The following is a 115,343-nucleotide window of genomic DNA, read 5'->3' on the forward strand; positions in this document are numbered from 1 at the left end:
ATCGGCATGCCGAGCAGGGATGCGCCGGCGGACAAGCCCATGTAGTGCAAAGCCTTGTTGTCGTTGTGTGCGGTGTCCGGTATGTGGCCGTCGATAGGTATCGCCTGATCCGGGCTGGTACCCCAGGTTACGTAGGGTGAAACTTCAGCGGCGTTGAAATGATGGTTGGCTTCAAACTGTGCATCCTGGTCTGAGTACAGTGTCAGCCAGTCTTGCTGCGCCTGCGCGAACGCAGTTTCATCAAGGTCGACTGCATGTTGTCGGATGTAAGCAAAGGTGATTGCATCGGGACGTATCAACGCCGCACGCGCACCGGCTTCGACTGCCATATTGCATAAGGTCATGCGTGCTTCTGCCGACAGCGTCTCTATCGTGCTGCCGCAAAATTCAACGGCATAGCCGCGTGCACCCTGGGCGCCGATGCGGCTGATGATGAGCAAGACCAAATCCTTGACCGATGTACCGACAGGTAATGCGCCATCCACGCGTATACGCATGTTATCGGCGAGTCGATAGACCAGGGTTTGCGTTGCGAGTATGTGCTCGACTTCAGAGGTGCCGATGCCGAAACCGAGTGCACCGAGTGCGCCGTAAGTCGTGGTGTGGCTGTCGCCGCACAGCACCACCATGCCCGGGCGTACCCAGCCGTGTTCCGGCGCGATGATGTGTTCTATGCCTTGCTCGGCATCGTTGGTGTCGAGCAGTTTGATGCCGTACTCGCGGCAATTCTTTTTCAGATTGCTCGCCTGCAGTGCCGACGGCGGATCGAAGATGACGCGCTGTCCGACTTGCACCGGATGGGTCGGGATGATGTGCGAGACCACGGCCAGTTGCTGGCGCGGCCGCAGTACTGTGCGTCCTTGCGCCTTTAAACCGGCGAAGGCTTGCGGGCTGGTGTACTCATTCATGATGTGCAGATCGACATACAGCAGCACGTGCTGTGCATCGAGGCGACTGACCGTGTGCGAGTCCACCAGTTTTTGATATAGCGTGCGTGTAGACATGGTGCGTGTTCTTGGTTGGTGCTTAGTTGGAGAGGAAGGGCAGCACTTCATCGAGCAAAAGTTGCGGCTCGTCTTCCGGGATGTAGTGGCCGCAGTCGAGCGCGTGGCCGTGTACGTTGGCAGCGAGGTGCTGCCATTCTTCCAGCGGCTGGAAGCATTGCTCAATCACGCCATGCTTGCCCCACAAGGTCAGCATCGGTGCCTGGATTTTGTTGCCGGCGGCGAGGTCGGCCCGTTCGTGTTCGAGGTCTATACCGGCGCTGGCGCGATAGTCTTCGCAAATGCCGTGGATGGTGGCCGGATCGCGCAAACAGCGCAGGTATTCGGCATAGGCTTCTGGTGTAAATGGCTTCATCCCGGCGCTGCGTCCGGCGATGGTGTGTTGCAGATAGACGTCCGGATGCGAGTTGACCAGCGTTTCCGGAAATGGCGCAGGGCGTGTCAGGAAGAACCAGTGGTAGTAAGCGGTGGCAAAGGCGCGATTCGCTTTTTCATACATGGCGAGGGTAGGGGCGACGTCGAGTACTACCAGTTTGCGTATGACTGCCGGATGATCAAGTGCCATGCGATAGGCGACGCGGCCACCGCGATCATGCCCCATCAGCAGGAATTGATTGAAGCCCAGATGCGCCATCAATGCGATCTGGTCTTCGCCCATCACCCGTTTTGAGTAATTGCTGTGGTCGGGCAAGCCTTGCGGTTTGTCGCTGTCGCCATAGCCGCGCAGGTCGCTGGCGATGACGGTGTAGTGCTGTGCCAGGGTCTGGGCAACCTTGTGCCAGATCACATGGGTTTGCGGGTGGCCGTGCAGCAGGAGCAGGGCCGGGCCGCTACCGCCCTTGATATAGGCGATCCTGACGCCGTTGACTTCTGCGGTCTGTCTTTCAAATCCAGCAAATCCTGGAAACCCTTCTAACATAGTTGACTCCTGACGGCGGCGGCTTATCGTGCAGAGGATTGTATAGCTGTTAAAGCGGCATATAATTCATCTTTATTCAGTCTATTATTTCTTTTAATTTAATAATGAATGAGCTCTCGGATCTGGCGTTTTTCTCTGTCCTGGTAAAGCAGGGCAGCCTGGCTGCGGTCGCACGCGAACTGGGCGTGACGCCGCCAGCGGTGACCAAGCGGCTGGCCAACCTGGAGCAGCGGCTGGGCGTGCGCCTGCTCAATCGCACCACGCGCACCATGAGCGTGACGCACGAGGGCGAGATTTACCTGGCCGAAGGTGCGCGTATCCTGTCCGAGATCGAGGAACTGGAGCGTACCGTCAGTCGCAGCCGCGCGGTGCCCAAAGGCTTGCTGCGCATCAACGCCAGCTTTGGTTTCGGGCGCAAACACATCGTCCCGGCGGTATCCGACTTCATCGCAAAATATCCGGAAATAGAGGTGCAGCTGCAGCTGTCCGACCGGCCTGTAAACCTGATAGACCAGGCTTACGACGTCGGCATACGGATAGGCGAGATGCCGGACGCCCGCATCATTGCGCGCAAGATCGCTTCCAATCGTCGTTTGTTGTGTGCGGCCCCGGCATATATCAAGCGTCACGGCCAGCCTGCGGTGCCGCGTGACTTGCAGAAACAGCAATGCATTGTGTTGCGCGAGAATGATGCTGCTTATGGTAGCTGGCATTTGCGCCGTGGCAAGCGGCAGGAAAGTATCAAGGTGCGTGGCGCACTCAGCAGCAATGATGGCGAAGCCACGCTGGCCTGGGCGCTGGCCGGGCATGGCATCCTGATGCGTTCGCAATGGGATGTCGCGGCCTACCTGCGTTCGGGGCGGCTGGTCGAGGTGCTGGCGGACTGGAGCCTGCCGCCCTCGGATATCTATGCGGTGTACCCGGAGCGACTGAATCTGTCTGCCAAGGTGACGGCTTTCGTTGATTTCATGAGTGCGCGCTTTGCGTCGCACCTGTCGGAGTCGGGTGATCCCTGGTAGGGGATTGTGTTTCACGCAACACCTGCTGCATGAGTCAAATCAGCCCGCGCCTGACCGTTTGCTTGCCGGATCTGTAATTGATCCGTCAATTGGCGGTCTGGAAGGGCGCAAATCCTTTAAAATAGCGGCCTACTCCGAGATTATCTATGTCCATTTCAACTACCCAAGAAATCGTTACCGAATTGCGTGCCGGTCGCATGGTGATTCTGGTCGACGAAGAAGACCGTGAAAACGAGGGCGACCTGGTATTGGCCGCCGAGTTCGTGACCCCGGAAGCGATTAATTTCATGGCCAAATTCGGCCGCGGCCTGGTTTGCCTGACGCTGACCGAAGAGCGCTGCGACCAGCTGGCGCTGACCATGATGACGACCCGTAACGGGACTTCGTACGGCACCAACTTCACCGTTTCTATCGAGGCGGCCGAAGGTGTGACCACCGGGATCTCGGCAGCGGATCGCGCCAAGACCATCCAGGTCGCTGTTGCCAAAAATGCCAAGCCATCCGACATCGTGCAGCCTGGCCACATCTTCCCGCTGAAAGCGCAAAAGGGTGGGGTGCTGATGCGCGCTGGTCATACCGAAGCGGGTTGTGACTTCGCCGAACTGGCGGGTCTGACCCCGGCAGCGGTGATTTGCGAAATCATGAAAGACGACGGCACCATGGCGCGTCTGCCGGATTTGATCGAATTCGCTAAAGAACATGGTTTAAAAATCGGCACCATCGCCGACCTGATCCACTACCGTAGCCAGCATGAAACCATCGTTGACCGCGTCGGTGAGCGTACGATGGAAACCGTGTACGGCAGCTTCAAGACTATCGTCTACCGTGACAAGCCTAGCGGCGGCGCGCATCTGGCGCTGGTGCATGGCGATATCTCGGCAGACAAGGAAACCCTGGTGCGTGTGCATCAGCCGGTGTCGGTGCTGGACTGGCTGGAAACCAAGGCGACTACCCACTCGTGGAACCTGGCGTCGGCGATGGCTGCGATCAAGCAATCGGAGCGCGGCGTAATGGTCTTGCTGAATTGCGAAGAATCGGCCGATGAGTTTTTTGCCCAGTTCGAGGCATTGAATAATCCGGAAAGTCGTCCGCAACAACGTGCGGCCCATATGGATTTGCGTACCTACGGTATAGGCGCACAAATCCTGAAGGACCTGTCGGTAGGCAAGATGAAGTTGCTGGCCAACCAGCGCAAGATGCCTTCGATGGCTGGCTTTGATCTGGAAGTAACCGGTTATCAGGCACGCACCAGCGATTGAGCATTCGTTCAAATTTTATTGAATTGAACAATCATTTCAATCACTTGTTGGTGCTGGTAGTAAAGTCGAAAAGAATTAGTTGAATTAAACGCGCGTCGCGCATGAAGGGGAACACCATGACAGTAGGCAGCTACGAAATGAATTTGGCAGGACAGGGTTTGCGCATCGGTATCGTGCAGGCACGTTTCAACCAGGATGTGTGCCACGGTTTGCTGGCATCCTGCCTGGCTGAGTTGAAACACCTGGGTGTCGAAGACGAAGATGTCTTGCATGTCACGGTGCCGGGCGCGCTGGAAATCCCGCTGGCCTTGCGCAAGATGGCTGAAACCCTGCAGTTCGATGCGCTGATCGCCATCGGTGCAGTGATCCGTGGCGAGACTTATCACTTTGAGCTGGTCTCGAATGAATCCGGCGCCGGCATCACCCGCGTTGGTCTCGACTTCGGTTTGCCGATCGCAAATGCGGTACTGACCACCGATACCGACGAGCAGGCTGAAGCGCGGATGGAAGAAAAAGGCGCGGACGCTGCGCGCGTCGCTGTTGAAATGGCGAACCTGACGATCGCGCTGGAAGACCTGGCCGACGCGGCCGACGACCAGCAGTAATCCAGCATCCTGAGAATTGCGCCGCAGGCATGCGGCGCAGGTATTTGTTAACCTTTTATGCGCGCCTGGCTTCTATATATATGCAGGCGTGCTGTTTGTGAGCCATGACCCAAAAAACCGACCACGCTAATCCGAGCAAAAACCGTACGCCGCGTCATCGCGCCCGTGAATTTGCCTTGCAAGGCCTGTATCAATGGCTGCTGAATAATGAAGATGTACGCGTGATTGAAACGCACATCCGCCAGGCCCATGGCTTCGACAAGGCTGACGCCGAGCACTTCGACGCGCTGCTGTACGGCACCGTCAAGCAAGTCGGCGAATTGCGCGCCGGCCTGGCGCCATTGATAGACCGTGAAATTTCGGCGCTGTCGCCAGTCGAGCACGCTGCTTTGCTGATCGGTGCGTTTGAATTGAAAAACCACATCGAAATTCCGTACAAGGTAGTCATCAACGAAGCGGTTGAACTGACCAAATCCTTTGGTGGCATAGATGGCCATAAATATGTGAATGGCGTGCTGGACAAGTTTGCTATCAGCGCGCGTGAAGTGGAAATCAACGCCGGACGCAAAGGCTGATCGCGCAGTTCCGCTGTATTTATATAGTCAGTAATATAGTTAGTAATATCGTCAGTAAATTCGGTCGCCACCTGCTCCGTTTGCCTCACTTCAGGCTGTAACGGATGCCGGTGGCGGTTTTCATTGAGGAATCCGCTTTGTCTTCGCATCTCACACAACTTGCCTCCCGCCTGCAAAACATCGCGCCTTTCCATGTCATGGAGCTGGCGAAGATGGCGGCCGAGCTGGAGCGGCAAGGGCGTCATATCATCCACATGGGCATAGGCGAGCCGGACTTCACGGCGGCGCAGCCGGTCATAGACGCGGCGACGCGGGCGATGGCGGACGGCAAGTTGCAATACACGTCGGCTACGGGCTTGCCCGAATTGCGGACGGCGATCGCGGCGCATTATCAGACTGTCTATGGTGTCGAAGTCGATGCCTCGCGCATCATCGTGACGGCGGGTGCCTCGGCGGCCTTGTTGCTGGCTTGCGCTGCGTTGGTGGAAAAGGATGCGCAAGTCCTGATGTCGGACCCGTCCTATCCGTGTAATCGCCACTTTGTCGCGGCTTTTGACGGTCAGGCCAAAATGATTGCCAGTGGTCCTGAGCATCGCTTCCAGTTGTCGGCGGAGATGGTCGAGCAAAACTGGTGTGAACAGACGCGTGGCGTATTGCTGGCGTCGCCATCGAATCCGACCGGTACCTCGATAGAGGCGGGCGAGTTGCGCAAGATAGTCGAGACTGTGCGCAGCAAGCAGGGCTTCACCATCGTCGATGAAATCTATAACGGTTTGCGCTATGACGCCGAGCCGTTCACTGCCTTGTCGCTGGGCAGCGATGTCATCGTCATCAATAGTTTTTCCAAGTACTTCAATATGACGGGCTGGCGTCTGGGCTGGCTGGTGGTGCCGCCGGAACTGGTGCCGCCTATCGAAAAGCTAGCGCAAAACCTGTTCATTTGCGCATCCAGCCTGGCGCAGCATGCAGGTCTGGCTTGCTTCCAGCCGGAAGCATTGGCTATATATGAAGCGCGCAAAGCTGAGTTTCAGCGGCGGCGCGACTATATAGTACCGGCGCTGGAAGGGCTGGGCTTCAAAGTGCCGGTCATGCCGGATGGTGCTTTCTATGTGTATGCCGATTGCAGCGCCTGGTCTGACGATGCGGATCAACTGACGGTGGATATATTGAATAAGGCGGGTGTGGTGATCGTGCCGGGGCTGGACTTTGGTCCGTCTACTGCGCATCAGTATGTGCGTGTGTCCTACGCGACTTCGATGGAAAACCTGCAGGAAGCAGTGGCGCGGTTAAAGGCCTTCCGTGAGCAGCATGTGCAATCCTGAGTCGATGCGATGAAAGTGCAGACGTAAAAAAAGGAGCCTGAGGCTCCTTTTTCTTGTGGCATCCACTATTACAGCGAAGTGAATTTATCGCCATTCAGTTTCTGCGAGTTCTTGTCTTCCAGTGCTGCCGATTTTTCCTGGATCACGACTGGCTGCGCTTTTGGTGCTGCGCGGCTGGCCATAGTTGCAAATGCGGAAACACGTTTGCCGCTGGCAACTGCTTTCAGGCGGTCATACTCGCCCAGGACCTTGGCACCGTAACCGGCGTCGCTTTCCATACCTGCAGCGCCTACATAGCGTTTCAGACCGGCTTCTACCGAGCCGCCACGCGACACGTACTCTTTCAGGATCAGCGAACCGACGCGGATGTTGGCAACCGGGTTCAGCGCTGCTTGTGTGCCACCCATTTCAGCAAACTTGTCGTGATGCACTTTAGACATGACTTGCATCAGGCCTTGCGCGCCTACCGGGCTTTCGGCAAACGGGTTAAAGCGCGATTCAATCGCCATCACAGCCAGGATCAGCAACGGATCAAGGTTGATTTCCTTGGCGGTCAGGTAGGCGGCCGAGACCAGCATATTGGTGGCGTCGTTCGCCACGCGGTAACGCTTGGAGATCCATTGGGTGACGCGTTGCTGTTGTACGTCGGTGCCCAGCATGGCCGGATTGGCGCTGGCTACCGGTGTATCTTCGATGGCAGCCGAGGCTGTAAGCGAAGCAGGATCGTCCATCAGGTTAGCGATAGGCGACAGGTCGTCATCTGATGGTGTGGCCGCTACGGCGTCCGAGAACGGCGAGATGGCCTGGATTTTTTCTGCGACTTCCGGCTTGAAGAACATCAGGGCCAGGGTTGCGATTGCTGTCAGACCCAGCGCCATGATGGCGTGGCGTGCGGTTGCGACGACTTTGTTATTGGTAGTGCGCATTGCGGTTGAATGCGCAATTACCTGTCGTGCAGACTGCTTGGCGGCTTTACGCATCGCCGAGGTAATTCGATTTAACATTAAAAACTCCAGGATTGACGCGGCAAGTAAAGGGCTCCACCACAAAACAAATAAATTATTTCGTAGAACCCTGCACATGCCGTGAATCAGAGAAATCGTTTGCAGTCGCTTGGCGTACGGCAAACGTCGGAGTTGATTACTTATAGGGTCGCGCATTCTGCAGCGGTGCCCTTGGCAAACAACTTTTTCGGGGAGAAGGCTAAGCGCCTTTTGAAAACACTCCTAAAATGTCATGTGGGACCCCGATCCCGTGAAATGAAGAGAGTTTCTTTTCTGCCCGGTTTGGTGTTCAAATACGGGGCCTGCTCTTCAAGTTGCGCGAATTGTAGGAGGCGGTTTATATCAAGTCAACACTATAAAATCAATATTCTATAACTTTTGAATCTAACGTTTTTAGCCTAGACCCGGTAAAAGCCAAAGGAATCAGGTACTTGGGCGTTTTAATTGAATAATCAAGTCCAAAGTACAAAACGGCGAAAAAAATATGAAATATTCTGATTTACGCGACTTCATTTCTCAATTGCAACAAATGGGCGAACTTAAGCGTATAAACGTGCCGGTTTCGCCTTATTTAGAGATGACGGAGATCTGCGACCGCACTTTGCGGGCTGCTGGTCCGGCACTGCTGTTCGAGCAACCGACTGGTCAAAAGATTCCCGTGCTCGGTAATCTTTTCGGTACACCGCATCGCGTCGCACTCGGCATGGGTGCCACGGATGTGAGTGAATTACGCAAAATTGGCCACGTGCTGGCCATGCTGAAGGAGCCGGAACCACCGAAGGGTTTCAAGGACATCATGGGCCTCGGTTCGCTCGTGAAGTCGATCTGGGATATGGCGCCGAAGGAACTGCGTGGCGCCCCTTGCCAGGACATCGTGTGGGAGGGCAATGACGTCGATCTCGCGCGTCTGCCTATCCAGCATTGCTGGCCCGGCGATATCGCACCTCTTATTACCTGGGGCCTGGTGATTACCAAAGGCCCGCACAAGAAACGTCAGAACCTGGGGATTTATCGCCAGCAGGTGATCGGTCGTAACAAGGTCATCATGCGCTGGCTGCCGCATCGCGGCGGTGCGCTCGACTTCCGTGAGCACAGCATCGTTAACCGCGGTCAGCCGTATCCGGTCGCGGTCGCACTTGGTGCTGACCCCGCTACTATATTAGGTGCGGTGACGCCGGTGCCGGATAGTTTGTCCGAATACCAGTTCGCCGGCCTCTTGCGCGGCAGCCGTACCGAGCTGGTGAAGGCGCTTGGCAGCGAGTTGCGGGTACCGGCTTCGGCCGAGATCGTGCTGGAAGGGCATATCTACCCGGACGAGTCGCATCCTTCCGGTTATGAGCATGCGCTGGAAGGTCCGTATGGTGACCACACTGGTTACTATAATGAGCAGGACTCTTTCCCGGTCTTCACGATAGACCGCATTACGATGCGGCGCGATCCGATTTATCACTCTACATATACAGGCAAGCCGCCGGATGAGCCGGCGGTACTGGGCGTGGCGCTGAATGAAGTCTTCATTCCATTGCTGCAAAAGCAATTTTCCGAGATCCTGGACTTTTACCTGCCGCCGGAAGGTTGCAGCTACCGGATGGCGGTAGTGCAGATGAAGAAGGCTTACCCGGGGCATGCCAAGCGCGTCATGTTTGGCGTCTGGAGTTTCCTGCGCCAGTTTATGTATACCAAGTTCATCGTGGTGGTGGATGAGGACGTCAATATCCGCGACTGGAAAGAAGTGATCTGGGCGATTACCACGCGCGTTGATCCGATCCGTGATACGACGCTGGTTGATAGCACGCCTATCGATTACCTGGACTTTGCGTCCCCGGTCAGCGGCCTGGGCAGCAAGATGGGGATAGATGCGACCAATAAATGGCCGGGTGAAACCAATCGCGAGTGGGGGCGTACCATCACCATGACCGACGAGGTGAAGCAGCGCGTCGACCAGATCTGGCAGGAGTTGGGTATTTAATAGCTACGGTCACCGCAGTTGCTGATGCAAGAAAAGTGGTGCTTCTATATATCTATATATAGAAGCACCACTATTTTTTGTGTATTGGGTTTGATGTTGCATCATTCTCTACTGGAAAATTTAGAAATCCATGCATACGCAGAGCACAGACTGCGCCTTTGCTGTTAAAATTCGTGTCGGCGGGCCCCTGCGCATTGTGGCATGGCCAACCTGGTCAGGTCGGGAACGAAGCAGCCACAGCCATTTCCTGCAAGTGCCGTAGACAAGGCTCGCCTCTTTACAGATGTCTATATATAGATACCTGTAATTATCCTCGTAGTTCAGTATTACCCTCCCGGTACTGCCATTCCTCTCACTTCGTACTGCGCTTCTGCCGCACTTCGTCGTGCCCGAGATAATTAATCCACAATTGTTCATTTGCCTTAGTCATGCAGACCACGTATGTTTGTGTCCTTGTGCCGGGTTTGCACCCCATTTTTGTCAGGTATCGCTAACGAAGTGATGTTTGCTAAGGTTAAACTTGCGGATGCAATTTTCCGGTACGGCTCTACTACTAACTCTCTAATGCGCCGCAACGGCAGCTCAGGATAAGCAGTCTCTATGCAAGCAAGCAAAAAATACGTGTGGATAGGCGTGGGTGTCGCGGTCGTAGCGGGAGCCGCCTATCTGGGGCTGGGGGGCAAGGCAGAACGCAGCAAATCCGGCGGCGACGGCACGCAATCGGTGAAAACCGTCATCGCCACGCAAAAGACCATCCCCATCACTGTGACTGCCAACGGTTATGTGACAGCTGTCAGCACCGTCGATGTGCGTCCGAAGGTACAAAACATTGTTCGTACCATCCACATCAAGGAAGGACAGTTCGTCAAGGCCGGACAACTTTTGTTTACGCTGGATGAGCGTAGCGACCAGTCGAATGTCGCCAAGGCATCGGCGCAACTGGCAGCAGGGCAGGCTGACCTGGCTGACGCCGAGCAGGTCTTGAAGCGGAATCAGGATTTGCTGTCGAAAAACTTCGTCTCGCAAGCGGTGGTCGATACCGCACGCAACAAGGTAGAAGCCTTGCGTAATACGGTGAAGGCCAACCAGGCGGCGATCCAGTCCAGTGCCGTGGCGCTGAGTGACAATAAAATTACGGCTGGTATTTCCGGTCGCATCGGCGTCATCAATGTCCATCCTGGCAGCCTGGCGCAACCGACCGGCACCGTGATGGTGACTATCGTGCAGATCGATCCGATCATGATCAGCTTTACCTTGCCGGAACGCGAGCTGCGCAATATCCGCGCGACTTACCCGCAAGGCAACGCGCCGGTGCATGCGCAATTGCCGGGACAGGAAGTGCTGACCGGCAAGCTCACTTTCATCGATAACCTGGCCGATACCCAAAGCGGCACCATACGCATGAAGGCGCAATTCGATAATGCCGGGCAAAAGCTGTGGCCGGGCGCGTATGTGAATGTGAGCCTGGTGTCACGTGAAGTGCCGGATGCAGTGCTGGTACCGGCGCAAGCGGTAGTGACCGGACCGGTCGATAAATTGCTCTACGTGGTGCAGCCGGATGACACCGTGCAGGAACAAAAGATAGAAGTGCTGGCGATTGAAGATGGCCAGGCCGCCGTGTCGGGCGTGAAAGCGGGTAGCCGCGTGGTGGTGGAGGGGACCAAGAACCTCCGGCCCGGCACCAAAATCCGCGAAGTAAAAAAGAATGAAGCCGCTGCGGCTCCTGTGGCACCGACCTGATTTGATGGTTGATAGTTGATATTTGGCCTGATCATATTTCGTGTGATCAGGTTTACTTTTAATACCAGTCGCGCACTTCTTATCCCATGACTTTGCCTGGGCAAAACACATAGTGAATATTTCCGAACTTTGCATACGCCGGCCAGTCATGACTGTGTTGCTCTCGATCGCAGTGGTCGTGGTTGGCGCTTTCTGTTATTTCAAATTGCCGATTGCGGCGCTCCCCAGCTACGACACGCCGGTCATTAACGTCACTGGCTCCTTGCCAGGAGCCAGTCCTGAAGTGATGGCGGCTTCGGTCGCGACCACGCTGGAAAAACAATTCTCGACTATTGCTGGTTTATCGACCATCAGTTCCAGCAGCACGCTGGGCAGTACTTCAATCACGCTTGAGTTCGACCAGAACCGCGACATCGATGCGGCGGCGGTCGACGTACAGGCTGCGTTGCTGCGTGCGCAACGCAGCCTGCCGATAGAGATGACTTCGCTGCCAGCCTATCGCAAAGTGAATCCGGCGGATGCCGCTATCCTTTTGCTGGCACTGACTTCGCCGTCACTCTCCTTATCCGAACTGAATGACTATGCGGAAAACCTGATTTCACCGTCGCTGTCGACCATCAATGGCGTGGCGCAAGTGCAGGTCTATGGCCAGCGCCGATACGCGGTGCGCGTCAAGGTCAAGCCGGATGAACTGGCGGCACGCAATATGACGCTGGATGAAGTTGCGCTGTCCCTGCGCGCATCGAATGCGAATTCGCCGGTTGGCGTACTGGACGGCACGCGTCAGACGCTGACACTGCAGGCCAACAAACAATTGCGCAATGCCGAAGCCTTCAGCAATCTGGTCATCAGCAGTCGCAACGGCCAGACCACGCGCTTGCGGGATGTTGCCATCGTTGAAGATAGTGTCGAGTCGATCAAAAGCGGTAGTTGGGTGAACGGCGAACCGTCTATCGTACTGGCGGTGCAGCGTCAGCCGAATGCAAATACGGTGGCTGTGGTCGATGCGGTGAAGGAGACCCTGCCGCAGTTCAAGGACCAGATGCCGGCCTCCATCAATGTCCAGGTTTTGAATGACCGTTCAGTATCGATACGCGAGGCGATCCACGATGTGAAGCTCACTTTGCTGCTGACCATCGTGCTGGTGGTGCTGGTGATTTTCCTCTTCCTCAAGCGCTTGTCAGCAACCGTCATCCCGGTGTTGTCTTTGCCGATTTCATTGATAGGCTGTTTCGCGTTGATGTACTGGCTGGGTTACAGCCTGGATAATATTTCGCTGCTGGGCATTACGATTGCGGTTGGCCTGGTAGTCGATGATGCGATTGTGATGCTGGAAAATATCGTGCGTCATATCGAGGACGGGATGGAACCGCTGGCCGCCGCACTCAAGGGTTCGCGTGAAGTCAGTTTCACCATTATCTCGATCTCGATTTCGCTGGTGGCGGTGTTTATTCCTATTTTCTTCATGCCGGGTGTGATCGGTTTGCTGTTCTATGAATTTGCCGCCGTCGTGTCGCTGGCGGTGATGGTGTCGGCCGTGATGTCGCTGACCTTGGTGCCTATGCTGTGCAGCCGTTTCCTCAGGCATGAAACGCCAGCCGAGCATGAAAAAGAAAACTGGCTCAGTCGCTCATTTGAGAACTTATTCAATCGCGTGCTGGACGGTTACACACGCGGCCTCGACTGGTCGCTCAGCCATCGTAAAAGCATCCTGTGGCTGGCCGTCGCGACCTTCCTGCTGACAGCGATACTCTTCATCACGATACCAAAAGGTTTCTTCCCGACCGAAGACATAGGCCAGATCAGTGTAACCATAGAAGGACCGGAAGACGCGTCGTACCCGACGATGGTGAAGCTGGTGTCGGCAGCAGCAGAGATCGTGCAAAACGATCCTAACGTGGCGACCACCACTTCACGCACGCGCGACAGCAATGTCGGCAATATGTTTATCGGCCTCAAGTCGCGCGGTGAACGTGAGTCTATGGATAAAGTCTTGCGCGATTTGCGGCGCAAGGTGAGTGGCATACCGGGCCTGTCGGTGTACATGACGCCGGTGCAAAACTTGCGCCTCGGCGGGCGCAGCAGCAAGAGCCAGTACCAGTACGTGATGCAAAGTGTGCGTGCCGATGAGCTAAATAACTGGGCAGAAAAAATGCAGGCGCGCATGCGTGCGGATCGTGCCTTCATCGACGTCACCAGTGATTCGCAGCTCAAGGGTTTGCAAGCGGTAGTGAATATCAATCGGGATCGCGCGAATGAAGCAGGCGTCAGTATCCAGGACATACGCACCGCCTTGTATAGCGCCTACGGTGATAGACAGATCTCGACCATATACACCAGCAACAATAGCTACTACGTCATCATGCAGGACATGAATGTCGGGCAGCAGGACGAAGCCGACCTGAACAAGATTTACCTGCGCGCCAAGACCGGGGTGCTGGTGCCTCTGCTCAGCCTGGCGACAGTAGAGCGTACCGCCGGACCGATCTCGGTCAACCATCAGGGCCAGCTGCAGGCGGTGACGATCTCATTCAATCTGGCACCCGGCACGCCGTTGGGTGACGCTACGGCCAAAATAAATCAGATCCGTAATCAGATCGAGCTGCCATCCAGCATCATCACTTCCTACGCCGGCGATGCGGCAGTCTTCCAGTCATCGCAAACCAGCCAGGTGGCCTTGCTGTTGCTGGCGGTGGTGGTGATTTACATATTGCTGGGCGTGCTGTATGAAAGCTATATCCACCCGATCACCATCCTCGCCGGTTTGCCGTCTGCTGCGGTCGGGGCGTTGTTGACGCTACGCATATTCGGTTTTGAACTGACGATGATAGCGACCATCGGTATCTTGCTGCTGGTTGGCCTGGTCAAGAAAAACGCGATCATGATGATCGACTTCGCGCTGGAGGCGCAGCGTAATCAGGGCATGACGCCGGCGGAAGCGATACGCACCGCGTGTATCCTGCGCTTCCGTCCCATCATGATGACCACGATGGCGGCGGCAGTCGGTGCCTTGCCGATTGCATTGGGTCTGGGTGCGGGTGCCGAGTTGCGCCAGCCGCTGGGTCTGGCCGTGGTCGGCGGTTTGATGGTATCGCAAGTGATTACGCTATTCATCACGCCGGTGATCTATCTCTTCTTCGATCGCTTCAGCGGCGACGGCCCGTTGCAGATTACGCCCGAGCAGGAATTGGCGGCACGTTAACTATGAAGCTGGCCACGCGCGCTGCAGAATATCTTGTGCGGCCAGCGGCGTGGCGAGTGTGCCAAACACGCGGCCGCATTCCGCATCCAGACGGCTGTTAACAAATGCTTCGGCTATCGCTGGCGGAGCAGCCTGCAACATCAGGCAGGATTGCGCCACCAGCACCAGGCGTTGCGTAAAGCGTCTGGCTTGCATTTCTTGCTGTGCTGCGGGCAGTGCGAGGTCGGTGCGTAATTCGGCGATGAGTTCACGCAAACCTTTGTGTTCCACTGCGATATCCAGCAATGAATCCAGCAGCAATTTGAAGGCGTCGCTTTCTTTCGCAATTGCGCGCAATACATCCAGGCACATCACATTGCCCGAACCTTCCCAGATCGAATTCACCGGCGCCTCGCGGTACATGCGTGCCATAGGTGCATTTTCTACATAGCCGTTGCCGCCCCAGACTTCCATGCATTCGCCGCTGAATTCGAGCGCACGTTTGCAGACCCAAAACTTGGCGGCTGGTGTGACTATGCGTCGCCATGCCCGCTCCAGCGGATCATCGATAGCTTCTGCCGCTTGTGCCAGGCGCAGCATCAGGCGCGTTGCGGCTTCGCTTTCCAGTGCCAGATCGGCCAGCACGTTTTGCATCAGCGGCTGCTCGGCCAGTGGCAAGCCAAAGGCATGACGGTGACGCGCATGATGTATGGCTTGCACCAAGGCATTGCGCATCAGTCCGGCGCTGCCGATCACGCAGTCCAGGCGCGTGTGGTTGGCCATTTCTATGATGGTCGGAATACCACGTCCGTCTTCACCGACCATGACGCCATAAGCATCCTGGAATTCGACTTCGCTGCTGGCGTTGGAGCGATTGCCCAGTTTGTCTTTCAGGCGCTGTATCAGGATCGCATTCTTGCTGCCGTCAGGTCGCCAGCGCGGCACAAAGAAACAACTGGGCCCGGCTTCGGTGCGTGCCAGCACCAGATGCGCATCGCACATCGGTGCGGAGAAAAACCATTTGTGTCCGGTGATGGCATAGGCGTGGCCACGACCTGCGGTTTCCAGCGGACGGGCGACGGTGGTATTGCTGCGTACATCGGAGCCGCCTTGTTTCTCGGTCATGCCCATGCCGATCAGCATGGCATGCTTTTCCGCCAGCGGCAGGTCGCGCTCGTCGTGTTGCAGTGAAAACAGTTTTTCCTGCAGCGTCGCAAACAGGACTGTTTCCTGTTGCAGCAGCGGAATGGCGGCGTAGGTCATGGTGACAGGGCAGAGTGAGCCGGATTCGACCTGCGCCTGCAAGTAGTAGGCGGCAGTGCGTGCGATGTGGGCTCCGGCGCGCGGCTGCGCCCATGGCAGTGCATGCAGGTTGGCTTGCCTTTGCATGCCCAGCAAGCGATGCCAGCTCGGATGGAAGTCCACGCGGTCGATGCGATTGCCAAAACGATCATGGGTTTGCAATTCCGGCACATGCTGGTTGGCAAGTTGGCCCAGTTGCAATGTTTCCTGTGTGCCCAGTTCTGCGCCCAGACGGCTTAACTCTGGTGCGTACCAGCTGGCGGTGCTGTCCTGGATGGTCGTCAGCAGCACGGTATCGCTGCTGTACAGGTTGTAGTCATGCAGGTCGGGAACCTGGTTGCTCACTTTATGGGTAGTCCATTGCATGATGCACTCCGTGGGCTGTCCGTAGCGGATGGAAGCTTCAGTCTATCGCCAGATGCGCGGATCTGCCAGTTTTCATCTATTTGCGAGGAATAAAAAGCGTGATTATTCAATGGGATAGCGTGCTGCGGCCGGAGAAAACAGGAACACTGTAAATCCGGTGCCGGTGTCAGGTAAAATGCGGTTTGCCCTTATTCACGAACGGCCTTATGTCCTATCAAGTTCTCGCCCGCAAATATCGTCCGAAAAGCTTCGACACCCTGGTCGGGCAGGAGCACGTCGTGCGAGCCTTGACGCATGCACTGGACAATCAACGCCTGCATCATGCTTATCTGTTCACCGGTACCCGCGGCGTCGGCAAGACCACGCTGTCGCGTATTCTGGCCAAATCCTTCAATTGCGTCGGCCCGGACGGTAACGGTGGTATCACTTCCACGCCGTGCGGCGTATGTGAAGCATGCGTCGCGATTGATGCCGGTCGTTTCGTTGACTATATAGAGATGGATGCGGCGTCCAATCGCGGTGTCGATGAAATGGCGCAGTTGCTGGAGCAGGCGGTGTATGCGCCGTCGAATGCACGCTTCAAGGTCTATATGATCGATGAGGTGCATATGCTTACCAACCATGCGTTCAACTCGATGTTGAAGACGCTGGAAGAACCACCGGAACACGTTAAATTTATCCTCGCGACTACCGATCCGCAAAAAATCCCGGTCACCGTCCTGTCGCGCTGCCTGCAATTCAACCTGAAGCAAATGCCGCCCGGTCATATCGTCTCGCATCTGGACAATATCCTCGGGCAGGAAAACATCGAATTCGAAACACCCGCGCTGCGCCTGCTGGCGCAAGGTGCACACGGCTCCATGCGCGACGCCTTGTCGCTGACGGATCAGGCGATTGCTTACGCGGCCGGCAAGGTCACGCTGGATGCAGTGCAGGGCATGCTGGGTGCGCTGGATCAGTCTTTCCTGATCCGCCTGCTGGATGCGCTGGCGCAAAAAGACGGCACCGGTTTGCTGGCAGTCGCCGACGAGATGGCGACACGCAGCCTGTCGTATAACGCCGCCTTGCAAGACCTCGGTTCGCTGCTGCACCGGATTGCGCTGGCGCAGACCGTACCGGCTGCAGTACCGGAAGACTTGCCCGAACACGCGGACGTCATGCGTCTGGCTGGCTTGTTCGATGCGGAAGAAATACAGCTCTTCTATCAAATCGCAGTGCATGGTCGGAATGAACTCGGACTGGCACCAGATGAATACGCTGGCTTCGCGATGACTTTGTTGCGCATGCTGGCTTTCCGTCCTGGCTTCGGTCCGGCTGAAGCCAGGCCTGCTGCTGCCCCAGCTCCCGCTGCACGTCCTGCAGCCGTCGCTCCTGCCGCAGCAGCTCAGGCCGCACCAGCACCAGCACCAGCAGCACGCCTGAGTGCCGCGCCGCAAGCGGCCACTACCAGCGCGCCTGCACGTCCGGCTGGTGCAATCAGCCCGGCGCGCGCGGCACTGGAAGCCGCACGTGCTGGCATGAAAGGTGGCGCGCCATCTGCGCCGGCGCCACGCGCCGCTGATGTTGCTCCTGTTGCAGTTGCAGCGCCTGTCGCGGCTCCGGCTGCACCTGCGGTAATGGATAGGTCGCCAGCCATCGATATGGCACCGGCACCACCGTGGGATGATGAACCGCCGTTTGCCGGTAGTAATGGCGAAGAATTCTCCAGCCCTGTGGCTCAAAAAAAAACTGAACCGCAACCTGCAGCAGTAGCGGAAGCTGCCGCTGAACCGGCACCTGCACCTGTTGCACGACGTGAGCCGCGTCCGTTCCAGTTGCATCCGGTAGAGAGCCTGAACTGGGATGGCAACTGGCCTGCCCTGGCTGCGATCCTGCCTGTGCGCGGTGTGGCGCAGCAACTGGCATTGCAGAGCGAATTACTCAAATGCGGGCCGACGCCGGAAAGCCACTTGATTACCTTCGACTTGATGGTTGCAGTCGATGTATTGCTGGCAAATGGCAGCGCAGAAAAACTGACGGCTGTATTGTGCGAGCATTTCGGCCAGACAGTACGTTTGCAAACCACCATCGGTGCGGTACAGCACACCGCCAGCGCCGCCGCGATTGCTGATCGCGCCGAGCGTCAGCGTGATGCAGAACAGTCGATGGAGGAAGATCCCTTCGTACAAAAACTCATGCGTGAATTCGGTGCGACCATCGTGCCGGGATCGGTCCGACCGATTTAAACGCAGACTTCCAACCTTCAATCCGAATTATTTAAAGGAGCAAGATCATGATGAAAAACCAATTGGCTGGCTTGATGAAGCAAGCGCAAGCAATGCAAGACAACATGAAAAAAATGCAGGACCAATTGGCTTCCATCGAAGTGGAAGGTCAGTCCGGTGCAGGCCTGGTCAAGGTTGTCATGTCCTGCAAGAACGATGTGAAACGCGTTTCCATCGACCCGTCGCTGCTGGCAGATGACAAAGATATGCTGGAAGACCTGGTTGCTGCTGCATTCAACGATGCAGTGCGCAAGGCGGAAGCCACTTCGCAAGAAAAAATGTCGGGTGTAACGGCAGGTATGCCTTTGCCACCTGGCTTCAAAATGCCATTCTGATCAAGTACAGAAGCATAGCCATTGAAAACACCGTCCAGCCTAGATTTTCTGACTGAAGCACTGCGTCGGCTGCCGGGCGTCGGCCCGAAGTCTGCGCAGCGCATGGCATATCACCTGATGCAGCACGACAGGGATGGTGCCGCGATGCTGGGTCGTGCCTTGTCGCAAGCGGTGGAGAAAGTCCAGCACTGCGCGATGTGCAATACCTTCACCGAGCATGAGATATGTGAAACATGTCTTGATGGTGAGCGCAATCCGGAACTGCTGTGCGTGGTGGAAACGCCGGGCGATCAGTTGATGATAGAGCAGACGCTGACATATAAAGGCTTATACTTTGTGCTGATGGGACGCCTGTCGCCGCTCGACGGCATAGGCCCCAAGGATATACACCTGGAAAAGCTGATAGCCCGTGCGACTGACGGCATCGTGCAGGAAGTGGTATTGGCGACTAACTTCACCAATGAAGGTGAAGCGACCGCGCACTACATCAGCGAAACGCTGAAAGCGCGCGGCCTGAAAGTCAGCCGGCTGGCACGTGGCGTACCGGTCGGTGGCGAGCTGGAGTATGTGGATGCCGGCACCATCGCACGTGCGATGCTGGACAGACGGGCGACCTGAAACCTGGTCGCGTGCAGCCTGATGTTTCATCTTTCATGAAGGTGATACCTGATGTCGACAGCTACTTCTATAGATCATGCATGGCTGCAGCAAAAATGGCAGGCGCTGACCGCATCTGTCTTTGCTGATCCCGCTGCGGCAGATGCGGTATGGGCTGAATTGCTGCGGCATTATTCCGAACCGAAACGCAAGTATCACAATCTGTCGCATGTCACGGCTTTGCTGCGGCGTGCCGAACAGCATCAGGAACAGATCCGGCAAAAGGAAGTGGTGGAGTTTGCCATCTGGTTCCACGACGTCATCTATGACACGCATCTGAAAGACAATGAAGAGCGCAGTGCAGAATGGGCACGCTGCGCGATGATTGCGATGCATCTCGACGAATACCACATCCCGCCTGTCATGGAGTGCATAGCGGCAACCGCGCTGCATGCCGTGAGTTCAAGCGAAATCCGCGACCTGCCTTTATTCCTCGATATGGATCTCGCCATCCTTGGTGCGGATGAAGATATCTATCATGCGTATAGCCAGGCGATACGTTCTGAATATGCCTGGGTGGCGGACGAAGATTTCCGGCGTGGCCGTGGCAGGGTGATAGAGGATTTTCTGCAACGTCCCAGCCTGTTCTACACACCGATGATGGTGGCCTCACTGGAGCAACGGGCGCGGCACAATCTCAATACTGAATTGCGTGCGCTCGGACAGGCGCGTGAACAAGGCAACTAAAAACAAGTAACCCAAGTACAAGATATGGAAAAAACTGCTGCATCCGGGCCGCTGGCCGGTATCAAAGTCCTCGAACTCGGTACGCTGATCGCCGGACCTTTTTGTTCACGCATGTTGGCCGAATTTGGTGCCGACGTCATCAAGATAGAATCGCCGGACGGTGGTGATCCTATACGTCAATGGCGTGTGCTGAAGGATGGTACTTCGCTGTGGTGGTCGGTGCAGTCGCGTAACAAAAAAAGCCTGACGCTGAACCTGAAGGATGCACGCGGTCAGGAAATCGCCAGGAAGCTGGCGCTGGAAGCCGACATCATTATTGAAAATTACCGCCCGGGTGTATTGGAAAAATGGTCGCTCGGTTACGAACAATTGAAGGCGATCAATCCGGCTACCATCATGGTGCGCCTGTCAGGTTTTGGCCAGACCGGGCCGTTGAAGGATCAACCCGGTTTTGGTGCGATAGGCGAATCCATGGGCGGGCTGCGTTATGTATCCGGCTTCCCGGATCGGCCGCCGCTGCGTGTCGGTATCTCGATAGGTGACTCGGTCGCTGCCTTGCATGGCGTGATCGGCGCGATGATGGCCTTGCGGCATCGTGATGCAACTGGTGGTCGCTGGAACGGGCAGGCAGGTGATGCGTCGCAGGCGGGGCAGGGGCAGATGATAGATGTGGCCTTGTATGAAGCCGTGTTCAACATGATGGAATCGCTGGTGCCGGAGTATGACTATGCCGGCGTGGTGCGTGAACGTACCGGCGGCGCCTTGCCCGGCATCGTACCGTCGAATACTTATACGACCGGTGATGGCGAAAACATCGTGATCGCCGGTAATGGCGACGCTATCTTCAAGCGCCTGATGCTGGCGATGGGGCGTGATGACCTGGCTAACGATGCGCAACTCGCACGCAACGATGGCCGTGTGCCGCGCACTGCTGAAATCGATGCGGCGATCCAGCAATGGTGCGCGACCCAGACTATCGATAGTGCATTGCAGATCTTGCAGGAAGCCGATGTGCCGGTCGGTAAAATTTATTCGATACGCGACATGATGAGTGATCCGCAATTTCTCGCGCGCAAGATGTTCGAGCAGCATACCTTTGCCGATGGTACGCCGATCAAACTACCGGCCATTACGCCCAAGTTGTCGGCAACGCCGGGTGAGACCAAATGGCTGGGGCCGACGCTGGGTCAACATACAGATGATGTATTGAGAACACTGGGTTATGATGAGGCGGGTATTGCCGAATTGAGACGCGACGGCGTAGTGTAAAAAGCGCCGCGAACAGAGGACGACATGAATAAACAATTCCTGAAGCAGTTTGTTATTGCACTGGCGCTTTTCCTGCTGGGCTACTGGACGTTCAACGGTTTGATCTTCAAATAAATTGCTGTACATGGCGGGGATAGCTATCCCCGCCTGTCAGGAATTCATTTGGTGTTATTTTGTGTTTTATGCAGTACAGGTTTATCCGCACGCTGTAAGCAGTATAGATTCCATCGACTTTCCGCTTTCTTAAAGGAGCTACATCATGGGTATACTCAGCACCATCTTCAGCAAGATATTTCCTTCCTCACATGCCGCTCCGGCTCCCGCCGCACCTTCGGCTACTGCCGCAGCACCAGCCACCGCACCAGCAGCACCCGTAGCGCAAGTTGACGTCGAAGCCATCCTGAATGGCATGGCGCAAAAAAATGCACAAAAACTGAACTGGAGTACCTCCATCGTTGATCTGATGAAGCTGCTCGACCTCGACAGCAGCCTGACCGCGCGCAAGACACTGGCGCAGGAACTGAAGTACACAGGCGATACCAATGATTCGGCGAGCATGAATATCTGGCTGCACAAGCAGGTCATGATCAAGCTGGGTGAAAATGGCGGCAAGGTGCCGGATGCGTTGAAGCACTGAGCATCACACCAATATCAATACGGCTGGGTGCACTGCAATGGTGGCCCAGCCGTATTTTTTTTCGATATCGACTTCATCAATGGTCGGGAAGGTGCCTGATTAAATTCAAACAGGTCTTTGAAAGAAGACGAGTACGCAATAAATCGTGGCAGCGGCTATGCTGCCATGTCCGAACCAAATGACCAACCCTAGCGCCCATCCTATAGCCTGTACTGCGATGACGAGTGCGAGCGCGAGTAGCAACCAGGCGCAGAGATAAATCGATAGCGTCAGGCCTCTGTATTTTTTCCTGAAGAAGGCAGGACGATGCCGCTCTGAAGTGAGGGCCAGACATGCAAATGCTGTCAGTAATAAGACGAGTATTAACAGATGTAACATGCTAAACCTTAGCACTCCTGTTCCGGGTTCTATGCATCTTGATTGCCAGCACGCCATGCGCGACTGCCAGCGTGAGGGCACTGATATCAAACATGACAAACATGGCGTGTGGATTGGTGAGCTTGTCCAGCACGGGCAATAGCGCAAGCAAGGCGGTCGCCAGCCATAATTGTTCCAGCCACGCGCGCCGCACCGGCCTGCAGCAGGCGTGCAGCAAGGTGATACCCCAGACGATAAAAAACAAATGGATTTCCCATGCAGAGCGCTGTGCCATCTCGAGTGGCAACAGGCGATTACCCCATAGGTAAGCAGTCATGGCTATCGATAGTCCGGCGATGCAGGCGATATTCATGCGCTCGACCAGTTTTAATCCGGGTGCTGCAGTTTCTGCCTGATTCAGTCTTTGCCTGCGCTTGACCGTCCACAGTATCAGGCCGGTAGCTACCATCGCTGTTCCGGCCAGGCTGATGATGAAATACAGCCAGCGGGTAACGGTGTCGGCGTAGCGGCCCAGATGCAATCCATACATCACACCCCAGCTGGTGACGGCGGCGCTGGCCTGATCCTTGATCTGCAGGATATTGCCGTTCTGGCCGTTGAATAGCATGTAGTGCGGGCTGACGGAGATGCGTCCGGCATTACCCCGGACCAGCATGACGCGGGCAGTGGTGTCTCCAGGATTGCTGATGATGGCGCGCTCGACATTGCCAGGCCCCCAATGCTTGTCAGCTTCTGCAAACATGTGTGCTATCGGTGTCAGCGTTGCAGGCTGGCCCGAGCGCGTATCCGGAGTGAGCCGGGCGCGCATTTCCGCGGTCAGCGCGGCGCGTTCCTGTGGCGTCGTTAACGCGGCATCACGTCCCCACGGCATATACATGAACATCAGCATTACCAGGCCGGTATAGGTGATCATCAGATGGAAGGGCAGACCGAGTACCGAAAATGCGTTGTGCGCATCCAGCCATGAACGCTGGCCTTTGCCCCAGCGAAAGGTAAAGAAATCCGCGAATATTTTTTTATGAATGATCAGCCCGCTGATGATGCCGATCAGCATCAGCATCGCGCAGAAGCCGGTAATCCAGCGTCCGAGTGTGCGCGGAAAGTAGTGCAGGCTGAAGTGGAAATAATAAAAGAATTCACCACCAGCGGTATCGCGCGGCGTGTATTGTTTGCCGCTCAGCGGGTCGTATGCGATGCGCTCAAAGCCATCACCAGCTTGCCACATCGCATAGGCGGTATTGCCGCGTGCACCGGGTAGTTCTATCGTCCACTGCGCATTATCAGGTGCAATTTCCTGCAGCATTTGCATGCCAAGCTGAGTGGTGCGCAGCGCATCGGGAGTAGCAGCAAGCGCGGGAATTTCAGGCTGCATCCATTGCGTCAATTCTTCGCGGAAGTAACTGACGCTGCCGGTCAGAAACATCGCATAGAGTATCCAGCCCGCCAGTATGCCTGCCCAGGTATGCAGCCAGGCCATGCTTGGTCGCAAGCTGGATGATTTGAGGTGGGAGCTAGTTTGCTTGCGCATCATGCAAATGAACGCAAGGAGTGCAGGCATGCAAGCTGCGGCAAGCCTCTATCTGTATGCGTCGCCAACAATGCAATAACCGTGATGCTTGCGCGACCACGGTTATTGCACAACGGCGCGGATTGCGCCTGCTGCATCAGAATCGATAGATGGAACTGACGTTGATAGTCCGCTCAGCGTTGCGATAGCAGAAGGTGCCATTGCAATCGGTCAGGAATTGCTTGTCCAGCAAGTTATTCACATTAATGGAGAAACGCCATGGTCCCTGGTCAAAACCGAGAGCCGCATCCATCAACGCAAAGCTCTGGTTGCTGATGTTGAGATTGTTATCGTCTGCATCAGAGCGCGCTTTTCCCAGGTAACGTATGCCGAGGGCAGAGTATGCTTTGACCGAACTGCCGAGATTGAAGTTATATTTCCCCCATATCGACGCGCTGTGTTTAGGAGCACCTTGTTGGCGCAAACCAAGATCTTTGTCATTGCTTTTGGTGACTTCCGTGTCGAGGTAAGTATATTGCGCAATCAGACTCATATTGCGGTTCAGTTCGGCGCGTGTCTCCAACTCGAGGCCGCGTGAAGTTACTTCACCAGTTTGCACAACTTCTCTACGATTTTGCGGCGCAGGTGTGGATACATTCTGCCTTACTAAATTGAACACCGATGCGGTGTAACTAACACGTTGTCCGACCGGCTGATACCTTACGCCAGCCTCAAATTGCTTACCGGTAGAAGGTTTCAATACATTGCCATACACATCGTTACCGATCTCGGGTGAAAATGAACTGGCGTAGCTAATGTAAGGTGCCCAACCAGAGTCGAATAAGTAAACTGCGCCGATACGGCCGGTGGTAGCGCTGGCAGACTGGTCATAGGCGATCACGCTTGTGCCTGAAGCCGGGAAAATCCGGTTGCCCGTCGTTTCTGCTTTATCGTGCCGTAATCCTGCGGTGACAACCCATCGATCAAATTTCATTTGATCTTGAATATATAAGCCGGTTTGGCTCGAAGGAATACGTTGAATCTCAGGGTCGCTTGCACGTGTGACGGTTTGTTGTCCCGTGTAAACAGGATTGAACAGATCAATTGACTGAATGTTGGGCGTGTCATAGATGTATTCATTGGTGGTGCGCGATTTGGCGTAATCAACGCCCACCAGGACGTTATGCTCTATCGCACCACTCTTGAGACGTCCCTGCACGCGAGTATCAAGCAAGAGACCTTTCCAATGCGATTCACGTGGCGAAAACCGACGTGTCAAGGTTCGACCATCTGCCTGTAAAGCCATCGGGAAGACATTGGTTTCGTCACGATCAAATTCGCTATATCGGAAATTCTGCTGAACCGACCATGTGTCATTAAAACGGTGTTCGAATTCATAGCCCACCATCCTGTTGTCGCGCTTCCAGCGATTATCCAGACCACCGATATTCACTTTTGGGTTGACCTGACCGAGCGCACCAGGATTCTGCAGCTGATTGGGCCAGGAGTAAGCCTGATCATCCTTTTGATAGGTTCCCATCAAGGTCAGCTTGGTTGCCGCATTTGGCTTCCATGTTATCGCCGGGGCGATAAAGAAGCGGTTGTCTTTGTCGAAAGCAAGGCGCGTTGCTGATTCGCGCGCCAACATGGTAACGCGGTAAGTCCACTCCGGATCGCCTTTAAACGTGCCGCCGATATCACCCTTGATTTGCTTGCGATCATAGGTGCCGTACTCAACTCCTATCTCGCGTATCGCTTCAGCGGTCGGTCTTTTGCTGACTGCGTTAACCATCCCGCCTGGCGGTGTCTGGCCATATAGCACAGAGGCGGGGCCGCGCAATACCTCAAGGCGCTCAAGGCCATAAGGTTCGATAGGTGCGGCGTAGGCACGTCCGGACGTCAATAAACCGTCAAGGAAAATGCCAGCTGTGCCAAGCGGAAAACCGCGCAGCTTTGAAAACTCGTCAACTGCCCATGGTTTTAGATTTGGTGTAACGCCAGCGGTGTAACGCAAGGCTTCGTCTAGCGATTCTGCTTTCCGATCACCAATTTCATCAGCCGTGATGATGGAGATCGACTGCGGAATCTCGATCAGGAGCGTATCTGTTTTGCTACCAGTAGCGCTGCGCTTGGCGACATAGCCTTTGACTGGTCCGGTTGCTGTTTCGTCGTAAGCAGACTTGACTGTGACAGCTGGCAACATCGCCTCCGCATTGCCATTCGTTGATTTGCGCAGGACATATCCGTTGTTGTTGGTATTCACGCCCTCCAGGCCGGTACCCGCCAGCAGCGCGGCTAATCCCGCCTGTGCACTGAAGTTGCCTTGCAAGCCAGGGCTGCTTTTTCCTTGCGCCAGCTCACTGGTGCCGGAGAGGTAAATACCGGACTCGCCGATGAAGCGACTCAACACCGTGGATAAAGGGCCGGCCGGAATGTTGTAGCTTTTGCTGGCGCTTGCGGCTTGCTGTGCGTGGGCAACGGAGAAGGCTGGTGACAATGCAAGACCGGCAAATGCGAGATGGATGGCCAGCATCAGCGGGCGCATCATGGGTGGCGTTGCAGCGTCGATAGTGTCGCGATGACGCGATAAGCGGGATAGGCGGGATTGCATCGGCGTATCTTTCTTCGGTAAGTAGGGTGACAAAATGAGTTCTTCATCTTGTGAACCGAACGAACCGTCGGAATCCGGAACCTGTTTACCCAAAAAAATGAAAATAATTTTTACAGGCTGATGCAGACCTTAGCCGGACGTTTTTTTTGCCTCGATGGTGATCCACCAGGGCATGGTGCGCCTGATGTGGATAGGCAATACTTCTTCCAGCATACTGAGGACTTTGTCTCTATCCTGCAGCGGGTAGCCACCCAGCACCCGCAGATCGGCGACTTCCGGCGCGACATGCAGGTAGCCGTGGTGGTAGCGATTCAATTCCGCAACCAGATCCTGCAGTGACATATCTTCCGCCAGCAGGATTTGCCTGATCCAGGCTTCGCGTGCTGCTTCGGCTGGTACAGACTCGCTGATCGCGGTGTTGCTAAAGCTGACTTGCTGGCCTGCTTCTATGATGCGGGTCGCATCCGTACCGACAGGGCTGACTTCAACAGCGCCCTCGAATACTGTCAGGTGCGTGATGTCATCGTTCTGCCTGACCGTGAAGCGGGTGCCCAGTGCACGCATGCGGCCTTGTTTGCTGTCGACGACAAAAGGACGTGTCTTATCAGCGGCAGTCTGGATCAGCATTTCGCCCTCCAGCAAATGCACGCGACGCAACGAGCTTTGATAGTCAGCGTTAAACGCGCTGGCGGTATTGAGCCAGATACGCGTGCCGTCCTGCATGGCTATCTCACGTACTTCACCGGTGGCAGTGCGGTAATCAGCGTTCCATGCCAGCACTACATCCGGTACCAGTTGATGTCGGCTTGCTACCCAGCCCAGCACTCCGCCACCAGCGAGGAGAGCGATGCCGTTGAGTATCTGGCGACGTTTGAGCAACTTGCTGCGTGCGTTGTGAAATGCCGCGACGGCTGCGTCCTTGCGGCTGTCGGACTGCACCGGCTCAAAGCGGCGGCTGATGTTTTCTACATAGCCCCAGGCATCCTGGTGGCTGGCATCCTGCTCCAGCCAATTGCGCCAGTTGTTGCGATCTTCATCGCTGGCGGTACCTGAGCGCAATAGCACAAACCATTCCGCAGCTTGCTGCAGGACCTGTGCCGATGGTGCCCGTGACGGCAGCCCGGAGGAGCGTAGTTTGATATCCAGTGTAGACACGGTGTGCTTTATTCCGAAAGGTGGGCAGCCAGGTGCTGTGCTTCCAGCGCCATGCAATGCAGCATGGCCTGGGTCATGTATTTGCGCACCATGCGATCGGAGACGCCGAGTTCTGCTGCTACTTCCTTGTCGGTCATGCCATACACCATCGCCATGACAAAGGCGCTGGCTGCTTTGTTGGGTAACTGGCTCAGCATTGCATCGATTTCCAGCAGCGCCTGGATCACCATCACCTGATGCTCGGCCGAAGGCATGATCGCTTCAGGGCGCGCGGCGATTGCTTCCAGCCAAGCCTGTTCGATTTCGCGACGACGCCACAAGTCTATGCACAGGCCTTTGGCGATGGTGCTGAGGCAGGCGCGGGCACCATCGAAGCTGTCAAAGCCACGCGGCTTGTTGAGTAGTCTTAAGAAGGTGTCTTGTGCCAGATCGGCCGCATCGAAAGTATTGCCCAGGCGTCGCCTGAGCCAGGTCGTCAGCCAGCCGTGATGGTCGCTGTAGAGCGTGTGCATTTCCTGCTGGAAGACGGGTTCGGCGGAGGACATGGGCAAACGGGCAGGGAGGCAATAAAAATGAGAACGATTCTCATTATAATCCATGCTGCTTATACACGGCAATTTCTGTTGCGATAGTGTTGTTTGCCAGTCTTGACGGCTGTCACCAGGCAGTTTCAAGGCGAAAACTGCATCATTAACAGCTAGCTTTTCCCGGGAAGAAATAGCATTCTGATCCAATTGCGGATCGGACGGATCACTGATAATCCGCCGCATATGATGATTTTTAAAAGGTATTCCATGTACCTGATGTCTATCGGCGCTGGCGTATTGGTCGGGGTGATATACGGATTGCTGCATGTGCGCTCCCCCGCGCCGCCAGCTATCGCTCTACTGGGTCTGCTCGGGATGCTGATCGGCGAGCAATTGGTACCGATTGCCACTCGTATCATCCAGCGAGAACCCATCACGCTCTCCTGGTTTTGTGAGAATTGCTCTTCCAAAATTACAGGCGTTGACGCAGCAGAGCAGAACAAGAAATAACGGCGTTGTCCCCCTCTATCCACGCTTCCTCTCACCAGACGGGTCTCCTCATGAATAACAATCGAAGAAATATATTGAAGTCCGTTGCGTCCGGCGCTGCACTGGCAACCCTGGGTGCGATGGCAGGCCGCTCCGCTCCTGCCGCAGCGGCATCGGCCGGTGCCAGCCTGCCTGCTACCGCACGCGGGCCCGCTGACAAGATCGCAAAGGCGGGAGCAGGTGCGGGCTCGACGATGATTCTGATCAATGGTCGTTTTCATACGGTGGATAAGAGTCGTCCGCTTGCGACCGCAGTCGCGATCAAGGATGGCAAGTTCCTGGCAGTCGGCGATCTGGAAGATGTGATGCGTCATCGCACGGCGGATAGCCAGGTGATAGACCTGAATGGTCGTACCGTGATCCCGGGCCTGAATGATTCGCACATCCACCTGATACGCGGCGGCTTGAACTACAACCTCGAATTGCGCTGGGAAGGCGTGCCGTCGCTGGCAGACGCCTTGCGTATGTTGAAGGAGCAGGCATTGCGCACGCCAAGTCCGCAATGGGTGCGTGTGGTCGGTGGCTGGACCGAGTTCCAGTTTGCCGAGAAACGCATGCCGACGCTGGAAGAAATTAATGCTGCGGCACCGGATACTCCGGTCTTTGTGTTGCACCTGTACGACCGTGCCTTGCTCAATCGCGCGGCCTTGCGCGCGGTTGGTTATACCAAGGACACGCCGAATCCACCGGGCGGTGAAATCCAGCGCGATGCGGCTGGCAATCCGACCGGTATGTTGATTGCGAAACCGAATGCACTCATCTTGTACGCGACGCTGGCCAAAGGGCCGACCCTGCCGCGCGAGTTGCAAGTGAACTCAACCCGTCAGTTCATGCGCGAACTGAATCGCCTGGGTATTACCAGCACGATTGATGCGGGCGGTGGTTTCCAGAACTACCCGGAAGATTACGAGATCATCGATCAGCTGGCGCGCGAACAGCAGTTGACGGTGCGCATCGCCTACAACCTGTTCACACAGAACAAGGGCAAGGAGCTGGAAGATTTCCAGAAATGGACCGGCATGATCAAGCCGGGGCAGGGCGATGATTTCTACCGACACAATGGTGCAGGTGAAATGCTGGTGTTTTCAGCTGCCGACTTTGAAGACTTCCTTGAGCCGCGCCCCGAGCTGGCGGCAGGGATGGAAGATGAGCTGGAAAAAGTGGTGCGTCATCTGGTGTCGCAACGCTGGCCGTTCCGCCTGCATGCCACTTACGATGAATCGATAGGTCGTATGCTGGACGTGTTTGAAAAAGTAAATCGCGATACGCCATTCAATGGCTTGCGCTGGATGTTCGATCATGCGGAGACGATTACGCCACGCAACATCGACCGTGTACATGCACTGGGTGGTGGCATTGCGATCCAACACCGGATGGCATTCCAGGGTGAGTATTTTGTTGAGCGTTATGGTGCTGAAGCTGCTGCACACACGCCGCCTATCAAGCGCATGCTCGAATCCGGTGTGCCGGTCGGCGGAGGTACCGATGCGACCCGTGTTGCCAGCTACAACCCATGGACCGCTTTGTACTGGCTGGTATCCGGCCGCACCGTAGGTGGCATGAAGTTGTACCAGACCGGTGCGCAGTTATCACGTGATACGGCTTTGGAATTGTGGACCAATGGCAGTGCATGGTTCTCCAGTGACCAGGGCAAGAAAGGCCGCATCCAGGAAGGTCAGCTGGCCGATCTGGCGGTACTGTCGGCAGATTTCTTCAGCATACAAGAGGACGACATCAAGTCGCTGGAGTCAGTGCTGACCGTGGTGGGTGGCAAGGTTGTATTCGGTGCCAATGAGTTTGTGAATCTCGCACCGCCACCGATCCCGGTATTGCCGGACTGGTCGCCGGTGAAAACCGTGCCTGGTCATTACCGTCGTGTGAACGCCAAGCAGCAAGTCGCAGCCTTGCCGCATCAATGCGCTGGTGCGTGTGGCGTGCATATGCATGCACATGATGTGGCGCGCAAATCCAACGTACCTATTTCAAATTACTCCGGTTTCTGGGGTGCGCTGGGTTGCAGCTGTTTTGCGTTCTGATGATATGACGAAAAAATTTCCCTTGCTGACTGTGCCGCAGATAGATCTGGGCTTGTTGTTCCTGCGCGTGAGCGGCGCTTTCATGCTGTTCCATGTGCATGGCTGGCCCAAGATCATGCATTACAGCGAGGAGCTGTTGCATATCGAGGATCCGTTTGGCTTGGGTACGCGCTTCTCCTTGCTGGCGGCGATTTTTGCCGAAGTGATTTGCGCCGTCCTGATCGCGCTGGGCTTGCTGACGCGCCTGGCCAGCCTGCCCGTCCTTGGTGTGTTGCTGGTGTCGATGTTGATCGTGCATACGCAGTGGTCAATCGCGGAAGGGCAGTTTGGCTGGTTGCTGATGATTATCTTTGGCACGATTGCATTGTGCGGCCCCGGCAAGTTTTCGTTTGATGCAGTGATACAACGCAAGCAGGTGGGCTGATGGCAAATTCTTCGTTTAGTCCGCTCAGCAACAAACTGTTCCGCGCATTGTGGCTGGCCACCGTCGCATCCAATATCGGCACCTGGATGCATGATGTGGGCGCGGGCTGGATGATGACTTCACTCAGCACCGATCCTTTCATGGTGGCGCTGGTGCAGGCTGCGACCAGCCTGCCTATGTTTTTGTTTGCCTTGCCGTCGGGCGTGCTGGCCGACATCATCGACCGTCGCAAGTATCTGTTGTTTGCACAGTTCTGGATGCTGATTACGGCGGCAGTGCTGAGTGCGCTGGCATTCGTCGGCATGGTGACACCTGAAATCCTGCTGGCGGCGACCTTCTTCCTGGGTGTCGGTGCGGCGATGGCGGCGCCGCCATTCCAGGCGATTGTGCCGGATCTGGTGGCGAAGGAAGACCTGGCCGCTGCAGTTGCGCTTAACTCGCTGGGCATCAATATCAGCCGCGCGATCGGGCCAGCGCTGGCCGGTATCATTTTGTCCTTTGCCGGACCAGCCGTGGTGTTCACTCTGAATGCTTTGTCGGTGCTGGGTGTGGTTGCTGTGCTGTACTTCTGGCAATCGCCGAAAAAGGTACAGCGTTTGCCTGCTGAGCATTTCCTGCCAGCGGTGCGCGCAGGCTTGCGCTATGTGCATGCCGCCCCTGTACTGCGCGTGGTTCTGATCCGTGCGGTCGCTTTCTTTGTGTTTGGTAGTGCCGCCTGGGCCTTGTTGCCCCTGGTCGCGCGGAACGGCCTCGGTCTCGGTGCCGGTGGTTACGGCATCCTGCTGGCTTGCATAGGCCTCGGTGCGGTTGCTGGCGCGCTGGTCTTGCCGGGTTTGCGCAAGCGCTATTCCAACGATGCACTGGCACTTGGTGCCACGCTGATATTTGCTGCTTCCATGCTGGCGCTGGCGATGATGAAAAGTGCGGTGCTGCTGGGTGTGATCCTCTTGTTCTCCGGCTTCGCCTGGATTGCGATGTTGTCTATCCTCAACGTGGGCGCACAACGCAGTTCGGCCGGCTGGGTCAAGGCACGCGCACTGGCCGTGTATCTGGTGGTGTTCTTTGGCTCGATGGCGGCAGGCAGTGCCATCTGGGGCCAGACCGCAGGCAGGCTCGGTACGTCCAGCGCGTTGATCATTGCTGCAGTCGGCATGATTCTGTTCTGCGCTACCGCATTGCGCTGGCGTCTCGACTTGTCGCCGGATCTGAATCTGGCGCCTTCCAGACACTTGAGCAAACACGGTAGCAGTGACGCCACAGCCGGTCCTGCACATGATTCCGGCCCGGTAATGATTACGGTCGAGTATCTGGTGGCGGCTGACAGGCAGGCCGAGTTCAAACTTGCGATCCGGGAAATGCGTCGGGTACGCCGCCGTGGCGGGGCGCTGACCTGGAGTGTGTTTGAAGATACTGCCCAGCCAGGTCGCTACATCGAAACCTTCGTCGTTGAGTCCTGGCTCGAGCATTTGCGTCAGGAAGATCGTTTTACCGAAAACGACAAGGCCATCACCCTGCGTGCGTATGGTTTCCACAGCGGACCGGGCACGCCGCGTATCGAACATTTTATTGCTGCTGTATAGGGCAGGCACCTGGCATGTCTGCAGGTTTTATTTTCGCGACTAACTACCCGTAGTCACTTTTAACTGAATGGAGCATGGTATGAGTAATCCGAAACTGGAAGTATTGACCCCAAGTAATTCGCAGCTGATTTTCATCGATCACCAGCCGCAAATGGCTTTCGGTGTGCAATCGATAGATCGCCAGACCCTGAAAAACAATACGGTTGCACTGGCCAAGGCTGGCAAGACATTCAATATTCCTACCATCATCACCACGGTGGAAACAGAAAGCTTTTCCGGTCACACCTATCCGGAATTGCTGGACGTATTCCCGGGCAAGGAAATCCTGGAGCGTACTTCCATGAATTCATGGGATGACCAAAAGGTACGTGACGCATTGAAGAAAAATGGCCGCAAGAAAGTCGTGGTTGCTGGTCTGTGGACCGAAGTCTGCAATAACAGTTTCGCCCTGTGCGCCATGCTGGAAGGCGACTATGAAATCTACATGGTGGCCGATGCTTCCGGTGGTACTTCAGTGATGGCACATGACCTGGCCATGCAACGCATGATTCAGGCCGGCGTGGTGCCTGTCACCTGGCAGCAAGTCATGCTGGAATGGCAGCGTGACTGGGCACGCAAGGAGACTTACGATGCCGTGACCTCCATCGTGAAAGAACATTCCGGTGCATACGGCATGGGTATCGATTACGCTTACACCATGGTGCACAAGGCTCCGGCACGCTCGGTCGGCGCGCACGAAACACTGGCGCCGGTGCCAGCTCCGGTACGCTGATAGCTGCAAGCTTGCTGCACAGATGCGCAGCAAGCGCAGATCACATGCGTAAGGCCATCGTCTGTATGGACGGTGTGCCTTACTCCTGTCATCTTTATCCGGCCATCCTGGGCCGCGGTATCAAGTAAACTGTTCGTTCGACGACCCATTCCCGTCGCTGATCGCAGCGGGAATTGGTCGTAAATCGGTCGTATCATGCAGACAGCGACTGTTTTATCCCATCCGACCATCATGAATTTGCTCTCCTGCCTGGTAGCGACGATCTGTAAGCCTGCCAGGCAAGGCCGGATCACGCTTGTTTACTGGTGTCTGCTATTGCTGGCGATGCTGGTGAATATCAACGCGCTGGCAGCGAGCACCCCATCACTCGAACATCTGGAGCACAGGCGCTGGCTGGCAGCCGATGGTGGTCCCAGTCAGGTCGGTGCGATAGCGCAGACACGTAACGGCTATCTCTGGCTGGGCACCAACGACTCCTTATATCGTTTCGACGGATCACGTTTCGTTCGCTATGAAGCGCCGGATGGCAAGGCGCTGGGTATAGTCTCGTCGCTGCTGGCAGACGGTGATGATTTATGGGTAGGCTTGCGCGCCGGTGGTGTGGCGCGGGTTCATCCACAGGGCATGCAGCGTTACACTCCTGATGCGACCTTACCCGGCGGCGTGGTCTACAGCCTGGCGCGTGATCGCCAGGGTGCGATCTGGGCCGCTGCCGATGATGGACTGGCGCGATTTGACGGCAAGCGCTGGCAGCATGTTTCCGCTGACTTGAAATTCCCCGGCCGCAAGGCGCGCACGGTATTCGTTGATCGCAGCGGCACGGTGTGGGCGGTGAATGAGTACCGGTTGTTCTATTTGCCGGAAGGTGCGACGGCGTTCATGGATAGCGGCGTTACGGTCGAGGGTGTCAGCAGTATTGCGCAGGCGGCAGATGATTCCATCTGGCTGGCAGAGCGCTATAGCGGCAAGCTGCACCGGATCGTGACGGTGGCAGGCAAGCTGTTCATCAGCAAGTCCAGCCATGCAGCAGCCAGCGGCTTGCTGTTTGATCGCAGTGGTGCCTTGTGGATCAGTACCCTGGGACGCGGTCTGAAGTATGTCGCTGCGCCGACCGACATGAATGCGATAGGTGCACGCGAACGTTTTGCCGGCAAGGATGGTTTGAGTTCCGACTATGTCTGGCCGATGCTGGAAGATCGCGACGGCAATGTATGGGTCGGCACCAATGCCGGGCTGGATCGCTTTCGCCCGCGCGTCCTGATGCCGTCTGACTTTCCGACGGATGCACTGAATTATGCGCTGGTGGCTGGTGGCGACGGCAGCATCTGGGCCGGGAGCGCCAATCGTCCGGCCATGCGGATGAAGAGTGGCAATGTCTATCCGCTGACGATGCCGGCACCGGCCACCAGCGCTATACGTGATAGCAAAGAACATATCTGGATGGCCGGGTCGGGTGGCATCTGGCGCTCGGAAGGCGAACGACTGGTGTTTGCTGCGTACTTGCCGCAGGGTGCGCCAGCCGACTCTGCAGTACGAGCTATGGTGCATGATCTCGACGGCAATCTGTGGGTCGCGATCAATCGCCTCGGGCTGTATAAATTACATGCAGGCGTATGGAGCCAGGTACCTGCACCGACTTCACTCCCCAGTCAGTTAATGCCGGTGGTGGCCAGTGCGGATGCGCAAGGGCGGCTATGGTTTGGTTATCGCGATAACCTGCTGGTGATGCGTGATGCGCACACAGAAAAACAGTGGAGCAAGGCCGACGGCCTGCACATAGGGCATATCACTGCGATTACGCCGCAAGCGGGGCGCACCTGGATAGGTGGCCAGCATGGGCTGGGCTTTATCCAGGGTCAGCGCTTTCATGCGGTGCAGATGCCGGGTAACGGCTTGTTCGACAATATCTACGCGATCCTGCTGGTGCCGGGGAAAGACGGCGAGGATGTGTGGATACATAGCAAGGCCGGGATATTCGAGTTGAGTCATGTCGAGCTGGAGCATGCGCTGGCCGATCCGGCTTACCAGATACGCTACCGTTCCTATAATTTGATGGGTGGTCTGGCGAATGATCCGTATCAGGTTTTACCGTTGCCGACGGCGATACGTGCCGACGATGGCTTGTTGTGGTTTTCCACCAGCAATGGCGTGATGTGGATAGATCCGCAACGGCCGCGGCAGGATGATGCGGTGCCTGAAGTCACCATCGAGTCGGTCAGCGTGGATGGTGCGTTCCTGGCGCAAACGACACCGACGGTATTGGCCGCGAACGCACAGCGCATCGTGATTGATTATGCGGCGCTGAGTTTGTCGGCCCCGGAGAGTCTGTCCTTCCGCTATCGCCTCGATGGTTACGACCACGGCTGGCATGACGCGGGACGGCAGAGCGAGGCGACCTACACGGCGCTGGCGGCGGGCAATTATCGCTTCCGCGTATTGGCTTACAACAAGGATGGTTTGCCCAGTTCGCAGGAAGCCGTGTTTGCTTTCACGATCCCGCAGGTGTTCTACAAACAACCGTTGTTTCTGTTAATCGCCGGCGTGGCGATCTTTGTGTTGCTGTGGATTTTTTACCGTATCAATGCGCGTCGTGCCGCAGAGCACATGCGCACACGGATGGAAGAGCGGCATGCCGAGCGCGAACGTATTGCACGCGAATTGCACGATACTTTATTGCAGGGCGTCTATGGATTGATCCTGCGCTTCCAGGCCGTGGCGCAATCGATACCGGCTGATCATCCGGCCCGGATCGGTCTGGAAAAGGCACTTGATCGTGCCGATGAAGTGCTGATAGAAGGGCGTGACCGGGTACGCGATTTGCGCAATGAAGTGGTGACAGGTGATTTGCATGATTGTATACGGGCACTGGGCGTCAGCCTGGCGTATGACGGCAGCGCTGCCTTCCATCTGTCCGTGATCGGCACGCCACTGCCGTTGCGTGCGACTGTCCGCGATGAGATTTACCGCATTGCGCACGAAGCGATTAATAATGCGTTCCGCCATGCACGTGCACAGCAAGTGCTGGTAAAAATCGAATATACGCTGCGTGCCTTCCGCCTGACCATCAGTGACGATGGCGTCGGCATAGACCAGGCATACATCAGCATTAAAGGGCGCCCGGATCATTGGGGTCTGCGTGGCATGCATGAGCGTGCGCACAAGATAGGCGCGAATCTGAATATCAAGAGTATCGGGGATGCCGGTACCGAAATCGTACTCAGCATGTCGGCCAGGTTGGCTTACCGCAATATCATGCGCTGCTGGTTAAACCGGATCAGCTGGCGCAAGAAACCAGGAATTGAGTTGTGATGACTGTAAATAAAACCATACGTGTACTTGTCGCGGACGACCATCCTTTGATGCTGGAAGGGATAGCCGCTGTGATCGGCAGCCAGAGCGATATAGAGCTGGTGGGGGAAGCCGCGGACGGTAATGAGGCGCTGGCATTGTTTCGTACACTGCAGCCGGATGTGACGCTGATCGACCTGCAAATGCCGAACGCGAACGGGATCGATGCGGTGCGCATGATACGTGCCGAGTTCCCGCAGGCGCGCATTGCAATACTGACGACTTATCGCGGCGACGTACGCGCGCTGCATGCAATTAAGGCCGGTGCGCAGGGTTATTTGCTCAAGAGTGCCTTGCGCAAGGAGTTGTGTGATGCGATACGCGCACTGGCGGCCGGGCAGCGTTATTTTCCACCGGAAATATCTGCCGAACTCATGGAGTACATGGGGCAGGACTGCCTCAGCCCACGTGAAATCCAGGTGCTGAAGCTGATCGCGCAAGGCCTGAGCAATAAGCAGATTGCGCTTGAGTTGGTCCTGACTGAGGATACGATCAAAGGCCACCTGCGCAGCATCATGGATAAGCTCGGTGCCAACAACCGTACACATGCGGTTACCATCGGTATAGAGCGCGGTTTTATAGAGTTGTAGTCAGGCGTGTAAACCACACTTTAGTGTAGTTTTACTTCCCCCTGCCAGGGGCTGTTGCACACGGGCTTACGCACGCATCATTCTTGCTTGTGTATTTGATGTGATGTTAACAGGAGCTAACCCGTGCATACCCTCCCACTGCGCCGCCCGCCACATGGCTATCCTGCACGCAAGCCGGAACAGACAGCCCCAGCTTCACTCAATATCATCGACATCTCTTTTCAGGAAGAGAGCAGCAAGTCAGAGCAGGCCGGAAAGAACGTCCTTGCTGCCTGGCAAATCCAGCGCCTGAATACGTATATAGACGAATGCATGGCGACGCGTATCCGCACCATGGATCTGGCCGCTGCACTGGAATTAAGCGTGAGTCACTTTTCACGCATCTTTAAGCAGAGCTTTGGCGTTTCGCCGCGCATCTATATTTTGCAACGACGTATTGCGACGGCCTGCAGCAGCATGTTGCTGTCAGACTTGCATCTCACTGACATCGCTTACATGCATGGATTCTGCGATCAATCGCATTTCACCCGGGTTTTTAATTCCGTTCATGGTGTTTCGCCGCAAGAGTGGCGCAGGCTGAATAAACGCAGTCAGTCCGCAACGGATTACAGAGGGGCGCTCGCATTGAATGCTATAGCTGCGTAAGCAATGCAAAAGGGCAAGGTTGCCCTTGCCCTTTTACTTGAATCAGCTGGTCCGAACGGACCATCGCCGATTTATTTTACTGATTCAATCAACTTATCGAGTTTCACCGCATCGACGCAGAATGCACGTATGCCTTCTGCCAGTTTCTCGGTCGCCATCGCATCATCATTCAACAGGCTGCGGAAGGTTTTTTCATCCAGCGTGAGTTTGACGATGTCTGCGTTCTTCGCTTCTGCCGGTACCAGCTTGCGTGCCAGTGGTGCATCCGACTCAGCCAGTTTTTGCAAAAGCTCAGGGCTGATGGTCAGCAGGTCGCAACCGGCCAGCTCGATGATTTGCGAAGTGTTGCGGAAGCTGGCACCCATGACCTCGGTCGCGTAATCGAATTTGCGATAGTAGGTATAGATGCGCTTGACCGATTGCACACCCGGATCATCTGCACCAGTGTAGTCGGTACCGGTCGATTTTTTATACCAGTCGTAGATACGGCCGACGAACGGCGAGATCAGCTGGACGCGGGCATCGGCGCAGGCAATCGCTTGCGGCAGCGAGAACAGCAGGGTGAGGTTGCAGTGTATGCCTTCTTTTTCCAGCACCTGTGCGGCACGTATGCCTTCCCAGGTCGATGCGATCTTGATCAGGACGCGGTCACGCGAGATGCCGGCGGCTTCGTACAGGCGGATCAGGGTGCGGCCTTTTTCTATCGAGCCTTCGGTATCGAAGGACAGGCGTGCATCGGTTTCGGTGGAAACACGGCCCGGGATGACTTTCAGGATTTCCTGGCCGAAGGCAACCAGCAAGTGATCGACGATTTCATTGGTGCTTTTGCCCGCGTGGTCGCGTGCTACCTTTTCCATGATGGGGCGGTACTCATCCTTCTGTACAGCCTTCAGGATCAGTGAGGGATTGGTCGTTGCATCTTGCGGTGCAAATGCCTTGATCGACTGGAAATCGCCTGTATCGGCAACTATGGTGGTGTATTGCTTCAGTTGTTCGAGTTGGTTCATGGCACGCTAACGTTGGCTGTATGGGGTGGTATAGACAAGCTTATTGTACGCAATGTTTCGTCATTTTTGCTGCAAGCTGAGCAGGCAAGTCTCACGGCGCTTGCAGGAAGGAGTCGAATTGCAGGTCGAATTTCTGCAAGGCCTTCTGTGCCTGCAGCATTTTTTTGCGGCGCTCCGGGCTGAGGCGCAGTGCGAGTCCGACTGCCAGGATATCGATCACGACCAGGTGCGCAAGACGGGCCGAGATCGGCGTGTAAGGATCGGTATGGAACTGCAGATCGATAGGAATCAGCACGGTCGCGAGTTCGGCCAGCGGTGTACCGCTGGGCGCCAGCACCACGATGGCCGCGCCTGAGCTGCGCGCCAGTTGCACGCTGCGCAGCAGCGATACGCTGTTGCCGCGTTGCGAGATGGCGACCACGACGTCACCTTTTTTCAGCAGGGATGCGGCGATGCTGTGTATGTGCGGATCCGAGTACGCGACGGTCGGTACGCCGGAGCGGAAGAATTTATGCTGGGCATCAGCGGCGATGATGCCGGAGGTACCCTGACCGTAAAATTCTATGGTGTTGGCCCGTCCCAGCACTTGCAAAGCCTGTTCTATCGCATTCGCATCCAGGCTATTGCGCAGGTCGAGCAGGGTGTTGATGGAGCGATTGCAGACTTTGTCGACCAGGTCGGCCGCCATATCGTCCAGCACCGGCGATGCGCCATCGCCGGTAGACAGGGCCAGGCCTTGTGCCAGTTTGAGTTTGAAGGCTTGCCAGCCATCGAAGCCGATGGCGCGACAAAAGCGCACCACGGTCGGCTCCGAGACGTCGGCTTTTTTCGCCAGTGCAGTAATGTTTTCTGCGATGGCCAGTTCAGGCTGTTCCAGTACGGCAAGTGCGACTTTTTTTTCCGATTTGGAAAGCGAGTCGTACTGTGTGCGTATGGAATCGAGCAGCATGCCGGTGTGTTCCGCTTATTCCGGCAAGGCTTCTTCGCGCCATTGCAGGCCGTCGCGGCCGATCAGCGAGCTGGATGCGGCCGGACCCCAGGTGCCGGATGCGTACGGCAACGGTTCATTGCCTTCCTGTTCCCAGTAACGCAGTATTGGTTCTACCCATTCCCATGCCGCTTCGAGTTCATCGCTGCGCATAAACAGTGTCAGCTGGCCGCGCAAGACGTCCAGCAGCAGGCGTTCATAGGCATCCATGCGCGGTGCCTTGAAGGTTTCTGCGAAGTCGAGTTCCAGTTCGACTGGTTTCAGGCGCATGCCGTCGCCCGGTGTTTTCGCCATCAGATTGAGTTGCAGGCCATCATCCGGTTGCAGGCGGATCACCAGGCAGTTCGGCTGGAAGCTGCTGGTTGATTGTGCAAAGATCGAATGCGGAATCGATTTGAAGCGCACCACGATTTCTGCCAGTTGGTCAGCCATGCGTTTGCCGGTCCGCAGGTAGAAGGGCACACCGGCCCAGCGCCAGGTATCGATCTCGGCTTTGACGGCAACAAAGGTTTCGGTATTGGAATCAGGGTCGGCAGTTTTTTCCTGGCGATAGGCCGGTACCGCGACACCATTGACGTGGCCGGCGCGGTATTGGCCGCGCACGACGTTCTTGGCCAGCGTGTTTTGCGTGAATGGTTTGAGCGAACGCAATACTTTCAGCTTTTCATCACGGACTGCATCCGGTGTCACTGACAGTGGTGGCTCCATTGCCACGATACACAGCAGTTGCAGCAAATGGTTTTGCATCATGTCGCGCAGTGCACCCGAGGTTTCGTAGTAACCCATGCGGTTACCGACGCCCAGTTCTTCTGCAATCGTAATCTGTACGTCAGAAATCCATTCACGACGCCACAACGGTTCGAACAGCACATTGCCAAAGCGCAGGGCCAGCAGGTTTTGCACTGCTTCCTTACCGAGGTAGTGATCGATACGGTAGATCTGCGATTCCTTGAAGACCTGGCTGACTTCCTGATTGATTTGTTTCGCGCTGGCGAGATCACGGCCCAACGGTTTTTCCAGCACGACACGGGTTTGTTCTGTTGCGAGGCCACGTGCCGACAGATTGTGGCAAATGCTGGCGAACAGGGTCGGCGGCGTCGCCAGGTAAAACACCCGGGTCACGCTGCTGCTGTCGCGTAATACATCGTTCAGCGGCTGATAGGTCGTCGCATCGCTGGCATCCAGCGCAATGTATTTGATGCGGGCGCAGAATTTGTCCCACACATTCTGACTGAAGGTCTTTTCACTGATGTGTGATTTGGCGTTTTCATTCACGGTCTCTATGAACTCGGCCGTGCTGCGCTCGTTGCGCCCGACGCAGATGATCTGTGCCGTGGCTGGCAAATCCCCGGCGCGGTCACGTGCATACAGCGCAGGAATCAGTTTGCGCATCGACAGGTCGCCGCCGCCGCCAAACAAGACAAGATCAAAATCAGTAAGAGCCATGATGAAGGGTTTTAATGTAAGTAAGTGTTCGTCAGAACGTTATTGTTTTTAGAGTGCAGCCTTGGCACGTGCGATCAGGCCATTGGTCGAGCTGTCATGTTGCTCTGGTTTAGCTTTATCGCTGAGTTCGGCTGCGATGTTTTTTGCCAGTATCTTGCCCAACTCTACGCCCCATTGATCGAAACTGTTAATGCCCCAGATCGCGCCCTGCACAAACACCTTGTGTTCATACAGTGCAATCAATGCGCCCAGCGCGTGCGGATTCAGGGTTTCCATCAGGATGGTATTGCTTGGACGATTGCCCGGGAAGATGCGATGCGGCAATAGCTTCTGGATTTCAGCTTCAGGCAAACCTTGCGCCTGCATATCGGCGCGTACTTCGTCGGCATTCTTGCCGCGCATGAAGGCTTCGGATTGTGCGAAGCAGTTTGCCAGCAACAATACCTGGTGTTGTTCGAGTGCGTGGGTAGGCTTCAGGGCCGCGATGAAATCGACTGCCATGATGTCTGTGCCCTGATGCAATAACTGGAAGTAGGCGTGCTGGCCATTGGTGCCGACATCGCCCCAGATGATAGGGCAGGTCGTGGTGCTGGTTTTGGCGCCATCGACTTGTACGCTCTTGCCGTTGCTTTCCATTTCCAGCTGTTGCAGATAGCCGGGAAACAGACGTAAATCCTGATGGTAAGGCGCGATCGAAATCGAGCTGCTGCCGATAAAGTTGCGATTCCAGATGCCGATCAGCGCGAGGATGACGGGCAGGTTTTCTTCCAGCGGAGCTTGCTGAAAGTGCTGATCCATTGCATGCGCGCCAGCGAGGAATTCACTGAAGCATTCCGGGCCGATCGACAGCATCAGTGCGAGACCGATGGCCGACCACACCGAATAGCGACCGCCGACCCAGTCCCAGAACGGGAACATATTCTCCGGCGCTATGCCGAAGGCTTGCACCGCATCGAGCTGGGTAGAGACGGCGACGAAGTGTTTGCTTAAATCGCTTTCCTTCGCATGACGCAGGAACCAGGCACGTGCGGACTGTGCATTCATCATGGTTTCGGCGGTATTGAAACCCTTGGAAGCAATGATGAATAAGGTCGTGGCAGGGTTGATGCGCGTGAGCAGGGCGTCGAGGTCGTGGCCGTCCACGTTAGAGACAAAGTGCGTAGTCAGACGTGGATGGGCAAAGGAGCGCAGCGCCTGACAAGTCATCTTAGGGCCGAGATAGGAGCCGCCTATGCCTATGTTGACGACGTCTGTAATTTCACGGTTGTCATAGCCGCGCCACGCACCGGAACGGACGCGTTCGCTGAAGATGCCCATGCGATCCAGTACCGCATGTATTTCGGGAACGATGTCTTGCTGCCCCAGCACCAGCTTCTCATTGCGTGGTTTGCGCAGGGCTGTGTGCAGGACGGCGCGGTGTTCGGTACGATTGACTTCCTGGCCGGCAAACATTGCATCGCGCTGCGCTTCGACTTGCGTTTCGCGCGCCAATGCGTACAGCAATGTCATGGTTTTGTCATCGACTATATTTTTCGAGTAGTCGAGGAACAGGCCAGCGCCTTCGGCGGATAATTTGCTGAAGCGGGCAGGATCTTGCGTAAATAAATGACGAACCTGCCGGTCTTTGTTTTCTGTATGGTGCTGTTGCAGCGCCTGGAAGGCGGCAGTAGCGGTAAGGGTCGTGCGCATGGGCGTTATATGCGATCTATGGTTGGTTTTCACTATACATCAGTTTATGGTAATTTCACTACAAATAAATTTACGAGCGGCAATGCAAGACGCTATATTCGCAACGTTCGCTATTTGTAGTGAGCCTGTAACGGATACCTGCTAGCAAGGAAAGTTCAATCTAATCTCATAATTCCCGGGTTTGCTGCGGGATCGCACAGGAATGAATTTCTGGCGCGTAATGTAGTCATAGCGTAGTCATGACTTTCTGCACCCCGGTAAAAAATGACGATAGGTGGCTGTAAATTATTGTAGTAAAATTTCAAAACTGTTTTTCTAGGGATTTAATATGTCGCTCCATCCTGTTGTGACTGCCGTAACCGCACGGATCGTAGAGCGTAGCCGGCCGTATCGCGCTGCTTACCTTCAACGTTTGGAAAATACGCGTCAAAAGGGTGTGCAACGCAGTACGCTGTCCTGTACCAATCTGGCGCATGGTTTTGCCGCTTCTCCGGCCAACGACAAGCTGATACTCAAGCAGCAGGTCGCGCCATCGATTGCCATCGTCTCTGCCTACAACGACATGCTGTCGGCGCATCAGCCTTTTGAACGCTTCCCGCACATCATCAAGGATGCGGTGCGCAAGGCCGGTGGCGTGGCGCAATTCGCCGGTGGCGTACCGGCTATGTGCGACGGTATTACGCAAGGGCAGCCGGGGATGGAGTTGTCGCTGTTCTCGCGCGACACGATTGCCATGTCTACCGCGATTGCCTTATCCCACAATATGTTCGACGCCGCCGTCTATCTGGGCGTATGCGACAAAATCGTACCGGGCCTGGTCATAGGCGCCCTGCATTTCGGTCATTTGCCTGCGGTATTTGTTCCGGCGGGGCCAATGACGAGCGGCATGTCGAATCCGGAAAAAGCCAAAATACGCCAGCTCTACGCACAAGGGAAAATTGGTCGCGACGAATTGCTGGAAGCCGAAGGCAAGTCCTACCACGACGCTGGTACCTGTACTTTCTACGGCACCGCGAACAGTAATCAAATGTTGATGGAAGTAATGGGCCTGCATTTGCCGGGCGCCGCTTTCATTACGCCGAATACGCCTTTGCGCGATGCCTTGACAGCCCACGCCGCACAACGTGCAGTCGAGATCAGTGCGCAAGGCCAGACTTACACACCCGTCGGCCGCCTGGTCGATGAAAAAACCATCGTCAACGCCGTGATCGCATTGCTGGCTACCGGTGGTTCGACCAACCACACCTTGCACCTGGTGGCGATGGCGAAGGCGGCAGGTATCGTGATCGACTGGGATGACTTTGATGCCTTGTCGGCAGTTGCACCGCTGGTGGCGCGTATATATCCAAATGGTGATGCCGACGTGAATCACTTCCACGCTGCAGGTGGCACCGGTTTTGTGATTCGTGAATTGCTGGATGCCGGGCTCTTGCATGACGATGTCATGACCATCCTCGGCCGCGGCTTGCGCGCGCATGCCACCGAACCTTTCCTGCAAGGCGAGCAAGTGGTCTGGAAGCCGGCTGCAGCTGTCAGCGGCAATACCGATGTATTGCGTACAGCCGCTGCGCCGTTCTCCGGCGACGGCGGGATGAAGCTCATGTCCGGCAACCTGGGGCGCGCCGTGGTCAAGGTTTCAGCCGTCAAGGTGCAGCATCGCATCGTCACTGCTCCAGCCATCGTATTCGACTCGCAGGAAGCATTTATGCATGCGTATCAGGCCGGCGAGTTGAATCGTGACTTCATCGCCGTGCTGCGTCATCAGGGGCCACGTGCGAACGGTATGCCGGAATTACATGCGTTGACACCAGCGCTGGGCAGTCTGCAGGATGCAGGACGTCATGTTGCCTTGGTGACTGATGGCCGCATGTCCGGCGCATCGGGCAAAGTGCCAGCCGCCATCCACGTTTCGCCGGAAGTATTGGCGGGCGGTCCTCTGGGCCGTGTGCGCACCGGCGACATGATCGAGCTCAACGCCGAAACCGGCGTGTTGCAGGCGCTGGTGCCGGAAGCCGAATGGGCGGCGCGCGGTGTAGAGCCTTCCGACCTGTCGCAGAATGAAATCGGCATGGGCCGCGAATTGTTTGCCATGTTCCGCCATTCGGTCAGTGCGGCGGAAGAGGGGGCAACCACTTTCGGCTTGCCACCACCACTGCTGGAAGCGGATGAAGATAAAACGACCAATACGCTGGCAGTGCCGGACGATGAGCCGTTTGTCGATGAAGATAATCTGATAGAGCGACCTATAGGAAACTGAATATGAATCTGCTGGAAATCATGCGTACCTCGCCGGTCATCCCGGTGATCGCTATCGACGACCTGGCGCATGCAGTGCCGCTGGCGCGCGCCCTGGTGGCTGGCGGCATCCGCGTGCTGGAAGTGACCTTGCGCACCCAGCACGGTTTAAGTGCCATACGCGCGATTGCGGAGCAGGTGCCGGAAGCAATACTAGGCGTAGGTACGCTGACCCGCTCGGAAGACTTTGCTGCGGCACGTGATGCGGGTGCGGTCTTTGGGGTATCGCCAGGTTTGACCAAGGAATTGATCCAGGGTTCGCTGGCAAGTGGTTTGCCTTTGTTGCCGGGGGTGATGACGCCGTCGGAAGTGATGGCAGCGCGGGAAGCTGGGTTCCATCAGTTGAAGTTGTTTCCCGCAGTGCCTGCGGGTGGTGTTGGCATGCTGAATGCGATTGCCGGGCCTTTGCCGGATGTGTTGTTCTGTCCTACTGGCGGGATTTCGCAGGAGACTGCGGCGCAGTTCCTGGCTTGCAAGAACGTGGCTTGTGTCGGTGGGTCTTGGCTGACGCCTAAGGATGCACTGGCGGCTGGGGATTGGGATAGGGTTACTGCTTTGGCTAAGGCTGCAGCTGGGTTGAAGTGATAGGGGTGAGTTTAAAAAAAGCCGCTTTTTAGCGGCTTTTTTTATTGGTGGTTTGGTTGGCGTTCTGGTGTTGCTGAAGTTGTTCTTTCTTCGATGAGAGGTGCGTTGCCGGGTGTGGCCCGGCAACGCACTTCTCTACGGAGTGATAACCCCATCAGTATCCTTGGTAAGAAGCCTCACCGCTCATAAGTTGACAACAGTCACCACTAACTAATACCCCGTAGACACAAGCCAGATCTGTGTGTACGCTTAAACCAGCCACATCGCGTTACGCTTCAGTCCGCACTGCTATAGAAACAAACCGAAAGTTGAATCTATGCATGGAGCTGAATTTATTCAGGATCTGGCGGTGATTATGTTGATCGCCGGTATCGTCACGATCATTTTCCATTACTTCAGGCAGCCAGTCGTACTCGGCTACATCCTGGCCGGTGTCATTATCGGCCCGCACACCCCACCATTCGAACTGATACAGGATGACCGCACGATCAAGATCGTGGCGGAGCTGGGGGTGGTGTTCCTGATGTTTTCACTGGGGCTGGAGTTCAATCTCAAGAAACTCAGCCGGGTCGGTGTGACTGCATTTATTGCCGCATTTGGCGAGATCGTCCTGATGACCTGGATAGGGTATGAGATAGGGCGGTACTTCGGCTGGAATACCATGGATGCGCTGTTCCTCGGTGCGATGCTGGCGATTTCTTCCACCACCATTATCATCAAGGCACTCGATGAGCTGGGGCTGAAACATGAACGTTTCGCCCAATTGATTTTCGGCATCCTGATTGTCGAGGATGTGCTCGCGATCGGCATGATCGCGCTCTTGTCCGGTATCGCGATGAATGGTTCGGTCGATGCCGGCGATGTCTTTGTGACGGTCGGCAAGCTGTCCCTGTTCATGATCGTGACACTGGTGCTCGGCTTGTTGCTGGTGCCGCGCATCCTCGCTTATGTCGCCAGATTCAAAAGCAATGAGGTGTTCCTGATTACGGTGCTGGGCCTGTGCTTCGGCTTTTGCCTGCTGGTGCTGCAGATGGAGTACAGCATTGCACTCGGTGCCTTCATGATAGGCGCGATCATGGCTGAAGCGCGACAGTTGCATTTGATAGAACGCCTGATAGCGCCGATACGCGATATGTTCAGCGCCTTGTTTTTTGTCGGTGTCGGTCTGTTGTTCAATCCGACGGTGCTGGTGACGTATGCGTGGCCGATTGCAGTGATTACGGTGGCGGTGGTGCTGGGCAAGGTGTTTGCCTGCGGCATGGGGACGTTTATTGCCGGCAACGATGGCCGGACTTCGATGCGGGTCGGTATGGGCTTGTCGCAGATCGGCGAGTTTTCTTTCATCATTGCTTCGCTCGGCCTCACGCTGCAGGTCACCAGCGGTTTTCTGTATCCGATCGTGGTGGCGGTTTCAGCTGTTACTACCTTGCTGACGCCGTATCTGATCAGGTGGGCGGATCCTGTGTCGCTGCGGGCGGCGGCAGCGATGCCGGATGGCGTCAGTCGTCTTGCCCGTCGCTATACGGACTGGCTGCAGCATAAGCAGCCGGAGGGGGATCGCGCCGCCTTGTTCAAGATCATTGCGCGCATCGTGGCGCAGGTGATCGTGAATTGCGCGATGACGGCAGCAGTTTTCCTGGCCGGTATCTATATTTTTGGCGTGATAGAAAAACACCTTGCGGGTTCCGCTGCCGATGAGCATACGCAAAAGGCGATTGTGTTTGGTGGGGCGCTGGCACTGTCGTTGCCATTCCTGATTGCGACTTACCGCAAGCTGAATGCCTTGAGCCAGCTGCTGGCAGAGATCGTGATTGGTGACGGCGGGCGCTTTGTACATGGCCTGCGCCGTCTGATCTCGGAGGTGATTCCGGTGCTGTCTATCGTCGGCATACTGTTGCTGATTGGTTTGTTGAGTGCGCGCATACTGCCGCCGACTAATACCTTGATGCTGTTGCTGCTGGCTGCAGCGATTATCACGGCATTACTGTGGAAGGCGTTCGTCCGCTGGCATACACGCCTGCAAATTGCCCTGTTCGAGACGCTGGAACATCCGGATGAAGAAAAAAATTAATAGGTTGATAAGTGCTGCAGAGCGGTCCCGGAGCGTAATTTTTGCCGCGATTTGCTGCATTTGGGGCTGGTGCCTCAGGGCTTCCGGTAAAATAGCAGCCTTCCTCAGACTTTTTCTTGCATAGCTCATGACTCAAGACGAAATGAAACAAGCGGTGGCGCGTGCTGCCATCGATTACGTAGTGACGGGTGAAATCATCGGCGTCGGTACCGGTTCCACCGCCAATTTCTTCATTGATGAATTGGGCAAGATCAAGGAGCGCATCAAGGGCGCGGTAGCGTCGTCCGAAGCGACCGCTGAGCGTTTGCGCAGCCACGGTATTACCGTGTTCGACCTGAATGATATCGATACGATGTCGGTGTATATCGACGGCGCGGATGAAATTACCGCACAAGGCGCAATGATCAAAGGTGGCGGCGCGGCGTTGACGCGTGAAAAGATCGTGGCTTCGGTCGCCAAACAATTCGTCTGTATCGCTGACGGCTCCAAGCTGGTTGATAAGCTGGGCGCCTTCCCGTTGCCGGTAGAAGTGATACCGATGGCGCAGGCCGTAGTGGCACGCAAGCTGGCAGCACTCGGCGGTGAGCCACGTTTGCGCGTGAAAGACGGCAAGCCGATGGTGACTGATAACGGCTGTTACATCATCGATGTACTCGGTTTGCAAATCCAGGATCCGGCGGTGCTGGAAGCGCAGATCAACGATATCGTTGGTGTTGTGACAGTGGGTTTGTTTGCGCGCCGTGGTGCGAATATCGGTTTGCTCGGCACCGTCGATGGCGTCAAACGTTTGAACTTCTAAGCGTCTTATCTTGCAGCCAGCAGTAGCCCGCAACAGGCTACTGCGTCAGCAAATCCACAAAGTTTTTATTCGGTATTGGCTTGCTCATCAAATAGCCCTGACCCTCATCGCAGCCGTTCTCCAGCAGGAAGCGGAACTGATCTTCGGTTTCTATACCCTCGGCCAGCACGGTCAGATTCAGATTTCTTCCGAGTGAAATAATTGCCTTCACAATCGCCGCACTGTCCTGGTCGGTGGCGATGTCGCGCACGAAGGATTGATCTATCTTTAGTGTATCGACCGGGAAGCGTTTCAGGTAGCTCAGGCTGGAGTAGCCCGTGCCGAAATCATCCAGTGAGATTTTGACGCCGAGCGCGCGTAAGCGGGTCAGCAGCGCAAATGATTTTTCCACGTCGGTCGTCATCACGCTTTCGGTGATTTCGAGCTCCAGGTACTGCGCCTGCAAACCGGTTTCATCCAGGATGCGTTCAACGACTTCAACGATATCGCCGCGTGCCAGTTGGCGCGGCGACAGATTGACTGAAATCGGTATCGGCGGATAACCGGCGTCTTGCCATGCGCGGTTCTGACGGCAGGCGGTGCGCAAGACCCATTCACCGAGTGGAATGATGAGGCCGGTTTCTTCTGCCAGCGGAATGAAGCTGGCGGGTGACACCATGCCTGAATGCGCGCTGTTCCAGCGCACCAGCGCTTCGGCACCGATGATGCGATGGCTGGCAAGGCAGACTTTCGGTTGGTAATGCAGGACGAAATCTTCGTTGCTAATTGCCTGGCGCAGGCGATTCAGCAATTCCAGACGGTCGGTGACCGAGGTGTTCATTTCTGCCGAGAAGTACTGGAAGTTGTTGCGTCCCAGTTCTTTCGCCTTGTACATCGCGGAATCCGCATTTTTCAGCAGTGTTTCGGCATCGCGGCCATCATCCGGGCATAGCGTCACACCGATGCTGCAGGTGATCTGGAACTCCAGGTCGTTCGCTTTCCACGGTTGCGATACCTCATGCAGCACGCGCTGCATGGTGTGGGTGATCGCTTCTTCGTTCGGCTGGTCGGTCAGCAGCAGTACGAATTCATCGCCACCCTGACGTGCCACGGTGTCACTCTCGCGCAGACAGGAGGTGAGGCGTTGCGCCGTGATTTTGAGTAGCTCATCACCGACCTGATGTCCGAGACTGTCATTGATGAATTTGAATTGATCCAGGTCGAGGAAGGCAATCGCCGTCAGGTTGTCGTAACGTTCAGAATGCAGGACCGCCTGCTGCATGCGATCGTAGAGCAGGGTGCGGTTGGGTAATCCGGTTAAGGCGTCATGCGTGGCCTGGAACTGGATTTCTGCTTCATGTAATTTGCGTTCCGTAATGGCTTCAACGGTGCCTTCAAAAAACAGTAGCGCACCGTCACTGTTGTAGACCGAACGGGCGTTCTCCGAAATCCAGATGATTTCGCCGTTACGGCGGTACACGCGCGATTCGAAATTGGTGACCACGCCATGTTTGGTCATCAGGCGCTTGAATTCGAGGCGACGCTGCGGATCGACATAAACCTGATGATCGATGTCGCGCAGCGTGGAAATCAGTTGCTGCGGACTATCGTAGCCGTACATACGGGCGAGTGCCGGGTTGACAGCGAGATAACCGTTATTCGGCGTCGATTGGTAAATCCCTTCTATCGCATTTTCAAAGATGCTGCGATAGCGACGCTCCGCTTCGCGCAAGGCTTCATCGGCCTGTTTGCGTTCGGTGATGTCCTGGATAAAGCCTTCTAATATGTCCCAGGTGTCGTGCGAAATATTGGTGCCGCGTTCCCATACATGGCGGACGCTGCCGTCGGCCCGTACGATGCGGTATTCGATATCGAAGCGACGGTTGTTCTGCACGGCCTTCAGTATCGTGTCGCGCACGTGTTGGCGGTCGTCAGGGTGGGTAATTTGTTCGTACGAGATACGACTGTTGAAGAGCAGGTCTTCTTCGGTATAACCGGTCAGCGCGAAGCAGCCTTCGCTGACGAATTCCATGGTCCAGTGGGCGTCGAGCCGGCAACGATAGACCATGCCTTCCAGGTTGGCCAACAATGTACTGAGCAAGCGGGCTTGCAGTGTCGGGTCAGCAGGATGGGATGGCATGGAGAGCAACATGTTGGTACAGGGTATCTAAAATCACAAATACTTACGCTTCCGACATCCGGTCGCGGCAGCGTATCGCTCAGGCTAATGCCTACATTTCCATGTAGCAATATCGATGCCATCAAAAGCGACTTCTGGCAGCACTGTAATGGTGCAATATGCTACCTCAGAATACGCTTATCCCGGCAGGGTGTTGAGTGGAATTTTAAGGTAGCGTATGCCGTTGTTGTCGGCTGGCGGCAGGTTGCCAGCGCGGATGTTGACCTGGATGGCGGGCAGGATCAATGTCGGCATACCCAGGGTTTTATCGCGCGCGGTACGCATGGCGACGAATTCGTCTGCACTGATACCGGTGCGGATGTGGATGTTCTTGGTGCGTTGCTGCGCGACGGTGGTTTCCCATGCCGGTGCGCGTGCATTGGGTGGATAGTCATGACACATGAACAAGCGTGTCTGGTCGGGAAAGCGCAGGATCTTTTGCACCGAGCGATACATGGTGTGGGCATCCCCGCCGGGAAAATCGCAGCGTGCGGTGCCGGCATCCGGCATGAAGAGGGTATCGCCGACAAAAATCGCATCGCCTACGTGATAAGCCATATCTGCTGGCGTGTGACCCGGCACGTACAAGGCCTGCGCCTGTAGCTTGCCGATTTGGAATACCTCGTCTTCGTCGAATAAGTAGTCAAATTGCGAACCATCGAATTTGAATGCATCTTCAAGATTAAAGATGTCGTCAAAGACGCGTTGCACCTTGGTAATCATGCGGCCGATGGCGATGCGGCCACCCAGCTGTTGCTTCAGATACGGGGCGGCGGACAGGTGATCGGCGTGGGCGTGGGTTTCCAGTATCCATTCGACATTCAGGCCTTGTTGCCGGACGAACCGGATGATTTTGTCTGCTGAGGCGGTGCTGGTATGGCCGGATTTTGGGTCGTAATCGAGGACGGAGTCGATGATGGCGCACTCTGCAGCGCCTGTTTCATGAATGACGTAACTGACGGTACCGGTTTCTGTGTCGAAGAAGGCTTGTACGACAGGCGACATGGGCGTTTCCTCGCAAGGGGTGACGAACGATGAAGGCAGGGGCATGCAGACAGAAAAACGGGTGCGCGTGGCACCCGTTACTTGTATCAGCGTGGCTTGTCGGCGATTTCCCGGGCCATGCGGTCTTGCCGGTCGTAGAAGTCCAGTGTCCCGATGTCGCCGCTGTTGCGCTGTCTGGATGGGATCAGATGTTCGATGTCGGCGACAAACTCGTCATCGATTTCCATATCCTCTTCGCTACCCCAACTCGTATTCATAAATCCTCCGTAAGCCGGTATTTTACGACGCAGCGACGCAAACGGCTAGTTGCTTGCGCTTGCCGTGCAACACTTAGCCCAGCGAATCCGGCACTTCGCCGCTGCCCGGCAGTTTGGCCGCCAGCACGGTGAGTTTTTCTATGACTGGCGGTTTGGCCAGCAATTGTGCGGCAACTTCTCCCAGCGCGGCGGCGATGGCGCCGTCGATGTGTGCTTGCCGCCCAGTCTCGTTTTCGAAGGCATCGAAGATAAGGAAGGTGCCGGCATTCAGTTTGACGGCAAACCAGGCCACGGTGGCTGGCTCACCCAGGGCGTACGGCAGTTGCGCACGCAGGAATTCTTCCAGTTCTTTTTCCTTGCCAGGTTTTGCTTCCAGGCGGACTTGCAATCCGAGGTTAACCATAATGTGTCTCCTTTATCGATAGCGATCGGGGTACCCATGTGGTGCTGACAACAGTTGCTGACAACTTTTTCATTGCAGGCAATGAAAGAACGGCAATTAATTGTAATCCTCATTTAGCCAGCGTGAATATGCGCGGGCATATAGAAGAATACTGATAAGTGTATGACAACATCGGCTGATGCGGGGCGGGCGAGAAAATAAACACTTGCCGCGGTCTATGACTTATCATCGTGACCCATTTCATTTTCACAGGTTTTTTCCATGGCAAACGCATGCGGCGTCGATTTTGGGACGTCGAATTCGACAGTCGGCTGGAGCCGTCCCGGCCAGTCGGCACTATTGCAACTGGAAGATGGCAAGGTCACCTTGCCGTCCGTTGTTTTCTTTAACGCAGACGAAGAGCAGGTTTACTACGGCCGCGCAGCGCTGGCAAATTACCTGCAAGGTTACGAAGGGCGTCTGATGCGCTCGCTCAAGAGCCTGCTCGGTACCAGCCTGATCGACGACCAGACCGAGGTCATGGGCAAGGCCTTGCCTTTCCGTGCCTTGCTGACGCAATTTATCGCTGAGCTGAAGGACCGGGCGGAGAAAGCTGCCGGTCGCGAGTTTACGAGTGTGGTCATGGGGCGTCCGGTCTATTTTGTCGATGGCAATGAAGAGGCCGATATCCTGGCGGAAGATACCTTGTATGAAATCGCACAGTCGGTCGGTTTCAAGGATATCGATTTTCAGTACGAGCCGATTGCTGCCGCCTTCGACTATGAGTCGCAGATAGACAAGGAAGAGCTGGTGCTGATCGCTGATATCGGTGGTGGTACCTCCGACTTCTCGCTGGTGCGGCTGTCGCCGGAACGGGCGAAAAAGGTTGATCGACGCGACGACATCCTCGCCACCGGAGGTGTGCATATCGGTGGTACGGATTTCGATAAATACCTGAGTCTGAGCAGCATCATGCCTTTGCTGGGTTTGGGCAGCCGCCTGAACAACGATACTGAAGTGCCATCCAGCTACTACTTCAACCTGGCGACCTGGCACACCATCAATCTGGCCTACTCGCAGAAGACCTGGCTGCAGATCAAGGATATCTATCGTGATGCACGCGACAAGCCCAAGCTGGACAGCCTGCTGCACCTGATAGAAAACCGCTCCGGTCACTGGCTGGCGCTGAAGGCGGAAGAGGGCAAAATTGCCTTGTCGTCGCAGATGGAAACCGAGCTGGTGCTGGATCGTATTGCACCGAGCACGACACTGACTTTGCGCCGTAATGAGTTTGATGAGTCCATCGCCCGGATGGTGGGCTCGGTGGAAAGCACAGTCGCCAATTTGCTGAGCGACGCCGGCATTGCTGCGGCAGATGTCGATACCGTGGTGTTCACAGGTGGTTCCAGCGGCGTCCAGCTGTTGCGCGAAAAAATTAGCTCGCTGTTGCCGGATGCGCGCCGCGTAGAGGGTGATCTGTTCGGCAGTATCGGCGCCGGACTCGCGCTGGATGCGGTCAGAAAATTCGGCTGATAGCACGCGTGAACCACACACGATAAAAAGATTTGCGGATACCGCCAAATCTTCATTGGCGATTCGTATTTGAAAATGGTATAAATGATTTGCGCATCTATGATGCGCAATTTTTTTATATGCGCGGCGGCGCTACGTAATGAGGCTGTTCTTGCTCTTTGGAATTGTCATCATGCGGTAACAATGCGAGCTTATCGTCACGAACTTTTCGCGCGGCATTGCAAGCTGGAATCGCAAGCTTTGCGTCAGTCGTTCGATATATAAAATACAGGCGTAATACAGATAAAGCAGGGGCGTGATTGAGAGGATGGAATGTTTGCAGCGGTAGACCTCGGTTCGAATAGTTTTCGCCTGCATATAGGGCGACATGATGGCGACACCATGCGCATCATCAAGAGTGCGCGCGATCCTATACGTCTGGGTGCCGGTCTGGACAGCAAGGGCAACCTGACTGCGAAAGCAATGGAAAGCGCGATTGAGTCATTGGCGCGCTTCAATTCCATATTGAGTACTTTCCCGCTGAGTGCGGTGCGCGTTGTCGCGACGAATACGATACGTATCGCCAGGAATTCAGCCGTCTTTCTGCCGGCAGCGGAAGCGGCAATCGGCTATCCGATAGAAATCATCTCCGGTGAAGAGGAAGGCCGCCTGATTTATATGGGTGTGGCCAGCACACTGTCGCAGAATGAACGTCGCCTGGTGCTGGATATCGGCGGCGGCTCCACCGAGGTAATCCTTGGCAAAGGGCCGAAGATTGAACAGGTAGAATCCTTCAGTGTCGGCACCGTGCCGCAAAGTCTGAATTTTTTTCCGAACGGTGTGATTAATGCGGAGTCCTTCGATGCCGCCGTGCTGTCGGCGCGTTCGCGCTTCGAAGATGCTGTGCCTTTGTACAAGCCTGAGTTGTGGAGTAACGCTTACGGTTCATCCGGCACCATGCGTGCGATTGCCGACGCCATCAGCAAGAATGGCCTGGGGGATGGCCTGATGTCACTGAAGAGCCTGGAAGCGCTACGCAAGCGCCTGATCCAGTTCGGTCATGCCGGCAATATCGACCTGGTCGGCATGAAAGCTGATCGCGCTGCCAGCATCACCAGTGGCCTCGCTATCCTGACTGCATTGATGCAAGAGTTCAGCATCAAGGTGGTAACGCCGATAGAAGCCGGTTTGCGCATGGGGGTGCTGTGGGACTTGCATTTGCGCGCTACCAAGCGTGACCGGCGCGAACAGTCTGCACGTGACTTCCTGCAGCGCTTCAAGGTGGATGAGAAGCGTGCCGAAAAGGCCGCACAAATTGCCAGTGCTTTCCTGGGTTTGCTCAAGCCGAACGACGAAACCTATACCAAACTCCTGTTCTGGAGCGGCCTGCTGCATGAAGTCGGCCTGGTCGTGTCGCATAGCGGCTATCACAAACATGCCGCCTACATGGTGGAGAACGCTGATTTGCCGGGCTTTACCACGCGTGAGCAACGTGTGATGAGCGATCTGGTGCTGGCGCAAAAAGGTAATTTGCGCAAAGTGGCGGACCAGCTCAGTGATAGCAACTTTGCGAAGGCGGTAGTCGCATTGCGGCTGGCGCTGATGTTCATGCATGCGCGCATAGACGTCGCGACGGACGACATACGCCTGCGTATGAAAAAAGGCATAGAGCTGGAAATCCGCAAGGAGTGGGTGACCCAGCATCCGACCGTTGCCTACTGGATAGATAAAGAGAAAGAATGCTGGAGTGAAGTCGGCATCGACTTTTACGTCAAGCTGACTAACTAAGGTAATTTGCCGTCAGTGCTTGTCCAGGCAAGCCTGACGGTTTAGCATGGCCCGTTTTGATCATCTTCAGGAGACGGGTTTGTTCCATAGTATTGTCGATATCGTGTCGCAAGGCGGCTATCTCGGTATTTTCTTGCTGATGCTGGCAGAGAATGTCTTTCCTCCCATCCCCTCCGAACTCATCATGCCGCTGGCAGGCTTTGTCGCTGCGCGTGGTGAGCTGAATATCATCCTGGTGATACTGGCTGGTACCGCCGGATCGGTGGTCGGTGCCTTGCCCTGGTATTACGCGGGTGCCTTATTCGGTAAGGATAGACTGAAGCGGCTGGCCGCCAGATATGGGCGCTGGCTGACGGTGTCGCCGGGAGATATCGATAAGGCATCGGCCTGGTTTGAGCGACATGAGGCAGCCGCGGTGTTTTTCGGTCGCCTGATTCCGGCGATACGGACACTGATTTCGGTGCCGGCAGGCGGCGTGAAAATGCCTATGCTGCCGTTTTTACTGTACTCGACTATCGGTTCCCTGATCTGGACTTGCTTGCTGGCACTGACCGGCTACCTGCTGCAATCGCAGTATGAAGTCGTGCAGCACTATGTTGATCCGGTCTCAAAAGCAGTCGTCTACACAGTGATCGCCGTGTACATCTATCGTTTCATCCGCTTCAAGCCGCACGGCTGAACGCCGCGGAAGCTGATTGCAGTTGCAGGCTGCTGCAATCAGCCATGCCTTAAAACACCAGGCCGTTCTTTTTGAACAGGGCAATGTCCAGATAGCCGGACAAGTGCTTGCTGTTGGGCGACGCCGTGACAGACAGACCGCCCAGATCGATATTCACATCCTGGTTCAGCAAATCCTGCAGCGCGGCTTGATTGCTGCGCTTGCTTCTTTGGATCGCCCGAATCAGGGTTTTGGCCACGGTAAAACCTTCCAGCGTCAGAGATGACGGCGGTTCGTCGCGATACTTCTTCATCATGTTCAAATGTTCGAGCTGGATCGAGGATCGGCCGGTATTCGGATTCGGTACTACCTGTGAAAAGACCGTCCATTCTACGGCGCGTGCGCCTGCCAGTTCGCGCAGGGTCTCCAGATTGATCAATGAGGTACCGGCGACAAAGGTTTGTGCTGCGGTGCGACGGAATTCCTTCAGGAAGAGGGCGGTGCTGATGGTATCTGCGATGACGATGACAAAGCCGGGTTTGCTGCCCGCCAGGCGCGTGGCTTCCTGCGCGTTCAGTGTTTCGTTATTACCCAGTCTGGCCGCGCCGTTCAATTTCACGCCACGACCACGCAATTCTGCTGAAAGGTTGCGGAAAGCCTGCTGTGCCCACGGCGTGTCCTGGTAAGCGATGCCGACATCTTTCATGCCCAACTGGCTGAAGTGCGACAGGATGTGGCGCACTTCCTGCAGGTAGCTGGGGCGCCAGAACAGCACGCGGTTGCTATTGAGCTCGACTGTATCGACCAAGGGGGCAAACAGCAGCAGATTGCTGCGTTTAAAGGCAGGCGCATTCAGCACCGCCTGCGCGGTACTGTCGCCGACACCGCCGAGCAGGAAGTCAATCTGGTCGCGCTCTATCAGTTCGGTCACTGCTTTTGCCGCCACCGCAGGCTGGGCCTGGTCATCACGTACGACGTAACGAATGCGCTTGCCGTTGACGCCGCCGGCAGCATTCAATGCATCAAAATAGGTTTTAATCCCCGCTACGTAGTCGCGGCCTACTGAGGCATTCTGGCTGGACAGATCGATCGCCTGTCCGACGACGATGGTATTGGGCTCCTCCGCGGCGGCGGTGCTTGCAAGCAGGAAGGAGGTGGAGGCGATTGCGAAAAACCGGAGCAGGTTCATGTTTGGAATGGAGTGAGCGTATTTGACCGCAATTCTGGTTTTGAATTGTGACGCCTTGATGAATTTGCGCCTGTTGCAGCGCAGTCTTCATACACTCTTTTGCCCGCTGGCGCAGTGTTTATGCGTATTTTCTTGCAAAAAAAGAATAAACTATATATATTATTTATACTATTAATTACAAGGAGAAGCCTGTGTCGAACGAAACAGAAGTCAAGGTGGAAGTGAAACCAGAAGCGCCCGTAGCTGCGCCAGCACCAGCGAAAAAAGCACCTGCAGCAAAGAAAGCTCCGGCTGCTAAAAAAGCGCCAGCGAAGAAAGCGGCGGCAAAAAAAGCAGTAGCAAGCAAAGCGCCGGCAGCCAAAAAAGCCGTCACTAAAAAAGCTGCTGCCAAACCTGCGGCCAAAGCGCCAGCAAAAAAAGTGACAGCCAAACCAGCAGCGACCAAGTCACCTGCAAAGAAAGCTGCAACCAAAGTCGCAACTAAGGCTACAACCAAGCCGGCAGCAAAACCAGTAACTAAGCCAGTAACTAAGCCAGCAACTAAGGCAACAGCAAGCAAGCGCGTTACCAAGGCAAGCAAGCCAGCGGTGAAGCCTGCAGCTAAACCAGCTACCAAACCGGCTACCAAACCAGCAGCGCCGGTATTGGCCAAACCAGTTGCAGAAGTGAAGGGCAAGAAAGCCAAGCTGGTACGCGATAGCTTCACCATGCCGGAAATCGAATATCAGGTCTTGAGCGAAGTAAAAAAAGCCTTCCTGAAAGCCGGTGTTGCGGTCAAGAAAAGCGAATTGCTGCGTGCCGGCGTCGCCCTGATCAAAGACATGGACATGAAGAAGCTCAATACGGTGATCGCGGCATTGTCGCCACTCAAGGCTGGTCGCCCGAAAAAATCCAAGTAAGTATCAGACTTCCTGCGCTACGCAGGAAGTTGCTCGCCTGTTGTTTCAGGGCAAATAAAAACCGGTGCCATGCGCCGGTTTTTATTATGGCGCGCACGCACGTTTTCGAGTGTTGTCGTGTCATGAAAATGACATGCTCCTGTCATTTTGCTGAAGTAATCAACAGTTACGCTTCGTTCGTCACAATACAAAGGACGACACATGCGATTACTGAATGCTTCTGCCGATACCAATCTTGCTTCTCCCAAGCTGACGCTGAGCCTTGCCAGCACGCAAAAGGAAGTACGTGAAGTACAGCGTTTGCGTTACAAAGTTTTTATCGAGTCTATGGGACTGTCTTCACTGAAGAACGAAGAGAGACTCGATAAGGATGAATTTGATGCGTACTGCGATCACCTGATCGTACGCGATTCGGAAACACTGAAAGTGGTCGGCACCTACCGCGTCATGAGCCCGCAAGCTGCGCGCAAGATGGGGCAGTTCTACTCCGAGCAGGAATTTGACCTGAGCCGCCTGAATAACCTGCGCAACAGCATTGCTGAAGCCGGACGTGCATGCATCCATCCGGACTACCGCAGCGGTGGCGTCATCATGCTGCTGTGGGCTGGCCTGGCCGCTTTCATGAAGAAAGAAAAATGCGAATACCTGATCGGTTGTGCCAGCGTCAGCCTGGCTGATGGCGGTCACAATGCGGCCGCGCTGTATCACTCGCTGGCAGAAAACAACCTGGCACCAGCCGAATATCGCGTCACACCACATTTGCCTTTCCCTATCGCCGAGCGCGAGCCTGGACATGTTGCGGTGGTGCCACCCCTGATTAAGGGCTACCTGCGCAGCGGTGCCTGGGTCTGTGGCAACCCGGCCTGGGATCCTGACTTCCACAGTGCAGACCTGTTCATGATGTTGCCACTGGCTAAGCTCGACGCCCGTTACGCACGTCACTACCTGAAAGAGGCGCAACCAGCATGAAGCCACGCGACCAATTTTTGACGACTGATTTCATCGGTGCGGAAGTTGGCGCGAAGCGCGAGCCAGTTCGCTTCCGGACAATCTGGATTTCAGACCTGCACCTGGGAACGACTGGTTGCCAGGCGCAGCGCCTGCTGGAATTCCTGCGTAAAACGGAATCGGACACCCTCTACCTGGTCGGTGACATCATCGACGGCTGGCAACTCAAACGCCGCTGGTACTGGGAACAAGCGCATAACGACGTAGTACAGACGGTCCTGAAAAAGGCCAAGAAGGGTACCGAAGTGATCTTCGTACCCGGTAATCACGATGAAGCGGTGCGCCAGTTCATAGATTTGGATTTTGGCGGCATCCGTATCCGTGATGAACTCATACACACGACGGCACAGGGCAAGCGCATGCTGGTGCTGCACGGTGACCGTTTTGACGGCGTGATTGCCTGTGCCAAATGGCTCGCCTATGTGGGTGACAACCTGTACACCGTCATCCTCAAATTCAATCAATGGTTCAACAGCTGGCGCGCCCGTGCCGGTTTGCCGTACTGGTCGCTGTCGCAGTACCTGAAGCTGAAAGTGAAGAACGCCGTCAGCTATATCTCTTCATTTGAAAACGCGCTGGCGGCTGAAGCCAAGCGTCGTGGACTGGATGGCGTGATCTGCGGCCATATCCACAAACCGGAGATCCGCGATATCGACGGCATTACATATTGCAATGATGGTGACTGGGTCGAAAGTCTGTCTGCTTTGGTGGAGGACGCGTCCGGTGCCTTGCGTCTGGTGACCTGGCAGGAAATCGTCATGTCGCACAAGGCAGCAAAACATGAAAAAGGTGAAGAATTATGCGTATCGCCATCGTAACCGATGCCTGGGAGCCGCAAGTCAATGGTGTGGTCAACACACTGAAAGCGACGCGTAAGCAATTGCGCGCCAACGGTCACGCGGTGCTGATGGTGACGCCGGAAAACATGCGTAGCTATTCCTGCCCGACTTATCCGGAGATACGTCTGGCCTACAAGCCGTATGCCAAGGTTGCGGCGGCACTGGAAGACTTTGATCCGGATTGCATCCACATCGCAACCGAAGGCCCTATGGGTCTGGCGGCACGCCGCTTTTGTATCAACCGTGGGCTGGATTTCACTACCGCATATCACACCCGTTTCCCTGAATACCTGCGCGCACGTTTCCATTTGCCGCTGGCATTGACCTATCGCTGGCTGAAGTGGTTCCATAAACCAGCGAAGGCCGTTATGGTGCCGACGCCGCGCATGCAGGATGCGCTGGAAAAAAGCGGCTTCAAGAATGTCGTGCAGTGGAGCCGCGGTGTGGATACCGATTACTTCCGCCCGGGCCAGCGTGAAGAAGTGACACAAGAACGACCGCTGTACTTGTACGTCGGTCGCATTGCGGTGGAAAAAAATATCGAAGCTTTCCTGCAAATGGATTTGCCCGGCGCGAAGTGGGTGATCGGTGATGGCCCCATGCGCGAAGAACTGGAGAAGAAGTACCCGGAAGTGCATTTCCTCGGTGCCAAGCCGCATGATGCATTGCCGGCTTACTACAGCTGCGCCGATGTATTTGTATTCCCCAGCCGTACCGATACTTTCGGCCTGGTACTGATCGAAGCAATGGCTTGTGGCGTGCCGGTGGCTGCCTATCCGGTCGAAGGGCCGATAGATGTGGTGGCACAAGGCAAATCAGGTGTATTGCATGAAGACCTGATGCGCGCCTGCTTCGACGCACTGAACCTGAAACGTTCAGTGGTGCGTGAGCATGCGTTGCATTACTCATGGAACGCCGCGACTCAGCAATTCCTCACGCATTTGCATCCGGTACGCAAAACCGACCACATCCCTATGGTGCCGCGCACCGCACCCAAGCCTAGCGTTTGATGTTGCCATGCGAGTGCGCGGCGTGCAGCCGCTACTCGCACGGCGTTTCGACCTCAGTTCAAGTCTTTTCGCGGCCAGTCAGTATCGCAGTTCCTATTCCCATGACAGCGGCGATGCCGCCGATCAGGAACACCGACGCATAGCCATAGTGATCGGCAAACAAGCCTGCCACCGGCCCGGTCAAACCATAAGCGATATCCTGGAAGGCAGCGAAGCCACCGACGGCGGTGCCGCGTAATTGCGGCGGGACGCGCTTGACCACTTCCATCCCCATAGCCGGGAAGATCATCGAACAGCCGATACCGGTCAGCAGTGCTCCCAGCAAGGCCCAGGCCGGTTCGCTGGCGCTCCACAGCAGGAATTGACCGGTCGCTTCAATCGCCAGTGAAACGACGGCGACGCGGCTGCCGCCGACCTTGTCTGGCAAGTGAGCACAGAACAAACGCATGCCGACAAAGCCGGCGCCAAACAAGGTCAGGCCCAGGCTGCCGTAGGCCCAACCCTGATTGATGAAGTGCAGGGTGATGAAGGCACCGAGTGCGGCAAAGCCGACGCCTTGCAGCCCCACGGTCAGCCCCGGACGCCAGATGCGGCCGAGGATGCGCCAGAACGATACCCGTGCGCCGTTCTGCAGTGCGCCTTCCGGCATGTTTTTGATCATGGCCAGCCCGAGCAAAGGCAGGGCGGCACAGACCAGCATCAGGCCGGTAAAGCCAAAGTGCTGGAAGATCGCCAGTCCGAGCGGACTGCCAACCGCAAATGCACCGTAGAGAGCCATGCCGGACAAGGCGATGACGCGACCAGCGCGGGCGGGTCCCATCTGCTCTATGCTCCAGCCCAGCATGCCGACCAGCGCCAGGCTTTCACCCCAGCCCAGCAGCAGGCGGCCGACGATCAGCAAGCCATAGCTGAATGGAACAGGAAAGAGTGGCCAGGCCGAGATCCAGCACACCAGGCTGGCAATGGTGTAAATCACCAGGCCGCGCCGCATGCTGTGTTTGCCGCCTATGCGGTCGGTCAGCGTACCGGCCTGGCTGCGGGTCAGTATGGTCGCGAGGAAGGTAATGCCGACGGCGAGGCCGGCGAGTACATTGCCGTATTGCAGTTGCTGGGTGACATATACCGGTAGTACCGGCAAGGACATGGCAACAGCGAGATAGGATAGAAAGAGGGCGAGCGTCTTCCAGATGAGTTGACGATACGCAGTATCAAAACGCGGGGATGCTTCAGACATGTAACAGACTCCGTATAACACCATGGTCCCGGGAGCCCGCTGCAGCACATACGTCAGCGCACTCCCGCCATAATCCATGACAGGTTGCGCGTTGATTGACGTAAACGCTTACGGCGTGCGCAGCTACGTGCGACAGCGCAGGCAGAATAACATGAAAAATTACGCGAATGAAAGCCTGCTGTTGCGGGAAAGCGCCGCCTGCGATGGCGCGGGCGGCATTCTGCAAAATTGAATAGATTTTGGTAACCGAAAACTATCGGATGAATCCGTACCCTGATCTGAGTTAACTAGCTAAATAATTCGTTCTTTAACTTATTAAATGGTATTGGCCATGGATGTATTAAAAGCGCGAATCAAAGAATTCAATGAAGCAATTGCAAATCTGCCTGATGAGGATTCTGATTATCTGCACTACTTCGGAATAGAGAGTACCGGGCTGGCATCAGCAGAACAACTCAACGAACTGCTCCCTTTTTTTGATATGGAAGTGCCAGCCTACTATCAGCAGATAGGTGGTTTGCGGAATGACTCCGAAGACTATCATCTCAACATACCTTCAGTTTCTACATTGCTTGAAGAACTGAAGGCTGAGCGCAATTCTGACAAACGTTATTCCATGGGGCTGATAGATGCTATCAAGCACTCATGGGGGAATGATCGCCCGGAATTTCAGCACATATCTCCAGTAGAAATTGATTACATCAATGCAAATTACAAATGCATAGGCTTCTATCGTTATGATGGGCAGTTGGAAGAAGCGTTTTATATTTACTTCGATGCCCAGCACCAGTTTGGACTGGCGCGCTACCATCAGGACGAATTTGATGAATTATGGGAAGAACATCTGACACCCATGCTTACGAAAAGCCAGGCAGATAAGTCCCTGGAGCAATTGCTGATTCAGGTTCTGGATTGCCTGGAAGAAGGCATAATGAACGATCTCGATGAAGATTAGCCAGAAATTTGGCAGGATTGCCCTGAGAATAATGGATTATATTTAAGGGTATCGTGAATAATAAAAAAGACAGGCTTCAAGCTTGTCTTTTTTTATTCGATTTAGTTTTGACCGCTTGCCAATAACGTTTTATCTGTAAGGACACCCTATGAGCAATTTGCCTGCATGCCCTCAATGTCATTCTGCATTCACTTATGAGGATGGCAGCCTGTATATTTGCCCTGAGTGCGCGCATGAATGGTCGGGCCAGGCCGCAGTTGAAGTCACCGAGCAGGCGAAGGTGTACCGCGATGCGGTCGGGGCGGTGTTGCAGGATGGTGATACCGTGACCATCATCAAGGATTTGAAGTTGAAAGGTTCGGGCGGTGTACTTAAAGTAGGAACCAAGGTTAAAAACATCCGCCTGGTTGATAGCGACCACGATATCGATTGCAAGATCGATGGCTTTGGCGCGATGAGCCTGAAGTCGGAGTTCGTCAAGAAAGTGTAAGCGGTCGTTAGCGCCTGGTGCGCGCTGACGCCAATACCGTCATGGAGTGATGCCATGCAGTCGCCGCCGTTTGTAATGCGTGAAGAATGCCCGCAAGGACTGTGCACCTGCGAGCGCGATGAGTTGCTGGGCAAGCCGGCAGGCGATCTGCGTATCTTGCGCTTAACCAGGATGGAAGAAAAAAAGCTGATCGAGCGGATAGAGGCGATCAGCAGCTATGCCGATCTCAAGCATATGGAAGAGCGCATGTATGCCCAGTTGGGGATCGCGCTGCAAATCAGTCCGGGTCTGAATGAGGTGCGTACGGTGCGCGGCTTGAATATCGTGCTGGAAGAACAGCAGGGCTTATGTCGCAAGACGCGGCAAACGATACCCGCTGCCATACGCAAATGCCTGGAACGTAATCCTGAAATTACGTATGCCATCCTAGATAAGGACGGTTTGTTCGGCTTGTAGTGAGCGGATCGCCCGGTTGTTTATTTGGTCAGCAGGTCAGGCGCCATGACTGCGCGCACATAATTGCCGGAAATATCGCCGCGCTCGCGTTGCACTATCCACCAGACGTTACCTTTGCGGATAGTCCAGTCTTGCGGACTGCCGGTAACCAGCGTGGCTGCCAGCTGACCCAGTGCAGGCTGATGGCCGACGACCAGCACGGGCTCGCGGCTATCCGGCCAGTTGGTGGCAGCGAGGATTTTTTCGACAGTGGATTCCGGACTCAGGTCGTCTACGATTTTGAACTTGCGGCCCAGCGCTTCCGCAGTCTGTACCGTGCGGGTGGCCGGGCTGACCAGGATCTTGCAGCTGTTCGGCAGATTGTGGTCCAGCCACTCAGCCATTTTCCATGCCTGCTTGTGACCTTTCGCAGTCAATGCGCGGCCCTCGTCGGGTTCACCCATTTCCGCTTCTGCATGCCGCCACAAGATCAGTTCCATTTTTTACTCCACAGGGCTGCCTAATACTTGCATTAAGTGTTGTTGCGCGCTGAATGCACCGGATTTACCGCGAGGCTTACGTTTTTGATAGACGCCGTTGGAATCTAGTTCCCATGAATTTGAATTGTCTTTGAGGTAGGGATTCAAACCTTCGGTAATGACACGTTTCTTCAGGGCCGGATCGAGTACCGGGAACGCGACTTCGATGCGACGGAACAGGTTGCGGTTCATCCAGTCGGCGCTGGACAGATAGACATCGTGCGCCAGGTTGTTGCGGAAGTAATAAATACGGCTATGTTCGAGGAAGCGGCCGACGATGGAGCGGACGCGGATATTCTCTGACAGGCCAGGTACGCCAGGACGCAGCGCACAGGCACCGCGCACGATGAGATCGATTTTTACGCCATCGGCTGACGCCGCGTACAGCGCGCGGATGACGGATTCATCCAGCAATGCATTCATTTTGGCGATGATGTGGCCGGGACGACCCAGGCGCGCGATCTTCGCTTCATTGCGGATGGCGCGTATGAACTCCTTTTGCAGGGCAAAAGGCGCCAGCCACAGATGTTCCAGTTTCTTCGGTTTGGTCAGGCTGGTGAGGTGGATGAAGACTTCATTTACCTCGGTAGAGATAGCCGGATTGGCCGTCAACAGGCCGAAATCAGTATAAAACTTGGTGGTGCTCGGATGGTAGTTGCCGGTGCCCATGTGTGCGTAATAGCGCAGTGCGCCGGCTTCGCGGCGGATCACCAATGCCAGCTTGGCATGGGTTTTCAGGCCAACTACGCCGTACACCACTTGCGCACCGGCGCGTTCCAGGCGATCAGCCCAGTTGATATTGGCTTCTTCGTCAAAGCGCGCCATCAATTCAACCACCACGGTCACTTCCTTGCCGCGTTGCGCTGCCAGGATCAGCGACTCCATCAGGTCGGAGTTCATACCGGTACGGTAAATGGTTTGCTTGATGGCGACCACGTCCGGGTCCTGCGCCGCGCTACGGATGAATTCGAGTACCGGCTGGAAGGACTGGAACGGGTGGTGCAGGAGCACATCGTGTTTGCCGATCACTGCAAACAAGTCAGCATTCGCCAGTTTCGGCGGATACATAGGGGAATAGGGTGGGAAACGCAGTTCCGGCTTGGTGACATGGTCGATCAGCTCGGACAGACGCACCATATTCACCGGGCCGTCGACTGCATACAGGCGGTTTTTGTCGATGGAGAACTGTTCCAGCAGGAATTGTGACAGGTGCGGCGGGCAGTTTTTCGCGACTTCCAGGCGTACGGCGACGCCGAAGTTACGGCTCTGCAGCTCGCCTTGCAGGGCCTGACGCAGGTTTTTAACTTCTTCTTCATCTACCCACAGGTCGCTATTGCGTGTGACGCGGAACTGGGAGTAGGCCAATACTTCACGACCGCTGAACAGGTCATTGATGTGGGCGTGGATGATGGAGGACAGCAGGCAGAAAGAGACGCCGTTCCTGGATAATTCCGCCGGCAGCTGTATGACACGCGGCAAAACGCGTGGCGCTTTCAGGATGGCAATCGCGGTACCGCGGCCAAAAGCATCCTTGCCGGACAACTCCACGATGAAATTCAGACTTTTATTGACGACTTGCGGGAAGGGATGAGCCGGATCAAGGCCGATAGGCGTCAGCAGCGGACGCACTTCCCGGTCGAAATAGGCTTTAACCCAGGCACGTTGTGCGTCATTGCGATCCTGGTCACGTAATAAATGGATGCCTTCCTGCGCCAGTTGCGGCAGTACGCTCTCATTTAATACCCGGTACTGACGTTCGACGATTTGATGACATTCAGCGCCGGCGACAGCCAATGCCGCAGACAGTGCAGGCGGTTCAATAAACTCGCCTTCTATATGGTTATTTGCCAGCAGGCTGGCGATCCTGACTTCAAACAGTTCGTCCAGGTTATTACTGACGATGCACAAATATTTCAAGCGTTCCAGCAGCGGGACGTCTGGGTTCTCGGCCTGGGCCAGTACCCGGCGGTTAAAGGCCAATTGTGACAATTCACGGTTTAAATAGATGGCGCTTTGCGGTAATACTGGGGCGGAAACGGCTTCTGCTATGACTTTCTTGTGCATTTTCTTGACTTTGGCCATTGGTGACCTCGCAGAGTGTAGTGGCCCATTATGACAACTTAATGACAGGTTTTTTTGTCCAAAATCAAGTTTATGACAGGAATTTTCCGAAGTCATAAAGCTGTCATAATTGTTCGCTAGAGTTCGCACTGTCTTATTTAGTTAACCCTAAGGAGCAGTTATGCGATTGAATCAATTTGTTAAAACCGCCATGGTAGCTGCAGTCGCAGCGGTGGCGTTCTCTTCCGCAGTAGCAGCTGATATTACAGGTGCTGGTGCGACCTTCCCATACCCAATTTATTCCAAATGGGCTGAATCCTACAAAGCTGCAACCGGTACTGGCTTGAACTATCAATCCATCGGTTCCGGCGGCGGCATCAAACAAATCAAGGCAAAAACCGTTGATTTCGGCGCATCCGACATGCCATTGAAAGCAGAAGAGCTGGAAGCTGAAGGCTTGCTGCAATTCCCGGCAATCATGGGCGGCGTTGTGCCTATCGTCAACCTGGACGGCATCACCCCAGGTCAATTGAAAATGACGTCCGAAGTGTTGGCTAACATCTACCTCGGTAAAATCACCAAATGGAACGATGCACGTATTACCGCATTGAACCCAGGTGCAAAACTGACAGACTCCGACATCACCGTCGTACACCGTTCGGACGGCTCGGGTACCACATTCCTGTGGACCGACTTCCTGTCGAAAACCAATGCTGACTTCAAAGAAGGCGTGGGCGCAGGTACAGCAGTTAAATGGCCAGCAGGCGTGGGCGGTAAAGGTAACGAAGGCGTTGCAGCTAACGTACAACGTATCAAGGGTTCGATCGGCTACGTAGAATACGCGTACGCTAAAAAGAACAAAATGTCCCACACACAATTGAAAAACCGTGACGGTCAATTTGTACAACCTGACGACGAAACATTCAAGGCGGCTGCAGCTGGTGCTGAGTGGGCAAAAACCCCAGGTATGGGCGTGATCCTGACCAACCAGGCTGGTAAAGCTAGCTGGCCTATCACTGGCGCATCGTTCATCCTCTTGCACAAATCGCAAGCATCGGCTGAGCGCGCTAAAGAAGTGTTGAAATTCTTTGACTGGTCCTACAAAAATGGCGGCGCAATGGCTGCTGACCTGGACTACGTTGCAATGCCTGCACCAGTTGTGAAATTGGTTCAGGACGCATGGAAAGCAAATGTTAAAGATGCTTCCGGCAAGGCTATTTGGTAAGAGCTGATTTAATCGTAGATTCAGTCGCTATTTAACTAAGGGCTGTCTCAGTCACGCACCGCAAGGTGCACTGAGGCGGCCCTGCTTAAAACCAAATAATTATGAGCGCAAGTCTTAATACTATTCCTGCCCACGCAATGACTATCGATAAAGAAAATAGTGAAAGCGGCATCTTCAGCAAATCGCTGATGGCCACCATGCGCAAGCAGCGTCTGCAGGATTTTTTATTTCATAAAGTAACGTTCATCTTCGCGCTGAGCGTTTTGTTCGTTTTGCTCGGCATCATTGCATCCCTCATGATAGGGGCATGGCCAGCGTTAAAAGAATTCGGTCTGCCATTCGTGACCAGCGTTGAGTGGGATCCAGTCAACGATCAATATGGCGCAGCAATTGCCATCGTCGGCACATTAGCTACTTCTCTCATCGCCCTGGCGATCGCTTTCCCGATCAGCTTCGGCATCGCTTTGTTCCTCACGGAAATCTGCCCGGCCTGGTTGAAACGACCATTGGGCACCGCAGTTGAGCTGCTGGCAGGTGTGCCAAGTATCATCTACGGTATGTGGGGTTTGTTTGTATTTGCGCCATTGTTCTCGGATTACATCCAGCCTGCGCTGGCTGCGACCCTGGGTCAATTACCGATTATCGGCAATTTGTTCAAAGGTCCGATGATGGGTATTGGTATTTTGGCGGCAGGCATCATCCTGGCAGTCATGATCATCCCGTTCATCGCTTCGGTCATGCGCGACGTTTTTGAAATCGTGCCGCCAGTCCTGAAAGAATCAGCCTACGCACTGGGCTGCACCAAATGGGAAGTGGTACGCAAAGTCGTATTGCCGTACACCCGCATCGGTGTAGTTGGTGGCGTGATGCTGGGGCTCGGACGGGCGCTGGGTGAAACCATGGCGATTACCTTCGTCATCGGTAACGCGCACAAATTATCGTGGTCACTGTTTGCAGCTGGTAACAGTATCGCATCGACGCTGGCAAATGAATTTGCTGAAGCGGAATCGGTATTGCACGTATCGTCGCTGTTTGCCCTCGGCCTGATTCTGTTCGTGATTACTTTCCTCGTCCTCTCGGCTGCGAAGCTGATGTTGATGGGCATGTCCCGCAAGGAGGGTGCTAAATGAAAACCGAAACCATGAATCCGGTTTATCGGAAACGCCTGTTTATCCATCGCGTTGGTATCGCCTTGTCCTTCATGGCGATGTTGCTGGGTCTGTTCTTCCTGATGTGGATTCTGTTCACTCTGGTGATCAAAGGCGTCGGCGCAATCAATCTCGCGATCTTCACGCAAACCACGCCTGCGCCTGGTAGTGAAGGTGGTGGTTTGATGAATGCCATCGTCGGCAGCTTGCTGATGGTCGGCGCCGCAGTCTTTATCAGCACACCGATCGGTATCCTGGCAGGTATTTATCTGGCGGAATACGGTGAAGTCAGCTGGTTTGCCAAAGTTACCCGTTTCGTGACCGACATCATGTTGTCTGCACCATCGATCGTGATTGGTTTATTTGTCTACGCAATCTACGTGGCGAACGTGAAGCACTTCTCCGGTTGGGCCGGCAGCTTTGCGATTTCCCTGATTGCGATTCCGGTCGTCGTACGTACTACCGACAATATGCTGAACCTGGTGCCAACCAGCCTGCGTGAAGCGGCATTTGCGCTGGGTGCACCGCGCTGGCGCGTTGCCACCTTCGTGCGTCTGCGTGCAGTCAAGGCTGGCGTCATTACCGGCGTTCTGCTGGCAGTCGCACGTATCTCGGGCGAAACAGCACCATTGTTATTTACTGCGTTGAACAACCAGTTCTACAGCGCCAACATGAATGCGCCTATGGCCAACTTGCCAGTGGTGATCTATCAGTTTGCGATGAGTCCTTACGACAACTGGCGTTCGCTGGCATGGGGCGGTGCATTGCTGATTACCTTCAGCGTACTGGCACTGAACATCCTGTCGCGTTCTTTGTTCAATCAAAAAATCCATAACTGAATTTAATCCAAGCGAACGCTATGACTACTCAAACGTCTGTGGACATGACCAATAAAAAGACCCTCGAAATTGCCAACCTGAATTTCTTCTACGGCTCCTTCCAGGGCCTGAAGAATATCAATCTCGATATTCACGATAAAAAGGTAACGGCATTCATCGGCCCGTCCGGCTGCGGCAAATCGACTTTGCTGCGCACCTTCAATCGCATGTATGACCTGTACCCGGGTCAACGTGCCGAAGGCAAGATCATGTACCACGGCAAAAATATCCTGGAACCAGGTCAGGACGTGAACATGTTGCGCGCCAAGGTCGGTATGGTGTTCCAGAAGCCGACTCCGTTCCCGATGTCGGTCTACGACAACATCGCTTTCGGTGTGCGTCTGTATGAAAACCTGCCGAAAGGCGAAATGGACGAGCGCGTCGAATGGGCCCTGAACAAGGCGGCGCTGTGGACCGAAGTCAAGGACAAGCTCAATAAGAGCGGCCTGAGCCTGTCCGGTGGTCAGCAACAACGTTTGTGTATCGCACGCGGCGTTGCAGTGAAGCCGGACGTATTGTTGCTGGATGAGCCTACTTCGGCGCTGGATCCGATCTCTACCGCAAAAATCGAAGAGCTGATCAGCGAACTGAAAGGCGACTACACCATCGCCATCGTGACGCACAACATGCAACAAGCAGCACGCTGCTCGGATTACACGGCTTATATGTACCTGGGTGAGTTGGTCGAATTCGGTGAAACCGATCAGATCTTCATGAACCCGAACAAGAAAGATACACAGGACTACATCACTGGTCGTTTCGGTTGATTGAACAAGAATAAGAACGTGCAGCGTGCTGTACACAAACATTTAACTGAATTTATTTAGGAGAAACCTGATGTCAGGCGAACACTCTTCCAAGCAATACGACATGGATCTGGAAACCATCCGTTCCAAAGTATTGTTGATGGGCGGCCTTGTTGAGAGCCAGTTCCACGATGCTGTGGCATGTTTTAGAAGCGGTAACATCGGCCAGGCCGAAACCGTGATCAAAGCGGATGAAAACGTCAATCACCTGGAAGTGTCGCTGGACGATGCATGCAGCCATCTGATCGTCAAACGCCAACCGGCGGCGAATGATCTGCGTACCGTGATGGCGACCATCAAGGTCATTACCGACCTCGAGCGCATAGGCGACGAAGCGACCAAAATCGCACGTGCAGCCAAAAACATTACCGAGCGTGGCGTCACCACCATCAATCACTACGAAACCATCCGTGTGATGGCAAGCAGCGCCAGCAACATGTTGCACGACGCACTGGATGCATTTGCGCGCCTAGATGGCAAGCAAGCGATCAAACTGATTGCGCAAGATGAAGCAGTGGACCACGAGTTCCGCTCCATTATGCGTACGCTGATTACTTTCATGATGGAAGACCCGCGCACGATTTCCAGCGCGCTGGATACCTTGTGGGTGGCAAAGGCGATTGAACGCATCGGTGACCACGCAAAAAATATTGCGGAATACGTGATCTACATTGTCGAAGGCAAGGATATTCGCCATACTGATTACGCTGCTACCCAATTGGACGAGCGCACCACTAACTAAGCGATTATGGCTGCTGAAAAACCTACTATTCTGATTGTTGAAGACGAACCGCCAATTATCGAGCTGGTGACATTTACCCTGAAAGGGGCCGGCTGGAACGTTGCTGCGGTTCAGAACGCAGGCGATGCCTGGGACTTCATCCAGCAACGCCTGCCGCAGCTGATCCTGCTCGACTGGATGCTGCCTGATCAAAGCGGTTTGCGTCTGTTATCGCGTATCCGCGCTGATCGCCAGTTCAATGAACTGCCTATCATCATGCTGACTGCAAAAAGCATGGAAGAAGACAAAATCGCCGGCCTCGACAATGGCGCCGATGATTACGTCACCAAGCCGTTTTCACCACGTGAACTGACGGCACGTATCAATGCACTGCTGCGTCGCAAGACGCCCGAGCATTCGCAGACACTCATGACCGCCGGGAATATCAGCCTGGATCCGGTCAGCTGCAGCGTCAGCATGAACGATGAAAAAATCGACATCGGCCATGCTGAATTCAAACTGTTGAAATTCTTCCTCGCGCATCCGGACCGCGTATTTTCGCGTAGCCAGCTGCTGGACAAGGTATGGGGCGATCACGTCGTGATCGAGGAGCGTACGGTGGACGTCCACGTGCTGCGTTTGCGTAAAGCCCTGAAAGACGCGGAACACTTGATCAAAACGGTGCGTAGTGTAGGCTATATGCTTTCTACGAAATAAGCCGACCAAGCTCTCTATGAATCCTCAGTTGTTGTTCTGGGTACCCGCAAGCCTGCGACTATCCATCATCTTGATATTCGCAGGGATAGTCGGGTACTTCTTCGGCTGGTCCATCGGGCTGGCCGTTGCATTAGTACTGATGATCGCCCTGATCGTCGTACAGCTCAATTACCTGTATTTGCTGAGCGCCTGGCTCGATCATCCGGATAGCGAAAAGCTGCCGGATGGCTGGGGCGCCTGGACCGATATCTTTTCACGCCTGTATCGCCTGCGTCGCGACGATGAACGCAATCGCGCCGAGCTGAGCGAATGGCTGGCGCGCTTCCGTCAGGCCATGAGCTTGCTGCCGGACGGCGTGGTCATCATGGACGACGTGCTCTTCCTCGAGTGGTGCAACCCGGCTGCGGAAAAACACCTGGGTCTGAACAATGGTCGTGACAAGGGCATGCGGGTCACCAATCTGATCCGTAATCCTGACTTCATCGATTACATCATTCTGGGACGGTACGAGCAGCCACTGACGCTGACGTTGAAGGATCGCAAGCTGATCGTACAGATCATCCCGTTTGAAAACCGTCGTCAGATCCTGGTCACGCATGACGCGACTGAATCCGATCGTATCGAAATGATGCGTAGAGACTTCATCGCCAATGCCTCGCATGAACTGCGCACGCCGTTGACAGTCATTAACGGCTTCCTCGAAATTGCACAGGGTCAGCCCAACCTTGATCCGGATGTGCGGATGTCGCACCTGAATCTGATGATCGAGCAGGGCAAGCGCATGCAAAACCTGGTTGAAGACATGCTGACGCTGACGCGGCTGGAGTCGATTGACTATCCACTGCGCCCGGAACACGTGAACATCGGCAACCTGTTACGGCAAATCCTGCGGGAAGCAGAAGCCTTGTCCGGTGGTCGTCACACCATCTCATTGACGGTGGAAGGTCCGGACATCCAGGGCAGCACCGACGAATTGCGCAGCGCCTTTGGCAACCTGGTCTCGAATGCGGTGCGTTATACGCCGGAAGGCGGTCGTATCGACATCAAATGGCAGGATGTCGGTAATGGACCACAGTTCTCCGTCAAAGACAGCGGCATAGGCATACGTGCTGAACACATTGTCCGCCTGACCGAGCGTTTCTACCGCGTCGACAAGAGCCGTTCCCGTGAAACCCAGGGTACCGGACTGGGGCTGGCTATCGTTAAACACGTGCTGCTCAGGCACGGTGCGGTGCTGGCGATTGAGTCGCAGCCGGAGATGGGGAGTACCTTCATCGTCAAATTTGACAATAGCGTGGTCGAAAACGACGCACTGCACCTGCTCAAAAGCCAATAAAATTGATAGACAGGCAATTTCATGATTGTCTGTCTATTTAAATGTATCTTTTAAATAGTTGCTTTTGATTAATTATTTTGCAATGCGGTAAAAATGGCTTATCAATCGACTAAAATACGGCAAGCGTATATTTAGTATGACTGAAAGTTATTTAGATGCTTCTTCCCATCATTCTCTCCGGTGGCGCCGGTTCGCGTTTGTGGCCGGTTTCCCGTGAAGCCTTGCCCAAGCCGTTTATCGCCTTGCCAGACGGCGAGACCTTGCTGCAGAAGACACTCAAACGTGCGCTGGCCTTGCCTGGCGTAGAGCACATCCTGACGGTCACGAATCGTGATTACTACTTCCTCACACGCGACGAATACGAATCCAATGCGGATGACGCCGTAGCTGGTCGCGTCGTGCATGACTATTTGCTGGAGCCACTTGGTCGCAATACGGCCCCCGCGATTGCGGCGGCTGCCTTGCATGCATCGCGCAAATACGGTGATGAGGTGGTTTTGCTGGTGCTGCCCGCAGACCATCTGATCAAGGATCAACAGTCCTTTGCGCAGGCCGTGGCACATGCGCAGGCGCTGGCTGTGCAAGGACATCTTGTGACTTTCGGTATACAGCCGACGGCGCCTGAAACCGGTTATGGCTATATAGAGAGTGGTGCTGCGTTGGCAGGGTCGGCTGGCAATAAAGTTGCCCGTTTTGTCGAGAAGCCGGATCTGGCGACTGCGAAGGATTACCTTGCTTCCGGGCGCTTTACCTGGAATTCCGGCATGTTTTGCTTTACTGCGGGAGCTATGCTGGCCGCGCTCCGGCTATGTGCTCCTGAAGTATTGGCGGCAGTAGAGCAAACCTTTGTTGCGACTGCCTTTGACAAGGATCCGGTGGTGCTGGACGCTGCGAGTTTTGCTCAGGCTCCGGATATTTCCATCGATTATGCTGTGATGGAGCGGGCCGACAAGGTCGCGGTTGTGCCGGTCAGTTTTGACTGGAGCGATATCGGTTCATGGTCTGCCCTGGCTGAACTGGTTGCGCCGGACGCGCGGGGTAATCGCGCCAGTTGTGACGCCGTATTACTGGATGCCGATAACTGCTTTATCCAGAGCGATACCCGTATGGTCGCCGCAATCGGTGTTGATGATCTCCTGGTGGTGGATACGCCGGATGCCTTGCTGATTGCCCATAATTCCCGGGCGCAGGATGTTAAATCCGTAGTGGCGCAGCTGAAACTGTTATCGCATGCGACGGTGCATCATCATCGCAAGACCCATCGCCCCTGGGGCACATATACAGTGCTGGAAGAGGGGGAAGGCTTTAAACTCAAGCGTATCGTAGTTAAACCGGGGGCCAGCCTGTCATTGCAAATGCATCACCATCGCAGTGAACATTGGGTGGTGGTATCGGGTACAGCCAAGGTCATTAATGGCGAGCGTGAAATTCTTGTCCAGCGTAATGAATCCACGTATATTCCTGCCGGTACCGCACATCGGCTGACGAATCCCGGTGTTGTGGATTGCGTCATGATAGAAGTACAAACCGGCGATTATCTGGGCGAGGACGATATTGTCCGCCTGGAAGATCGCTACGGTCGTGTTTAACCCATAGTAGAAAATAACCATGCGTAAAGTTGCATTGATTACAGGTGTTACCGGTCAGGATGGAGCCTATCTTGCCGAATTTTTGTTGAACAAGGGATATGAGGTGCATGGCATCAAGCGCCGTACTTCCTTGTTTAATACAGATCGTATCGATCACCTGTATCAGGATCCGCATGAGAAGGATAGACGTTTCATCCTGCATCATGGCGACATGACGGACTCATCCAGCCTGATACGCATCATCAAGCAAACACAACCAGATGAAATTTATAACCTGGCGGCGCAAAGCCATGTAGCCGTCAGTTTTGAAGAGCCTGAATACACTGCCAATTCGGACGCGCTAGGCACCTTGCGCGTGCTGGAAGCCATCCGGATTCTGGGTCTGGAAAAGAAATCGCGTTTTTACCAGGCTTCGACTTCTGAACTATATGGTTTGGTACAGGAAACACCGCAAAAAGAAACTACACCGTTTTATCCGCGTAGCCCTTATGCAGTGGCCAAGCTGTATGCGTACTGGATTACCGTCAACTACCGCGAAGCCTACGGTATGTATGCATGTAACGGCATACTTTTTAACCATGAGTCGCCGAATCGTGGCGAGACCTTTGTTACGCGCAAAATCACCCGTGCGCTCGCGCGCATCAAGCTGGGGCTGCAAGATTGCCTCTTCTTGGGGAATATGGATGCGAAGCGTGACTGGGGGCATGCACGTGATTACGTCGAAATGCAGTGGTTGATGCTGCAGCAGGAACAGCCAGAAGACTTTGTGATCGCTACCGGTGTGCAATACAGCGTGCGCGACTTTGTCGATGCAGCAGCGAAAGAGCTCGGTATCACCATCACCTGGAAAGGTGAGGGCGTAGATGAAAAGGGCTATGACCAGGATGGTCGTTGCATCGTCTCTGTCGATCCACGTTATTTCCGCCCGACTGAAGTTGAAAGCCTGCTGGGTGACGCTTCCAAAGCCAAGGCGCTGCTGGGCTGGACGCCGAAAACCACATTTGACGAGCTGGTCGCCGAGATGGTCCGCGAAGATTTGAAGAGCGCGGAAAGAGACGAGTTGGTCAAGAAACATGGCTACCAAACCATGGATTACCGCGAGTAAGCGACTGTTAGTATGAATCTCGATAGCAAAATTTATGTGGCCGGCCATCGCGGCCTGGTTGGATCTGCATTGATGCGCGGACTGCATGCGCGCGGATATCGTAATCTGCTGGCCCGTACGCATGCCGAACTGGATTTAACGAATCAGGCTGCCGTGCAGGCGTTTTTTGCCGCGGAGAAACCGGAGTATGTGTTGCTGGCTGCTGCCAAAGTGGGTGGCATACACGCGAACAATATCTATCCTGCAGAATTCATACATCAGAATCTCGCTATCCAGACGAATGTCATCCATGAAGCATGGCGTAACGATGTAAAGCGACTATTGTTTCTCGGTTCTTCGTGTATTTATCCGAAGGATTGCCCGCAGCCGATCAAGGAAGAGTATTTGCTGACCGGTGAACTGGAACCGACGAACCGTCCCTACGCGCTGGCAAAAATCGCCGGACTGGAAATGTGCTGGTCTTACAACCGCCAATACGGCTCGCGCTACATCACGGTGATGCCGACCAATTTGTACGGTCCTAACGACAATTTTGACTTGAATACCTCACATGTGCTGCCTGCCCTCATCCGCAAAATGCATGAAGCCAAGGTGGCTAATGCGGATGAAGTCGTGGTGTGGGGCACGGGCACGCCTATGCGTGAATTTTTATATAGCGATGACATGGCGAATGCCTGTCTGCACCTTTTGGAGCAACCGGAAGGACAACTGGAAAGTCTGTTCAGCGATGTGCATCCTCCGCTGGTCAATGTCGGTTGCGGCACTGACCTGACCATACGAGAGCTGGCCGAGCTGATTCGTCAAATAGTCGGGTTTTCCGGCAAGCTGGTTTTCGATACCACCAAACCTGACGGCACCATGCGCAAGCTACTTGATGTTAACAAAATGACGCAACTGGGCTGGCAAGCCAGCACTAGTATGCGAGATGGAATAACGATGGCGTATCAAACGTATTTGAAGGGTGGTGTATGAACATCACTGTGATTGGATCAGGTTATGTAGGCCTGGTATCCGGCGCTTGCCTGGCTGATCTGGGCAACAACGTCATTTGCCTCGATGTAGATCCGAAAAAGATCGAGATGCTACAGGCTGGTCGCGTGCCTATCTATGAGCCGGGTCTGGACGAGGTGATCGCACGCAATGTGGCGGCAGGCCGCTTGCGATTTACCACTGATGTGGCCGGGAGCGTCGCACATGGTTTGATCCAAATGATTGCGGTGGGAACGCCTTCAGGTGAAGATGGTTCTGCTGACTTGCAGTACGTAGTTGCTGCGGCGCGCGCGATCGGACGTGTCATGACCGAGTACAAGGTTATCGTTGATAAATCCACCGTACCGGTAGGCACAGCAGACAAGGTCCGTGCTGCTGTGCAGGAAGAACTGGATAAGCGTGGCGTCAAGATCGATTTCAGCGTTGTCTCCAATCCGGAATTTTTGAAGGAAGGGGCGGCCATTGACGACTTTAATCGCCCTGATCGCATTGTTATCGGCGCTGACGACCCGCAAGCAATTGAACATATGCGCAAGATGTATGCTCCGTTCCAGCGTAATCACGATCGTTTGATCGTGATGGACGTCAGGTCGGCTGAGCTGACCAAGTACGCCGCCAATGCGATGTTGGCAACACGCATCTCATTTATGAATGAGCTGGCTAATCTGGCAGAAAAAGTGGGTGCCGATATAGAGCACGTGCGTAAAGGTATAGGTTCGGATCAGCGCATTGGCTACCACTTCCTGTATTCAGGGTGCGGCTATGGCGGTTCATGCTTCCCGAAAGACATCAGTGCCTTGCAACGTACTGGTGAAGAGTATGGTTTGCCGATGCAAGTGCTGGATGCAGTGGAACGTGTTAATGACGCGCAGAAATCAGTGCTGTTGCAGAAAGTTGATAAGCACTTTGGTGGTGATGTAAAAGGTAAACATTTCGCGCTGTGGGGCCTGGCGTTTAAACCGGGTACAGATGACATGCGCGAGGCTACCAGTCGTGTTGTGCTTGAAGGTTTGTGGCAAAGAGGCGCTACGGTTACAGCCTATGATCCGGTTGCGATAGAAGAAACCAGGCATATCTATGGCGAACGCGCAGATTTGCAATATGCGGCTAATCCGCTGGAAGCACTGAAAAATGCGGATGCATTGATCATCGTAACGGAATGGAAGGCTTTCAAAAGCCCGGATTTTGCGGTGATTAAAGAGACGTTGAAACAGCCTGTTATATTTGATGGGCGTAATCTTTATGAGCCGGCTTCGGTAGATGCTTTGGGCTTGATTTACTACGGCATAGGCCGTGGCCGCCATCAGTCAGTGCAAGCTTGAGTATCCAGATGTCATCGAACAGCAAATTTTCGACCTTCCATAAAATATGGAGTTTGTTCACATCCGCAGAGCGGCGTCAGGCAATTGCATTGCTTGTGCTGATGTTTATTTGCATGTTATTGGAAACACTGGGCGTTAGTTTGATTGTTCCAGCGGTGGCTTTACTTACTGAAGGCAATATTGCGACTAATTATCCCGCGACTAAGCCTTTTCTGGAGTCGCTCGGCAACCCAACACAGCAACAACTAGTCGTGGGAGGCATGCTGTCCCTGGTCTTTATTTATCTGATCAAGGGAGTGCTTTTGGCGATACTTGCATGGCAACAAAACCGTTTTGCTTTCGATTTGCAGGTGCGTTTATCGCAACGCCTCTTTTCAATCTATCTAAGTCAGCCTTACACCTTTCATTTGCAGAGAAATTCTGCGCAGTTGATACGCAATGTCTCCAGTGAGGTGAATATGCTCACGACTTATGGAGTCTTGCCGGCACTTATTTTGTTTAGCGAAACGCTGATAATGCTAGGTCTATGCAGTCTGCTTTTGTTAGTCGAACCGTTAGGTGCAGTGATTGCCGTGGGTGTACTGGGTATGGCTGCATGGGGATTTCATCGATTCACGCGCAGGCATATCAGTCGTTGGGGAGATGCCAGACAGTTGCACGATGGCTTGCGTATGCAGCATTTGATGCAGGGGCTAGGAGGAGTCAAAGACGTTAAGTTGTTGGGACGTGAGACAGAATTCTTGCAAAAATATGAATTGCATAATGTGCAAGGCGCACGAGTAGCGCAAAGACAAGCGACTCTGCAATTGCTGCCGCGTTTGTGGTTAGAGGTTCTGGCTGTAGCCGGATTGGCAATATTGGTGATTAGTATGTTGGCGCAAGGAAGGGCGTTGGATGTGGTGCTCCCCACTTTGGGGATGTTTGCTGCAGCCGCTTTCAGGCTAATGCCTTCCGTTAATCGTATTTTGGCTTCTATTCAGTCTTTGCGATATGGACTCTCTAGTATTGAAACGGCGTATTCCGAAATTAAATTGGGCGCTCCTGAAGTGCGGAGCGTAGAGACTGGGGCGCGTTTTGCTAAAAATATAGAGCTAAATCACATAAGTTATTCTTATGAAAGCGCCGCAAAACCTGCCATTAACAATGTCTGCCTGAAAATTAATCGAGGAGAGTCGATAGGTTTTATTGGGACGAGCGGTGCAGGTAAGAGCACTCTGGTGGACATCATATTGGGCTTGATTAAACCAAGCTCTGGTAGTGTTGATGTGGACGGTAAAGATATCCAATATGGTTTGCGTAACTGGCAAGACCAAATCGGTTATGTTCCCCAGGCTATTTTTCTGACTGATGACACTTTAAGACGAAATGTCGCATTTGGGGTTGCTGACGAAGAGATCGATGAGCAGGCGGTAGTAGACGCGATCAAGGATGCCCAATTGGAGCCGTTTATTGAGAGTTTGCCCGAGGGCTTAGCGACTATGGTTGGTGAGCGCGGAGTGAGACTGTCTGGTGGGCAGCGACAGCGTATTGGTATTGCGCGAGCGCTCTATCACAAGCCTTCGGTATTGGTGCTTGATGAGGCGACTAGCGCGTTGGATACCCCCACTGAATCTGAAGTCATGCGTGCAGTTCGTGCATTGAAAGATAAAACTGTATTAATAGTCGCACATCGTTTGTCGACTGTGGGTCATTGTGACAGGTTGTATCGACTTGACGGTGGCGAAGTTATCGCCGCCGGTGTTCCTGAGCAAATGGGGGTGGGGTTGACCAATGATCAAATTGGCAGTCCACCTTAAACATAGAAGAACAGGTGATTCAATTATGACTATTCCTTATGGTCGTCAAACCATATCCGAGGCCGATGTGCAGGCTGTTGCAGATGTTTTACGGTCAGATTTTTTGACCCAAGGTCCTGTAGTTCCTGCATTTGAAAGTGCAATTGCGAACTACTGTGGGGCGAGACATGCTCTTGCGGTTAATAGTGCTACATCAGCGCTACATATCGCGTGTCTGGCCTTGAAAGTTGGTATAGGGGATGTGGTTTGGACGACCCCAATTACTTTTGTGGCGAGCGCAAATTGCGCAGTATATTGCGGCGCAGATGTTGATTTCGTGGATATAGATCCTGCCACATACAATATGAGCGTTGAGCGACTGGAAGAAAAGTTGATTCAGGCCGAAGTGGCTGGAAAGTTACCGAAAGTAGTTATTCCGGTTCACCTTTGTGGCCAGCCATGTGAAATGGAGGCTATCCATGCATTGTCACAAAAGTATGGTTTTAGCATCATAGAGGATGCCTCGCACGCCATAGGCGGACGTTATAAGGGCGAACCGATCGGGAATTGCAGGTATAGCGACATTACAGTCTTTAGTTTTCATCCCGTAAAAATTATTACGACTGGTGAGGGTGGCATGGTTTTGACCAACGATGTTAAGTTGGCGAGCCATATGGAGCGTTTACGTAGTCATGGTATTACACGTGACCCCAGTCAAATGACTAAAACGCCGGATGGTCCTTGGTATTACCAGCAAATTGAGCTGGGTTTTAACTATCGAATGACCGATATACAAGCCGCCTTGGGGCTAAGTCAATTGAAAAACCTGGATAAATTTGTCGCCAGACGCCATGTATTGGCGGATTCTTACAATGAATTGTTAAAAGACTGTGCGGTGACAACACCTTGGCAGCATAAAGATGGTTATTCAGGTTTACATCTGTATGTCATTCGGTTGCATCTAGATCCGATAAAGGTAAGGCATCGTGAGGTATTCGAGCGTTTACGTGTCGCTGGTATCGGTGTAAATCTTCACTACATACCAGTGTATAGGCAGCCATTCTATGAGCGACGGGGCTACAACCCTGACGACTTCCCCGCTGCTGAAAAATACTATAGCGAAGCAATCAGCCTGCCGATGTATCCAGAGCTCACTGAGTCACAGCAGAAGGAAATTGTGCATCGTTTGATTACTCCAATAGGACACCAGACCTTGTTTTGATAGAAGAGAGCTGTTCGATCGTTTTGCGGACTTTATTGTTTGACTTGGTTAAATATGAAAATTGCAGTCATACCTGCGCGCGGGGGAAGTAAGCGAATTCCACGAAAGAATATCAAAAACTTTTGCGGGAAGCCGATGATTGCATGGTCTATTGAAGCGGCAAAAAAATCAGGCGTATTCGATCACATACTAGTGTCTACTGACGACGAAGAAATACGAGATATCGCATGTGGTTTGGGAGTGCAGGTTCCTTTTTTAAGGCCTCCTCACTTGTCTGACGATCATGCTGGAACAACTGAAGTAATCGGACACGCAACACAGTGGGCGTTAGATCAAAACTGGCCAATCACGGCAGTTTGCTGTATTTATGCCGCGTCGCCGTTCATACAGGGTGATGATATCAAACGCGGTCTGGAAATTTTGGAAGCTGGCGATTGGTCTTATGTGTTTCCTGCTGCTGATTTTTCAGCGCCAATTTTTCGTTCATTTTCGCAGCAAAAAAATGGCGGTGTGGAGATGTTTTTTCCAGATCTTTTTCTGACGCGCTCACAAGATTTACCGAAAGCATTGCACGATACAGGACAATTTTATTGGGGACGTCCCTCTGCCTGGTTAGAAGGGGCACGTATTTTTGATAAGCATTCATTTCCGCTTTTGCTGCCCCGATGGCGGGTTCAGGATATTGATGATCAAGAGGATTGGATTAGAGCGGAGTTAATTGCTAAGCATATCTTGGAATTAAATAATGAAGATGGAATTCAATAGTCAACAGGATGAATTCTGGAGACCATGCACGCGTAAGATTGCATAGAAAAGTCGGAAATTTGATTACTCTTTCAATGCCGAAACGTGGAAAGTGATTTTGGAAAATAGTGAAGCGTTTGGTTGTGCAATTTTGGGTGGTGATTTCAAAAAAAGTATTCCTTGACTTGGTATTTGGCATGGTTTTCTGAGTCACATTTATGCAAACCAATTAGCCCAATACATAAAAAGAAAGAAAATTGTTGATTGCTCAAAAATACCTGATAACCGGTGGGTATTCTTATTTTGCTTGAGTCTAAATGAGTCAAAGAAAAAATTATTCAAACTTGATTTTGACAAATGAATGCTGCGAAATTGAAGTTTAAAACTAATGGAATAAGGTTTTTCGAGTAGCTATATCTATGACGTAGCAGGATTTGACGATGTAACTTGGTGGCCGTTTGAAAAACTATAAAGAAAAAATTGCTTTTCGAGTTGACGCATCAAATTTGATCGGTACCGGTCATTTAATGCGGTGTATTACGTTGGCTGACGGCTTAAAGCAAAAAGGGAGGAGAACTCGTTTTGTAAGTCGCAATTTGCCAGACTATTTGTGCTCAATGCTCAAAGAGAAAAAACATGAAGTTGCGCAACTTCCTTCATCAGTATCAAATATTGCATCTGACGACTTAAAACACTCTTCTTGGCTTGAGTGTGAGCAAGAGCAAGATGCTGTTGATACTGCTAACGCGTTGGGAGGTGAGACGTGGGATTGGATAGTTGTTGATCATTATGCACTTGATCATAGATGGGAATCAATGCTGCGTCACGTCGCAAAAAAAGTAATGGTAATAGATGATCTTGCGGATAGGCGGCATGATTGTGATGTATTGCTTGACCAAAATCTTTATGTGGATATGCAAGGACGATATGCGGGAAAAGTGAGCGCGAACTGCAAGCTCTTATTGGGACCACAATATGCCTTGCTTCGCAACGAATTTGGCGTTCTGCATAAAGTAGTGAAGCCACGTATTGGCGATGTTAAGAGGATATTGGTATTTTTTGGTGGTGTGGACGCGGATAACTACACGGGACATGCAATTGAAGCTCTATCTCGCCTCGCGATAGATAAATTTCATATAGATATAGTAATTGGCGCTCAACACCCATGCCGAGAGCGAATTATTGAGCTCTGTTCTGCTTACAATTTTCGTTGTCATGTTCAGACAAATCAGTTGGCCGAACTAATGGCTGCTGCTGATTTATCCATTGGAGCGGGCGGTGTTGCATCGTGGGAGCGTTGCTGCGTAGGCTTGCCCAGTATTGTTTTCTGTTTGGCTGAAAATCAGCGCGAATTGATTGAAGACGCTGCTCAGCTGGGTTTGATATATGCCCCTGAAGTAGGCGAAGATCTTACGTATGCGATAGAAACACATACACTTGCGCTAGTCGAAAATTCTAATCTAAGAAATTTCATGTCCAGAAATGGCATGGATGTAGTTGTCGGACAAGGCTTATCAATGGTTTTGATGTCATTAGCCATAGTGGACATTGAGATTAAGGAAGCGACTTTGGCTGATTCAGAAAATTTGTTCTGCTGGAGAAATCATCCGGAGATTCGTAAGTTTTCGCGCGATAACAGTGTTCTTGATTGGAGCGACCACCAGCGATGGTTTTTCGCAGTGTTAGAAGACCCACAAAGAGTATTGTTGATTGGTCGTGCGCCAGATGGGGCTCCTATCGGTGTGGTTAGATTTGATATGCAGAACAATGAGGCAGAGATTTCTATTTATCTCGTCCCAGATAAATTGACAAGCGGGTTGGGGAGGTCTTTGTTATTAAGTGCTGAGCAATGGCTTGCAAAAAGCTATCCAAATATTAGCCAAATTAAAGCCTATATATTGAACAAAAACAAACGTTCTTCGATGCTGTTTTCAAGATCCGATTATCAGATTGAGTCCACTCTTTATTCGAAAAGCTTGCATAGTAATGATTAATTCTATATCTATTTCTGGAAGATTAATTGGGCAGCAATATGCTCCCTTTGTGATTGCTGAAATGTCTGGTAATCACAATCAATCTCTGGAACGAGCATTGCAAATTGTTGACGCGGCGGCGGAGACGGGAGCGCATGCGATCAAGATTCAAACGTATACTCCAGATACGATGACTTTGGATTTAGATGAACGGGAATTTCATATAAGTGACCCTAATAGTCTTTGGACGGGGACTTCACTTTACAAGCTCTACGGCGAGGCTTATACGCCTTGGGAGTGGCATAAGCCAATTTTTGATCGGGCACGAGAGTTGGGTCTTATTGCCTTTAGTTCGCCTTTCGATGCAACGGCAGTAGATTTTTTGGAGACTCTAAATGTGCCATGTTACAAAATAGCATCTTTTGAAAATACTGACATTCCATTAATTCGAAAAGTCGCTGCTACCGGGAAGCCACTGATAATTTCAACCGGAATGGCCAATATAGCTGAGCTTGGAGAAAGTGTTGCTGCTGCGCGAGAAGCCGGTTGCAAAGATTTGATATTGCTTAAATGTACCAGCACTTATCCGGCAACTGCGGCTAATACGAACATACTCACAATTCCTAATATGCGTGATTTGTTTCAGTGCCAGGTTGGTCTTTCAGATCATACGATGGGAGTGGGTGTTTCGGTTGCTAGCGTGGCGCTAGGAGCTACTGTAATAGAAAAACATTTCACTTTAGATCGTTCCGAGGGAGGGGTGGATAGTACTTTTTCAATGGAGCCATCTGAAATGAAACAGATAGTAGAGGAATCGGAGCGAGCTTGGCAGGCTTTAGGTGTTATAAGTTACGGCCCTACGGCTGCCGAAAAGAAATCAATTCAATTTCGACGGTCGCTCTATGTAGTAACAGATATGGCAATGGGGCAGGTTATAACACATGAAAACGTGCGTGCAATTCGGCCTGGCTTGGGCATGGCTCCTAAATATTTAGAGTATATCTTGGGGAAAAAAGTGAATCAGGATATTAAGCGGGGAACGGCTTTTGATTGGTCCCTATTGGGCTAGCTCCAAGAGAAAAATGGAAAATATGAGTTTAGATACCAGTGAAATTTTAAAATCCAATGCAAACAGCCTGCGCAATCTAATTGTAGGGATGCGCTCCGCTTTTGCGCGTGGTGAAAATGTAATGGAGTATGCGCGTACATGTTTGGGGCAAGATTCTAATACGTCCGTTGCAACCTTAATTGCCTATGATTTGCAGGCCGGTTCGTATGTACGTAACGCATTAGAAAATCCTGGCGGGCGCGATTTATGGTGTTCACAACTGGCGGAGATATTGAATCCACTCGTTGTCGAAGGGAGCTCCCTTCTTGAGGTTGGTTGTGGTGAGGCTACTACCCTGGCGGGCATTTTGCAGAAACTGACTCACACTCCGAATGCCTTAGGGTTTGATATTAGTTGGTCTCGTTGCAACTACGGTCTTCAATGGTTATCGCAAAAGAATGTGTCCGCTAATTTGTTTGTCGCAGATCTATTTGATATCCCTTTGGCCGACCAGAGTGTAGACGTTGTTTATACCTCGCATTCTCTTGAGCCAAATGGTGGTCGAGAGGAGGACGCTATAGCTGAATTGTTGAGGGTGGCACGACGGGCTGTGGTACTGATAGAGCCTGCATATGAGTTGAGTGATGAGATTGCTCGTGAGCGTATGCGGGCTCATGGTTACGTTCGAAATCTGAGGCAAGTGGCTGAAAAATTGGAAGGCGAAGTAAGCGAATATAGATTGCTTGATTATTCTATTAATCCAAAAAATCCTAGTGGATTGTTATTGCTTAAAAAAAAGAACGCTCACTCAACTGAGCTCGCGCCGGTTTCGAATATCCAATGGAAATGTCCATTAACGTCTTCGCCAATGACACAAGGAACTTCCGGATTTTATTCGGCCGAGACTGGAATTGTTTATCCTGTTCTTTCCGGTATTCCATTGTTGCGCGCAGAACATGCAGTGGTAGCGTCTGCATTTGAACAAAATCATTCTCTCTGATGAAATATTGCACTGTTTGTTTGCAGCCGGATACGCGGCCTAATACTCACTTTAACAGTGGGGGTGTGTGTCCTGCATGTGACTATTATCAGCATTCACGATCTATTGATTGGCAAGAGCGATATGAAATATTGCGTGATCTTACCAAGACAATTAAACGAAAATCGGGTCAATATTTTGACTGCATAATTGGCGTAAGTGGGGGTAAAGATAGTACACGGCAGGCACTATGGGTGCGTGACAACCTTGGACTGAAGCCATTATTGGTTTGTCTAAGCCATCCCCCGCAGCAAGTGTCTCAGTTGGGAGTTGATAACATCTCAAATTTAATCAATCACGGTTTTGATGTCGTGTTGACGACGCCTGCGCCGGAGACTTGGCGTAGGCTGATGAGGGATAGTTTTTTTAAATTTACTAATTGGGCTCGTTCTACGGAGTTGGCATTATTTAGTTCAGTTCCGCAGTTGGCCATTAAATATAATATTCCCCTTATTTTTTGGGGTGAAAATCCGGCATTACAAGTAGGTGATCTCAAGACAATGGGAAATACCGGCTATGACGGCAATAATTTGCGCTATTCAAACACCCTTAGCTCCGGTCATGCATGGATGCTAGATGCAGGGTATGACGCCAATTCTATCCTCCCATATATTTATCCTGATATAGAAGCATTTGATAGTTCGAAAATTCAAATAGTATTTTTAGGTTGGTTTTTGGGAGATTGGGGGCTCCTGGAGAATGCTTCTTATGCATGCCCAGTTGGCTTGCATATCAGAGAAGAGGCACCTGAGCTAACCGGTGATTTATATGGGCTGAGCAATTTGGATGAAGATTGGCACAATATGAATCAAATGATCAAATACTTGAAATTTGGTTTCGGCAAGATCACCGAGTACGTGAATGAGGAGCTGCGCTCAGGGGCAATGGATAGAGCGACTGCAACAGATTTGGTCGAGCGGTACGATGGAAATTGTTCAGAAGCATATATTGATAGTTTTTGTGAGTTTATACAAATTACTAAGCAAGATTTTTGGGCCCATGTGAAGGAGTCTATGAACAAGGAATTATTTGAAATAGATGCAATGGGTAATATTCGTCGTAAATTCCAAGTTGGCGTGGGGTTATGAGTACTACTGTGGGAATAGTTGACTATGGTATGGGTAACCATGCCTCTGTCGAACATACGCTTCGAGATTTGGGATTCCGCGTACGCATTAGCGCGGATGCCGCGGTACTGAATGAGACCGACGTATTGCTGCTGCCTGGGGTCGGTGCTTTCCCAAGCGCGATGAAGGCATTGCATGAGCGTGGTCTCGTTAGTTATTTACAGGAGAAAGCGCGGTCCCAGTCCAAGATTATCGGTATTTGCTTGGGAATGCAGCTATTGGCCAGTGCGTCTTATGAGCACCGATACACCACCGGTTTGGATTTGATTCCGGGTGATGTGATGCCACTTCCTGATGCTAAATGGCATATCGGATGGAATACGATCGAATGTGTAAAAACATCGCCTTTATTGCAAGCGAGTGATGGTCATCCTTTTTACTTTAATCATTCCTATGTTTATCGTGGGCCAGACGAATACCAGATTGGTATCGCGCGAAACCCTCAGCCGATCACAGCGATTATTCGACGTGGCAATGTAATTGGATTGCAATTTCATCCAGAAAAAAGCCAAGCGGCGGGTAAAGAATTGTTGAGAAATATCATTACTGGATTGATCCATGCTTAAGAAGCGTTTAATTGGAGTGGTGACTGTCAAAAATGGCTGGGCGGTACAGTCATTTGGCTATAAACGATATCTCCCTTTGGGTAAGCCGGAATGCTTGATTGAAAACCTGGATCGATGGGGCGCTGATGAAATTCTTGTTCAAGTTATTGATCGCTCCATTGACAAGCTAGGACCAGATTTTAGTTTGTTGGAAAAAATTGGGCGTTTAGGATTGGAAACACCATTGATATACAGTGGTGGAATCCGTTCTGCAAACGATGGGGTTGCTGCTGTTCAACTCGGTGCTGATCGCCTAGTGTTAGATGCTCTTTTGCATGATGATCATGAATGTATTGCGGAACTGTCCCATAAACTTGGTGCTCAAGCACTCGTCGCTGCGCTCCCTCTTTCTCTATTAAATGGAGAGTTGAGGTGGCTGGATTATCGTACTCATACATCGAGTGCTATTTCGGACAAAGTATTGAATTTACTCCAAACTGGAGTCGTTTCAGAAATTCTAATTGTTGATTGGCTCAACGAGGGGGGCTGCGGTGTTTTTAATACTGCTCTTCTTGATACTTTCCCATCCCAACAATTGCCATTGATTGCTTTTGGAGGAATTGCGGGGCCGACGCATATTGAGTCTATTTTGGAAAGGGCCAGCACAATGGCAATTGCTATTGGTAACTCGTTGAGTTATCGCGAGCATGCTATTCAGAAGTGTAAAGAAGCACTGTTAGGTATGCCACTTCGTTCCCCTCATTACGAATCAAAGTATCCATTATTAGCCCATGCATAAAAATAATTTTTGTAAGCGCTGCCTATACGGCACGGCTCACCCATTGGGTTTAATTCTTGACGAAGAGGGGATTTGTTCAGGCTGTCGTATTCATGAAGAGAAGGATAAGCTTGATTGGGGCGCGCGATGGGAAAAACTGCGCAGCCTAGTCCAACCTTATCGAAATACAGATGGTAAGAATTACGATTGCATCGTGCCTGTTTCCGGGGCTCATGATTCATACTATATCGTGCATTTGATCAAGAAGGAACTTGGCCTTAATCCATTGCTGGTGACTTATAACAAATATTTTAATACACCTCTAGGGATCAGGAATCTTGCGAATTTACGCATCCAATTTAACTGCGACATCCTTTACCAAAACATCAATCCAATATCGGTGAAGAACATCACCCGTACGACTTTGCGTCGTTTGGGCAGTATTTATTGGCCTGTATTGGCTGGGCAGACTGTATTCCCGGTGCAAACTGCTGTTCGATACAAAATTCCACTCATTATATGGGGCGCTCACCAAGGACTGGAACAAGTGGGAATGTTTTCCCATGAGCATGAAGTTGAGATGACAAGGCGATATCGCAAAGATCATGACTTGATGGGGCACGAGGCGGACGATCTGTTATCAATTTTTGATACTCTAAAAGAAGAGGATATCTGGCAATACCGATATCCGGACGATCAAGAGTTAAATGCAGTGGGGGTGAGAGGGATCTATTTGGGCAATTACGTTCGTTGGGACCCTAAAGCTCAGCATGAAAAAATGGTGACAGAGTATGGGTATCAGACTGCTAGTTTTTCTAGAACCTTTGACGCATACGATTTTGTAGACTGTTTTAACTACATGGATTTACATGATCAACTGAAGTTGTATAAGCACGGTTACTCCAAAGTGACTGATCATGCTTCCCGTGAAATTCGTTTTGGAAGACTTACACGGCAAGAAGGACATGCATTAGTTACGAAGTATGAGCAGCGTACTTTGAAATATTCTGAGCAATTTTGCGATTGGTTGGGGATCGCTCCTCGTTCATTGCAATTTATGCTGGATATGCATCGTAATCCGGATTGCTGGGAACAGATCGAGCCGGATAAGTGGATATTTAAAGGCTGGAGTGTGCAAAGAGCTGAAGGTTTGTCTTCGGAGGTGAGACCATCGGACTTGTTTCAAGTTAATAGTAGTCTTGAAATGGATAGGGCGGCCTCCTATATCACCATCGGAAAAGGTTGGCCGTGAAACAGCGTGATGAGGACGCTATGGCGAATGATTTCGCTGGTGGTATGACTGACGAACAATTGGAAAAGGCTTGTAAGGTTGATGCGACGGGTATCGCAACCTGGCGTAACTGGACAACTGAAGTCTACAGTTTCGGTAAATGTTTTCGTTATTTGTCGAAGTATCCTCGGATATTTCCTTTGTACTGCCAAGCGGATCATGGGGTTGGATTGGAATCCCTGTTGCAGGTGCATGAGCTGAATGAGTCTGAGCGTATACACTTCACATGGAATCCAGTTAAGGCGGAGCGATTTAAAGATTCGACTCATCCTCAGGTCGTGCGGATACCTCATCCTTGGATAGGGTACCGGAAGGGTCTAAACATAAAGCGGAAAGATCAACCTTCTGGAACGATCGTTTTTTTTACACATCTCGCACCCGGATTGGTTTGGGAAGGGCATGATTCTGACGAGTACTTTTCAAGTTTACGTAATTTGCCAGAAAAGTTCCAACCGGTAGTTCTTTGTTTGCATATGCACGATATTAATGCCGGGCACCATAAGGAACTAAGACGTCATGGCTTTCCGTTAGTTACCGCAGGGAATTCGTCTTCCACAATGTTTGTAGATCGATTTTATAATTTAATCAAAAATTACTCTTACGCGACCTCCCAGGATTGGGGGTCTCAGGTTGCGTACTGCGTAGAATTGGGAGTTCCCTATTTTTTTATGGGATCTATTCCCAAGCTTATAAATTTATCTCATCCGGGGCAAGTAATTGGTGAGGTGCCACGATATCAAGATGAAAAGCATGAACACCTAGTGTTACAAGCAGAGCGCTTATTTCGCTCGCCGGTTGACCAAGTCACACTTGAACAAGCTACATTTGTTCGCTCTATGCTGGGACTGGATTCTAAATTGAATCAGGCTGACATCTCAAAAATTCTCTGGGGAGAATTTTACGCACACTGGAGAAATTGGCCCCAAATGCTGAAGCCAATAGCGAGTCATCTCTTAAGGAAAATGGGACTATTAGAGATGGTCAGGAAAGTTTTAAAAAAATCATAAGGTGTTGTTTGAGCCAGATTCAAATTGGGAAAATCAAATATGAAGGCAGTCATTCTTGCAGGAGGGTTGGGCACGCGGATTAGCGAAGAAACTTCGACGCGGCCTAAACCTATGATTGAAATTGGTGGGCGTCCAATTCTTTGGCACATCATGAAAATCTATTCAACGTATGGGATCAATGATTTTGTTGTTTGTTGCGGATATAAAGGCTATGTCATTAAAGAGTATTTCGCGAACTACTTTTTGCATATGTCTGACGTCACATTCGACATGCAAGCAAATAAAATGGAAGTTCATCAGCGCAATGCCGAACCCTGGAAGGTAACGCTGGTGGATACCGGTGACGAAACGATGACCGGTGGGCGTCTGAAAAGAGTGGCGCAGTATCTGGAAGATGAGCCGGAGTTTTGTTTCACCTATGGTGATGGGGTGTCAAATATTGATATCGGTGCGCAAATTGCTTTTCATAAGCAACATGGGAAGTTGGCAACGGTAACTGCTGTGCAGCCTCCAGGGCGTTATGGGGCGCTTGATATGGATGGTGAGGTCGTACGTGGTTTTATCGAAAAACCGCAAGGTGATGGCGGTTGGATCAATGGGGGGTTTTTCATTCTCTCCCCTAAATGCATTGATTTGATCGAAGATGACCGTACCTCCTGGGAAGGTCAGCCTTTAGCAAGGCTGGCTGAGCAAGGGGAGTTAAGGGCGTTTGAACATCGCGGATTTTGGCAGCCGATGGACACTTTACGAGATAAAAATCATTTGGAGGGTCTGTGGCAATCTAGTCAGGCACCTTGGAAGATATGGGCGTGAGTCATACTTTTTGGCAAGGAAAACGGGTCTTTCTGACTGGGCACACCGGCTTCAAAGGCGGCTGGCTTGCGCTCTGGCTTCAGTCTATGGGGGCTGAAGTACATGGTTATGCGCTGACTCCGTCAACAGATCCAAATTTCTTTACTGTCGCTAATGTTGGCAAACATATGGCGAGCAGTACGATCGCCGATATTCGGGATGCTTATTTATTACGAGCCGCGATGCAGCGCGCACAGCCTGAAATCGTGTTGCATCTTGCTGCTCAGCCATTGGTACGGTACTCATACGCGGAGCCAGTAGAGACATACGCAGTTAACGTAATGGGTACAGTGCATTTGCTGGAAGCTATTCGTGGAACGCCGTCAGTTAAAGCGGTGGTAAACGTTACTACAGATAAGTGTTATGAAAATCGGGAGTGGGACTGGGGATATCGGGAAAATGAAGCCATGGGCGGATTTGACCCCTATTCGAGTAGTAAAGGATGTGCAGAACTGGTGACTTCGGCTTACAGGCGGTCTTATTTAGATTCGGCCGGAGTGTCGATTGCGAGTGCTAGAGCTGGGAATGTAATTGGAGGCGGGGATTGGTCGTCTGACCGTTTGCTTCCTGATTTTCTCAGGGCCTTGGATCAAGGTGAGACGTTGACAATACGCTCACCAAATTCGACGAGGCCTTGGCAACATGTTTTAGAACCATTATCAGGTTATTTGGCTCTTGCCGAGCGGCTTTATACGGATGGAAGCCGCTTCGCGGAAGCATGGAACTTTGGTCCTTTGGATGAGGACGCACGTCCCGTTCAATGGATTATCGAAAAAATGGCGGCAATGAACAATGGCGTTAAGTGGCAGCTTGATAGTTCACCGCAATTGCATGAGGCTAATTATTTAAAGCTGGATAGTAGTAAAGCGAGTAATCGTTTGAACTGGAATTCTCAGTGGCGCCTGCAAACTGCATTACATAAAACGCTAGAGTGGCATACAGCGTGGAAGAATGCTGAAGATATGCGCACAGTTTCGTTGTCCCAGATATCTGAATACAGTGGCGCAAGGGAAGTGAAATGAGTAGTGGCCGCTTTAGCTTCAGTCCAATTGGGGAGTTTGCAGGACTTTGTTTAGTGCAAAGAACGGCAATAGAAGATGAGCGGGGCTATTTGTCCCGGTTTTTTTGCGCTGAAGAATTTGCAAAAGCTGGCGTGAGTATGCCTGTAGTGCAAATAAATCACACGCTCACAAGAAAAAAAGGTGCAGTGAGGGGTATGCATTTTCAGCATATCCCGCATGCAGAAAAAAAACTGGTGAGTTGTATCAAAGGTGAAGTATGGGATGTCGCTGTCGACCTGCGTCAGAACTCGCCAACTTTTTTACATTGGCATGGCGAGGTTTTGTCGGCAGCAAATCGTAAGAGCCTGTTGATTCCAGAGGGATTTGCGCACGGTTTTCAGACGCTTACTGAGGATTGTGAACTCATCTATTTGCACACAGAGGCTTACCATCAAGCCTCGGAAGATGCATTGAACGCACTTGATCCCGCGTTGAGTATCAATTGGCCTTTAGATATCGTCGAGCTATCGGATCGAGATCGTAAGCACATGTTTATTGAACAGAATTTTCAGGGAATTATTTTATGAAATGCCGTCATTGTCAGGCCGAATTGGCTTTGACCTTAGTTGATTTGGGTTCCGCCCCCCCTTCAAATGCTTACCTGACAGAGCAGACTTTATCTGCGCCAGAAAAATATTTTCCGTTGCGAGTTCTGGTCTGTACGGATTGCTGGCTAGCGCAAACCGATGATTACACCCAAGCTGACGAATTGTTTGATGCTGACTATGCTTATTTTTCAAGTACTTCAACGGGATGGTTGTCGCACGCTGCCAGATATGCAGAGAAGATGATTGAACAGTTTAAGCTTGATAAAGACAGCCTTGTCATTGAGGTTGCTTCGAACGATGGCTATCTTCTACAAAATTTTTTAAGAGCTGAAATTCCATGTTTGGGAATTGAGCCCACCGCGAGTACTGCTCTAGTCGCTGAGAAAATGGGTATTCCGGTATTACGTGAGTTTTTTGGTGAAGCTTTAGGAAAAAAACTGGCTGCTGATGGTAAGCAGGCGGATTTGATCGCTGGAAACAACGTGTATGCACACGTACCTGATATTAATGACTTTACACGTGGCTTGAATGCTGCTCTTAAGCCAGGAGGAACGATTACCCTGGAGTTTCCGCATCTGATGCGACTGCTTGAGCATACTCAATTCGATACCGTCTATCACGAACACTTTTCTTATCTTTCTTTGTACACCGTCAGCCGTATTTTTGAAGCAGCCGGTCTGCGCGTATTTGATGTTGAAGAGTTGTCCACACACGGTGGCAGCCTGCGTATTTATGGCTGTCATCAGGACGACGCACGATCGATTACGCAAGCAGTGACGGACATGTTGGCAGAAGAGAGTCGACGAGGCCTGCAATCAAGTGAGATATACGAAACTTTCCAAGTGAGGGCAGATAAGGTCAAAGATGACCTGCTTAGTTTTTTGATTGAAAAAAAACGTGCGGGTAGTAGTGTGGCGGCTTACGGTGCTGCGGCTAAAGGAAATACTTTATTGAATTATGCGGGCGTTAAGCCGGACTTATTGGCATTTGTTTGCGATGCTGCTCCCGCCAAGCAAGGCAAATATATGCCAGGTAGTCATGTGCCCATTTTGGCGCCTAATGTTTTGGAGACACGACGTCCAGATTATCTGGTTATTCTTCCTTGGAATATTGCTTCCGAGGTGAAGCAACAAAATTCCGGGCTTGCTGCCCTTGGGACAAAATTTGTTACGGCCGTACCGAGGCTGGAGATCGTATGAAGTCGAGGATTCACTATACAAAACCTTCCATTACCGGATTGGAGGTTAGTTACGCGACTGATGCTGCGACCAACGGTTGGGGCGAAAAATGCTATGAGTATATCCATCGTTTTGAGGATGCTTTTAAAAAGCATCTAAACGTTCAATATGCGATCGCCACCTCGAGTTGTACTGGTGCTTTGCATATGGGAATGGCAGCTTTAGGTATAGGTCCGGGTGATGAAGTGATTATGGCGGACACAAATTGGATCGCGACAGCATCACCCATTGTGCATCTCGGTGCAAAACCGATTTTTGTCGATATCCTGTCAGACACCTGGTGCATCGATCCGGATTTGGTAGAGCAAGCAATTACTCCGAATACAAAGGCAATTGTCGCTGTGCATTTATATGGCAATCTTTGCGATATGGATAAGTTGCTAGCTATTGGGAAAAAGCACGGAATCCCGGTAATTGAGGATGCCGCTGAAGCCATAGGTTCTGTCTACCAAGGAAAACGAGCCGGCTCTATGGGAAGATTTGGGACTTTTTCGTTTCATGGAACCAAAACTCTTACTACCGGCGAAGGCGGTATGTTCGTGACCGATGACGCTGCATTGTACGAAACCGTGCTCACATTGAGTAATCATGGACGTGCTCGAGGGCAAAGTAAGCAGTTCTGGCCTGATATGGTTGGATTTAAATACAAAATGTCTAACATTCAGGCGGCTTTAGGCTGCGCGCAGATGGAACGTATCGATGAGTTAATCAAGCGCAAACGGGATATTTTCTATTATTACCGGGATCAATTGGTCGCTATACCCGGCATTTCAATGAATCCCGAACATTTGAATACGATCAACGGGGCATGGATGCCCACGGTGGTGTTCGATGCAGAAACTGGGGTGACTCGCGAAAATCTGCAAGCTGCTTTTGCTGAGGAAAACATCGATGCAAGGGTCTTCTTCCATGCGTTATCTAGTTTGCCTATCTTGGGAGGCGAACAAGGAAAGGAAATATCGTCCAGTGTGCCATTGAGAGCGATCAATCTTCCAAGCTTTCATGATATTTCCCTTCAGGAGCAAGATAGGGTTATTAGTGTGATCAAAAACGTATTGAGATCATGAAAAAGTACGTTATATGGGGATGTGCTGGCCACGCTAAAGTTGTAGCGAGCTTGATTAAATTGCAGGGCGGTATTGTCGCGGCCTTCTTTGATAATCGGGATGTCGCTACTGTATTACCAGATGTTCCGGTATTTAAGGGCGTCGATGGATTTCATGCCTGGCTAAAAGGATACGGGGACGTTTCCAATGTAACAGGCGTTGTCGCGATAGGAGGAGCACGTGGTGCTGATCGTATCCAGATACAAAAATTATTTAGTGATTCCGGCTTACAGCTGGAGCCCTTGGTTCATCCGACAGCTTTGATTTGTAATACGGTATTTCTCGGTAATGGGTCTCAAGTGTTGGGACAAGCGATTGTTGCAGCCGATAGCGTCCTTGGAGAGGTTTGCATTATTAATCACAAAGCATCAGTGGATCATGAGTGTGTGTTGGGGGATGGCGTCCATCTTGCCCCGGGCGCAACATTGTGCGGATGCGTTCATCTCGGCGACAACGTAATGATTGGGGCTGGTGCTGTGGTATTACCTCGTTTGAGTATCGGCGCTAATACAATCGTAGGCGCAGGAGCAGTGGTTACCAAAGACTTACCGGAGGGTGTCGTTGTTACAGGTTGTCCTGCCAGAATAATTAGAAATATTTAGGTGTCAGACAGTAATGAGCATTTCTATCGACCGTCCTAAATATTCAATTTTGATACCAACTCGAAATGGAGCACAGTATCTGCCATTCGCAATCCAGAGTGCATTGAAACAAGGTAGTAAAGATTTCGAGCTAATAATAAGCAATAATCATTCTTCTGATGACACGCATGATTATCTGGCGACATTGGACGATCCACGTGTAAGAGTGGTTATGCCAGAACGGCCTTTATCCATGCCGGCACATTACGAATTTATCCTTTCCCAAGCTAACGGTGAGTGGATAACTATATTGGGCGATGATGATGCACTCATGCCAGATTTCTTTTCTGATCTTGATAAATTGAATTTGGATCAAATTGATGCTTTGGTCAGTAGGCGGGCATATTATTTTTGGCCTGGCTGTGAGGATTTGTATGGGGATACCGTCGTCGCATATCAATCCAGAGTGAAAGCAGCAGTAAAGCGTAGCGGTTTGAATCTGTTTTTGTCACTTTGCTCAATTGCTGTTTATACAGATATGCCGCAGGCATATACTACGGGCCTGATTCGTAAAAAACTTATTGATCAAATTAAGTCCGACTGTAATGGCCGCTTTTATTTTGCGACGAGCCCCGATGTTTACTCTGCAATAGCAATTGCTTGTAGGACCAAAAAATATTTGAGACTGGAAAAGCCTTTATTTTGGGTGGGAACTTCTGCCAAAAGTGTGGGTTTTTCTGGTGCCGGGAAAGCGAAAGAGCGATATAAAGAATTCTGGCAGCAATGTGCTGACGATGGTTTTCACATTACCTCTGCGATTCCTATGAATCTTTTTATTCTCAGAGATGGGGCATTGTTTACGTATGATGCTTTGCTTAATTCCCCACTGCCGGCGCCATTCTGGAAATCTGTTTTCGTTAAGTATTTTGTTTATGCCGGCGTCGCGCGCAAAAATAGTGATTTAAAAATGAAAGTAAAAGAAGAGTTGGGCTCTGAACTGAACACTTTTGTTCTCTCCTGTTGTTCACTCTTACTTTTTCTGATTGATAGCGTATATCAAATAAATTCAAAAAGATTGGGCTTAATAGATCGATTTGTATCAAAGAAAATTATTTCAAGTGACAGGGGAAGATTTTCAAATATAGGTAAAGCTTCTGATGAATTGTCCCGCCTGTAGTGCTTTTTACAGTGTTACTGATATCTATTCTCTGCTTAAGGTGTTGTTTGTCAAAAGGTTCTTATGTCGTCCGGATTCGATGATTTGAAAAACGCGCCAATCGTTTTTTTTTGCTACAACCGTCTTCAACATACGCAAAGAACTATTGAAGCCTTAAAAAAAAATACCTTGGCCTCGGAGAGTGATCTTGTAATTTATTCGGACGCCTCCAAGAACGACGCACATGTCGATGAGGTTGCGGCTGTGCGTGCTTATCTGAAGACTATTTCGGGATTTAGATCGGTAAAAATTATTTTTCGCCAAGAAAATATGGGCTTGGCTAGATCAATTATTGACGGTGTATCGGCAGTGGTGAATGAGTACGGTCAAGTCATTGTGTTGGAGGATGATTTGGTCACGAGTCCATATTTTCTTCAGTTTATGAACGATGGTTTGCGGCGTTATGAAATGAATAAAGAGGTTGCGAGCATCCATGGATACGTCTATCCAATTGAAAATTTGCCCGAAACCTTTTTTATGCGGGGAGCAGATTGCTGGGGATGGGCAACTTGGCGCGATCGATGGCAAATGTTTGAATCTGATGGTGAAATTCTTCTTTCTGAACTGGTGCGTAAGAAATTGACCCATTATTTCGATTTAAATGGGGCTTATCCATTTACGCAAATGTTGAGGGATCAAATATCAGGGAAAAATAACTCGTGGGCTATCCGTTGGCATGCTTCAGTTTTTTTGAATGAAAAATTTACTTTGTATCCTGGGAAATCACTGGTTCTTAATATTGGTAACGATAACAGCGGAACACACAGTGGAAACACAGACGCTTTCTCTTCAGATGTCTCCGCGACGGCAATAACAGTAAGAGCTATGCCTGTTGAAGAAGATGCGTTTGCATTAAATGCCTTTGGACGCTATTTTATAAAACTGCGTGGGGGATTGATCGGGGGAGTCAAGCGATTGTTATCTCGTGCTTTAAACGGATTTCTTAGATGAAGATAAAGCAGTTTATTCGAGACTGGTGTCCGCCGATTCTAATGAATTGGATTAGATCTTTGCGGGCAAACAATGGTTTGTCATTTTCCGGTGATTATGCGTCATGGTCTGATGCGAAGATGAAGTCATCCGGTTATGATGCCGAACAGGTACTGCAGCGAGTTTCAGAAGCTGCGCTCAAGGTAAAACGAGGGGAGGCGCTTTTCGAGCGTGATTCAGTCTGTTTCGAAAAGGCGGAGTTTCGCTGGCCAGTTTTGGCATGTCTGTTATCGGTTGCTGCGTCGCGCAGCAGTAATTTGAATGTCTTGGATTTTGGCGGCTCACTAGGCAGCTTTTATTTCCAGCATAAAGATTTTTTTTCGAATTTGATGCAAGTAAGATGGGCCGTCGTCGAGCAGGCGCAGTTCGTAAAGTTCGGTCAAGAACACTTACAGGATGATGTATTGCGTTTTTATGACTCTATTGAAAGCTGCTCGATACAGCAGCCAATAGATGTGGTTTTATTATCTAGCGTAATTCAGTATCTAGAGAAGCCTCGAGAAGTTTTAACCTCGCTGGCGGCGATTGGTGCCCCCTATATCTTGATTGATCGTACGTCGTTCATTGCGGATGAGTCTGATCGACTTACCGTTCAAACGGTGCCCAAAGCCATATACGATGCTTCTTATCCGGCTTGGTTTTTTTCAGAAAAATTATTCCTGAAAACAATGTTGGACTTAAATTATCGTTTGCGGACCGAATTCCCATGTCCGGAAGTTATAGGCCTTGGCGAATATAAAGGAATGTTTTTTGAACGCGTTTGAAAAGCGGGATTTCCATATGCAGTATAAGCATGTAATTTTTACACTCCCTTCTCACATTTCAGTACGCCCTTGTTGAATAAAAAGAACTGCGCATGCATACATTTTGTACTTTGTTTGATTCTAATTATTTGACCAGAGGATTGGCTTTATATCAATCACTGAAAAACGTAGGTGAATCTTTTACTCTTTATGCCGTATGTTTCGATGACTTGGCCTATGAGGTGTTGTGTAGACTTGAACTGCCTGATCTTGTCGCAGTTTCTTTGGGTGAGTTTGAAACGGAAGCTTTGCTGGCTGTAAAAAAGGAGCGCACCTCGGGTGAGTATTGCTGGACATGTACACCTCACGTTATTCGTTATGTGCTAGATACGTATCAGTTATCAGATGTTACTTATCTTGATGCAGATCTTTATTTTTATGGAAAACCATCGCTTTTGTTTGACGAGTTTCAGCAAAGTAACGCGTCAGTGTTGATTACTCCGCATCGCTATACACCACGGTACGACCAGTCTATTGCTTCGGGAATCTACTGTGTCCAATTCATGACTTTCAAAGCCAATGAAGATGGGTTGAAAGTTCTGCAGTGGTGGCAAGATCGTTGTTTGGAATGGTGTTTCAACCGTGTTGAGGACGGGAAGTTCGGAGATCAAAAATACCTTGATGACTGGCCACAAAGATTCCGTGGTGTGCATGTTTTGCAGCATATCGGGGGAGGGGTAGCACCATGGAATGTTCAGCAGTATCTAGTCAACTGGCGTCCCGATGAGCTCTGTGTGGATAATTTCCCGGTGATCTTTTATCACTACCATGGTTATAAAAAGTACGCAGACGGCGTCCATGACTTAGGCGGATACAAGCTTGGCAAGGAAGCCGTACAGTATTTATACAAACCATATGTATATGGTTTGAATGTAGCTGAAGAACAGATCAAAAACGTTTTCCCGGATTTCGATCGCGGAAATGTTAAGAGACAGATATCGTGGAAGACCCCTTTGCGTAATTTGCGTCGGCGGCTCAAAGGAGAATTCAATGAGTATTCATTCGTATAAGAATAAAAAAGTACTGATTACCGGCGGTTTGGGGTTTATCGGTTCAAATTTGGCCCGACGTTTAGTTGGCCTAGGCGCCCAAGTAACATTGGTAGATAGCCTGGTTCCTGTTTATGGCGGCAATCTATTTAATATTTCGGATATCAGAAATAGTGTTGCGTGCAATATTTCTGATGTTAGAGATCCGCATGCAATAACTTATCTGGTACAAGGCCAAGACTTTTTATTTAATTTGGCTGGACAAACCAGTCATATGGATTCGATGACGAGTCCACGGGAAGATTTGGAGATTAATGCCGCTGCACAATTGTCGATTGTGGAAGCGTGCAGAGCCGTAAATCCGAATATCAAATTGGTCTTTGCCAGTACACGTCAGATTTACGGAAAACCCGATTATTTACCCGTAGACGAATTGCATCCGATTCGACCAGTCGATGTAAACGGCATTAATAAGCTGGCTGGCGAGTGGTATCACCTGTTGTACAACAATGTGTATGGTATCCGCGCCTGCGTTTTACGCTTAACGAATACCTATGGTCCTGCTATGCGCGTTAAAGACGCACGTCAGACATTTTTAGGGATTTGGGTGCGTTCTCTGATCGAGGGCGCGCCGATTAAGGTATTTGGCGACGGTAAGCAGTTACGTGACTTCAATTATGTCGATGACTGTGTTGACGCCATGCTGCTGGCGGGGGCTAGTGATATAGCTAACGGCAAGGTGTACAACCTTGGTAGTAAAGAGGTGATCAATCTGGGTGATTTGGCCGCCATGACGGTAGGGCTGGGGTATGGTGGGCAGTATGAGCTAGTTCCGTTTCCAGCAGAACGTAAAGCCATTGATATTGGTGATTATTACAGTGATTTTAGTCTTATTTCGCGCGAATTGGGATGGGAGCCGAGTGTAGGGCTGGAAGAAGGATTGAAAAAGACCGTGGAGTATTACATGGCGAATAATCAGCATTATTGGGACGCAAGCAAATGATATTGATGAATGACTTTAAGGCAGAGCCGGAAGAAATCCGTGAGGCTATGCTGGCTGCCACCAAGCGTGTGCTCGACTCTGGTTGGTACGTCCTGGGTAAGGAAGTTGAGAGTTTTGAAGCTGAATGGGCGACTCTTTGCGGTGTTGCGCATGGCGTGGGTGTTGGCAATGGCATGGATGCCATCGAGATAGCACTGCGCTCTCTGGATATTGGTGCGGGAGATGAGGTAATCACTACGCCCATGACGGCATTTGCTACTGTGCTCGCAATACTGCGTGCCGGTGCGGTGCCAGTATTGGCAGATATTGATCTGGATACGGCTTTGCTTTCCATCGAAAGTGTGAAGAGATGTATTACGCCTAAAACCAAGGCAGTGATCTTGGTGCATCTCTATGGACAGGTGCGCAATATGCAAGCATGGTCCGACTTATGCAATGAGAAACAGATTGTTCTGATCGAAGATTGTGCTCAGGCGCATCTGGCAAGTTCTGGGGGGCGGGCAGCGGGCTCTTTTGGTCAAGTCGCTGCTTATAGCTTTTATCCGACCAAGAATCTGGGAGGGCCTGGCGATGGCGGAATGCTGGTTACTTCTGATGAGATGATTGGTGCGAGAGCCGGTCGTTTGCGAAATTACGGACAAAGTGTGCGTTATCAGCATCCAGAGTTGGGCATGAATAGTCGCCTGGATGAGGTTCAGGCGGCCATGCTGTCAGCCCGGCTGAAATGGTTGCCTGAATTTACGGAGCGGCGGCGTGAAATAGCCGCGGCTTATCGAAAAGATATATCCAACCCATTAGTAAAAATGTTAAGTGAGCCAGAAGAGCCAGGTGCTCATGTCTATCACTTGTTTGTTATTACATGTGAGGAGAGGACGCGCTTGCAGGCACATTTGCAATCACAGGGTGTTCAGGCGCTGATTCACTATCCGATTTCTATTCATCATCAAGAGCCATGTCTGGATATGGCGCGTGACCCGCTTGGTCTGAAAAATAGTGATTTCCACGCAAATGTCTGCCTCTCTCTGCCTTGTCATCCGCAAATGTCAGAGGATGATGTTCGCGCAGTAATTAAAGCCGTTAATGCTTTCGCATTAGCTTAAATGTTGAGGAATTTACGTAATAAATTTATCAAATGAGATAGATTTTTTGCGGGGTGAGGCAAAAAATATGACAAGAACAAAATGATTTGTCTTAATGCTGAATACAGCACAACCCGCCAGGTGGTGGGTATACCGGAGGCTAGTCAATCTGGCGTTGCTGCCATTGAAGGCCGCAGATGCTTGCCTCCCAACACCTTGCGTAGCGGTGAAGGCGGGCTGCGCTTGCAAGGGCACGGGAAGAGTGAAGACGAGCAGTCAGGACCGTTAGTAACGATCATTACCGCTGTTTTTAATGGCGAGAAAACCATAGAGCAGACGATATTGAGTGTTATCAGTCAGTCTTACAATAATCTTGAGTACATCATTATTGATGCCGGATCGACAGACGGTACGATTGATATCATCAAAAAATATGAGCACGCGATCAACTATTGGGTGAGCGAGCCAGATGGTGGTATCTATGATGCGTGGAATAAGGGAGTAGCGCTGGCAAGTGGCACATGGATCGCATTTCTTGGTTCAGATGACCTCTATCGGGAGGGCGCGGTACAGGCCTATATAGATTTTGTCAGTAGCCGGACTGACCTCGATATCGAATATGTTTCATCGAAAATTAATCTTACTAATGATGAAAAGGTGTTGCGCACTGTAGGCTTGCCCTGGAGCTGGGAAATTTTCCGCAAGTACATGAAAGTAGCGCACGTCGGTTCTTTGCACCATAAAAAGCTATTCGAAAAGTATGGATTATTTGATGACTCATACAGAATTACCGGTGATTACGAATTTTTGTTGCGGCCGGGGCGGCATTTGAATGCTTATTTCCTGGATGAGATTACGGTCAATATGCATGTGGGCGGTGTCAGTAACGCCGATTCCAGGGTTTTTGAAGAGTCAACAAGAGCAAAGATTTCAACTGGCGGCAGGAACGTCGTGGCGAGTCAAATAGAAAAATATTGGGCCATACTTAAGTGGAAAATTCGTAGTCAATTGCTCGGCTGATTGAGTCCAGTTTTTCTTGAGGCCCTGGTTTATCCTAGGCAAGCGCATGCAAAATCAACTTCATGTAGTAAACAGTGCTGCGATGACTTCGGGCGGTGAAGGCCTGGCTGCGCTGCGTTATGCGCAATCTTTGGCAAAGGCCGGGTGTAACGTGACTTTGCTGGCCAGGCGGATATCTGATCCTGACCAATCCGCGGCACAAATAAGTGAGCGCTTTCATCAGGAAGCGGTATCGGCTCAAGGCAGTTCATTCGCGGGTTTGTATCGTCAGTACAGACATATATGCCGAACGCTTAAACAAGGACATATAGACCTCGTGCATATCCACGGCATGTGGTCTCCTTTTTTGGCGCTTGCTGCATTTGCCGCTCGTCGCGCAAAAATTCCTGTAGTGATTTCCCCGCATGGTTGCTTGGATGCCTGGGCACTGCAGTATAAACACAGCAAAAAAATGCTGGCTTTGAGGACCTACCAAGGACACATATTACGCAGTGCTTCTGCATTTATAGCAACTGCAAAACCAGAGCTGGAAAGTATTCGCCAATTAGGATTGGTGCAACCTGTTGCCATCATTCCCAACGGCGTTGACGTAGAGCCTCGTTCTGAACTTGATGTGATAAAGAAATCTAAAACGATTCTTTTTTTATCTCGTGTTCATCCGATTAAAGGTTTGCTCGATTTAGTCGAAGCATGGGCTCAAGTAAGAATTCCGGGATGGCGTATTGTGATCGCTGGCGGCGATGAAGATGGGTATCGCGCAAAGGTTGAGGCATTGATCGCGGAGCGGGGCTTGCAAGCAGATTTCGAATTTTTAGGTTTTGTGAATGGCGAGCGTAAACAAGCATGCTTTGATAACGCCGATATTTTTGTGTTACCAACTTATTCTGAAAATTTTGGTATTGCAGTCGCTGAAGCATTGGCAAATGAGTTGCCGGTAGTCACGACAACAGGGGCGCCGTGGCAGGATTTGGTGACCCATCATTGCGGATGGTGGGTATCCCCCGGAGCGCTGGGCGTAGCGAGCGCCTTATCCGAGGCTATTAATATGCCATCCGATGATCTGAGGATGATGGGGCAACGAGGCCGAAAACTGGTATTAGAGAAGTATTCGTGGAACACCATTGGTACGTCTGCATTGACCGTAAGCAACTGGCTGCTGGATCGCTCTATACCCAAACCAATCGAGGTTGTGGAGTTTCAACGATGATGATGATAGTTGGATGAAGATATTAATTGTGAGCCAGTATTTCTGGCCTGAGGGTTTTAGCATCAATGACGTCGCGCGCTCATTGGTCGAGAAGGGTGTGGCAGTGGACGTTCTTACTGGCAAACCGAACTATCCTGCGGGCGAAAAATTCGAAGGTTATCGTGGCTTCGGTTTCATGCATGAGACCTGGAAGGGTGTTTCCGTATTCCGGATACCTATGGTTGCCAGAGGCGTAGGTGGGGCGCTCAGGCTGGTGATCAATTACTTGTCTTTTGTCATTTCCGGTTTGTTGTTTGGTGCCTTGCTATTGCGTAAGCAGCGCTATGACGCAATTCTGGTTTATGCCCCATCGCCTATCTTACAGGCGATTCCTGCCATTTTTTTGGGCTGGTTAAAGCGATGCGGTGTGATTGTCTGGGTGCAGGATTTGTGGCCGGAAAGCCTTTCTGCAACCGGGCATGTCCGGAATGAACGAGTCCTCAAAATGGTCGAGTCGGTGGTTCGGTTCATTTACACGCGCAGCGACTTGTTGCTCGCACAGTCAAGGGCCTTTGTGCCTTTGCTTCAAAATCTGGCCGCGGCTACATCTGTTCAGTACTATCCCAATTCGGTAGATCCTGCGTTTGCAAATCCGGTATTTGGGGATTTGCCCGATGTGGAGGGGCTAGATGGCAGTTTTTCGGTACTTTTTGCTGGAAATATCGGCACAGTACAGTCTGTTGAGACGATCGTCGAAGCCGCTTCATTGCTTCAGTCTTATCCTGACATTCATTTAGTGGTTATGGGGGATGGGAGTAAGCGGGAATGGATGTTGCAGGAACAGAGGCTGCGCGGATTAACGAATTTGCACCTGCCAGGCAGATTCCCGGTCGAAATGATGCCGGGGTTTATGCAAAAAGCCTCCGTTTTATTGGTGTCACTGACGAATCAGGAGATATTCAAAGCGACAATACCGAATAAAATACAGGCTTATTTGGCGGCAGGCAGGCCTATTGTCGCTTCCCTTAATGGAGAAGGGGCAAATATAGTTCTGGAGGCCGGGGCTGGATTAGCTGCGCCGGCTGAAGATAGCCAGGCCTTGGCCGACACGATTTTGCGGTTTTATCGTATGAGTCAGTCTGAGCGTGAAGAGATGGGCGCGTGTGGGCGCCGCTACTATTTGAAGCATTTTGAGCATGATATGTTGATGGGTCAGCTGATTGGACATTTCCGGTCTGTGAGTGATCTCAAAAAAGAGAAATAAGAATGAGAATATTGGTGCTGGGCGCAAGTGGCATGCTGGGCAATGCCATGATGCGGATATTAAGTGAGCGCAGCGATTGGGCGGTGTACGGCACGATTCGTTCGGATAGCTTGAAAAAGTTTTTTCCAGCAGATATCGCTAATAATCTGTTGTCGGGAATTGATGTCGAGCAGGTTGACTCCTTGTTGCAAGCGTATGCGCAAGTGCGTCCGGATGTCGTTATTAATTGCATCGGCTTGATTAAGAAATTCATGGATGAAGAAGATCCATTGCATGCAATTTCGGTGAATGCTGCATTGCCGCACAGACTTGCAAAATTATGTGCCGTGTCTGGCGCTCGCCTGGTGCACATGAGTACGGATTGTGTTTTTTCCGGTGAAAAAGGTAATTACACGGAAGCAGACGTTTCAGATGCCACGGATTTATATGGGAAATCCAAGTTCCTTGGCGAGGTTAACTATCCTCACGCACTGACATTGCGGACTTCTATCATCGGGCGTGAACTCCAAAGTGCCAACGGCTTGATAGGATGGTTTTTAGCGCAGGACGGAAGCTGCCCAGGATTCCGGAGAGCTATTTTTTCAGGTTTCCCTACTGTGGTATTGGCGGAAATCGTTCGCGAATTCATTATCCCCAATCCTGATTTGCATGGCCTTTACCATGTGGCGGCGCAGCCGATATCGAAGTATGAGTTGCTTCGTTTGGTAGCCGATGTGTATGGTAAATCCATCGATATCGTAGCTGATGATGCTTTGGTTATAGATCGTTCACTGAATGCGGATCGTTTTGCGGAAGTGACAGGATATCGCGCGCCGGATTGGGTGGAGTTAATTAAGCGTATGCACCGTTATAGCTAGTTTGTTGTATTACGCTTATATCGATAAAAAATAAGGGATTTTCATGTTTGACAATAAAGTATTGATGATTACCGGAGGCACAGGTTCGTTCGGTAACACTGTGCTCAAACGTTTTTTGGATACGGATGTCCGGGAAATACGCATCTTTAGTCGGGATGAAAAAAAACAGGAAGACATGCGTATTGCCTTGGGTAACGATAAGGTCAAATTTTATATCGGGGATGTGCGTGATTACGACAGCCTGAAGCAAGCGATGACAGGTGTCGATTTTATCTTTCATGCAGCTGCGCTCAAGCAAGTCCCATCTTGCGAGTTTTATCCAATGGAGGCGGTACGTACCAATGTCTTGGGTACTGAAAATGTATTGAACGCTGCTATTGCTTCCAAAGTGAAGAGGGTAGTGGTGTTGAGTACAGATAAAGCGGTTTATCCGATTAACGCGATGGGTATATCCAAGGCGATGGCGGAGAAGCTGGTTATTGCGAAGTCTCGTACCATCGCTGAGGGCGGGCCGGTAGTTTGCTCTACACGCTACGGTAATGTCATGGCGTCTCGTGGTTCGGTTATTCCTTTGTTTATTAATCAATTGAAATCCGGTTTGCCAATTACGGTCACCGACCCGAATATGACGCGATTCCTGATGTCTTTGGAGGATTCGGTTGATTTGGTGCTCCATGCTTTTGAGCATGCGGAGCAGGGTGATTTGTTTGTGCAAAAAGCGCCAGCTTCGACAGTCGCTGATCTGGCTCAGGCTTTGCGTGAGTTGTTCCAGTTGGATAATGAGGTCAAAGTCATTGGAACGCGTCACGGCGAAAAACTCTATGAGTCGCTTATTTCCAGAGAAGAAATGGCGAAAGCAGACGATATGGGACGCTATTACCGTATTCCTGCCGACAATCGCGATCTGAATTACAGCAAGTATTTTGTCGAAGGGGAATCTCATATATCCGAGCTGGATGATTACACCTCGCACAATACAGAACGCCTGGATGTTCCGGCGATCAAGAAACTTCTATTAAATCTGGCCGAGGTCCGTGAGGCACTGAATGCGTAAAGTCATGACCATCGTCGGGACGCGTCCTGAATTGATCAAGATGAGCCGTGTCATTGCTGAGCTGGAGAAGCATACGCAGCACATACTGGTGCATACCGGTCAGAACTACGATTATGAATTGAACCAGGTTTTTTTTGATGACCTGGAAATCCGCAAGCCGGATTATTTTTTGGATGCGGCAGGCAGCAATGCTGCGCAGACGATAGCGCAAGTGATCATGAAGGCGGATGAGGTTTTTGAAATTGAAAAACCGGATGCTCTGCTACTGTATGGCGATACGAATTCCTGCCTCGCTATTATCCCGGCCAAGCGCCGCAAGATACCGGTCTTCCATATGGAGGCCGGCAATCGTTGTTTTGACCAGCGCGTTCCTGAGGAATTGAACCGTAAAGTGCTGGATCACCTGGCCGATATCAATATGGTATTGACCGAACATGCGCGTCGTTACTTGCTGGCGGAAGGTATCAAGCCTGAGACCATTATCAAGACCGGATCGCATATGCGTGAAGTTCTTGATTTCTATCGTCCGAAGATAGAGCAATCTGATGTTGTTTCTCGTTTGTCGCTGGAGACACGCAAGTACTTCCTGGTCAGCGCTCATCGGGAAGAGAATGTGGATTCACCGGAAGCGCTGCGGGATTTGCTGGAGACTTTGGACGCCTTGGTGAAACGGTATGGGTATCCGGTTCTGGTCTCAACGCATCCGCGCACATTCAAGCGTCTGGAAGCCTTAGGTCATGGTCCGCTGGACGAGCGCATCATTCTTTCCAAGCCGTTCGGTTTTATTGATTACATCAAATTGCAAATGGACGCTTTTTGCGTATTGTCCGACAGCGGGACAATTACCGAAGAAACTTCCTTGCTGAATTTGTGTTCGATTACGCTGCGTAATGCGCACGAACGTCCAGAAGGCATGGACGTTGGCACGTTGATCATGTCCGGCTTGAAGGCTGAACGCGTGATCGAGGCAATCGACATCGTGACGTCGCAATATACTACTGACCAGGCGCCGGTGTTGCCTGTGTCCGACTATGAAAATCCGTATGTTTCGAAGCAGGTGCTCAGAGTCGTTGCAAGCTATATCGACTATATCAACCGCGTGGTCTGGTCAAAGTAGCCGCCCTGGGCGCTTGCTTTGCCTCTTCCTATCTGTACGATAAAACCATGAATCAGATTCTTGTTACGGGGGCCAATGGTTTTGTCGGTCGCAGTCTGTGCGAAGCTTTGCGTGCTCGCGGCACTTCTTTTATTCCTGTCGTACGCAAGAAAAATCATAATAGTGAAATCGCTATTGGTGACTTGCGTGTTGATACCGACTGGGGCATAGCGCTACGTGGCTGTGACGCAGTAATTCATCTGGCGGCGCGAGTGCATGTGATGAATGACACGACAAGCGACCCCTTGGCGGCATTTCGTGCAGTTAATGTTGATGCGACGCTGAATCTGGCACGTCAGGCGGTGGCGGCCGGTGTGAAGCGTTTCGTCTTTGTGAGCAGCGTCAAGGTGAACGGTGAGGAAACCGGTGAACATCCGTTTACCGCATTTGATGAAGCGGCGCCGACGGATCCGTATGGGCAATCCAAGCTCGAGGCGGAAATTGCGCTGCAAGAGTTAGCGCAAGTAACAGGCCTGGAGTTGGTGATAGTCAGGCCTCCTTTAGTCTACGGTCCTGGTGTGCGTGCCAACTTCTTGCGTCTGATGCAACTGGTCAGGATTGGATTACCCTTGCCGTTGGGGGCGATCAAGAATCGCAGAAGTATGGTGGCCGTAGATAATTTGGTGGACTTGCTGATTCTGTGCGCTGGGCATCCTGCTGCTGCAGGCCAGACATTTATGGTGTCCGACGATCACGACGTCAGTGTGTCCGAGTTACTACGCATGCTAGCTAAGGCCATGCGGAAAAGAAGTATGCTGCTTCCACTCCCGGCGCGCGTATTGAGCGGAGCCGCCGCTGTGTTGGGCAAATCAGCTGTAGCAAATCGTCTGCTAGGCTCATTGCAGGTTGATATTAAACATACGAAAACAACCTTACAATGGCATCCGCCTGTCAGTATGGATCTGGCTTTGGAAAAAACCGTCGCCGCTTATCTTGCACGCTCTTAGTTGCTTAGTATGAAAAGAATATTTGATTTGTTATTGGCATTGTTGGCGTCTTGCATATTGTTTGTGCCCATCGTGATCGTCGCATTTTTTGTTAAAATGACATCAAAAGGGCCTGCGGTATACTGGTCTGACAGGGTGGGAATACATAATAAAATCTTTAAAATGCCTAAATTCAGGACGATGAGGGTGGATACGCCGGCGGTAGCGACGCATTTGTTGACCAATCCTCAACAGTTTTTGACTCCTATAGGCTCATTTTTGCGCAAATCCAGCCTGGATGAACTTCCTCAGTTGTGGAGTATCCTCAAAGGCGATATGAGTTTTGTGGGGCCGCGCCCGGCCTTGTTCAACCAGGATGATCTGGTTGCTTTGCGGACTCGCTTTGGCGTTGAGGGTATCAGGCCGGGATTAACCGGGTGGGCCCAGATCAATGGTCGTGACGAGTTGCCGATACCTGAAAAAGTAGCACTTGATGCAGAATATCTTGCGCGCCAGTCATTTTGGTTTGATATAAAAATATTGGTTCTGACGTTCCTAAAAGTATTAAAAAAAGACGGTGTTACACACTGAACTCAGATGAAATCATTCCTTGAATTACCGAGGTTTCAGAAGCAGCTGATAGCAGCAACGGCTGACCTGATTCTATTGCCGCTGACTTTTTATGTGGCAGTCTTGTTGCGCTACGATAGCAGCACGCCGCAATTGTTCGAGATGTATTTCTGGATGATCGTCGCGGCACCGCTGATTTCCATTCCTATATTTCTGCGGCTCGGTTTGTATCGTGCAGTGATTCGCTTCATCGATCAGAAAATCGTGTATGTCGTCGTATTGGGCGTGTCCTTATCTGTGGTTTGCATGGCAGCGCTGGCAACTTTTGTGCATTCCGCACCTTTGTCGCGCGGTGTATTTGGGATCTATTGGGTCAGCGCCATTCTGTATGTAGTCGCGAGTCGCTTTCTTGCACGGGGTTATTTGCTCAGAGCTGATGACCGAGGTGGTAGTGCAGTGCGCGTGGCCATTTATGGTGCCGGCCATTCCGGTATGCAATTGGCGAGCGCATTGCGGGCAGGGCATGAATATCTGCCGGTAGCATTAATAGACGATAAAAAAGAACTGCATGGTGCGACCATTGCAGGTGTGAAGGTCTGGCCTTCGAGTGAGTTGCCTCGTCTGGTCGCAGAGAAGCAAATCAAGGAAGTTTTATTGGCGATGCCTTCATTACGCAAGGCGCAACAAAAATTAATCCTTGAGCAGTTGGAGCCCCTTAAAGTTAAAATCAAGGTAACTCCTCCTATTGCCAGCCTGGTGAATGGCGAGTTGCGTGTGCAGGATATACGCGATATCGAGATTGAGGATTTGCTGGGACGTGATGCAGTAGAGCCTGACCTTGGATTAATTACCAGCTGTATCACTGATAAAACCGTGATGGTGACCGGCGCAGGCGGATCAATCGGATCGGAGTTGTGTCGCCAGATTATTCGTCTTCGGCCGAAGCGTTTGCTCCTGCTTGATATGTCGGAGTTCGCGCTTTATTCAATCGAACAAGAGCTGCAGGAAATCAAGAAGGGGCAAGGTTCTGAGATCAATGTATTGCCTTTTCTTGGCTCCGTATTGGAGTCGGAAAAATGTGAGCGCATTCTGCGCACTTTTTCAGTAGATACGATCTACCACGCCGCAGCTTACAAACATGTTCCTTTGGTTGAACATAATCCTATCCAGGGAATACGTAATAACGCCTTGGGAACGTTGTGCCTTGCACAGGCAGCAATTGCCGCTAAAGTCAGCTGCTTTGTATTGATTTCTACCGATAAAGCGGTACGTCCGACGAACGTAATGGGCGCGACCAAGCGCCTTGCTGAGTTGATCCTGCAGGCATTTGCACGCAGTCAGACCGGTACGCGCTTTTGCATGGTGCGCTTCGGTAATGTGCTAGGTTCGTCAGGATCTGTCGTCCCGCTGTTTCGCAAGCAAATTATGGCTGGGGGCCCGATTACTCTGACGCACCCTGAAATTACGCGTTATTTCATGACTATTCCTGAAGCTGCGCAGTTAGTGCTGCAGGCGGGGGCGATGGGCGAAGGTGGGGACGTGTTCGTACTCGATATGGGCGAGCCGGTGAAAATCCTGGATCTTGCGACGCGTATGGTTCACCTCAGCGGGCTGGAAGTGCAAGGTGATAGTGATGCGACGGATGCCATTGAAATTCAGCACGTCGGTTTGCGTCCGGGTGAAAAGCTGTATGAAGAGTTACTGATCGGTTCAAATGTCGAAGGTACGCAGCATCCTTTAATCATGCGAGCGCAAGAGACGGAGATTCCATGGACAGAGTTACAGCGCTTGTTGCAGGCTCTGGAGCATGCATGCGAGCAGTTTGATTATGAAAAAGTGAGGGCTTTGCTACTGCAAGTTGTCGCAGAATATGCGCCGCAATGTGGGATCGAAGATTTTCTATGGAATGAAAAGCGTGGCGCCGCCACCAGTTTGGCAGCTACTGCCTCGGATATTGGTGGGCAAGTTAAATCCTCCAAGCCAGATTTAAAGCAGGTCATTAAGTAGGTTTCTGCAGAAATTCTTCCGAATATTTACCGCATATAGGTTAAACGCATGATTCTAGTAACTGGCGGCGCTGGCTTTATCGGCTCCAATTTTGTATTAACCAGTTTGACTCAGGCTGATGAGTCCATCCTGAATGTTGATAAGTTAACTTATGCAGGGAATCTGAATAATTTACAGTCTGTATCGCACGATGCGCGGCATATCTTTGTGCATGCAGATATTTGCGATAACGAACGCATGCTTGCTTTACTGATGGAGCATAAGCCGTCAGCCATCGTGCATTTCGCGGCGGAAAGCCATGTAGATCGGTCGATTCTTGGCCCGGCTGAGTTTGTTCGCACGAATGTAAATGGGACATTCAGTTTATTGGAAGCCGCGCGTAGTTACTGGTCTGGATTGGCAGGTGCGGACAAAGCGGTTTTCCGTTTTTTGCATGTCTCTACTGATGAAGTATATGGTTCGCTCGGGCCGAATGATGCGCCATTTTCTGAAACAACAGCGTATGCGCCTAACAGTCCTTACTCAGCGTCCAAGGCAGCCTCTGATCATTTGGTGCGCTCTTACTTCCACACATATGGTTTGCCGACGCTGACAAGCAACTGTTCGAATAATTACGGTCCGTATCATTTTCCGGAAAAATTGATTCCTCTGGTGATTGCGAATGCGCTCGCAGGGAAAGATTTACCTATTTACGGCGATGGACAACAAATACGCGACTGGCTATATGTGGGTGACCACTGCGCTGCGATTCGTCGTGTCTTGAAAGATGGCAAGCCTGGCGAGACCTACAATATTGGTGGCTGGAATGAAAAAGCCAATCTGGACGTAGTCCACACGCTGTGCGATATCCTGGATGAATTGAAGCCAGCCGATGCAGGTCATAGTTATCGTCAGCAAATTACCTATGTGACGGATCGCCCTGGGCATGATCGTCGTTATGCGATCGATGCCGGGAAGATAGAGCGCGAGTTAGGCTGGAGGCCAGCAGAGACATTTGATACCGGTATCAGAAAGACCGTGCAGTGGTACCTCGACAATCAGGCATGGGTGCGAGATGTGCAGTCCGGCGAATACATGAAATGGCTGGAAAAAAACTATAGCCAGCGGGACAGTGCTGCTAATACAAATCAGCAGGGAGCAATATGACGTCGCTAGCCAATAATCCACGTCCGCGTAAGGGAATTCTTCTAGCTGGTGGTTCTGGTACGCGCCTGTACCCGGTTACCATTTCCATCTCCAAACAGTTGTTGCCGGTTTACGATAAACCGATGATTTACTACCCGCTGAGTACTTTGATGCTGGCAGGGATAAAAGACATCTTGCTGATTTCAACGCCCCAGGATACGCCGCGTTTTCAGGAGTTGTTGGGTGATGGCAGCCAGTGGGGCATCAATCTGACTTATGCTGTGCAGCCATCGCCGGATGGACTGGCTCAGGCTTTTATTATCGGTCGTGAATTTATAGGCGACTCTCCATCAGCATTGATCCTGGGCGACAATATTTTCTATGGCAATGATTTCGAGAAACAATTACGGGATGCGTCAGCACGGGTGAGCGGATCTACGGTTTTTGCCTACCACGTTCAAGATCCCGAACGGTATGGCGTCGTTGAGTTCGACAGTCAGCGCCGGGCAGTGAGCATCGAAGAAAAACCTCTGCAGCCTAAATCCAATTACGCGGTAACTGGGCTGTACTTTTACGATGAACAGGTTTGCGATATCGCGGCAACGATTAAACCTTCGCCACGCGGTGAGCTGGAGATTACCGATATCAATCGCGTCTATCTTGAACGCGATCAACTGGATGTCGAGTTAATGGGGCGCGGTATGGCCTGGCTGGACACCGGTACGCATGAATCCTTGCTGGAAGCTGGTCAATTTATCGCGACGATAGAAAATCGACAAGGACTCAAGATT

General features: G+C 52.3%; 104 protein-coding genes and 1 other RNA gene (2 of these 105 running past the window's edge). 83 read left to right on the forward strand and 22 right to left on the reverse strand.

Going from position 1 to position 115,343, the window contains the following annotated elements; translation table 11 throughout:
• Both leuC and DBR37_RS06700 read right to left on the reverse strand, forming a co-directional pair.
• A protein-coding gene (gene leuC, locus DBR37_RS06695) for a 3-isopropylmalate dehydratase large subunit (protein WP_124573684.1) crosses the window boundary here: on the reverse strand, nt 1–1,004 show its 5' portion. 403 nt of this gene lie to the left of the window's left edge; 1,004 of the gene's 1,407 nt are visible here — the first part of the coding sequence; the start codon lies at nt 1,002–1,004; its stop codon lies off the left edge, out of view.
• A gap of 22 nt (nt 1,005–1,026) precedes the next feature.
• Nucleotides 1,027–1,923 carry an alpha/beta fold hydrolase gene (locus DBR37_RS06700; protein ID WP_124573685.1) on the reverse strand — a complete coding sequence of 299 codons (897 nt, stop codon included), beginning with the start codon at nt 1,921–1,923 and terminating at the stop codon, nt 1,027–1,029.
• 104 nt (nt 1,924–2,027) lie between these two features.
• Here DBR37_RS06700 and DBR37_RS06705 point away from each other — a divergent pair, with 104 nt between their 5' ends.
• The 5 genes from DBR37_RS06705 (at nt 2,028) to DBR37_RS06725 (ending at nt 6,703) form a co-directional block, all read left to right on the forward strand.
• Entirely contained in the window at nt 2,028–2,942 is a 915-nt protein-coding gene (locus DBR37_RS06705) for a LysR substrate-binding domain-containing protein (RefSeq protein WP_124573686.1), read from the forward strand.
• A 146-nt stretch (nt 2,943–3,088) separates the two neighbouring features.
• Nucleotides 3,089–4,201, forward strand: coding sequence for a bifunctional 3,4-dihydroxy-2-butanone-4-phosphate synthase/GTP cyclohydrolase II (gene ribBA / locus DBR37_RS06710; RefSeq protein ID WP_124573687.1), 1,113 nt, complete (start codon nt 3,089–3,091; stop codon nt 4,199–4,201).
• A gap of 116 nt (nt 4,202–4,317) precedes the next feature.
• Nucleotides 4,318–4,806 (forward strand): 6,7-dimethyl-8-ribityllumazine synthase, encoded by a 489-nt coding sequence (gene ribH / locus DBR37_RS06715; protein WP_124573688.1) that lies wholly within the window; start codon nt 4,318–4,320, stop codon nt 4,804–4,806.
• A gap of 104 nt (nt 4,807–4,910) precedes the next feature.
• Nucleotides 4,911–5,381: a transcription antitermination factor NusB gene (gene nusB, locus DBR37_RS06720; RefSeq protein WP_124573689.1), complete on the forward strand. Its 471-nt coding sequence runs from the start codon at nt 4,911–4,913 to the stop codon at nt 5,379–5,381.
• Nucleotides 5,382–5,485: 104 nt separating this feature from the next.
• Nucleotides 5,486–6,703: a pyridoxal phosphate-dependent aminotransferase gene (locus DBR37_RS06725; RefSeq protein WP_124573690.1), complete on the forward strand. Its 1,218-nt coding sequence runs from the start codon at nt 5,486–5,488 to the stop codon at nt 6,701–6,703.
• Nucleotides 6,704–6,771: 68 nt separating this feature from the next.
• Here the strand turns inward: DBR37_RS06725 and DBR37_RS06730 are convergent, their stop codons facing one another.
• Nucleotides 6,772–7,707, reverse strand: a complete 936-nt coding sequence (locus tag DBR37_RS06730; protein ID WP_124573691.1) for a transglycosylase SLT domain-containing protein — start codon at nt 7,705–7,707, stop codon at nt 6,772–6,774.
• Nucleotides 7,708–8,191: 484 nt separating this feature from the next.
• Between DBR37_RS06730 and ubiD the strand changes: the two genes are divergently transcribed.
• The 4 genes from ubiD to DBR37_RS06750 all read left to right on the forward strand — a co-directional run bounded on the left by ubiD (nt 8,192) and on the right by DBR37_RS06750 (nt 14,618).
• Complete coding sequence (gene ubiD / locus DBR37_RS06735) at nt 8,192–9,676, forward strand: 4-hydroxy-3-polyprenylbenzoate decarboxylase (RefSeq protein WP_124573692.1); 1,485 nt, start codon at nt 8,192–8,194, stop codon at nt 9,674–9,676.
• A 178-nt stretch (nt 9,677–9,854) separates the two neighbouring features.
• An RNA gene (ffs, locus tag DBR37_RS06740) (signal recognition particle sRNA small type) lies at nt 9,855–9,953 on the forward strand.
• A gap of 323 nt (nt 9,954–10,276) precedes the next feature.
• The gene (locus DBR37_RS06745) at nt 10,277–11,416 is read left to right on the forward strand and encodes an efflux RND transporter periplasmic adaptor subunit (protein WP_124573693.1); all 1,140 of its coding nucleotides are present in this window, start codon (nt 10,277–10,279) and stop codon (nt 11,414–11,416) included.
• 112 nt (nt 11,417–11,528) lie between these two features.
• A complete protein-coding gene (locus tag DBR37_RS06750) occupies nt 11,529–14,618 on the forward strand; it encodes an efflux RND transporter permease subunit (protein ID WP_124573694.1) in 3,090 nt (1,029 codons plus the stop codon).
• On the opposite strand, the gene DBR37_RS06755 is transcribed toward DBR37_RS06750, so the two are convergent.
• Complete coding sequence (locus DBR37_RS06755) at nt 14,619–16,265, reverse strand: isovaleryl-CoA dehydrogenase (RefSeq protein ID WP_124573695.1); 1,647 nt, start codon at nt 16,263–16,265, stop codon at nt 14,619–14,621.
• A gap of 206 nt (nt 16,266–16,471) precedes the next feature.
• Here DBR37_RS06755 and DBR37_RS06760 point away from each other — a divergent pair, with 206 nt between their 5' ends.
• From DBR37_RS06760 to DBR37_RS06785, 6 genes are all read left to right on the forward strand, one after another.
• Nucleotides 16,472–18,490 (forward strand): DNA polymerase III subunit gamma/tau, encoded by a 2,019-nt coding sequence (locus tag DBR37_RS06760; protein ID WP_124573696.1) that lies wholly within the window; start codon nt 16,472–16,474, stop codon nt 18,488–18,490.
• A 47-nt stretch (nt 18,491–18,537) separates the two neighbouring features.
• On the forward strand, nt 18,538–18,864 hold the full coding sequence (locus DBR37_RS06765) for a YbaB/EbfC family nucleoid-associated protein (RefSeq protein ID WP_012080182.1): 327 nt from the start codon (nt 18,538–18,540) through the stop codon (nt 18,862–18,864).
• Nucleotides 18,865–18,885: 21 nt separating this feature from the next.
• Nucleotides 18,886–19,482: a recombination mediator RecR gene (gene recR / locus DBR37_RS06770; RefSeq protein WP_124573697.1), complete on the forward strand. Its 597-nt coding sequence runs from the start codon at nt 18,886–18,888 to the stop codon at nt 19,480–19,482.
• A gap of 51 nt (nt 19,483–19,533) precedes the next feature.
• A complete protein-coding gene (locus DBR37_RS06775; RefSeq protein WP_124573698.1) occupies nt 19,534–20,208 on the forward strand; it encodes a hypothetical protein in 675 nt (224 codons plus the stop codon).
• 24 nt (nt 20,209–20,232) lie between these two features.
• Nucleotides 20,233–21,477, forward strand: coding sequence for a CaiB/BaiF CoA-transferase family protein (locus DBR37_RS06780; RefSeq protein ID WP_124573699.1), 1,245 nt, complete (start codon nt 20,233–20,235; stop codon nt 21,475–21,477).
• Between the two features lie 259 nt (nt 21,478–21,736).
• Nucleotides 21,737–22,114 carry a DUF3597 domain-containing protein gene (locus tag DBR37_RS06785; protein ID WP_124573700.1) on the forward strand — a complete coding sequence of 126 codons (378 nt, stop codon included), beginning with the start codon at nt 21,737–21,739 and terminating at the stop codon, nt 22,112–22,114.
• Nucleotides 22,115–22,219: 105 nt separating this feature from the next.
• On the opposite strand, the gene DBR37_RS17395 is transcribed toward DBR37_RS06785, so the two are convergent.
• The 5 genes from DBR37_RS17395 to DBR37_RS06810 all read right to left on the reverse strand — a co-directional run bounded on the left by DBR37_RS17395 (nt 22,220) and on the right by DBR37_RS06810 (nt 28,310).
• Nucleotides 22,220–22,549 (reverse strand): DUF3325 family protein, encoded by a 330-nt coding sequence (locus tag DBR37_RS17395; RefSeq protein WP_124573701.1) that lies wholly within the window; start codon nt 22,547–22,549, stop codon nt 22,220–22,222.
• Nucleotides 22,494–24,050: a PepSY domain-containing protein gene (locus DBR37_RS06795; protein WP_199739055.1), complete on the reverse strand. Its 1,557-nt coding sequence runs from the start codon at nt 24,048–24,050 to the stop codon at nt 22,494–22,496. Before DBR37_RS06795 ends, DBR37_RS17395 begins: the two co-directional genes overlap by 56 nt.
• A 106-nt stretch (nt 24,051–24,156) precedes the next feature.
• Nucleotides 24,157–26,610 carry a TonB-dependent siderophore receptor gene (locus DBR37_RS06800; protein ID WP_233588299.1) on the reverse strand — a complete coding sequence of 818 codons (2,454 nt, stop codon included), beginning with the start codon at nt 26,608–26,610 and terminating at the stop codon, nt 24,157–24,159.
• 129 nt (nt 26,611–26,739) lie between these two features.
• Nucleotides 26,740–27,765 (reverse strand): FecR domain-containing protein, encoded by a 1,026-nt coding sequence (locus DBR37_RS06805; protein ID WP_199739056.1) that lies wholly within the window; start codon nt 27,763–27,765, stop codon nt 26,740–26,742.
• Between the two features lie 8 nt (nt 27,766–27,773).
• Nucleotides 27,774–28,310, reverse strand: coding sequence for a sigma-70 family RNA polymerase sigma factor (locus DBR37_RS06810; RefSeq protein ID WP_124573702.1), 537 nt, complete (start codon nt 28,308–28,310; stop codon nt 27,774–27,776).
• A 225-nt stretch (nt 28,311–28,535) separates the two neighbouring features.
• Here DBR37_RS06810 and DBR37_RS06815 point away from each other — a divergent pair, with 225 nt between their 5' ends.
• From DBR37_RS06815 to DBR37_RS06850, 8 genes are all read left to right on the forward strand, one after another.
• Complete coding sequence (locus DBR37_RS06815) at nt 28,536–28,802, forward strand: DUF1427 family protein (protein WP_233588300.1); 267 nt, start codon at nt 28,536–28,538, stop codon at nt 28,800–28,802.
• A gap of 233 nt (nt 28,803–29,035) precedes the next feature.
• Nucleotides 29,036–30,877, forward strand: coding sequence for an amidohydrolase (locus DBR37_RS06820; protein ID WP_199739084.1), 1,842 nt, complete (start codon nt 29,036–29,038; stop codon nt 30,875–30,877).
• Between the two features lie 4 nt (nt 30,878–30,881).
• Complete coding sequence (locus DBR37_RS06825; protein WP_124573703.1) at nt 30,882–31,301, forward strand: DoxX family protein; 420 nt, start codon at nt 30,882–30,884, stop codon at nt 31,299–31,301.
• Entirely contained in the window at nt 31,301–32,881 is a 1,581-nt protein-coding gene (locus DBR37_RS06830; protein ID WP_124573704.1) for an MFS transporter, read from the forward strand. The genes DBR37_RS06825 and DBR37_RS06830 overlap by 1 nt, the downstream gene beginning before the upstream one ends.
• 79 nt (nt 32,882–32,960) lie before the next feature.
• The gene (locus DBR37_RS06835; RefSeq protein ID WP_124573705.1) at nt 32,961–33,653 is read left to right on the forward strand and encodes a hydrolase; all 693 of its coding nucleotides are present in this window, start codon (nt 32,961–32,963) and stop codon (nt 33,651–33,653) included.
• 195 nt (nt 33,654–33,848) lie between these two features.
• Nucleotides 33,849–36,962 carry a sensor histidine kinase gene (locus DBR37_RS06840; protein ID WP_124573706.1) on the forward strand — a complete coding sequence of 1,038 codons (3,114 nt, stop codon included), beginning with the start codon at nt 33,849–33,851 and terminating at the stop codon, nt 36,960–36,962.
• Nucleotides 36,962–37,591 carry a response regulator transcription factor gene (locus DBR37_RS06845; protein ID WP_124573707.1) on the forward strand — a complete coding sequence of 210 codons (630 nt, stop codon included), beginning with the start codon at nt 36,962–36,964 and terminating at the stop codon, nt 37,589–37,591. Before DBR37_RS06840 ends, DBR37_RS06845 begins: the two co-directional genes overlap by 1 nt.
• A 123-nt stretch (nt 37,592–37,714) precedes the next feature.
• Nucleotides 37,715–38,236, forward strand: a complete 522-nt coding sequence (locus DBR37_RS06850) for a helix-turn-helix transcriptional regulator (RefSeq protein ID WP_124573708.1) — start codon at nt 37,715–37,717, stop codon at nt 38,234–38,236.
• Between the two features lie 71 nt (nt 38,237–38,307).
• Here the strand turns inward: DBR37_RS06850 and tal are convergent, their stop codons facing one another.
• The 4 genes from tal to pgi all read right to left on the reverse strand — a co-directional run bounded on the left by tal (nt 38,308) and on the right by pgi (nt 43,366).
• On the reverse strand, nt 38,308–39,243 hold the full coding sequence (gene tal / locus DBR37_RS06855; protein WP_124573709.1) for a transaldolase: 936 nt from the start codon (nt 39,241–39,243) through the stop codon (nt 38,308–38,310).
• A 91-nt stretch (nt 39,244–39,334) separates the two neighbouring features.
• On the reverse strand, nt 39,335–40,192 hold the full coding sequence (locus DBR37_RS06860; RefSeq protein ID WP_124573710.1) for a MurR/RpiR family transcriptional regulator: 858 nt from the start codon (nt 40,190–40,192) through the stop codon (nt 39,335–39,337).
• A gap of 15 nt (nt 40,193–40,207) precedes the next feature.
• Nucleotides 40,208–41,677 (reverse strand): glucose-6-phosphate dehydrogenase, encoded by a 1,470-nt coding sequence (gene zwf, locus DBR37_RS06865; RefSeq protein ID WP_124573711.1) that lies wholly within the window; start codon nt 41,675–41,677, stop codon nt 40,208–40,210.
• 48 nt (nt 41,678–41,725) lie between these two features.
• Nucleotides 41,726–43,366, reverse strand: a complete 1,641-nt coding sequence (gene pgi, locus DBR37_RS06870) for a glucose-6-phosphate isomerase (RefSeq protein ID WP_124573712.1) — start codon at nt 43,364–43,366, stop codon at nt 41,726–41,728.
• A gap of 328 nt (nt 43,367–43,694) precedes the next feature.
• Between pgi and edd the strand changes: the two genes are divergently transcribed.
• The 4 genes from edd to rpiA all read left to right on the forward strand — a co-directional run bounded on the left by edd (nt 43,695) and on the right by rpiA (nt 49,116).
• Nucleotides 43,695–45,623, forward strand: a complete 1,929-nt coding sequence (edd, locus tag DBR37_RS06875; protein ID WP_124573713.1) for a phosphogluconate dehydratase — start codon at nt 43,695–43,697, stop codon at nt 45,621–45,623.
• Between the two features lie 2 nt (nt 45,624–45,625).
• Nucleotides 45,626–46,246 (forward strand): bifunctional 4-hydroxy-2-oxoglutarate aldolase/2-dehydro-3-deoxy-phosphogluconate aldolase, encoded by a 621-nt coding sequence (gene eda, locus DBR37_RS06880; protein ID WP_199739057.1) that lies wholly within the window; start codon nt 45,626–45,628, stop codon nt 46,244–46,246.
• Between the two features lie 316 nt (nt 46,247–46,562).
• The gene (locus DBR37_RS06885; protein WP_124573715.1) at nt 46,563–48,317 is read left to right on the forward strand and encodes a cation:proton antiporter; all 1,755 of its coding nucleotides are present in this window, start codon (nt 46,563–46,565) and stop codon (nt 48,315–48,317) included.
• Between the two features lie 127 nt (nt 48,318–48,444).
• On the forward strand, nt 48,445–49,116 hold the full coding sequence (gene rpiA / locus DBR37_RS06890) for a ribose-5-phosphate isomerase RpiA (protein WP_124573716.1): 672 nt from the start codon (nt 48,445–48,447) through the stop codon (nt 49,114–49,116).
• 37 nt (nt 49,117–49,153) lie between these two features.
• Here rpiA and DBR37_RS06895 read toward each other — a convergent pair whose 3' ends face one another.
• From DBR37_RS06895 to DBR37_RS06905, 4 genes are all read right to left on the reverse strand, one after another.
• Nucleotides 49,154–51,235 carry a bifunctional diguanylate cyclase/phosphodiesterase gene (locus DBR37_RS06895; protein ID WP_233588301.1) on the reverse strand — a complete coding sequence of 694 codons (2,082 nt, stop codon included), beginning with the start codon at nt 51,233–51,235 and terminating at the stop codon, nt 49,154–49,156.
• Between the two features lie 177 nt (nt 51,236–51,412).
• Nucleotides 51,413–52,279, reverse strand: a complete 867-nt coding sequence (locus DBR37_RS06900; RefSeq protein WP_124573718.1) for an MBL fold metallo-hydrolase — start codon at nt 52,277–52,279, stop codon at nt 51,413–51,415.
• Between the two features lie 86 nt (nt 52,280–52,365).
• On the reverse strand, nt 52,366–52,536 hold the full coding sequence (locus tag DBR37_RS17145; protein WP_158610235.1) for a hypothetical protein: 171 nt from the start codon (nt 52,534–52,536) through the stop codon (nt 52,366–52,368).
• A 73-nt stretch (nt 52,537–52,609) separates the two neighbouring features.
• The gene (locus DBR37_RS06905; RefSeq protein ID WP_124573719.1) at nt 52,610–52,939 is read right to left on the reverse strand and encodes a putative quinol monooxygenase; all 330 of its coding nucleotides are present in this window, start codon (nt 52,937–52,939) and stop codon (nt 52,610–52,612) included.
• Between the two features lie 261 nt (nt 52,940–53,200).
• Between DBR37_RS06905 and DBR37_RS06910 the strand changes: the two genes are divergently transcribed.
• The 3 genes from DBR37_RS06910 (at nt 53,201) to DBR37_RS06920 (ending at nt 56,897) form a co-directional block, all read left to right on the forward strand.
• The gene (locus tag DBR37_RS06910; protein ID WP_124573720.1) at nt 53,201–54,451 is read left to right on the forward strand and encodes an Hsp70 family protein; all 1,251 of its coding nucleotides are present in this window, start codon (nt 53,201–53,203) and stop codon (nt 54,449–54,451) included.
• 312 nt (nt 54,452–54,763) lie between these two features.
• Nucleotides 54,764–56,218: a Ppx/GppA phosphatase family protein gene (locus DBR37_RS06915; RefSeq protein ID WP_124573721.1), complete on the forward strand. Its 1,455-nt coding sequence runs from the start codon at nt 54,764–54,766 to the stop codon at nt 56,216–56,218.
• Between the two features lie 79 nt (nt 56,219–56,297).
• Complete coding sequence (locus DBR37_RS06920) at nt 56,298–56,897, forward strand: DedA family protein (RefSeq protein ID WP_124573722.1); 600 nt, start codon at nt 56,298–56,300, stop codon at nt 56,895–56,897.
• 49 nt (nt 56,898–56,946) lie between these two features.
• Here the strand turns inward: DBR37_RS06920 and DBR37_RS06925 are convergent, their stop codons facing one another.
• The gene (locus DBR37_RS06925; protein WP_124573723.1) at nt 56,947–58,065 is read right to left on the reverse strand and encodes an ABC transporter substrate-binding protein; all 1,119 of its coding nucleotides are present in this window, start codon (nt 58,063–58,065) and stop codon (nt 56,947–56,949) included.
• 175 nt (nt 58,066–58,240) lie between these two features.
• Complete coding sequence (locus tag DBR37_RS17355) at nt 58,241–58,717, reverse strand: hypothetical protein (protein WP_304999915.1); 477 nt, start codon at nt 58,715–58,717, stop codon at nt 58,241–58,243.
• On the opposite strand from DBR37_RS17355, the gene DBR37_RS17250 reads away from it, so the two are divergent.
• The 4 genes from DBR37_RS17250 (at nt 58,710) to DBR37_RS06950 (ending at nt 61,821) form a co-directional block, all read left to right on the forward strand.
• A complete protein-coding gene (locus tag DBR37_RS17250) occupies nt 58,710–58,964 on the forward strand; it encodes a hypothetical protein (RefSeq protein ID WP_233588331.1) in 255 nt (84 codons plus the stop codon). The genes DBR37_RS17355 and DBR37_RS17250 overlap by 8 nt on opposite strands.
• Before the next feature lie 201 nt (nt 58,965–59,165).
• On the forward strand, nt 59,166–59,933 hold the full coding sequence (locus DBR37_RS06940) for a GNAT family N-acetyltransferase (protein WP_124573724.1): 768 nt from the start codon (nt 59,166–59,168) through the stop codon (nt 59,931–59,933).
• The gene (locus DBR37_RS06945) at nt 59,930–60,790 is read left to right on the forward strand and encodes a UDP-2,3-diacylglucosamine diphosphatase (protein ID WP_124573725.1); all 861 of its coding nucleotides are present in this window, start codon (nt 59,930–59,932) and stop codon (nt 60,788–60,790) included. Before DBR37_RS06940 ends, DBR37_RS06945 begins: the two co-directional genes overlap by 4 nt.
• Entirely contained in the window at nt 60,772–61,821 is a 1,050-nt protein-coding gene (locus tag DBR37_RS06950) for a glycosyltransferase family 1 protein (RefSeq protein WP_124573726.1), read from the forward strand. The genes DBR37_RS06945 and DBR37_RS06950 overlap by 19 nt, the downstream gene beginning before the upstream one ends.
• Nucleotides 61,822–61,879: 58 nt before the next feature.
• Here DBR37_RS06950 and DBR37_RS06955 read toward each other — a convergent pair whose 3' ends face one another.
• Nucleotides 61,880–63,055 carry an MFS transporter gene (locus tag DBR37_RS06955; RefSeq protein WP_124573727.1) on the reverse strand — a complete coding sequence of 392 codons (1,176 nt, stop codon included), beginning with the start codon at nt 63,053–63,055 and terminating at the stop codon, nt 61,880–61,882.
• A gap of 76 nt (nt 63,056–63,131) precedes the next feature.
• Here DBR37_RS06955 and DBR37_RS17150 point away from each other — a divergent pair, with 76 nt between their 5' ends.
• From DBR37_RS17150 to DBR37_RS06970, 4 genes are all read left to right on the forward strand, one after another.
• Entirely contained in the window at nt 63,132–63,287 is a 156-nt protein-coding gene (locus tag DBR37_RS17150; protein WP_158610236.1) for a hypothetical protein, read from the forward strand.
• Nucleotides 63,288–63,386: 99 nt separating this feature from the next.
• Nucleotides 63,387–64,010, forward strand: coding sequence for a hypothetical protein (locus tag DBR37_RS06960; RefSeq protein WP_124573728.1), 624 nt, complete (start codon nt 63,387–63,389; stop codon nt 64,008–64,010).
• A gap of 148 nt (nt 64,011–64,158) precedes the next feature.
• Nucleotides 64,159–64,500: a zinc ribbon domain-containing protein YjdM gene (locus DBR37_RS06965; protein WP_124573729.1), complete on the forward strand. Its 342-nt coding sequence runs from the start codon at nt 64,159–64,161 to the stop codon at nt 64,498–64,500.
• A 54-nt stretch (nt 64,501–64,554) separates the two neighbouring features.
• Nucleotides 64,555–64,956 (forward strand): hypothetical protein, encoded by a 402-nt coding sequence (locus DBR37_RS06970; protein WP_124573730.1) that lies wholly within the window; start codon nt 64,555–64,557, stop codon nt 64,954–64,956.
• A 20-nt stretch (nt 64,957–64,976) separates the two neighbouring features.
• On the opposite strand, the gene sixA is transcribed toward DBR37_RS06970, so the two are convergent.
• Together sixA and ppk1 are read right to left on the reverse strand one after the other, a co-directional pair.
• Nucleotides 64,977–65,435, reverse strand: coding sequence for a phosphohistidine phosphatase SixA (gene sixA, locus DBR37_RS06975; protein ID WP_124573731.1), 459 nt, complete (start codon nt 65,433–65,435; stop codon nt 64,977–64,979).
• A 3-nt stretch (nt 65,436–65,438) separates the two neighbouring features.
• On the reverse strand, nt 65,439–67,538 hold the full coding sequence (gene ppk1, locus DBR37_RS06980; RefSeq protein WP_124574188.1) for a polyphosphate kinase 1: 2,100 nt from the start codon (nt 67,536–67,538) through the stop codon (nt 65,439–65,441).
• A 178-nt stretch (nt 67,539–67,716) separates the two neighbouring features.
• Here ppk1 and pstS point away from each other — a divergent pair, with 178 nt between their 5' ends.
• From pstS to rfbA, 45 genes are all read left to right on the forward strand, one after another.
• Complete coding sequence (gene pstS / locus DBR37_RS06985) at nt 67,717–68,760, forward strand: phosphate ABC transporter substrate-binding protein PstS (RefSeq protein WP_124573732.1); 1,044 nt, start codon at nt 67,717–67,719, stop codon at nt 68,758–68,760.
• A gap of 137 nt (nt 68,761–68,897) precedes the next feature.
• Nucleotides 68,898–69,890 (forward strand): phosphate ABC transporter permease subunit PstC, encoded by a 993-nt coding sequence (pstC, locus tag DBR37_RS06990; RefSeq protein WP_199739085.1) that lies wholly within the window; start codon nt 68,898–68,900, stop codon nt 69,888–69,890.
• Nucleotides 69,887–70,747 carry a phosphate ABC transporter permease PstA gene (pstA, locus tag DBR37_RS06995; protein WP_124573734.1) on the forward strand — a complete coding sequence of 287 codons (861 nt, stop codon included), beginning with the start codon at nt 69,887–69,889 and terminating at the stop codon, nt 70,745–70,747. Before pstC ends, pstA begins: the two co-directional genes overlap by 4 nt.
• A gap of 20 nt (nt 70,748–70,767) precedes the next feature.
• On the forward strand, nt 70,768–71,553 hold the full coding sequence (gene pstB / locus DBR37_RS07000; protein WP_076590879.1) for a phosphate ABC transporter ATP-binding protein PstB: 786 nt from the start codon (nt 70,768–70,770) through the stop codon (nt 71,551–71,553).
• Between the two features lie 70 nt (nt 71,554–71,623).
• Nucleotides 71,624–72,334 carry a phosphate signaling complex protein PhoU gene (phoU, locus tag DBR37_RS07005; RefSeq protein WP_124573735.1) on the forward strand — a complete coding sequence of 237 codons (711 nt, stop codon included), beginning with the start codon at nt 71,624–71,626 and terminating at the stop codon, nt 72,332–72,334.
• A gap of 6 nt (nt 72,335–72,340) precedes the next feature.
• Nucleotides 72,341–73,030, forward strand: coding sequence for a phosphate regulon transcriptional regulator PhoB (gene phoB / locus DBR37_RS07010; protein WP_012080139.1), 690 nt, complete (start codon nt 72,341–72,343; stop codon nt 73,028–73,030).
• A gap of 16 nt (nt 73,031–73,046) precedes the next feature.
• On the forward strand, nt 73,047–74,366 hold the full coding sequence (phoR, locus tag DBR37_RS07015) for a phosphate regulon sensor histidine kinase PhoR (protein ID WP_124573736.1): 1,320 nt from the start codon (nt 73,047–73,049) through the stop codon (nt 74,364–74,366).
• Between the two features lie 155 nt (nt 74,367–74,521).
• Nucleotides 74,522–75,955 carry a mannose-1-phosphate guanylyltransferase/mannose-6-phosphate isomerase gene (locus DBR37_RS07020; protein ID WP_124573737.1) on the forward strand — a complete coding sequence of 478 codons (1,434 nt, stop codon included), beginning with the start codon at nt 74,522–74,524 and terminating at the stop codon, nt 75,953–75,955.
• Nucleotides 75,956–75,974: 19 nt separating this feature from the next.
• Nucleotides 75,975–77,060, forward strand: coding sequence for a GDP-mannose 4,6-dehydratase (gene gmd / locus DBR37_RS07025; RefSeq protein ID WP_124573738.1), 1,086 nt, complete (start codon nt 75,975–75,977; stop codon nt 77,058–77,060).
• Between the two features lie 12 nt (nt 77,061–77,072).
• Nucleotides 77,073–78,032: a GDP-L-fucose synthase gene (locus tag DBR37_RS07030; RefSeq protein WP_124573739.1), complete on the forward strand. Its 960-nt coding sequence runs from the start codon at nt 77,073–77,075 to the stop codon at nt 78,030–78,032.
• Nucleotides 78,029–79,372, forward strand: coding sequence for a UDP-glucose/GDP-mannose dehydrogenase family protein (locus tag DBR37_RS07035; RefSeq protein WP_124573740.1), 1,344 nt, complete (start codon nt 78,029–78,031; stop codon nt 79,370–79,372). Before DBR37_RS07030 ends, DBR37_RS07035 begins: the two co-directional genes overlap by 4 nt.
• Nucleotides 79,373–79,380: 8 nt before the next feature.
• Nucleotides 79,381–81,168 (forward strand): ABC transporter ATP-binding protein, encoded by a 1,788-nt coding sequence (locus DBR37_RS07040; RefSeq protein WP_199739058.1) that lies wholly within the window; start codon nt 79,381–79,383, stop codon nt 81,166–81,168.
• A 25-nt stretch (nt 81,169–81,193) separates the two neighbouring features.
• A complete protein-coding gene (gene pseC / locus DBR37_RS07045) occupies nt 81,194–82,369 on the forward strand; it encodes a UDP-4-amino-4,6-dideoxy-N-acetyl-beta-L-altrosamine transaminase (protein WP_199739059.1) in 1,176 nt (391 codons plus the stop codon).
• 54 nt (nt 82,370–82,423) lie between these two features.
• A complete protein-coding gene (pseF, locus tag DBR37_RS07050; RefSeq protein WP_124573741.1) occupies nt 82,424–83,134 on the forward strand; it encodes a pseudaminic acid cytidylyltransferase in 711 nt (236 codons plus the stop codon).
• Nucleotides 83,135–83,571: 437 nt separating this feature from the next.
• Entirely contained in the window at nt 83,572–85,107 is a 1,536-nt protein-coding gene (pseG, locus tag DBR37_RS07055; RefSeq protein ID WP_124573742.1) for a UDP-2,4-diacetamido-2,4,6-trideoxy-beta-L-altropyranose hydrolase, read from the forward strand.
• A complete protein-coding gene (gene pseI / locus DBR37_RS07060) occupies nt 85,100–86,155 on the forward strand; it encodes a pseudaminic acid synthase (protein WP_124573743.1) in 1,056 nt (351 codons plus the stop codon). The genes pseG and pseI overlap by 8 nt, the downstream gene beginning before the upstream one ends.
• 22 nt (nt 86,156–86,177) lie before the next feature.
• Nucleotides 86,178–87,134 (forward strand): bifunctional 2-polyprenyl-6-hydroxyphenol methylase/3-demethylubiquinol 3-O-methyltransferase UbiG, encoded by a 957-nt coding sequence (locus tag DBR37_RS07065; protein ID WP_124573744.1) that lies wholly within the window; start codon nt 86,178–86,180, stop codon nt 87,132–87,134.
• On the forward strand, nt 87,134–88,261 hold the full coding sequence (locus tag DBR37_RS07070) for an N-acetyl sugar amidotransferase (protein ID WP_124573745.1): 1,128 nt from the start codon (nt 87,134–87,136) through the stop codon (nt 88,259–88,261). The genes DBR37_RS07065 and DBR37_RS07070 overlap by 1 nt, the downstream gene beginning before the upstream one ends.
• On the forward strand, nt 88,258–88,866 hold the full coding sequence (gene hisH, locus DBR37_RS07075) for an imidazole glycerol phosphate synthase subunit HisH (RefSeq protein WP_124573746.1): 609 nt from the start codon (nt 88,258–88,260) through the stop codon (nt 88,864–88,866). Before DBR37_RS07070 ends, hisH begins: the two co-directional genes overlap by 4 nt.
• On the forward strand, nt 88,859–89,644 hold the full coding sequence (locus tag DBR37_RS07080) for a HisA/HisF-related TIM barrel protein (protein ID WP_124573747.1): 786 nt from the start codon (nt 88,859–88,861) through the stop codon (nt 89,642–89,644). The genes hisH and DBR37_RS07080 overlap by 8 nt, the downstream gene beginning before the upstream one ends.
• A complete protein-coding gene (locus DBR37_RS07085; protein ID WP_124573748.1) occupies nt 89,637–90,875 on the forward strand; it encodes an N-acetyl sugar amidotransferase in 1,239 nt (412 codons plus the stop codon). The genes DBR37_RS07080 and DBR37_RS07085 overlap by 8 nt, the downstream gene beginning before the upstream one ends.
• Nucleotides 90,872–91,921: a hypothetical protein gene (locus DBR37_RS07090; RefSeq protein ID WP_124573749.1), complete on the forward strand. Its 1,050-nt coding sequence runs from the start codon at nt 90,872–90,874 to the stop codon at nt 91,919–91,921. The genes DBR37_RS07085 and DBR37_RS07090 overlap by 4 nt, the downstream gene beginning before the upstream one ends.
• Before the next feature lie 39 nt (nt 91,922–91,960).
• Complete coding sequence (gene rfbF / locus DBR37_RS07095) at nt 91,961–92,734, forward strand: glucose-1-phosphate cytidylyltransferase (protein WP_124573750.1); 774 nt, start codon at nt 91,961–91,963, stop codon at nt 92,732–92,734.
• On the forward strand, nt 92,725–93,795 hold the full coding sequence (gene rfbG, locus DBR37_RS07100) for a CDP-glucose 4,6-dehydratase (protein WP_124574191.1): 1,071 nt from the start codon (nt 92,725–92,727) through the stop codon (nt 93,793–93,795). The genes rfbF and rfbG overlap by 10 nt, the downstream gene beginning before the upstream one ends.
• Nucleotides 93,792–94,361, forward strand: a complete 570-nt coding sequence (rfbC, locus tag DBR37_RS07105; RefSeq protein WP_124573751.1) for a dTDP-4-dehydrorhamnose 3,5-epimerase — start codon at nt 93,792–93,794, stop codon at nt 94,359–94,361. The genes rfbG and rfbC overlap by 4 nt, the downstream gene beginning before the upstream one ends.
• Nucleotides 94,358–95,581 (forward strand): class I SAM-dependent methyltransferase, encoded by a 1,224-nt coding sequence (locus tag DBR37_RS07110; RefSeq protein ID WP_124573752.1) that lies wholly within the window; start codon nt 94,358–94,360, stop codon nt 95,579–95,581. The genes rfbC and DBR37_RS07110 overlap by 4 nt, the downstream gene beginning before the upstream one ends.
• Nucleotides 95,578–96,687, forward strand: coding sequence for a DegT/DnrJ/EryC1/StrS aminotransferase family protein (locus DBR37_RS07115; RefSeq protein ID WP_124573753.1), 1,110 nt, complete (start codon nt 95,578–95,580; stop codon nt 96,685–96,687). Before DBR37_RS07110 ends, DBR37_RS07115 begins: the two co-directional genes overlap by 4 nt.
• A complete protein-coding gene (locus tag DBR37_RS07120) occupies nt 96,684–97,328 on the forward strand; it encodes an acetyltransferase (protein ID WP_124573754.1) in 645 nt (214 codons plus the stop codon). The genes DBR37_RS07115 and DBR37_RS07120 overlap by 4 nt, the downstream gene beginning before the upstream one ends.
• A 13-nt stretch (nt 97,329–97,341) precedes the next feature.
• Nucleotides 97,342–98,484 carry a glycosyltransferase family A protein gene (locus DBR37_RS07125; RefSeq protein ID WP_124573755.1) on the forward strand — a complete coding sequence of 381 codons (1,143 nt, stop codon included), beginning with the start codon at nt 97,342–97,344 and terminating at the stop codon, nt 98,482–98,484.
• 63 nt (nt 98,485–98,547) lie between these two features.
• Nucleotides 98,548–99,474: a glycosyltransferase gene (locus DBR37_RS07130; RefSeq protein ID WP_124573756.1), complete on the forward strand. Its 927-nt coding sequence runs from the start codon at nt 98,548–98,550 to the stop codon at nt 99,472–99,474.
• Nucleotides 99,471–100,277: a methyltransferase, TIGR04325 family gene (locus DBR37_RS07135; RefSeq protein WP_199739060.1), complete on the forward strand. Its 807-nt coding sequence runs from the start codon at nt 99,471–99,473 to the stop codon at nt 100,275–100,277. Before DBR37_RS07130 ends, DBR37_RS07135 begins: the two co-directional genes overlap by 4 nt.
• A gap of 92 nt (nt 100,278–100,369) precedes the next feature.
• Entirely contained in the window at nt 100,370–101,326 is a 957-nt protein-coding gene (locus DBR37_RS07140; RefSeq protein WP_124573757.1) for a glycosyl transferase, read from the forward strand.
• Nucleotides 101,307–102,308: an NAD-dependent epimerase/dehydratase family protein gene (locus DBR37_RS07145; protein WP_124573758.1), complete on the forward strand. Its 1,002-nt coding sequence runs from the start codon at nt 101,307–101,309 to the stop codon at nt 102,306–102,308. The genes DBR37_RS07140 and DBR37_RS07145 overlap by 20 nt, the downstream gene beginning before the upstream one ends.
• A 5-nt stretch (nt 102,309–102,313) precedes the next feature.
• A complete protein-coding gene (locus DBR37_RS07150; protein ID WP_233588302.1) occupies nt 102,314–103,408 on the forward strand; it encodes a DegT/DnrJ/EryC1/StrS aminotransferase family protein in 1,095 nt (364 codons plus the stop codon).
• A gap of 81 nt (nt 103,409–103,489) precedes the next feature.
• Entirely contained in the window at nt 103,490–104,407 is a 918-nt protein-coding gene (locus DBR37_RS07155) for a glycosyltransferase family 2 protein (protein WP_124573760.1), read from the forward strand.
• A gap of 46 nt (nt 104,408–104,453) precedes the next feature.
• Nucleotides 104,454–105,614 carry a glycosyltransferase gene (locus DBR37_RS07160; protein ID WP_124573761.1) on the forward strand — a complete coding sequence of 387 codons (1,161 nt, stop codon included), beginning with the start codon at nt 104,454–104,456 and terminating at the stop codon, nt 105,612–105,614.
• A 13-nt stretch (nt 105,615–105,627) separates the two neighbouring features.
• Complete coding sequence (locus tag DBR37_RS07165) at nt 105,628–106,857, forward strand: glycosyltransferase family 4 protein (RefSeq protein ID WP_124573762.1); 1,230 nt, start codon at nt 105,628–105,630, stop codon at nt 106,855–106,857.
• 2 nt (nt 106,858–106,859) lie between these two features.
• Nucleotides 106,860–107,714, forward strand: a complete 855-nt coding sequence (locus DBR37_RS07170) for an SDR family oxidoreductase (protein WP_124573763.1) — start codon at nt 106,860–106,862, stop codon at nt 107,712–107,714.
• Nucleotides 107,715–107,757: 43 nt separating this feature from the next.
• A complete protein-coding gene (locus tag DBR37_RS07175; protein ID WP_124573764.1) occupies nt 107,758–108,768 on the forward strand; it encodes a polysaccharide biosynthesis protein in 1,011 nt (336 codons plus the stop codon).
• Nucleotides 108,761–109,885 carry a non-hydrolyzing UDP-N-acetylglucosamine 2-epimerase gene (wecB, locus tag DBR37_RS07180; protein ID WP_124573765.1) on the forward strand — a complete coding sequence of 375 codons (1,125 nt, stop codon included), beginning with the start codon at nt 108,761–108,763 and terminating at the stop codon, nt 109,883–109,885. The genes DBR37_RS07175 and wecB overlap by 8 nt, the downstream gene beginning before the upstream one ends.
• A 47-nt stretch (nt 109,886–109,932) precedes the next feature.
• On the forward strand, nt 109,933–110,871 hold the full coding sequence (locus DBR37_RS07185; RefSeq protein ID WP_124573766.1) for an SDR family oxidoreductase: 939 nt from the start codon (nt 109,933–109,935) through the stop codon (nt 110,869–110,871).
• 9 nt (nt 110,872–110,880) lie between these two features.
• Nucleotides 110,881–111,441 (forward strand): sugar transferase, encoded by a 561-nt coding sequence (locus DBR37_RS07190; RefSeq protein ID WP_124573767.1) that lies wholly within the window; start codon nt 110,881–110,883, stop codon nt 111,439–111,441.
• A 6-nt stretch (nt 111,442–111,447) separates the two neighbouring features.
• The gene (locus DBR37_RS07195; protein ID WP_124573768.1) at nt 111,448–113,427 is read left to right on the forward strand and encodes a nucleoside-diphosphate sugar epimerase/dehydratase; all 1,980 of its coding nucleotides are present in this window, start codon (nt 111,448–111,450) and stop codon (nt 113,425–113,427) included.
• 48 nt (nt 113,428–113,475) lie between these two features.
• Nucleotides 113,476–114,573: a dTDP-glucose 4,6-dehydratase gene (gene rfbB, locus DBR37_RS07200; RefSeq protein WP_124573769.1), complete on the forward strand. Its 1,098-nt coding sequence runs from the start codon at nt 113,476–113,478 to the stop codon at nt 114,571–114,573.
• Nucleotides 114,570–115,343 carry the 5' portion of a glucose-1-phosphate thymidylyltransferase RfbA gene (gene rfbA, locus DBR37_RS07205; RefSeq protein WP_124573770.1) on the forward strand. 132 nt of this gene lie beyond the right edge of the window, so only the first 774 of its 906 coding nucleotides appear in the window; it begins with the start codon at nt 114,570–114,572; the stop codon falls past the right edge of the window. The genes rfbB and rfbA overlap by 4 nt, the downstream gene beginning before the upstream one ends.

It is taken from the genome of Herminiimonas sp. KBW02, from assembly GCF_003852535.1.
Taxonomy (GTDB): domain Bacteria; phylum Pseudomonadota; class Gammaproteobacteria; order Burkholderiales; family Burkholderiaceae_D; genus Oxalicibacterium.

Bases quoted from the DNA above. Each gene is read 5' to 3' on its own strand.
- edd (WP_124573713.1), top strand. From the start codon at position 43,695: ATGTCGCTCCATCCTGTTGTGACTGCCGTAACCGCACGGATCGTAGAG.
- DBR37_RS07160 (WP_124573761.1), top strand. From the start codon at position 104,454: ATGCAAAATCAACTTCATGTAGTAAACAGTGCTGCGATGACTTCGGGC.
- DBR37_RS06825 (WP_124573703.1), top strand. From the start codon at position 30,882: ATGACGAAAAAATTTCCCTTGCTGACTGTGCCGCAGATAGATCTGGGC.
- DBR37_RS07070 (WP_124573745.1), top strand. From the start codon at position 87,134: ATGAAATATTGCACTGTTTGTTTGCAGCCGGATACGCGGCCTAATACT.
- DBR37_RS06810 (WP_124573702.1), bottom strand. From the start codon at position 28,310: ATGTCCTCCGCCGAACCCGTCTTCCAGCAGGAAATGCACACGCTCTAC.
- DBR37_RS07030 (WP_124573739.1), top strand. From the start codon at position 77,073: ATGAATCTCGATAGCAAAATTTATGTGGCCGGCCATCGCGGCCTGGTT.
- DBR37_RS06725 (WP_124573690.1), top strand. From the start codon at position 5,486: ATGCCGGTGGCGGTTTTCATTGAGGAATCCGCTTTGTCTTCGCATCTC.
- wecB (WP_124573765.1), top strand. From the start codon at position 108,761: ATGCGTAAAGTCATGACCATCGTCGGGACGCGTCCTGAATTGATCAAG.
- pseI (WP_124573743.1), top strand. From the start codon at position 85,100: ATGATTAATTCTATATCTATTTCTGGAAGATTAATTGGGCAGCAATAT.
- DBR37_RS06950 (WP_124573726.1), top strand. From the start codon at position 60,772: ATGCGTATCGCCATCGTAACCGATGCCTGGGAGCCGCAAGTCAATGGT.
- DBR37_RS07035 (WP_124573740.1), top strand. From the start codon at position 78,029: ATGAACATCACTGTGATTGGATCAGGTTATGTAGGCCTGGTATCCGGC.
- DBR37_RS06775 (WP_124573698.1), top strand. From the start codon at position 19,534: ATGTCGACAGCTACTTCTATAGATCATGCATGGCTGCAGCAAAAATGG.
- DBR37_RS06795 (WP_199739055.1), bottom strand. From the start codon at position 24,050: ATGCCTGCACTCCTTGCGTTCATTTGCATGATGCGCAAGCAAACTAGC.
- DBR37_RS06755 (WP_124573695.1), bottom strand. From the start codon at position 16,265: ATGCAATGGACTACCCATAAAGTGAGCAACCAGGTTCCCGACCTGCAT.
- nusB (WP_124573689.1), top strand. From the start codon at position 4,911: ATGACCCAAAAAACCGACCACGCTAATCCGAGCAAAAACCGTACGCCG.
- DBR37_RS07120 (WP_124573754.1), top strand. From the start codon at position 96,684: ATGAAAAAGTACGTTATATGGGGATGTGCTGGCCACGCTAAAGTTGTA.
- DBR37_RS07185 (WP_124573766.1), top strand. From the start codon at position 109,933: ATGAATCAGATTCTTGTTACGGGGGCCAATGGTTTTGTCGGTCGCAGT.
- DBR37_RS07140 (WP_124573757.1), top strand. From the start codon at position 100,370: ATGCATACATTTTGTACTTTGTTTGATTCTAATTATTTGACCAGAGGA.
- DBR37_RS06895 (WP_233588301.1), bottom strand. From the start codon at position 51,235: ATGCCATCCCATCCTGCTGACCCGACACTGCAAGCCCGCTTGCTCAGT.
- DBR37_RS06820 (WP_199739084.1), top strand. From the start codon at position 29,036: ATGATTCTGATCAATGGTCGTTTTCATACGGTGGATAAGAGTCGTCCG.
- phoR (WP_124573736.1), top strand. From the start codon at position 73,047: ATGAATCCTCAGTTGTTGTTCTGGGTACCCGCAAGCCTGCGACTATCC.
- DBR37_RS06940 (WP_124573724.1), top strand. From the start codon at position 59,166: ATGCGATTACTGAATGCTTCTGCCGATACCAATCTTGCTTCTCCCAAG.
- zwf (WP_124573711.1), bottom strand. From the start codon at position 41,677: ATGGCTCTTACTGATTTTGATCTTGTCTTGTTTGGCGGCGGCGGCGAC.
- rfbG (WP_124574191.1), top strand. From the start codon at position 92,725: ATGGGCGTGAGTCATACTTTTTGGCAAGGAAAACGGGTCTTTCTGACT.
- DBR37_RS06945 (WP_124573725.1), top strand. From the start codon at position 59,930: ATGAAGCCACGCGACCAATTTTTGACGACTGATTTCATCGGTGCGGAA.
- DBR37_RS06925 (WP_124573723.1), bottom strand. From the start codon at position 58,065: ATGAACCTGCTCCGGTTTTTCGCAATCGCCTCCACCTCCTTCCTGCTT.
- DBR37_RS07115 (WP_124573753.1), top strand. From the start codon at position 95,578: ATGAAGTCGAGGATTCACTATACAAAACCTTCCATTACCGGATTGGAG.
- DBR37_RS06860 (WP_124573710.1), bottom strand. From the start codon at position 40,192: ATGCTGCTCGATTCCATACGCACACAGTACGACTCGCTTTCCAAATCG.
- phoU (WP_124573735.1), top strand. From the start codon at position 71,624: ATGTCAGGCGAACACTCTTCCAAGCAATACGACATGGATCTGGAAACC.
- DBR37_RS06905 (WP_124573719.1), bottom strand. From the start codon at position 52,939: ATGGTTAACCTCGGATTGCAAGTCCGCCTGGAAGCAAAACCTGGCAAG.
- rfbF (WP_124573750.1), top strand. From the start codon at position 91,961: ATGAAGGCAGTCATTCTTGCAGGAGGGTTGGGCACGCGGATTAGCGAA.
- pstS (WP_124573732.1), top strand. From the start codon at position 67,717: ATGCGATTGAATCAATTTGTTAAAACCGCCATGGTAGCTGCAGTCGCA.
- tal (WP_124573709.1), bottom strand. From the start codon at position 39,243: ATGAACCAACTCGAACAACTGAAGCAATACACCACCATAGTTGCCGAT.
- DBR37_RS06830 (WP_124573704.1), top strand. From the start codon at position 31,301: ATGGCAAATTCTTCGTTTAGTCCGCTCAGCAACAAACTGTTCCGCGCA.
- DBR37_RS07085 (WP_124573748.1), top strand. From the start codon at position 89,637: ATGCATAAAAATAATTTTTGTAAGCGCTGCCTATACGGCACGGCTCAC.
- DBR37_RS17150 (WP_158610236.1), top strand. From the start codon at position 63,132: ATGACAGGTTGCGCGTTGATTGACGTAAACGCTTACGGCGTGCGCAGC.
- DBR37_RS07125 (WP_124573755.1), top strand. From the start codon at position 97,342: ATGAGCATTTCTATCGACCGTCCTAAATATTCAATTTTGATACCAACT.
- DBR37_RS06765 (WP_012080182.1), top strand. From the start codon at position 18,538: ATGATGAAAAACCAATTGGCTGGCTTGATGAAGCAAGCGCAAGCAATG.
- pstC (WP_199739085.1), top strand. From the start codon at position 68,898: ATGACTATCGATAAAGAAAATAGTGAAAGCGGCATCTTCAGCAAATCG.
- hisH (WP_124573746.1), top strand. From the start codon at position 88,258: ATGAGTACTACTGTGGGAATAGTTGACTATGGTATGGGTAACCATGCC.
- pstB (WP_076590879.1), top strand. From the start codon at position 70,768: ATGACTACTCAAACGTCTGTGGACATGACCAATAAAAAGACCCTCGAA.
- pstA (WP_124573734.1), top strand. From the start codon at position 69,887: ATGAAAACCGAAACCATGAATCCGGTTTATCGGAAACGCCTGTTTATC.
- DBR37_RS07020 (WP_124573737.1), top strand. From the start codon at position 74,522: ATGCTTCTTCCCATCATTCTCTCCGGTGGCGCCGGTTCGCGTTTGTGG.
- DBR37_RS06910 (WP_124573720.1), top strand. From the start codon at position 53,201: ATGGCAAACGCATGCGGCGTCGATTTTGGGACGTCGAATTCGACAGTC.
- DBR37_RS06700 (WP_124573685.1), bottom strand. From the start codon at position 1,923: ATGTTAGAAGGGTTTCCAGGATTTGCTGGATTTGAAAGACAGACCGCA.
- DBR37_RS06955 (WP_124573727.1), bottom strand. From the start codon at position 63,055: ATGTCTGAAGCATCCCCGCGTTTTGATACTGCGTATCGTCAACTCATC.
- DBR37_RS07135 (WP_199739060.1), top strand. From the start codon at position 99,471: ATGAAGATAAAGCAGTTTATTCGAGACTGGTGTCCGCCGATTCTAATG.
- DBR37_RS07150 (WP_233588302.1), top strand. From the start codon at position 102,314: ATGAATGACTTTAAGGCAGAGCCGGAAGAAATCCGTGAGGCTATGCTG.
- DBR37_RS17395 (WP_124573701.1), bottom strand. From the start codon at position 22,549: ATGGCGTGCTGGCAATCAAGATGCATAGAACCCGGAACAGGAGTGCTA.
- ppk1 (WP_124574188.1), bottom strand. From the start codon at position 67,538: ATGCACAAGAAAGTCATAGCAGAAGCCGTTTCCGCCCCAGTATTACCG.
- DBR37_RS06785 (WP_124573700.1), top strand. From the start codon at position 21,737: ATGGGTATACTCAGCACCATCTTCAGCAAGATATTTCCTTCCTCACAT.
- eda (WP_199739057.1), top strand. From the start codon at position 45,626: ATGAATCTGCTGGAAATCATGCGTACCTCGCCGGTCATCCCGGTGATC.
- rfbC (WP_124573751.1), top strand. From the start codon at position 93,792: ATGAGTAGTGGCCGCTTTAGCTTCAGTCCAATTGGGGAGTTTGCAGGA.
- DBR37_RS06970 (WP_124573730.1), top strand. From the start codon at position 64,555: ATGCAGTCGCCGCCGTTTGTAATGCGTGAAGAATGCCCGCAAGGACTG.
- ribH (WP_124573688.1), top strand. From the start codon at position 4,318: ATGACAGTAGGCAGCTACGAAATGAATTTGGCAGGACAGGGTTTGCGC.
- rfbB (WP_124573769.1), top strand. From the start codon at position 113,476: ATGATTCTAGTAACTGGCGGCGCTGGCTTTATCGGCTCCAATTTTGTA.
- DBR37_RS06705 (WP_124573686.1), top strand. From the start codon at position 2,028: ATGAATGAGCTCTCGGATCTGGCGTTTTTCTCTGTCCTGGTAAAGCAG.
- pseC (WP_199739059.1), top strand. From the start codon at position 81,194: ATGACTATTCCTTATGGTCGTCAAACCATATCCGAGGCCGATGTGCAG.
- DBR37_RS07175 (WP_124573764.1), top strand. From the start codon at position 107,758: ATGTTTGACAATAAAGTATTGATGATTACCGGAGGCACAGGTTCGTTC.
- DBR37_RS07155 (WP_124573760.1), top strand. From the start codon at position 103,490: ATGATTTGTCTTAATGCTGAATACAGCACAACCCGCCAGGTGGTGGGT.
- DBR37_RS06780 (WP_124573699.1), top strand. From the start codon at position 20,233: ATGGAAAAAACTGCTGCATCCGGGCCGCTGGCCGGTATCAAAGTCCTC.
- ribBA (WP_124573687.1), top strand. From the start codon at position 3,089: ATGTCCATTTCAACTACCCAAGAAATCGTTACCGAATTGCGTGCCGGT.
- gmd (WP_124573738.1), top strand. From the start codon at position 75,975: ATGCGTAAAGTTGCATTGATTACAGGTGTTACCGGTCAGGATGGAGCC.
- DBR37_RS06840 (WP_124573706.1), top strand. From the start codon at position 33,849: ATGCAGACAGCGACTGTTTTATCCCATCCGACCATCATGAATTTGCTC.
- DBR37_RS07040 (WP_199739058.1), top strand. From the start codon at position 79,381: ATGTCATCGAACAGCAAATTTTCGACCTTCCATAAAATATGGAGTTTG.
- DBR37_RS07130 (WP_124573756.1), top strand. From the start codon at position 98,548: ATGTCGTCCGGATTCGATGATTTGAAAAACGCGCCAATCGTTTTTTTT.
- DBR37_RS07110 (WP_124573752.1), top strand. From the start codon at position 94,358: ATGAAATGCCGTCATTGTCAGGCCGAATTGGCTTTGACCTTAGTTGAT.
- DBR37_RS06960 (WP_124573728.1), top strand. From the start codon at position 63,387: ATGGATGTATTAAAAGCGCGAATCAAAGAATTCAATGAAGCAATTGCA.
- DBR37_RS07145 (WP_124573758.1), top strand. From the start codon at position 101,307: ATGAGTATTCATTCGTATAAGAATAAAAAAGTACTGATTACCGGCGGT.
- DBR37_RS06885 (WP_124573715.1), top strand. From the start codon at position 46,563: ATGCATGGAGCTGAATTTATTCAGGATCTGGCGGTGATTATGTTGATC.
- DBR37_RS07170 (WP_124573763.1), top strand. From the start codon at position 106,860: ATGAGAATATTGGTGCTGGGCGCAAGTGGCATGCTGGGCAATGCCATG.
- sixA (WP_124573731.1), bottom strand. From the start codon at position 65,435: ATGGAACTGATCTTGTGGCGGCATGCAGAAGCGGAAATGGGTGAACCC.
- DBR37_RS07195 (WP_124573768.1), top strand. From the start codon at position 111,448: ATGAAATCATTCCTTGAATTACCGAGGTTTCAGAAGCAGCTGATAGCA.
- DBR37_RS06760 (WP_124573696.1), top strand. From the start codon at position 16,472: ATGTCCTATCAAGTTCTCGCCCGCAAATATCGTCCGAAAAGCTTCGAC.
- pseF (WP_124573741.1), top strand. From the start codon at position 82,424: ATGAAAATTGCAGTCATACCTGCGCGCGGGGGAAGTAAGCGAATTCCA.
- DBR37_RS06745 (WP_124573693.1), top strand. From the start codon at position 10,277: ATGCAAGCAAGCAAAAAATACGTGTGGATAGGCGTGGGTGTCGCGGTC.
- DBR37_RS06915 (WP_124573721.1), top strand. From the start codon at position 54,764: ATGTTTGCAGCGGTAGACCTCGGTTCGAATAGTTTTCGCCTGCATATA.
- DBR37_RS06965 (WP_124573729.1), top strand. From the start codon at position 64,159: ATGAGCAATTTGCCTGCATGCCCTCAATGTCATTCTGCATTCACTTAT.
- DBR37_RS17145 (WP_158610235.1), bottom strand. From the start codon at position 52,536: ATGAATACGAGTTGGGGTAGCGAAGAGGATATGGAAATCGATGACGAG.
- pgi (WP_124573712.1), bottom strand. From the start codon at position 43,366: ATGCGCACGACCCTTACCGCTACTGCCGCCTTCCAGGCGCTGCAACAG.
- DBR37_RS07080 (WP_124573747.1), top strand. From the start codon at position 88,859: ATGCTTAAGAAGCGTTTAATTGGAGTGGTGACTGTCAAAAATGGCTGG.
- DBR37_RS06730 (WP_124573691.1), bottom strand. From the start codon at position 7,707: ATGTTAAATCGAATTACCTCGGCGATGCGTAAAGCCGCCAAGCAGTCT.
- DBR37_RS07065 (WP_124573744.1), top strand. From the start codon at position 86,178: ATGAGTTTAGATACCAGTGAAATTTTAAAATCCAATGCAAACAGCCTG.
- DBR37_RS06900 (WP_124573718.1), bottom strand. From the start codon at position 52,279: ATGTCGCCTGTCGTACAAGCCTTCTTCGACACAGAAACCGGTACCGTC.
- phoB (WP_012080139.1), top strand. From the start codon at position 72,341: ATGGCTGCTGAAAAACCTACTATTCTGATTGTTGAAGACGAACCGCCA.
- DBR37_RS06835 (WP_124573705.1), top strand. From the start codon at position 32,961: ATGAGTAATCCGAAACTGGAAGTATTGACCCCAAGTAATTCGCAGCTG.
- DBR37_RS06800 (WP_233588299.1), bottom strand. From the start codon at position 26,610: ATGCAATCCCGCCTATCCCGCTTATCGCGTCATCGCGACACTATCGAC.
- ubiD (WP_124573692.1), top strand. From the start codon at position 8,192: ATGAAATATTCTGATTTACGCGACTTCATTTCTCAATTGCAACAAATG.
- DBR37_RS06815 (WP_233588300.1), top strand. From the start codon at position 28,536: ATGATGATTTTTAAAAGGTATTCCATGTACCTGATGTCTATCGGCGCT.
- DBR37_RS07190 (WP_124573767.1), top strand. From the start codon at position 110,881: ATGAAAAGAATATTTGATTTGTTATTGGCATTGTTGGCGTCTTGCATA.
- DBR37_RS07165 (WP_124573762.1), top strand. From the start codon at position 105,628: ATGAAGATATTAATTGTGAGCCAGTATTTCTGGCCTGAGGGTTTTAGC.
- DBR37_RS06845 (WP_124573707.1), top strand. From the start codon at position 36,962: ATGACTGTAAATAAAACCATACGTGTACTTGTCGCGGACGACCATCCT.
- rpiA (WP_124573716.1), top strand. From the start codon at position 48,445: ATGACTCAAGACGAAATGAAACAAGCGGTGGCGCGTGCTGCCATCGAT.